Annotated in this window: 108 protein-coding genes and 1 pseudogene (2 of these 109 running past the window's edge); 69 read left to right on the top strand and 40 right to left on the bottom strand. The window is 67.6% G+C overall.

All coding sequences use genetic code 11. The features are described from left to right. On the bottom strand, positions 1-899 hold the 5' portion of the coding sequence (locus ACZYRS_RS23210; protein WP_233101944.1) for a M20/M25/M40 family metallo-hydrolase. Its footprint begins 553 nt before the window's first position; 899 of the gene's 1,452 nt are visible here — the first part of the coding sequence; it begins with the start codon at positions 897-899; its stop codon lies off the left edge, out of view. A gap of 86 nt (positions 900-985) precedes the next feature. Here ACZYRS_RS23210 and earP point away from each other — a divergent pair, with 86 nt between their 5' ends. The 3 genes from earP to ACZYRS_RS23225 all read left to right on the top strand — a co-directional run bounded on the left by earP (position 986) and on the right by ACZYRS_RS23225 (position 3,811). Continuing rightward, a complete protein-coding gene (gene earP, locus ACZYRS_RS23215) occupies positions 986-2,092 on the top strand; it encodes an elongation factor P maturation arginine rhamnosyltransferase EarP (RefSeq protein ID WP_463421133.1) in 1,107 nt (368 codons plus the stop codon). Positions 2,093-2,267: 175 nt separating this feature from the next. Beyond that, positions 2,268-2,822, top strand: a complete 555-nt coding sequence (efp, locus tag ACZYRS_RS23220; protein WP_198787662.1) for an elongation factor P — start codon at positions 2,268-2,270, stop codon at positions 2,820-2,822. Between the two features lie 125 nt (positions 2,823-2,947). Beyond that, entirely contained in the window at positions 2,948-3,811 is an 864-nt protein-coding gene (locus ACZYRS_RS23225) for an LOG family protein (protein WP_463421134.1), read from the top strand. 13 nt (positions 3,812-3,824) lie between these two features. Here the strand turns inward: ACZYRS_RS23225 and ACZYRS_RS23230 are convergent, their stop codons facing one another. The 8 genes from ACZYRS_RS23230 to pncB form a co-directional block, all read right to left on the bottom strand. Then, complete coding sequence (locus tag ACZYRS_RS23230) at positions 3,825-4,499, bottom strand: TetR/AcrR family transcriptional regulator (protein WP_198787660.1); 675 nt, start codon at positions 4,497-4,499, stop codon at positions 3,825-3,827. Beyond that, the gene (locus ACZYRS_RS23235; protein WP_463421135.1) at positions 4,486-4,674 is read right to left on the bottom strand and encodes a hypothetical protein; all 189 of its coding nucleotides are present in this window, start codon (positions 4,672-4,674) and stop codon (positions 4,486-4,488) included. The genes ACZYRS_RS23230 and ACZYRS_RS23235 overlap by 14 nt, the downstream gene beginning before the upstream one ends. A 13-nt stretch (positions 4,675-4,687) precedes the next feature. After that, positions 4,688-6,217 (bottom strand): MFS transporter, encoded by a 1,530-nt coding sequence (locus ACZYRS_RS23240; protein ID WP_463421136.1) that lies wholly within the window; start codon positions 6,215-6,217, stop codon positions 4,688-4,690. A gap of 110 nt (positions 6,218-6,327) precedes the next feature. Then, positions 6,328-7,491: an MFS transporter gene (locus ACZYRS_RS23245; RefSeq protein ID WP_463421137.1), complete on the bottom strand. Its 1,164-nt coding sequence runs from the start codon at positions 7,489-7,491 to the stop codon at positions 6,328-6,330. Continuing rightward, entirely contained in the window at positions 7,488-8,864 is a 1,377-nt protein-coding gene (locus tag ACZYRS_RS23250; RefSeq protein WP_463421138.1) for a DNA recombination protein RmuC, read from the bottom strand. The genes ACZYRS_RS23245 and ACZYRS_RS23250 overlap by 4 nt, the downstream gene beginning before the upstream one ends. 24 nt (positions 8,865-8,888) lie before the next feature. Continuing rightward, positions 8,889-9,875, bottom strand: coding sequence for a 2-hydroxyacid dehydrogenase (locus ACZYRS_RS23255; protein ID WP_463421139.1), 987 nt, complete (start codon positions 9,873-9,875; stop codon positions 8,889-8,891). Positions 9,876-9,886: 11 nt separating this feature from the next. Then, a complete protein-coding gene (locus ACZYRS_RS23260; protein WP_463421140.1) occupies positions 9,887-11,299 on the bottom strand; it encodes a sodium:proton antiporter in 1,413 nt (470 codons plus the stop codon). Between the two features lie 48 nt (positions 11,300-11,347). Next, entirely contained in the window at positions 11,348-12,568 is a 1,221-nt protein-coding gene (gene pncB / locus ACZYRS_RS23265; protein WP_463421141.1) for a nicotinate phosphoribosyltransferase, read from the bottom strand. A gap of 182 nt (positions 12,569-12,750) precedes the next feature. On the opposite strand from pncB, the gene ACZYRS_RS23270 reads away from it, so the two are divergent. Beyond that, positions 12,751-12,984 carry a CsbD family protein gene (locus tag ACZYRS_RS23270; protein ID WP_093434272.1) on the top strand — a complete coding sequence of 78 codons (234 nt, stop codon included), beginning with the start codon at positions 12,751-12,753 and terminating at the stop codon, positions 12,982-12,984. Between the two features lie 70 nt (positions 12,985-13,054). Next, entirely contained in the window at positions 13,055-13,462 is a 408-nt protein-coding gene (locus tag ACZYRS_RS23275) for a hypothetical protein (RefSeq protein WP_093434274.1), read from the top strand. An 84-nt stretch (positions 13,463-13,546) separates the two neighbouring features. On the opposite strand, the gene ACZYRS_RS23280 is transcribed toward ACZYRS_RS23275, so the two are convergent. Next, complete coding sequence (locus ACZYRS_RS23280; protein ID WP_463421142.1) at positions 13,547-13,993, bottom strand: acyl-CoA thioesterase; 447 nt, start codon at positions 13,991-13,993, stop codon at positions 13,547-13,549. Next, positions 13,990-14,925 carry a histone deacetylase family protein gene (locus ACZYRS_RS23285; protein ID WP_463421143.1) on the bottom strand — a complete coding sequence of 312 codons (936 nt, stop codon included), beginning with the start codon at positions 14,923-14,925 and terminating at the stop codon, positions 13,990-13,992. Before ACZYRS_RS23285 ends, ACZYRS_RS23280 begins: the two co-directional genes overlap by 4 nt. A gap of 170 nt (positions 14,926-15,095) precedes the next feature. On the opposite strand from ACZYRS_RS23285, the gene ACZYRS_RS23290 reads away from it, so the two are divergent. Both ACZYRS_RS23290 and ACZYRS_RS23295 read left to right on the top strand, forming a co-directional pair. After that, the gene (locus ACZYRS_RS23290) at positions 15,096-15,647 is read left to right on the top strand and encodes a phasin family protein (RefSeq protein WP_198787650.1); all 552 of its coding nucleotides are present in this window, start codon (positions 15,096-15,098) and stop codon (positions 15,645-15,647) included. Positions 15,648-15,776: 129 nt separating this feature from the next. Beyond that, positions 15,777-16,535 carry a 3-hydroxyacyl-CoA dehydrogenase gene (locus ACZYRS_RS23295; protein WP_463421144.1) on the top strand — a complete coding sequence of 253 codons (759 nt, stop codon included), beginning with the start codon at positions 15,777-15,779 and terminating at the stop codon, positions 16,533-16,535. Here ACZYRS_RS23295 and ACZYRS_RS23300 read toward each other — a convergent pair. Next, on the bottom strand, positions 16,483-17,427 hold the full coding sequence (locus tag ACZYRS_RS23300; RefSeq protein WP_463421145.1) for a YihY/virulence factor BrkB family protein: 945 nt from the start codon (positions 17,425-17,427) through the stop codon (positions 16,483-16,485). The two genes, ACZYRS_RS23295 and ACZYRS_RS23300, sit on opposite strands and share 53 nt — an antisense overlap. Before the next feature lie 85 nt (positions 17,428-17,512). Between ACZYRS_RS23300 and dnaG the strand changes: the two genes are divergently transcribed. Beyond that, positions 17,513-19,504, top strand: coding sequence for a DNA primase (dnaG, locus tag ACZYRS_RS23305; RefSeq protein WP_463421146.1), 1,992 nt, complete (start codon positions 17,513-17,515; stop codon positions 19,502-19,504). A gap of 203 nt (positions 19,505-19,707) precedes the next feature. Here dnaG and ACZYRS_RS23310 read toward each other — a convergent pair whose 3' ends face one another. Further along, the gene (locus ACZYRS_RS23310) at positions 19,708-19,959 is read right to left on the bottom strand and encodes a hypothetical protein (RefSeq protein WP_463421147.1); all 252 of its coding nucleotides are present in this window, start codon (positions 19,957-19,959) and stop codon (positions 19,708-19,710) included. Between ACZYRS_RS23310 and rpoD the strand changes: the two genes are divergently transcribed. Then, entirely contained in the window at positions 19,952-22,138 is a 2,187-nt protein-coding gene (gene rpoD, locus ACZYRS_RS23315; RefSeq protein ID WP_463421148.1) for an RNA polymerase sigma factor RpoD, read from the top strand. The two genes, ACZYRS_RS23310 and rpoD, sit on opposite strands and share 8 nt — an antisense overlap. 107 nt (positions 22,139-22,245) lie before the next feature. Here rpoD and ACZYRS_RS23320 read toward each other — a convergent pair whose 3' ends face one another. Then, on the bottom strand, positions 22,246-23,421 hold the full coding sequence (locus ACZYRS_RS23320; RefSeq protein ID WP_463421149.1) for a hypothetical protein: 1,176 nt from the start codon (positions 23,419-23,421) through the stop codon (positions 22,246-22,248). A 147-nt stretch (positions 23,422-23,568) separates the two neighbouring features. Here ACZYRS_RS23320 and ACZYRS_RS23325 point away from each other — a divergent pair, with 147 nt between their 5' ends. The 3 genes from ACZYRS_RS23325 to sugE are packed head-to-tail and all read left to right on the top strand — an operon-like array spanning position 23,569 to position 26,304. Next, positions 23,569-24,804 (top strand): multidrug effflux MFS transporter, encoded by a 1,236-nt coding sequence (locus tag ACZYRS_RS23325; protein WP_198787644.1) that lies wholly within the window; start codon positions 23,569-23,571, stop codon positions 24,802-24,804. Positions 24,805-24,818: 14 nt separating this feature from the next. Continuing rightward, on the top strand, positions 24,819-25,949 hold the full coding sequence (locus ACZYRS_RS23330) for an HPP family protein (protein WP_463421150.1): 1,131 nt from the start codon (positions 24,819-24,821) through the stop codon (positions 25,947-25,949). Positions 25,950-25,983: 34 nt separating this feature from the next. Then, complete coding sequence (gene sugE, locus ACZYRS_RS23335; RefSeq protein ID WP_042578538.1) at positions 25,984-26,304, top strand: quaternary ammonium compound efflux SMR transporter SugE; 321 nt, start codon at positions 25,984-25,986, stop codon at positions 26,302-26,304. 18 nt (positions 26,305-26,322) lie between these two features. On the opposite strand, the gene ACZYRS_RS23340 is transcribed toward sugE, so the two are convergent. The 3 genes from ACZYRS_RS23340 to ACZYRS_RS23350 are packed head-to-tail and all read right to left on the bottom strand — an operon-like array spanning position 26,323 to position 29,509. Beyond that, positions 26,323-27,309 (bottom strand): tripartite tricarboxylate transporter substrate binding protein, encoded by a 987-nt coding sequence (locus ACZYRS_RS23340; protein ID WP_463421151.1) that lies wholly within the window; start codon positions 27,307-27,309, stop codon positions 26,323-26,325. Positions 27,310-27,347: 38 nt separating this feature from the next. After that, a complete protein-coding gene (locus ACZYRS_RS23345; RefSeq protein WP_463421152.1) occupies positions 27,348-28,556 on the bottom strand; it encodes a CaiB/BaiF CoA transferase family protein in 1,209 nt (402 codons plus the stop codon). Further along, positions 28,553-29,509 carry a hydroxymethylglutaryl-CoA lyase gene (locus tag ACZYRS_RS23350; protein ID WP_463421153.1) on the bottom strand — a complete coding sequence of 319 codons (957 nt, stop codon included), beginning with the start codon at positions 29,507-29,509 and terminating at the stop codon, positions 28,553-28,555. Before ACZYRS_RS23350 ends, ACZYRS_RS23345 begins: the two co-directional genes overlap by 4 nt. 110 nt (positions 29,510-29,619) lie before the next feature. Between ACZYRS_RS23350 and ACZYRS_RS23355 the strand changes: the two genes are divergently transcribed. The 3 genes and pseudogenes from ACZYRS_RS23355 to ACZYRS_RS23365 all read left to right on the top strand — a co-directional run bounded on the left by ACZYRS_RS23355 (position 29,620) and on the right by ACZYRS_RS23365 (position 32,260). Next, the gene (locus ACZYRS_RS23355; protein ID WP_463421154.1) at positions 29,620-30,537 is read left to right on the top strand and encodes a LysR family transcriptional regulator; all 918 of its coding nucleotides are present in this window, start codon (positions 29,620-29,622) and stop codon (positions 30,535-30,537) included. 113 nt (positions 30,538-30,650) lie between these two features. Beyond that, positions 30,651-31,541 (top strand): annotated as a pseudogene (locus ACZYRS_RS23360) (MBL fold metallo-hydrolase); the annotation flags it as partial. Next, positions 31,535-32,260 (top strand): DsbA family protein, encoded by a 726-nt coding sequence (locus ACZYRS_RS23365; protein ID WP_463421155.1) that lies wholly within the window; start codon positions 31,535-31,537, stop codon positions 32,258-32,260. The pseudogene ACZYRS_RS23360 and the gene ACZYRS_RS23365, both read left to right, overlap by 7 nt. A 7-nt stretch (positions 32,261-32,267) precedes the next feature. Here the strand turns inward: ACZYRS_RS23365 and ACZYRS_RS23370 are convergent, their stop codons facing one another. The 9 genes from ACZYRS_RS23370 to ACZYRS_RS23410 form a co-directional block, all read right to left on the bottom strand. Beyond that, positions 32,268-33,968, bottom strand: coding sequence for a tannase/feruloyl esterase family alpha/beta hydrolase (locus ACZYRS_RS23370; RefSeq protein WP_463421156.1), 1,701 nt, complete (start codon positions 33,966-33,968; stop codon positions 32,268-32,270). A 37-nt stretch (positions 33,969-34,005) separates the two neighbouring features. Next, complete coding sequence (locus ACZYRS_RS23375; protein WP_198787634.1) at positions 34,006-34,710, bottom strand: ABC transporter ATP-binding protein; 705 nt, start codon at positions 34,708-34,710, stop codon at positions 34,006-34,008. Continuing rightward, a complete protein-coding gene (locus tag ACZYRS_RS23380) occupies positions 34,703-35,482 on the bottom strand; it encodes an ABC transporter ATP-binding protein (protein WP_463421157.1) in 780 nt (259 codons plus the stop codon). The genes ACZYRS_RS23375 and ACZYRS_RS23380 overlap by 8 nt, the downstream gene beginning before the upstream one ends. Continuing rightward, the gene (locus ACZYRS_RS23385; RefSeq protein WP_463421158.1) at positions 35,479-36,483 is read right to left on the bottom strand and encodes a branched-chain amino acid ABC transporter permease; all 1,005 of its coding nucleotides are present in this window, start codon (positions 36,481-36,483) and stop codon (positions 35,479-35,481) included. The genes ACZYRS_RS23380 and ACZYRS_RS23385 overlap by 4 nt, the downstream gene beginning before the upstream one ends. A gap of 1 nt (position 36,484) precedes the next feature. Continuing rightward, a complete protein-coding gene (locus ACZYRS_RS23390; RefSeq protein WP_206178198.1) occupies positions 36,485-37,357 on the bottom strand; it encodes a branched-chain amino acid ABC transporter permease in 873 nt (290 codons plus the stop codon). Positions 37,358-37,670: 313 nt separating this feature from the next. Next, entirely contained in the window at positions 37,671-38,855 is a 1,185-nt protein-coding gene (locus ACZYRS_RS23395; protein ID WP_463421159.1) for an ABC transporter substrate-binding protein, read from the bottom strand. Positions 38,856-39,007: 152 nt separating this feature from the next. Next, positions 39,008-39,994, bottom strand: a complete 987-nt coding sequence (locus ACZYRS_RS23400; protein ID WP_463421160.1) for a PDR/VanB family oxidoreductase — start codon at positions 39,992-39,994, stop codon at positions 39,008-39,010. Between the two features lie 31 nt (positions 39,995-40,025). Then, complete coding sequence (locus ACZYRS_RS23405; protein ID WP_463422527.1) at positions 40,026-40,715, bottom strand: GntR family transcriptional regulator; 690 nt, start codon at positions 40,713-40,715, stop codon at positions 40,026-40,028. 79 nt (positions 40,716-40,794) lie between these two features. Next, positions 40,795-41,904, bottom strand: a complete 1,110-nt coding sequence (locus ACZYRS_RS23410; protein WP_463421161.1) for an aromatic ring-hydroxylating dioxygenase subunit alpha — start codon at positions 41,902-41,904, stop codon at positions 40,795-40,797. 147 nt (positions 41,905-42,051) lie between these two features. On the opposite strand from ACZYRS_RS23410, the gene ACZYRS_RS23415 reads away from it, so the two are divergent. Genes ACZYRS_RS23415 through ACZYRS_RS23425 form a run of 3 tightly spaced genes read left to right on the top strand, consistent with a single transcriptional unit; the run spans position 42,052 to position 45,289 of the window. Next, complete coding sequence (locus tag ACZYRS_RS23415) at positions 42,052-43,173, top strand: 5-methyltetrahydropteroyltriglutamate--homocysteine S-methyltransferase (RefSeq protein ID WP_198787626.1); 1,122 nt, start codon at positions 42,052-42,054, stop codon at positions 43,171-43,173. Positions 43,174-43,200: 27 nt separating this feature from the next. After that, a complete protein-coding gene (locus ACZYRS_RS23420) occupies positions 43,201-43,875 on the top strand; it encodes a glutathione S-transferase family protein (RefSeq protein WP_463421162.1) in 675 nt (224 codons plus the stop codon). Positions 43,876-43,909: 34 nt separating this feature from the next. Next, positions 43,910-45,289 carry a phospholipase D-like domain-containing protein gene (locus ACZYRS_RS23425; RefSeq protein ID WP_463421163.1) on the top strand — a complete coding sequence of 460 codons (1,380 nt, stop codon included), beginning with the start codon at positions 43,910-43,912 and terminating at the stop codon, positions 45,287-45,289. Here ACZYRS_RS23425 and ACZYRS_RS23430 read toward each other — a convergent pair. Next, positions 45,267-45,992 carry a TetR/AcrR family transcriptional regulator gene (locus tag ACZYRS_RS23430; protein WP_463421164.1) on the bottom strand — a complete coding sequence of 242 codons (726 nt, stop codon included), beginning with the start codon at positions 45,990-45,992 and terminating at the stop codon, positions 45,267-45,269. The genes ACZYRS_RS23425 and ACZYRS_RS23430 overlap by 23 nt on opposite strands. Positions 45,993-46,094: 102 nt before the next feature. Between ACZYRS_RS23430 and ACZYRS_RS23435 the strand changes: the two genes are divergently transcribed. From ACZYRS_RS23435 to ACZYRS_RS23455, 5 genes are read left to right on the top strand one after another with little or no spacing between them, the layout of a single operon-like run. Further along, a complete protein-coding gene (locus ACZYRS_RS23435) occupies positions 46,095-47,108 on the top strand; it encodes an HlyD family efflux transporter periplasmic adaptor subunit (RefSeq protein ID WP_463421165.1) in 1,014 nt (337 codons plus the stop codon). Continuing rightward, positions 47,108-48,907 carry an ATP-binding cassette domain-containing protein gene (locus ACZYRS_RS23440; protein WP_463421166.1) on the top strand — a complete coding sequence of 600 codons (1,800 nt, stop codon included), beginning with the start codon at positions 47,108-47,110 and terminating at the stop codon, positions 48,905-48,907. The genes ACZYRS_RS23435 and ACZYRS_RS23440 overlap by 1 nt, the downstream gene beginning before the upstream one ends. Further along, positions 48,904-50,040 carry an ABC transporter permease gene (locus ACZYRS_RS23445; protein WP_463421167.1) on the top strand — a complete coding sequence of 379 codons (1,137 nt, stop codon included), beginning with the start codon at positions 48,904-48,906 and terminating at the stop codon, positions 50,038-50,040. Before ACZYRS_RS23440 ends, ACZYRS_RS23445 begins: the two co-directional genes overlap by 4 nt. 19 nt (positions 50,041-50,059) lie before the next feature. Next, positions 50,060-51,178 (top strand): ABC transporter permease, encoded by a 1,119-nt coding sequence (locus ACZYRS_RS23450; protein ID WP_463421168.1) that lies wholly within the window; start codon positions 50,060-50,062, stop codon positions 51,176-51,178. A 15-nt stretch (positions 51,179-51,193) separates the two neighbouring features. Continuing rightward, complete coding sequence (locus tag ACZYRS_RS23455) at positions 51,194-52,729, top strand: efflux transporter outer membrane subunit (protein WP_463421169.1); 1,536 nt, start codon at positions 51,194-51,196, stop codon at positions 52,727-52,729. On the opposite strand, the gene ACZYRS_RS23460 is transcribed toward ACZYRS_RS23455, so the two are convergent. Next, entirely contained in the window at positions 52,713-53,822 is a 1,110-nt protein-coding gene (locus tag ACZYRS_RS23460; RefSeq protein WP_233101942.1) for an ROK family protein, read from the bottom strand. The genes ACZYRS_RS23455 and ACZYRS_RS23460 overlap by 17 nt on opposite strands. 111 nt (positions 53,823-53,933) lie before the next feature. Between ACZYRS_RS23460 and ACZYRS_RS23465 the strand changes: the two genes are divergently transcribed. Continuing rightward, the gene (locus tag ACZYRS_RS23465; RefSeq protein WP_463421170.1) at positions 53,934-55,499 is read left to right on the top strand and encodes an ABC transporter permease/substrate-binding protein; all 1,566 of its coding nucleotides are present in this window, start codon (positions 53,934-53,936) and stop codon (positions 55,497-55,499) included. A gap of 89 nt (positions 55,500-55,588) precedes the next feature. Here the strand turns inward: ACZYRS_RS23465 and ACZYRS_RS23470 are convergent, their stop codons facing one another. The 8 genes from ACZYRS_RS23470 to ACZYRS_RS23505 all read right to left on the bottom strand — a co-directional run bounded on the left by ACZYRS_RS23470 (position 55,589) and on the right by ACZYRS_RS23505 (position 64,104). Then, positions 55,589-57,025, bottom strand: coding sequence for an aldehyde dehydrogenase family protein (locus tag ACZYRS_RS23470; RefSeq protein ID WP_463421171.1), 1,437 nt, complete (start codon positions 57,023-57,025; stop codon positions 55,589-55,591). Between the two features lie 54 nt (positions 57,026-57,079). Continuing rightward, complete coding sequence (locus ACZYRS_RS23475; protein ID WP_463421172.1) at positions 57,080-58,177, bottom strand: SMP-30/gluconolactonase/LRE family protein; 1,098 nt, start codon at positions 58,175-58,177, stop codon at positions 57,080-57,082. 48 nt (positions 58,178-58,225) lie between these two features. Continuing rightward, complete coding sequence (gudD, locus tag ACZYRS_RS23480) at positions 58,226-59,596, bottom strand: glucarate dehydratase (protein ID WP_463421173.1); 1,371 nt, start codon at positions 59,594-59,596, stop codon at positions 58,226-58,228. A gap of 16 nt (positions 59,597-59,612) precedes the next feature. After that, complete coding sequence (locus ACZYRS_RS23485) at positions 59,613-60,599, bottom strand: Bug family tripartite tricarboxylate transporter substrate binding protein (RefSeq protein ID WP_463421174.1); 987 nt, start codon at positions 60,597-60,599, stop codon at positions 59,613-59,615. A gap of 12 nt (positions 60,600-60,611) precedes the next feature. Then, a complete protein-coding gene (locus ACZYRS_RS23490) occupies positions 60,612-61,067 on the bottom strand; it encodes a nuclear transport factor 2 family protein (RefSeq protein WP_463421175.1) in 456 nt (151 codons plus the stop codon). A gap of 63 nt (positions 61,068-61,130) precedes the next feature. Further along, the gene (gene kdgD / locus ACZYRS_RS23495) at positions 61,131-62,042 is read right to left on the bottom strand and encodes a 5-dehydro-4-deoxyglucarate dehydratase (protein WP_198787609.1); all 912 of its coding nucleotides are present in this window, start codon (positions 62,040-62,042) and stop codon (positions 61,131-61,133) included. 56 nt (positions 62,043-62,098) lie between these two features. Continuing rightward, positions 62,099-63,094 carry a Bug family tripartite tricarboxylate transporter substrate binding protein gene (locus ACZYRS_RS23500; RefSeq protein WP_463421176.1) on the bottom strand — a complete coding sequence of 332 codons (996 nt, stop codon included), beginning with the start codon at positions 63,092-63,094 and terminating at the stop codon, positions 62,099-62,101. Between the two features lie 125 nt (positions 63,095-63,219). Then, a complete protein-coding gene (locus ACZYRS_RS23505; protein WP_463421177.1) occupies positions 63,220-64,104 on the bottom strand; it encodes a FadR/GntR family transcriptional regulator in 885 nt (294 codons plus the stop codon). 115 nt (positions 64,105-64,219) lie between these two features. Between ACZYRS_RS23505 and ACZYRS_RS23510 the strand changes: the two genes are divergently transcribed. The 23 genes from ACZYRS_RS23510 (at position 64,220) to ACZYRS_RS23620 (ending at position 90,248) form a co-directional block, all read left to right on the top strand. After that, positions 64,220-64,969 carry an amino acid ABC transporter permease gene (locus ACZYRS_RS23510; RefSeq protein ID WP_463421178.1) on the top strand — a complete coding sequence of 250 codons (750 nt, stop codon included), beginning with the start codon at positions 64,220-64,222 and terminating at the stop codon, positions 64,967-64,969. Further along, positions 64,966-65,622 carry an amino acid ABC transporter permease gene (locus ACZYRS_RS23515; RefSeq protein WP_198787605.1) on the top strand — a complete coding sequence of 219 codons (657 nt, stop codon included), beginning with the start codon at positions 64,966-64,968 and terminating at the stop codon, positions 65,620-65,622. The genes ACZYRS_RS23510 and ACZYRS_RS23515 overlap by 4 nt, the downstream gene beginning before the upstream one ends. Beyond that, positions 65,606-66,424 (top strand): amino acid ABC transporter ATP-binding protein, encoded by an 819-nt coding sequence (locus tag ACZYRS_RS23520; RefSeq protein WP_463421179.1) that lies wholly within the window; start codon positions 65,606-65,608, stop codon positions 66,422-66,424. Before ACZYRS_RS23515 ends, ACZYRS_RS23520 begins: the two co-directional genes overlap by 17 nt. A gap of 58 nt (positions 66,425-66,482) precedes the next feature. Further along, positions 66,483-67,277 carry a transporter substrate-binding domain-containing protein gene (locus tag ACZYRS_RS23525; protein ID WP_198787604.1) on the top strand — a complete coding sequence of 265 codons (795 nt, stop codon included), beginning with the start codon at positions 66,483-66,485 and terminating at the stop codon, positions 67,275-67,277. Between the two features lie 14 nt (positions 67,278-67,291). Further along, positions 67,292-68,113: an NAD-dependent epimerase/dehydratase family protein gene (locus ACZYRS_RS23530; RefSeq protein WP_463421180.1), complete on the top strand. Its 822-nt coding sequence runs from the start codon at positions 67,292-67,294 to the stop codon at positions 68,111-68,113. Next, positions 68,103-68,993, top strand: a complete 891-nt coding sequence (locus tag ACZYRS_RS23535) for an SMP-30/gluconolactonase/LRE family protein (RefSeq protein ID WP_463421181.1) — start codon at positions 68,103-68,105, stop codon at positions 68,991-68,993. The genes ACZYRS_RS23530 and ACZYRS_RS23535 overlap by 11 nt, the downstream gene beginning before the upstream one ends. 48 nt (positions 68,994-69,041) lie before the next feature. After that, positions 69,042-70,019: a TRAP transporter substrate-binding protein gene (locus ACZYRS_RS23540; protein WP_463421182.1), complete on the top strand. Its 978-nt coding sequence runs from the start codon at positions 69,042-69,044 to the stop codon at positions 70,017-70,019. Between the two features lie 141 nt (positions 70,020-70,160). Next, positions 70,161-70,649, top strand: a complete 489-nt coding sequence (locus ACZYRS_RS23545) for a TRAP transporter small permease (protein ID WP_176658555.1) — start codon at positions 70,161-70,163, stop codon at positions 70,647-70,649. A gap of 8 nt (positions 70,650-70,657) precedes the next feature. Then, a complete protein-coding gene (locus tag ACZYRS_RS23550) occupies positions 70,658-71,953 on the top strand; it encodes a TRAP transporter large permease (protein WP_198787600.1) in 1,296 nt (431 codons plus the stop codon). A 42-nt stretch (positions 71,954-71,995) separates the two neighbouring features. Beyond that, positions 71,996-73,585, top strand: coding sequence for a galactarate dehydratase (garD, locus tag ACZYRS_RS23555; RefSeq protein WP_463421183.1), 1,590 nt, complete (start codon positions 71,996-71,998; stop codon positions 73,583-73,585). 87 nt (positions 73,586-73,672) lie between these two features. Then, positions 73,673-75,721 carry a hypothetical protein gene (locus ACZYRS_RS23560; protein ID WP_463421184.1) on the top strand — a complete coding sequence of 683 codons (2,049 nt, stop codon included), beginning with the start codon at positions 73,673-73,675 and terminating at the stop codon, positions 75,719-75,721. A gap of 34 nt (positions 75,722-75,755) precedes the next feature. Beyond that, complete coding sequence (locus tag ACZYRS_RS23565) at positions 75,756-76,517, top strand: SDR family NAD(P)-dependent oxidoreductase (protein ID WP_463421185.1); 762 nt, start codon at positions 75,756-75,758, stop codon at positions 76,515-76,517. Positions 76,518-76,587: 70 nt separating this feature from the next. Continuing rightward, positions 76,588-77,571, top strand: a complete 984-nt coding sequence (locus ACZYRS_RS23570) for a tripartite tricarboxylate transporter substrate binding protein (protein WP_463421186.1) — start codon at positions 76,588-76,590, stop codon at positions 77,569-77,571. A gap of 23 nt (positions 77,572-77,594) precedes the next feature. Continuing rightward, positions 77,595-78,587: a Bug family tripartite tricarboxylate transporter substrate binding protein gene (locus tag ACZYRS_RS23575; protein WP_463421187.1), complete on the top strand. Its 993-nt coding sequence runs from the start codon at positions 77,595-77,597 to the stop codon at positions 78,585-78,587. 109 nt (positions 78,588-78,696) lie between these two features. Continuing rightward, on the top strand, positions 78,697-79,548 hold the full coding sequence (asd, locus tag ACZYRS_RS23580) for an archaetidylserine decarboxylase (protein ID WP_463422528.1): 852 nt from the start codon (positions 78,697-78,699) through the stop codon (positions 79,546-79,548). Between the two features lie 179 nt (positions 79,549-79,727). Beyond that, positions 79,728-80,144: a winged helix-turn-helix transcriptional regulator gene (locus tag ACZYRS_RS23585; protein WP_463421188.1), complete on the top strand. Its 417-nt coding sequence runs from the start codon at positions 79,728-79,730 to the stop codon at positions 80,142-80,144. 78 nt (positions 80,145-80,222) lie between these two features. Further along, a complete protein-coding gene (locus ACZYRS_RS23590) occupies positions 80,223-80,573 on the top strand; it encodes an FKBP-type peptidyl-prolyl cis-trans isomerase (RefSeq protein ID WP_013540334.1) in 351 nt (116 codons plus the stop codon). Positions 80,574-80,729: 156 nt separating this feature from the next. Beyond that, entirely contained in the window at positions 80,730-81,296 is a 567-nt protein-coding gene (gene grpE, locus ACZYRS_RS23595; RefSeq protein WP_198787593.1) for a nucleotide exchange factor GrpE, read from the top strand. 118 nt (positions 81,297-81,414) lie between these two features. Then, on the top strand, positions 81,415-83,352 hold the full coding sequence (gene dnaK, locus ACZYRS_RS23600; RefSeq protein ID WP_463421189.1) for a molecular chaperone DnaK: 1,938 nt from the start codon (positions 81,415-81,417) through the stop codon (positions 83,350-83,352). A gap of 108 nt (positions 83,353-83,460) precedes the next feature. Continuing rightward, the gene (dnaJ, locus tag ACZYRS_RS23605; protein WP_463421190.1) at positions 83,461-84,600 is read left to right on the top strand and encodes a molecular chaperone DnaJ; all 1,140 of its coding nucleotides are present in this window, start codon (positions 83,461-83,463) and stop codon (positions 84,598-84,600) included. A 732-nt stretch (positions 84,601-85,332) separates the two neighbouring features. Next, complete coding sequence (locus tag ACZYRS_RS23610; protein WP_198787590.1) at positions 85,333-87,255, top strand: PrkA family serine protein kinase; 1,923 nt, start codon at positions 85,333-85,335, stop codon at positions 87,253-87,255. A 147-nt stretch (positions 87,256-87,402) separates the two neighbouring features. Further along, complete coding sequence (locus ACZYRS_RS23615; protein WP_463421191.1) at positions 87,403-88,695, top strand: YeaH/YhbH family protein; 1,293 nt, start codon at positions 87,403-87,405, stop codon at positions 88,693-88,695. After that, positions 88,692-90,248: a SpoVR family protein gene (locus tag ACZYRS_RS23620; protein ID WP_463421192.1), complete on the top strand. Its 1,557-nt coding sequence runs from the start codon at positions 88,692-88,694 to the stop codon at positions 90,246-90,248. The genes ACZYRS_RS23615 and ACZYRS_RS23620 overlap by 4 nt, the downstream gene beginning before the upstream one ends. Before the next feature lie 274 nt (positions 90,249-90,522). On the opposite strand, the gene aroQ is transcribed toward ACZYRS_RS23620, so the two are convergent. Beyond that, entirely contained in the window at positions 90,523-90,963 is a 441-nt protein-coding gene (gene aroQ, locus ACZYRS_RS23625; RefSeq protein ID WP_463421193.1) for a type II 3-dehydroquinate dehydratase, read from the bottom strand. 72 nt (positions 90,964-91,035) lie between these two features. Here aroQ and ACZYRS_RS23630 point away from each other — a divergent pair, with 72 nt between their 5' ends. From ACZYRS_RS23630 to ACZYRS_RS23680, 11 genes are read left to right on the top strand one after another with little or no spacing between them, the layout of a single operon-like run. Then, positions 91,036-91,707 carry a Rieske 2Fe-2S domain-containing protein gene (locus ACZYRS_RS23630; protein WP_463421194.1) on the top strand — a complete coding sequence of 224 codons (672 nt, stop codon included), beginning with the start codon at positions 91,036-91,038 and terminating at the stop codon, positions 91,705-91,707. Between the two features lie 10 nt (positions 91,708-91,717). Then, complete coding sequence (locus ACZYRS_RS23635) at positions 91,718-92,581, top strand: aromatic ring-hydroxylating dioxygenase subunit alpha (protein ID WP_463421195.1); 864 nt, start codon at positions 91,718-91,720, stop codon at positions 92,579-92,581. Further along, positions 92,578-93,228, top strand: a complete 651-nt coding sequence (locus tag ACZYRS_RS23640) for a glutathione S-transferase family protein (protein ID WP_463421196.1) — start codon at positions 92,578-92,580, stop codon at positions 93,226-93,228. The genes ACZYRS_RS23635 and ACZYRS_RS23640 overlap by 4 nt, the downstream gene beginning before the upstream one ends. Before the next feature lie 60 nt (positions 93,229-93,288). Further along, positions 93,289-94,395, top strand: coding sequence for an S-(hydroxymethyl)glutathione dehydrogenase/class III alcohol dehydrogenase (locus ACZYRS_RS23645; RefSeq protein WP_198789803.1), 1,107 nt, complete (start codon positions 93,289-93,291; stop codon positions 94,393-94,395). Between the two features lie 19 nt (positions 94,396-94,414). After that, entirely contained in the window at positions 94,415-95,335 is a 921-nt protein-coding gene (locus ACZYRS_RS23650) for an alpha/beta fold hydrolase (RefSeq protein WP_463421197.1), read from the top strand. Further along, positions 95,332-96,210, top strand: a complete 879-nt coding sequence (gene fghA / locus ACZYRS_RS23655) for an S-formylglutathione hydrolase (protein WP_463421198.1) — start codon at positions 95,332-95,334, stop codon at positions 96,208-96,210. Before ACZYRS_RS23650 ends, fghA begins: the two co-directional genes overlap by 4 nt. A 47-nt stretch (positions 96,211-96,257) precedes the next feature. Next, positions 96,258-96,752 carry a GNAT family N-acetyltransferase gene (locus tag ACZYRS_RS23660; protein WP_233102173.1) on the top strand — a complete coding sequence of 165 codons (495 nt, stop codon included), beginning with the start codon at positions 96,258-96,260 and terminating at the stop codon, positions 96,750-96,752. A gap of 22 nt (positions 96,753-96,774) precedes the next feature. After that, positions 96,775-97,164 (top strand): VOC family protein, encoded by a 390-nt coding sequence (locus ACZYRS_RS23665; RefSeq protein ID WP_463421199.1) that lies wholly within the window; start codon positions 96,775-96,777, stop codon positions 97,162-97,164. A 19-nt stretch (positions 97,165-97,183) separates the two neighbouring features. Further along, positions 97,184-97,495, top strand: coding sequence for a YciI-like protein (locus ACZYRS_RS23670; RefSeq protein ID WP_463421200.1), 312 nt, complete (start codon positions 97,184-97,186; stop codon positions 97,493-97,495). Further along, the gene (locus ACZYRS_RS23675; RefSeq protein ID WP_463421201.1) at positions 97,492-97,917 is read left to right on the top strand and encodes a TfoX/Sxy family protein; all 426 of its coding nucleotides are present in this window, start codon (positions 97,492-97,494) and stop codon (positions 97,915-97,917) included. Before ACZYRS_RS23670 ends, ACZYRS_RS23675 begins: the two co-directional genes overlap by 4 nt. Beyond that, the gene (locus tag ACZYRS_RS23680; protein ID WP_463421202.1) at positions 97,914-98,525 is read left to right on the top strand and encodes a 3'-5' exonuclease; all 612 of its coding nucleotides are present in this window, start codon (positions 97,914-97,916) and stop codon (positions 98,523-98,525) included. The genes ACZYRS_RS23675 and ACZYRS_RS23680 overlap by 4 nt, the downstream gene beginning before the upstream one ends. Before the next feature lie 20 nt (positions 98,526-98,545). Here the strand turns inward: ACZYRS_RS23680 and ACZYRS_RS23685 are convergent, their stop codons facing one another. Beyond that, entirely contained in the window at positions 98,546-99,274 is a 729-nt protein-coding gene (locus ACZYRS_RS23685; RefSeq protein WP_463421203.1) for an alpha/beta fold hydrolase, read from the bottom strand. Positions 99,275-99,419: 145 nt separating this feature from the next. Between ACZYRS_RS23685 and ACZYRS_RS23690 the strand changes: the two genes are divergently transcribed. The 4 genes from ACZYRS_RS23690 to arsH are packed head-to-tail and all read left to right on the top strand — an operon-like array spanning position 99,420 to position 102,210. Then, positions 99,420-99,746, top strand: a complete 327-nt coding sequence (locus ACZYRS_RS23690) for an ArsR/SmtB family transcription factor (RefSeq protein WP_463422529.1) — start codon at positions 99,420-99,422, stop codon at positions 99,744-99,746. 19 nt (positions 99,747-99,765) lie between these two features. Beyond that, complete coding sequence (locus tag ACZYRS_RS23695) at positions 99,766-101,067, top strand: arsenic transporter (protein ID WP_463421204.1); 1,302 nt, start codon at positions 99,766-99,768, stop codon at positions 101,065-101,067. Then, positions 101,064-101,495: an arsenate reductase (glutaredoxin) gene (gene arsC, locus ACZYRS_RS23700; protein WP_463421205.1), complete on the top strand. Its 432-nt coding sequence runs from the start codon at positions 101,064-101,066 to the stop codon at positions 101,493-101,495. The genes ACZYRS_RS23695 and arsC overlap by 4 nt, the downstream gene beginning before the upstream one ends. After that, entirely contained in the window at positions 101,479-102,210 is a 732-nt protein-coding gene (gene arsH, locus ACZYRS_RS23705) for an arsenical resistance protein ArsH (RefSeq protein ID WP_463421206.1), read from the top strand. Before arsC ends, arsH begins: the two co-directional genes overlap by 17 nt. Before the next feature lie 29 nt (positions 102,211-102,239). On the opposite strand, the gene ACZYRS_RS23710 is transcribed toward arsH, so the two are convergent. Continuing rightward, positions 102,240-103,154, bottom strand: coding sequence for a LysR substrate-binding domain-containing protein (locus tag ACZYRS_RS23710; protein WP_463421207.1), 915 nt, complete (start codon positions 103,152-103,154; stop codon positions 102,240-102,242). A 74-nt stretch (positions 103,155-103,228) separates the two neighbouring features. Between ACZYRS_RS23710 and ACZYRS_RS23715 the strand changes: the two genes are divergently transcribed. The 7 genes from ACZYRS_RS23715 to ACZYRS_RS23745 all read left to right on the top strand — a co-directional run bounded on the left by ACZYRS_RS23715 (position 103,229) and on the right by ACZYRS_RS23745 (position 110,514). Continuing rightward, positions 103,229-104,092 (top strand): HpcH/HpaI aldolase family protein, encoded by an 864-nt coding sequence (locus ACZYRS_RS23715; protein WP_463421208.1) that lies wholly within the window; start codon positions 103,229-103,231, stop codon positions 104,090-104,092. Beyond that, on the top strand, positions 104,076-105,050 hold the full coding sequence (locus tag ACZYRS_RS23720; RefSeq protein WP_463421209.1) for a Bug family tripartite tricarboxylate transporter substrate binding protein: 975 nt from the start codon (positions 104,076-104,078) through the stop codon (positions 105,048-105,050). The genes ACZYRS_RS23715 and ACZYRS_RS23720 overlap by 17 nt, the downstream gene beginning before the upstream one ends. A gap of 41 nt (positions 105,051-105,091) precedes the next feature. After that, on the top strand, positions 105,092-105,970 hold the full coding sequence (locus tag ACZYRS_RS23725; protein WP_463421210.1) for an amidohydrolase family protein: 879 nt from the start codon (positions 105,092-105,094) through the stop codon (positions 105,968-105,970). Between the two features lie 21 nt (positions 105,971-105,991). Continuing rightward, positions 105,992-107,107, top strand: a complete 1,116-nt coding sequence (locus ACZYRS_RS23730) for a hypothetical protein (protein WP_463421211.1) — start codon at positions 105,992-105,994, stop codon at positions 107,105-107,107. Next, positions 107,104-108,315 carry a DUF5624 domain-containing protein gene (locus ACZYRS_RS23735; RefSeq protein WP_463421212.1) on the top strand — a complete coding sequence of 404 codons (1,212 nt, stop codon included), beginning with the start codon at positions 107,104-107,106 and terminating at the stop codon, positions 108,313-108,315. Before ACZYRS_RS23730 ends, ACZYRS_RS23735 begins: the two co-directional genes overlap by 4 nt. 39 nt (positions 108,316-108,354) lie before the next feature. Further along, positions 108,355-109,335 (top strand): Bug family tripartite tricarboxylate transporter substrate binding protein, encoded by a 981-nt coding sequence (locus ACZYRS_RS23740; RefSeq protein WP_198787861.1) that lies wholly within the window; start codon positions 108,355-108,357, stop codon positions 109,333-109,335. Positions 109,336-109,461: 126 nt separating this feature from the next. After that, positions 109,462-110,514: a porin gene (locus ACZYRS_RS23745; protein WP_463421213.1), complete on the top strand. Its 1,053-nt coding sequence runs from the start codon at positions 109,462-109,464 to the stop codon at positions 110,512-110,514. A 15-nt stretch (positions 110,515-110,529) separates the two neighbouring features. Here the strand turns inward: ACZYRS_RS23745 and ACZYRS_RS23750 are convergent, their stop codons facing one another. Then, positions 110,530-111,347, bottom strand: the 3' portion of a protein-coding gene (locus ACZYRS_RS23750; protein WP_463421214.1) for a helix-turn-helix domain-containing protein. The gene runs 163 nt beyond the window's last position; the window shows 818 of its 981 coding nt (coding positions 164-981); the start codon falls outside the window, past its right edge; the stop codon is at positions 110,530-110,532.

The raw sequence follows: 111,347 nt of genomic DNA on the forward strand, positions 1-111,347 counted from the left end.
AGCTGGCCGGTGGCAAAGGGCGCGCTGCGCGCGAAGTAGGTCTTGGTGACGTCCGCGAGCTTGATCGGGAAGGCGTAGTTGCCCAGCCGCTCCAGCCCCGCGGAGAGCGCGTAGATCGGGTTGTTCTTCGTCGGCACCGAGCTGTGGCCGCCCACGTCGCGCGCCTCCAGCATGTAGGTGGTGTACATCTTCTCGGCCACCTGCATGCGGTGCAGGTTCGGCTTGCCGCCGCGCAGCTCGCCGCCGCCGCCCTCGTTGATGCCGAACTCGGCCTGCAGCAGCTCGGGCTTGTTGCTGATGAGCCAGAAGGCGCCGTTGCTCAGCGCATCGCCGCGCTCTTCGTCGGCAGTCAGCGCCAGGATGATGTCGCGGCTGGGCTTGAAGCCCTCCTGCTTGAGCTGCCCCAGCACCGACACCAGCGCCGAGGCCATGGCCTTGTCGTCGATGGAGCCGCGCGCGGTGAAGTAGCCGCCGGTTTCCTGCAGCTTGAAGGGGTCGGTCTTCCAGTCTTCGCGCCGGGCCTCGACCACGTCGATGTGCGCCAGGAGCAGCAGCGGCTTCTTGCTGCCGTTGCCCTTGAAGCGCAGCACCAGGTTGCCCTTCTTCGGGAAGGGCTCGAAGATCTGGATGTCGCCGGGCGCGAAGCCCGATTCGACCAGGCGCTTTTCCATGGCGCGCGCGGCCAGCGTGTTGTCACCGGTCGAGTGGGTGGTGTTGATCTCGATGAGCTCCTTGTAGATGTCGTGGAAGCGCTGCTGCTGCGGCGTGAGCGACTGCGGCGCGGTGCTCGTCTGGGCCGACGCACCGGTTATGCCGGCGAGGCCGCACAGGGCCAGCGACAGGGCGAGCACGGTCTTCGCGCAACGATGGGGAAACTGCGAACGGTTCTGCATCCTCATGGTCTTTCTCTCTCCGGTGGTTGTTGTGCGGCCAGCATAGCAAGCCGGGCGCCGAACAGCCCCCGAAGACGGGCACACTCGCGGCCATGGGCACGCGCATGCAATGGGACATCTTCTGCAAGGTCATCGACAACCACGGCGACCTGGGCGTGTGCTGGCGGCTGGGCTCCCAACTGGCCGCGCTCGGCGAACGCGTGCGGCTGTGGATCGACGACGCGACGGCGCTGCACTGGATGGCGCCCACGGGCTGCGAAGGCGTGCAGGTGATCGACTGGCTCGACGCGGCCGCGGTGCAGCAGGCTGCGGCGGAGTCGGCGCCGGATGTGCTGGTCGAGGCCTTCGGCTGCGAGCCGGCGCCGGAACTGATCGCGCGATTTGCCGAGGCATCGAGCGCCGGCGGGCCGCGGTCCTGGATCAATCTCGAATACCTGTCGGCCGAGCCGTACGTCGAGCGCCTGCACGGCCTGCCCTCGCCGGTGTTCAAGGGGCCGGGCGCCGGGCTGACCAAGCGCTTTTTCTATCCGGGCTTCACGCCCGCGACCGGCGGGCTGCTGCGGGAGCCCGATCTGTTGGAACGGCAAGCGCGCTTCGACCGTGCGCAATGGCTGGCGGCGCAGCAGATTCCGTGGACGGAGGGCGAGCGTCTCGTTTCCCTCTTCTGCTATGAACCTTCGGCGCTGGCGGGTCTGTTGGCCCAGCTCGCCGACGGACCGGAACCCACGCGGCTGCTGGTGACAGCGGGCCGCGCCGCCAACGCCGTGAAGGCCCATTATTCGGGCATTTCGCCGGAGAGCCCGGCGCCCCATGGGCACGGCGCGCTATCGATTTCATACCTCCCCTACCTCACGCAGCCGGATTTCGACCACCTGCTCTGGGCCTGCGACCTGAATTTCGTGCGCGGCGAGGATTCGCTCGTGCGCGCCCTCTGGGCCGGCGCGCCGCTCATCTGGCAGATTTACCCGCAGGACGACGACGCCCACCACGCCAAGCTCAACGCCTGGCTCGACTGGCTCGGCACCCCGCCCTCGCTGAGGCGTTTTCACCACGTCTGGAACGGGTTCGGCGACGGCCCCCTGCCCCCCGTGGAAACGCAGGGCCCATGGCGGAAAACGGTGCTGGCTGGGCGCGCGGCGCTGCGCGCCCAGGACGATCTGGTCACCCAACTGCGGCATCTGATCGCCCAAAAAAGCTAAAATAGCGGGCTTTGCGGATTTCGGCCCGGGTCGTCAGGACCCGAGATGCTCTCCGCCAAACCTGCCGCGGGACATGTACCGCGGGGCCAGACACTCCGGCAAGCGCGTTTCGAACGCCGCCGGATGTCCAGAGAAAGCCCCGTGCACCGAGCGGCCAACATCCAGAGAACCTGCTATGAAAATCGCTCAAGAAATCCGCGCCGGCAACGTCATCATGCACGGCAAGGACCCGATGGTCGTCCTCAAGACCGAATACAGCCGCGGCGGCCGCAACTCGGCCACCGTGCGCATGAAGATGAAGAGCCTGGTGGCCAACTTCAACACCGAAGTGGTCTTCAAGGCCGACGACAAGATCGACCAGATCGTGCTCGAGAAGAAGGACTGCACCTACTCCTACTTCGCCGATCCGCTCTACGTCTGCATGGACGCCGACTACAACCAGTACGAAGTCGAAGCCGAGAACATGGGCGACGCCCTGAACTACCTGGAAGACGGCATGGCCGTCGAAGTGGTGTTCTACGATGGCAAGGCCATCTCGGTCGAACTGCCCACCAGCGTGGAGCGCGAAATCACCTGGACCGAGCCGGCCGTCAAGGGCGACACTTCGGGCAAGGTCCTGAAGCCCGCCAAGATCGCCACCGGCTTCGAAGTGCCCGTTCCGCTCTTCGTCTCGCAAGGCGACAAGATCGAAATCGACACCCGCACCGGCGAATACCGCAAGCGCGTCTGAGTGTTCCCGGCCTTCCGGCCGGCAACCCTCTCTGAAGAAAGGCTCCGCAAGGGGCCTTTTTCGTTTCGTGGGCACGGCGATTGCAACGCTGCACAATCCATCGGGTCTTCCTGTCCGAGTCCTTCATGAACAACACGCACGATCTTCACGACAAACGCCTGGCCGACGCCTGGGCCACGCTCCGCGCGCATTCCGACAAGGGCCTGCCGCTGGACCCCGATCCCTCGCGCATCGCCTTCGCCGATCCCGAATTCCTGCTGCGACGCGAGACGCGCGGCATCCGCATGCAGCTGGAGCTGATGAAGCCCGACGTCGAGCAGCGCGCGCATGGCATCGAGAACACGGTGGTGGTCTTCGGCAGCGCCCGCTTTCGCAGCGAGGAAGACTCCGCCGCCATGATCGCGCAGGCCGACGCCGCGGGCGACACGGTGGCCGCCGAGCGCTGGCGGCGCCTGGCGCGCAGCTCGCACTACTACGAGAAGGCCCGCGCCTTCGGCAAGCTGGTCGCGCAGTACAGCAACGGCAAGGAGCCGCAGGACAAGCTCTTCGTCTGCACCGGCGGCGGCCCCGGCATCATGCAGGCGGCCAACCGCGGCGCGCACGAAGGCGGCGGCATTTCGGTCGGCCTGGCGATCGCGCTGCCGATGGAAGAGGAAGCCAACCCCTACGTCACGCCCGCGCTGAGCTTCAAGTTCCACTACTTCGCGATCCGCAAGATGCATTTCATGATGCGTGCGAAGGCGCTGGTGGCGTTCCCGGGCGGCTTCGGCACGCTGGACGAGCTGTTCGAAGTCATCACGCTGGTGCAGACCAAGAAGTCCAAGCCCGTGCCGATCGTGCTGTTCGGCTCGGACTACTGGAAGCGGATGATCGACTTCGACTTCCTGGTCGAGGAAGGTGTGATCTCGCCGGGCGACGTGAAGCTCTTCGAATACGTCGACGCGCCCGACGACGCATGGGACGCCATCAAGCGTTTTTACAAGCTCTGATTCGCGCGGGCGCTCAGGCGTCGCTGTCGTCGACGACGTCCGGGTGCAGCGCCTGCTCGAAGAACCGCGTGAGCGCGCGGGCACGGCGGCGGCGGTCGGCAACGGGATCGCCAGCCGGGCCCATGGCCACGGCGTCGTCGGCCACGCCGTGCAGCGCATTGAAGAGGATCACGGCCGTGAGCGTCGCGTCCTCCACCTCCCACACCCCCGCCGCATCGCCCTGCCTGAGCAGGCCCACGAGTTGCGTGATGACAGCGTTGTCGTTGCGCATGCGCCGGTTTTCGGGACGGTATTCGTGGAACACCACGTCGTGCAGCGCGACGTTGTCCAGGTAGGTCTCCAGCCCCGTCTCCACCCAGGCCTTCAGGCGCGCGTGATGGTTGTCGGGGCGATGGCGGTCCATGGCGTTCTGCAGGCGCTCGCAGAAGGTATCGACGAAGCGCTGCTGCAGCGCGCCGAGCATCGCCTCCTTCGAGGGAAAGTACAGGTAGAACGTGCCCTTGGCCACCTGCGCGCCGGCCGCGATGTCGTCGATGCTGGTGGTGGCGATGCCCTTGGCGATGAAGAGGCGCTCGGCGGCGTCCATCAGCGCGACGGCGCGCGTTTCGGGCGCCTTGGTGCGGCGGCGCGGCGCGGGTTCGGCCTCGTCTGCCGGAGCGGAATCGGTGGCCGGATCACTTCGTGTCATGGCAAATCTCGGTGAACAGGGGGAACGGGGCGTCGATGACCGTATCGGGTTGCAGGCCGCGCGGCGCAATCTTCCGCGCGCCGGGATGCTTCTCGATTTTCGATGGGCGGATTTTCTCGCATTGCCCGGCCGGCACCGCGCTGCGCAAGCGAATGGGCACGAGGGCGGCAGGCATGCCGTGCGCGCCCTCAGGCCCGCGCGGGCAGCGCCGCGACGCGCGGCCTTACGCGCAGGAGCAGCCCGGCCGCCAGCAAGCCGGCCACGCCGGCACAGGCCACGGCGGCGTGGAACCCGCCCGCGAGCGCGCCGGCCAGCAAGGTGTGGGCCGTGTCCGCATCGAGCGCAGCCAGCGCGACGAGGTCATGCCGCGAGACGGCCGCGACGGCTGCCTGTTGCGCATCGCGCAGCCCGGCCTGCTCGAGCGCGGTGGCCAGCAGCGCGGTCGCCCGCGTGCTCATCAGCGTGCCCAGGAGCGCGATGCCGATCAGCATGCCGGCCTGGCGCAGCGCGTTCATCGTGGCCGAGGCCATGCCCGAGCGCTGCGCGGGCACGGACGCCATCACCGCCATGCTCGTGGACGGCACCGCCAGGCCCGTGCCCGCGCCGAGGAACACGAACAGCAGCGCCAGCAGCAGGTAAGGCGTCTCGGCCGAGAACAGCGTGAGCAGCAGCATCGAGGCGCCGATGAGCGCGTAGCCCGCGACCATCAGCGTGTGCACCTCGAAGCGCCGCGCCAGCCGGCCGAACTGCGAGGCGACAAGGCCGGTCGCCACGAACTGCGGCACCAAGCGCCAGCCGGTGTCGCTGGCCGACCAGCCCTGCACCTGCTGCAGGAAGAGCGAGAAGAAGAACAGGCTCGCGTACGACGAGAAACCGAGCACGAACGAGGCGAAGTTGGTGGCCGAGAAGCGCGCATCGCGGAACAGCGCGAGCGGCAGCAGCGGCCGCGCCACGCGCGCCTCCACCATCAGGAACAGCGCAAGGCCGATGGCCGCCGCCACCAGCGCAATCGCGGCGCGGCCGGAACCCCAGACATGCTCGCCGGCCGCGATCAACCCGTAGGTCAGCGCGCCGAGCCACAGCACGCTGAGCACCTGCCCGAGCGGATCGAGCGCCGCATGCTCCGGGTGCGAACTCTCGCGGATGCCCCAGAGCCCGAGCCCCACGGTCAGCACGCCGATCGGCAGGTTGATGAGAAAGATGCTCTGCCAGCCCGCGTGATCCACCAGCAGCCCGCCGAGCATCGGCCCGAGGATCAGCGACAGCGCCGTGAACGACGACCAGCCGCCGATCACCCGCGCGCGGCTGGCGGGCTCCGGAAACGCATGCGCCAGCAGCGAGAGCGCGCCGGGAATCATCAGCGCGCCAGCCACGCCCTGCACCGCGCGCCCCGCCAGCAGCGTGGAGAGGCTGCCGGCCGTCGCGCACATCGCCGAGCCCAGCGTGAACACGACCACCCCGGCCAGCCACGCGCGCTTGCGGCCGTAGCGGTCGCCCACCGGGCCCGCCGACAGGATGAAGGCCGAGAGGCACAGCGCGTAGATGTCGATCACCCACTGCAGGCCGGCAAGGTCGGTGGCGAGCGCGCGCTGCAGCGTGGGCAGCGCGACGTTGACGATGCTCACGTCGAGCGTGGCGATGAAGCTGCCCAGGTACACCGCCGCCACGAGCGCGATGCGGCGGCGCGGATCGGTCTGGGCCGAAGTCGGGGAGTCCATGGACGCCTTCGGGTTGAAGAAGAAGGCGCCGATACTGACTTCGAGTCAGTTAAAAGTCAATCAGATGAGAATTACTCTTATCTGGAACGTGGATTTCGCCTGAAAGCCGCTTACAGCTTCAGCCCCCACGTCGCCCGCGCGCCCAGCGCCAGCACGCCGCCCACGACCCAGAACACCCCCGCGATGCCGATCAGCGCACCGAGCGAGCCGAACAGCATCGGCATCGCCACGCTCGAGGCGTTGATGGTCATGAGCCGCAGCCCCAGCGCCTCGCCGTGCCGGGCGTGCGGCGTGATCTGGTGCAGCATGCTCATCACCATCGGCTGCACCGCGCCGAGCGCAAAGCCGAGGACGACCGAGCACAGGCCCATGGTCCAGGCCGAATCGAGCAGCGGATACACCGCGAACATCGCCGCCGTGACGATGGTGGAACTCAGGATCACGCTGCGCTCCGAGGCCCGCGAGGCGATGAGCGGCAGCACCACGCGGATCGCGGCTGCCGCGATGGCGAACGCGCCGAGGATCGAGCCGATCACCGAGGCGCTGATGCCGCGGTCGTGGCCCAGCACCGGCAGCACGAAGGCATGCACGTCCCAGCTGGACGACTGCAGCCAGTTCACGAACAAGAGGCGGCGGAACATGGGTTCTCGCAGCAGGTCCCAGGCGCGCGTCGGCACGGCGCCCACCGCGGGGGCTGCGCGTGGCGGCTCGTCGGCACCGCGCGCGAGCATCCAGCAGAGGATGGGCAGGAAAGCCATCGCCGCGAAGCAGACGCGAAACGCCAGCAGGTCCGCGGGCGCGCGGCCGGCGTGGTCGATCAGCATGCCGGCCAGGAAGGGCCCGACGAAATTGGCCACCGCGGGCGCGATGGCCAGCCAGCTGAACACCCGCTTGAGTTGCGTCGCATTGGTGGCCGAGCGGCCGACATGCCGCTGCAAGGCGATGACGGTCGCGCCGGTGGCGCCGCCGGTCAGCAGCGCCGCGATGCACATGACTGGAAAGATCGGAAAGACCAGCACCAGCCCCGCGCCCACCGACGCCGCGATCACCGACCACCAGAGCGGCCGCTTGAACCCATGCCGGTCGGCAAAGCGCCCCGCCGGCAGCGCGAGGAACACCTGGGTCAGCGCGAACAGCGCGATCAGCACGCCGACCGCCGCCGCGCTGTAGCCCTGCTGCAGCGCCAGCAGCGGCGTGGCCAGGCGCATGCCGGCCATCGTGGCGTGCAGGCAGACCTGGGCGCCGATCACACGCAGCAGTTCGGAGCCTTTCACGGAGTGTCGTCGCCCTCGGTATCGGTGTTGGCAGTCGTCGGCAGGAGCACCTGCGACTGGGCTTCGGGCAGCGCCTCGACCTTGCGCAGCGCCAGACGCATCTGCTTGGCGCGCGTGTCGGCCTTGTCGAGCGTGTCGGAGGCCTTGGCCACCTGCTCCTTGATGCGCGCGACCCATTCGCCGTAGCGCTCGAACTCGGTCTTGACCGCGCCCAGCACCTTCCAGACCTCCGAGGCCTGCTGCTCCAGCGCGAGCGTGCGAAAGCCCATGTGCAGGCTGTTGAGCATCGCGAGCAAGGTGGTCGGGCCGGCCAGCGTCACGCGGTGCTGGCGCTGGATGGCGTCCATCAGGCCGGGCCGGCGCAGCACCTCGGCGTAGAGGCTCTCGACCGGCAGGAAAAGAATCGCGAAATCGGTCGTGTGCGGCGCGGCGAGATAGTTCTCGGCGATCGAACGCGCCTCCAGGCGGATGCGCGCTTCGAGCGCCTTGGCCGCCAGTTCGGCGCCAGCTGCATCGGCGCGCTCGTGCGCGTCGATCAGGCGCTCGTAGTCGTCGCGCGGAAACTTGGCATCGATGGGCAGCCACACCGGCGCACCGTCGTCGCCGCGGCCCGGAAAGCGGATCGCGAAATCGACGCGCTGGCCGCTGCGCGGCTTGGTCTCGATCTGCTTGGCGTACTGTTCGGGCGTGAGCACCTGCTCGAGCAGCGCTTCGAGCTGTACCTCACCGAACACGCCGCGCGTCTTCACGTTGGTCAGCACGCGCTGCAGGCTCCCGACGCCGACGGCCAGCGTCTGCATTTCGCCCAGGCCCTTGTGCACCTGCTCGAGCCGGTCGGCCACCTGCTTGAAGCTCTCGCCCAGGCGCGCCTCGAGCGTGCTCTGCAGCTTCTCGTCGACGGTCTTGCGCATCTCGTCGAGCTTGGCGGCGTTGCTCTGCTGCAGCTGCGCGAGCTGCGTTTCCATCGTCGCGCGCACTTCGGCCAGGCGCCGCGCGTTCGATTCGCTCAGGCCCTGCAGCTGGGTGTTGAGCGTGTCGGCCAGCGACTTCTGCAGCGATGCGAGCTGCAGCGCGAAGGCGTCGAGCTGCGCGTTCTGCGTGCGCGTGGCCTCGGCGCCCTGCTGAACCAGCGACTGCTGGAAGGTGGCGAAGGCCTGCGCGGTTTCCTGCCGCGTGCCGCGCGCGCTTTCGCCGATGTCGTTGCGCAGCTCGCGTTCGGTGCGCTCGTTGGCCGATCTCAACGCGGCCAAGAGGCCCAGCATCTCGCCGTGGTCCGGCTTGGGCTGCCGGCGTGCGAGCAGCCAGATCACCAGCACGAGCTGGACCACGGCGAGCGCGGCCAGCGCGAGAAGAATCAACTCAGTCGGTTCCAAGGAGCGTCGCTGTGTGTCAGGTGTTTACTTCGTGGCCGCTGGAACGGGCGTGACGGGCGTGAGCGGCCCCTTGCCGCTGAAGTACGCGATGAGGTTGTCGGCCGCGAGGTCGGCCATGGCACGGCGCGTGGGCACGGTGGCGCTCGCGATGTGCGGCGTGAGCACGACGTTGGGCACGGTCAAGAGGTCCGGATGGACCTTGGGCTCGCCCTCGAACACGTCCAGCCCCGCCGCCGCGATGCGCTTCTCGCGCAGCGCCACGGCCAGCGCCGCGTCGTCGACGATGCCGCCGCGCGCGATGTTCACCAGCGTGGCGGTCGGCTTCATCAGCGCGATTTCGGCGGCGCCGATGGTGTGGTGCGAAGCCGGCGAGTAAGGCACGACCAGCACGACGTGGTCGGCGGTCTTGAGGAGCTCTTCCTTGCTCACGTAGCTGGCCTTGCAGTCGGCTTCGAGCGAAGCATCGAGGCGCGAGCGGTTGTGATAGATCACCTTCATGCCGAAGCCGTGCGCGCCGCGCCTGGCGATGCCCTGCCCGATGCGGCCCATGCCGATGATGCCGAGCGTGGCACCGTGGATGTCCGAGCCCGCGAACATGTCGTAGCTCCACTTCTCCCACTTGCCGGCGCGCAGGAAATGCTCGCTCTCGGTGATGCGGCGCGCGGTCGCCATGAGCAGCGCGAAACCGAAGTCGGCGGTGGTCTCGGTCAGCACGTCGGGCGCGTTGGTGCCCAGCACGCCGTGCGCGGCCATCGCATCGACGTCGAAGTTGTTGTAGCCCACGGCCATGTTGGCGCAGATCTCGAGGTCGGGGTTCGCGTCGAGCACCGCGGCATCGATGCGCTCGCTGCCGGTGGTGAAGGCGCCCTGCTTGCCCTTGAGCCTGGCGATGAGTTGCTCTTTGCTCCAGCTCTCGTCGGACTGGTTCGACTCGACCTCGAAATGCTGCGACAGGCGCTCGATGGTCTCGGGAAAGATCGCGCGCGCGACCAGGATCTTGGGCTTGCTCATGATGTGTGCACTCAACGGAAGAAGAGGAAGGTGGAGATGACGAACAGCGGAATCAGGATGGCCACGGACCACGCCATGTAGCCGAAGAAGCTGGGCATGCGCACGCCGCGGCTCTCGGCGATGGCCTTGACCATGAGGTTGGGCGCGTTGCCGATGTAGCTGTTGGCACCCATGAAGACGGCGCCGGCCGAGATGGCGGCCAGCGTGCTCGCGTAGGTGGTCATGAGCGCGGCCGGGTCGCCGCCCGCGGTGTTGAAGAACACGAGGTACGTCGGCGCGTTGTCCAGGAACGAGCTCAGCACGCCTGTCGCCCAGAAGTACATCGCCGGGTCGGGCTGGCCGTCGGCGCGCGTCACGGCCGAGACGATGGCGCCGAACGGGCCTTGCGTGCCCGCCTTGAGCATCGCGATCACCGGGATGATGGTGAGGAAGATGCCCGCGAAGAGCTTGGCCACCTCGGCCATCGGGCCCCACTCGAACTGGTTGTCGGCGTGCACCTTGGGCGCGGTGAGCTTGTACGAGATGAGGGCGATCAACAGCAATCCCACGTCGCGCACCAGCCCGGGCAGCCCGACCGGGGTGCCGAACACATCGAAGCTCACCGGCGATTTCCAGAAGCCGCTCAGCAGCACCAGCACGACCACGCCGCCCAGCAGCCAGAAATTGGCGGCGCCGTCGAAGCCGATGCGCGGGGTGTCGGGGGTCGGATCGACCGGCAGCACGCCCTCCTTGCGGTAGTAGTGGCGGTCGATGGCATAGAACAGCGCCAGCAGCACGCCCACGATGAAAAGCGTCTCGGGCAGGATGTTCTGCACCGTCCAGAAGAAGCTCACGCCCTTGAGGAAGCCGAGGAACAGCGGCGGATCGCCCAGCGGCGTGAGCGAGCCGCCCGCGTTCGAGACGATGAAAATGAAGAACACGATCACATGCACCTTGTGCATGCGGTTGTCGTTCGCGCGGATCAACGGCCGGATCAGCAGCATCGAGGCGCCCGTGGTGCCCATGAAACTCGCGAGCACCGCGCCGATCGCCAGGATCGCCGTGTTCAGGCCCGGCGCCCCGTGCAGGTTGCCGCGGATGTGGATGCCGCCTGCCACGGTGAAGAGCGCCGTCAGCAGGATGATGAACGGGATGTACTCGGCCACCAGCGCATGCACCAGTTGCCCGCCCGCGAGGCCCGCGCCGTAGATGGCGGCAAAGGGCAGCAGGAAGGCCAGCGCCCAGGCCGCGGAAATCTTGCCGTAGTGGTGGTGCCAGAAAGACGGAGCCAGCAGCGGCAGCAGCGCGATCGACAAAAGGATGCCGGCGAACGGAACGCCCCAGAGCGGCGAGAGCACGGCGCCGTCGAAATCCGCGGCGCGGGCCAGGGCGGGAAAGAGCATGGGCAGCACTGCGGCTGCCGCGAGGCGGAGGGTCTTTTTCATGGGTGCAGTACCGTAACAGACCGAGCTCGGGCCGAGGCCGGGCCGCGTTCAGGCCGCCGGCTGTTCGATCTCGAACACCTGGCGCAGGTACGCCAGGTATTTTTCGTCCTCGCACATGTTCTTGGACGGCGTGTCCGAGAGCTTTGCCACCGGCTGGCCGTTGCAGTGGATCATCTTGATGACGATCTGCAGCGGCTCGTAGCCCAGGTCGTTGGTGAGGTTGGTGCCGATGCCGAAGGCCAGCTGGCAGCGGCCGCGGAACTGCTGGTAGAGCTCGATGGTGCGCGGCACCGTGAGGCCGTCGCTGAAGATGAGCGTCTTGGTGAGCGGATCGACCCGGTTGGCCGCGTAGTGCGCCAGCATGCGCTCGCCCCACTGGAACGGATCGCCGCTGTCATGCCGGGCGCCGTCGAAGAGCTTGCAGAAGTACAGGTCGAAGTCGCGCAGGAACGCGCTCATGCCGTACACGTCGGACAGCGCGATACCGAGGTCGCCGCGGTATTCGCGCGCCCAGCTCTCGAAGCCGAAGATCTGGCTGTCGCGCAGCCGCGGGCCGAGCGCCTGGCAGGCCTGCAGGTATTCGTGCGCCATGGTGCCCAGCGGAATCAGGCCCAGCTTCATCGCGTACAGCACGTTGCTGGTGCCCGCCAGCTGCGGCAGGCGGGCGCCGGGCTTGGCCTGTATCGGCGGTGGCGTGACGGCGCCCAGGCGCGAGTTCAGGGTGCGAAGGACTTCTTCGTGCCAGTCTTTCGAGAAGCGGCGGCGCGTGCCGTAGTCGGCGATCTTCAGGTCCGCAAGACCCGCGTCCTGCAGCTGGGCGATCTTGGTTTCCAGGCGGCGGCGGCCCTCCTCGATGTCGGGCTTCTTCTGCGTGTTGCGGAAGTACACCTCGTTGACGATCGCCAACACCGGGATCTCGAACAGGATGGTGTGCAGCCACGGCCCCTGGATGCGGATCTCCAGTTCGCCCGAGGGCTGGGGAATGATGTTGATGTACTTCTCGTTGAGCCGGAAGAGCCCGAGGAAGTCGACGAAGTCGCTCTTGATGAAGCGCATGGACCTCAGGTAGGCCAGCTCGGCATCGCGGAACTGCAGCGAACAGAGGCTGCGCACCTCGTCGCGGATCTGGCCCGCGAACTGCGCCAAGTCGACGCCGGGGTTGCGGCACTTGAAGCGGTACTCGACCCGGGCGCCCGGGAAGTGATGCAGGACGACCTGCATCATCGTGAACTTGTAGAGGTCGGTGTCGAGCAGGCTGTGGATGATCATGGTCGTCGTCGGTGCGCGGTGTCTCAAACTTTTCGGCGTCCGCTCGATTATCACGGGCAGCGTCGGCCTCTGCCTACGGGGGCTGCACAGCACGTCCTACCGGCAGGGCGAATCCATCACGAGACATTCGTTTCACGGCGGCGACACAGCCCGCCGAATCAACCTCTCAAAGGAGATTCGCAATGAACAAGGACACCATCGAAGGCAACTGGAAACAGCTCAAGGGCAAGGCCAAGGAGCAATGGGGCAAGTTGACCGACGACGACTTCGACGTCATCGCCGGCAAGCGCGACCAACTGCTCGGCCGCATCCAGGAACGCCACGGCATCAGCCGCGATGAAGCCGAAAAGCAGGTCAAGGACTGGGAATCGCGCGACGGCCGCTCGCCCGATGCGCTCTGGTTCGAAAAGTACTGATCCCAATGCCGGCTGGCCGTCAGCCAGCCGGAACGCACCCGAATTTCAACAACCTCGAAGGAAAACTCCAATGAAAAAACACCTGCTCATGCTCGCTCTCGCCTCCACCTGTTTCGTCGCCACGCAAGCCAGCGCGATGACCGGTGACGAACACAAGGTCGCCAAGGAAAAGATCGAGGCCGACTACAAGGTCGCCAAGACCCAGTGCGACACGATGAAGGACAACGCCAAGGACGTCTGCCAGAAGGAAGCCAAGGGCAAGGAAGACGTCGCCAAGGCCGAACTGGAACAGCAATACAAGCCGAGCGACAGCAATGCGCGCAAGGTCGCTGAAGAGAAGGTGAAGGCCACCTACGAAGTCGCGAAGGAAAAGTGCGACGACCAGAACGGCGCCGCCAAGGATGCCTGCCAGAAGCAGGCCAAGGCTGACGAAGCCCAGGGCAAGGCCGAAGTCAAGGCCATGAAGAAGGCCATGTAAGGCACTGCGGCCCGATCGGTCGATCGGCCGCATGACAAAAGACAACGGCGCCCTCGGGCGCCGTTTTTCCTGGGGGACCGGGGATCAGGCTTTCAGCGTGTCGACCACGCGCTGCAGCGCCTCGGGCAACGGCACCGGCCGCTGCGTCTCGCGGTCCACGTAGACATGCACGAAGTGGCCCTGCGCGGCCGCGGTGTCGGCGCCTTCGGCGAAGAGCGCGATTTCATAGCGCACGCTCGAGCGCCCTGCCTGCGCCACGCGGATGCCGGCCTCCACCGTCTGCGGGAAAGCGATCGGGGCGAAGTAGTTGCACTGGGTCTCGACCACGAAGCCGATGGTCCGGCCTTGGTGGATGTCGAGCGCGCCGCGTTCGATGAGGAGGGCATTCACCGCCGTGTCGAACCAGCTGTAGTACACGACGTTGTTGACGTGGCCGTACATGTCGTTGTCGGCCCAGCGCGTCGGAATGCTGCGGAACGCGCGGTAGCTGCTGCGGGAATTCGGCGTGGGTTTGGCGGCGGAGGAGCTCATCGCGCGGCATTTTGCCAGCGGCGCCAGTAGTCGAACGCCACCCGGAAGGTGCCCAGTTGCACCTGCACGGTTTCCGCGATGTCGCTGGCGTAGCCGCCGGCCATGGCGAAGGCCACGGGAATGCGGCGCTGCCAAGTCCAGTCGAACACGCGGCGGTCGCGCGCCTCCAGGCCGTCGAAGCTGAGTTTCAGGCGACCGAGGCGGTCGCGCTCGAAGGGGTCGGCGCCTGCGAGATAAATCACGAGGCCGGGGGAGAAGCGGCGGTCGAGCTCGTCCAGGGCATGCTCCAGCGCGGTGAGGTAGTCGGCATCGCCGCAGCCGTCGGGCAGTTCGACGTCCAGGTCGCTGGCCTCCTTGCGGAAGGGAAAGTTCTTCTGGCCGTGCATCGAGAGCGTGAAGACGCTCGCATCGTTGCGAAAGATGCTGGCCGTGCCGTTGCCCTGGTGGACGTCCAGGTCGATCACCGCGACCTTCAGCTTTCGGCCGCTGCGGCCGTGCTCCGCCTGCATCAGCCGGGCCGCCACGGCCGCGTCGTTGAAGACGCAGAAACCGCCGCCCTTGTCGGCGTAGGCGTGGTGCGTGCCGCCGGCCATGTTCGCCGCGATGCCGCCGGCGAATGCGGCGCGGCAGGCGGCGATGGTGGCGCCGGTGGAGCGGCGCGAGCGCTCGACCATCGCCTCGCTCCAGGGGAAGCCGATCTCGCGCATCGCCTGCGGGCTCACGCTGCCGTCGCTGATGGCGGCGATCCACTGCGGTGTGTGGGCCAGCGCCAGTTCGCCGTCGCTGGCGCGCGGGGCCTGGTCCATTTCGACGGCGGGCAGGTGTTCCTCCAGGCGGTCGCGCAGCAAGGCGTAGCGCGACATGGGAAAGCGGTGGCCGGGCGGCAGGGGCAAGACGAACTGGCCGGAATAGAAGGCGCGCATGCCCGGCATTCTGCGTTGCGGACCGGTTTTAGAAAGCGTCCTCTAGATTGCTGCACAGCAGCAAAAACCCCTTGATCGCAAAACTCAGCTGCCTATACTTGAGGCCATGCTGCACCGCAACAAAGACGACGAGGCGCAGCGCAACGTGAATCGACCACCATCCCTTCTGGAGATCCCAAATGGCCCTGACCGCTGACCAAATCCTCGCCGCCCAAAAAGCAAACCTCGAAACCCTGTTCGGCCTGACCACCAAGGCTTTCGAAGGCGTCGAGAAGCTCGTCGAACTGAACGTGACCGCCTCGAAGGCTGCCCTGGCCGAAGCCGCGGGCACCGCCCAAGCTGCCCTGAACGTCAAGGACGCGCAAGAACTGCTGACGCTGCAAGCCAGCCTGTTCCAGCCCCTGGCCGAAAAGACCGCCGCCTACAGCCGTCACCTGTACGACATCGCCCAAGGCACCGGCGCGGAATTCTCCAAGGCTTTCGAAGCCAAGGCCTCTGAAGCCCAGCAAACTTTCGTCGGCCTGGTCGACAGCGCTTCCAAGAACGCCCCCGCCGGTTCGGAAACCGCCGTCGCCGTCCTGAAGAGCGCCGTGGCTGCCGCCAACAACGCATTCGAATCGGTCCAGAAGGCTGTCAAGCAAGCCTCCGACGTCGCCGAAGCCAACTTCAACGCCGTGTCGACGCAAGCCGTCGCCGCCGCCAAGACGGCCACCGCTTCGCGCAAGCGCTAAGCACCGACCACCACCAGTTGTCTCCTTGGGTCCTCACGGATCCAATTCAGGGCCTCATCTTCGGATGAGGCCTTTTTTTGGTCCAACGCGCGTCTTCGATAATGCCGGTCTCATTTCAGGAGACTCTCCATGCAGATCGACGGCAAGGTTTTTATCGTGACCGGGGGCGCTTCGGGCCTCGGCGAAGGCGCGGCGCGCATGCTGGCCGCCAACGGCGGCAAGGTGGTGATCGCCGACATGCAGGCTGAAAAAGGCGAAGCCGTCGCCAAGGACATCGGCGGCGTGTTCGTCAGGTGCGACGTGAGCCAGGAAGCCGATGGCCAGGCCGCGGTCGCGGCCGCCGCGAAGCTGGGCAAGCTGGTCGGCCTCATCAACTGCGCCGGCATCGCGCCGGCCGAAAAGACCGTGGGCAAGAACGGCCCGCACGCGCTGGCCGTGTTCAGCAAGACCGTCACGGTCAACCTGATCGGCAGCTTCAACATGATCCGCCTGGCGGCCGACGCGATGAGCAAGAACGAGCCCGAGGCCACCGGCGAGCGCGGCGTGCTGATCTCGACCGCCTCGGTCGCCGCCTACGACGGCCAGATCGGCCAGGCCGCCTACAGCGCCTCCAAGGGCGGCGTGGTCGGCATGACCCTGCCCATCGCCCGCGACCTCGCGCGCAACGGCATCCGCAACATGACCATCGCCCCCGGCATCTTCGGCACGCCCATGCTCTTCGGGATGCCGCAGGAGGTGCAGGACGCGCTGGCCGCCAGCGTGCCGTTCCCCTCGCGCCTCGGGACGCCCGAGGACTACGCCAAGCTCGCGAAGCACATCATCGAGAACGACATGCTCAACGGCGAGGTGATTCGTCTGGACGGAGCGATTCGACTCCCTCCGCGCTGACCGACGGTGGCTGGGCCGTACTGCCCGTGCGGTCCAGCCGCTCGTACTGCGCGATCACCTGCGCGCCCAGCAGCACGAGCGTGGCGGCGATCTCCAGGCTCAGCAGCACCACGATCGCCGTGGTGAGCGAGCCGTAGACCACGTTGACCTGCGAGAGCGTCGAGAAATACCAGATCAGCACCCGCCGCGTCGCTTCCCACAGCAGCGCGGCGGTCACGCCGCCCAGCAGCGCGTGGCGCAGCGACATCCGGCCGGCCGGCATCACCAGATACAGCGAGGTCAGCATGAAGATCTCGCCGCCCAGTCCCAGCAGGTACAGCAGCAGCCCCGAGACGCCCGAGAGCGACCAGTTGCGCCCGAACAGGTCCACGCTTTCCTGCCCCACCAGCTGCAGCGCGCCCGACACCAGCGTGACCAGCAGCAGCCCCACGCACAGGCACAGGATGTAGATGTAGGGCATCGCCACCGAGACGAGGAAGTGGCGCTTGTGGTCGGCCTTGCGGTGGTGAAAGATCACCGCCATGGCGCTCTCCAGGATGCTGAAGGCCAGCGAGCTGAAGAAGATCATCGTCACCAGCAGCACCGGGCCCATCACGTCGCGATGGTCCAGAAAGCTCGACAGCTCCGTCACGATCGCCTTCGATTGCCCCGGCAGCAGCCATTCGAGATACCGCCCGATGGTGCGCAGCAACTCGGCCTGATCGATGACATGCGAGATCGCGATCACGCTCACGATCAGGAGCGGCACGATGGACAGCAGCGCGTAATACGCCACCGCGCCCGCGAGCAGCAGCCCCTGGTTGGCGCGAAAGGCCTTCAGCGCATCCCAGATGAATCGGAGCGGGTGCCGCAGCAGCGGCGCGGCGTGTTGCAATGGGTTGGGCGTCGTCATGCGTTGGGAATCAGGATCGCATTCAGTATGCCGCCGCGCCGCCGGAGGCCGGCCGCTTGCGTATGATTTGCCGCTCTTCGCCTACATGACCATCCCCGCCTCATTCATCCAGGAACTCATCGCGCGCGCCGATGTGGTCGAGATCGTCGGCCGCTATGTGCCGCTCAAGAAGGCCGGCGCCAATTTCATGGGGCTGTGCCCCTTCCACGGCGAGAAATCCCCCTCTTTTTCCGTCAGCCCGACCAAGCAGTTCTATCACTGCTTCGGCTGCGGGGTGCATGGCAACGCCATCGGCTTTCTCATGGAGCACGCGGGCATGGGCTTCGTCGAGGCGGTGCACGACCTGGCCGGCCAGTACGGCCTGCAGGTGCCCGAAGACGACGCCTCCCCCGCAGAGCGCGCCCGTGCCGCCAGCCAGCGCCAGAAGCAGGCCACGCTGACCGACGTGCTCGAGAAGGCCGGCGACGCGTACCGCAAGTCGCTGCGGCAGGCGCCCGGCGCCATCGACTACCTCAAGGGCCGGGGTGTCTCCGGCGAAGTGGCCAAGCAGTTCGGCATCGGCTATGCGCCCGCGGGCTGGCGGGCTCTCGCCAGCGTGTTCCCCGACTACGACGATCCGCTGCTCGCCGAGAGCGGCCTGGTGATCGTCAACACCGAAGACGGCCAGCTCGAAGCGAGCGAGGCCAAGCGCTACGACCGTTTCCGCGACCGCGTGATGTTCCCCATCCGCAACGTCAAGGGCGAATGCATCGGCTTCGGCGGGCGCGTGCTCGGCGACGAAAAGCCCAAGTACCTGAATTCGCCCGAGACGCCCGTCTTCAGCAAGGGCCGCGAGCTCTACGGCCTCTACGAAGCGCGCGCTGCCTTCCGCGACCGCGGCTATGCACTGGTCACCGAGGGCTACATGGACGTGGTCGCCCTCGCGCAACTGGGCTTTCCGAACGCGGTGGCCACGCTCGGCACCGCCTGCACGACCGAGCACGTGCAGAAGCTCTTCCGCTTCACCGAATCGGTGGTCTTCAGCTTCGACGGCGATGCCGCCGGCCGCCGCGCCGCGCGCAAGGCGCTCGACGGCGCCCTGCCCTATGCCACCGACGTGCGCAGCATCAAGTTCCTGTTCCTGCCGGCCGAGCACGACCCGGACAGTTTCATCCGCGAACACGGCGCCGAGGCCTTCGCCCGCTTCGTGACTGAAGCCACGCCGCTGTCGCGCTTCATGCTCGAGGCGGCGCGCGAAGGCTGCGACCTGACCACCGCCGAAGGCCGCGCCCACATGACCAGCAACGTGCGTCCGCTCTGGAGCGCGATGCCGGACGGCGCGCTCAAGCGCCAGCTGCTGAGCGAGATCGCCACGCTGGTGCAGCTCGACGCGGCGGCGCTGTCGGACCTGTGGGCCTCCACGCCCGGTCCGCGCAAGGCCGCGGCGCCGCCCGCGCCGCGCCACAGCGAATCCAGCGGCGATGACGGGGACTATCCGGACATGCCGCCGCCGATGGAATTTGAAGCGCCGCGCTATGAAACCGATAGCAAGCCGCGCAAATTCGTCAAGGGCAAGCGCTGGGGCAGCAAGTACGAAGAGCCCATCGAGCCGCTGCGCGGGCGGGGCAAGCCCCCGAGCCGGCCCGACGTGGCGGTGCGCCTGCTGCTGTCGAACATGGCGCAGTGGGACGCGCTCTCGCACGAGCTGCACCTCATGCTGTGCGACCTGCCCGGCACGCACGGGGCGCTCTTCACATGGCTCGACAGCCAGTTGCACGAGCACGGCGTGCAACCTTGGGCGGCGCTGCGCGAAGGCATGCGCGGGCTGGATTTCGAGGCGCTGGCCGAGCGGCTCATGAACGTCGCCGACGCTGCGCCGGTACCCGAGGGCGAAGAGGAACAGCACCTGGCCGATGCGGTCAAGGAGCTTTCCAGCGTGCTCGACTTCATGCTGGACGACCGCTTGAAAGCCCAGCAAAGCGAAGCCATCGCCGCGGTCGGAAAAGATCCGAAAGCGCTGGAGCGCTACAAGGCGCTCGAGGCGCGGCGGTTGGAATTGCGCAACCGCCTGAGTCCGCGCGGTTCAGAAACTGCTTGAAATTTGTGCAATACGCTATAATGTAGGGCTTCGCAACTGGCGAAATCAGACAAGAGCGACAGCAGCACCTCCGGGCCGACCCCTAGCGCAACGCACTCCAACGGTAAATTCCGGCGGAAAGGGTCAATAACCGCAAGGACTGCACACCAAATGTTCGCCCGACATCTTGTCTGCTGAGGAATTAATTCCTCTTTCCCAATTGTTTATGTCCGTGCCTGTGCGCGGGCTGTGGTGGCGCTGCCGAATGGCAGTGCGCCTGTGATTTCCGCTTGTCCATTCTTGTCGTAACGAGGTCGTATGCCCAGTTCAAAGAAGCCTGCTATTTCACTCGCCAAAAGCGTCGCCAAAAAGCCTGTAGCAGAGAAACCGTTGAAAGCCGGCAAGACGCCGGCATCTAAGACGAGTGCCGCCGCGTCCAAATCGGCACCCGCAACGAAAGTGAAAACCGTGCCCACGAAAACGACCACCCTCGACGATCCCAAGAAAGTCGCCGCTCCCGCTGCCAAGAAAGTCGGCCGTCCGCCCAAGGCTGCCGGTGCCGCCGCACCTGCCACCGGCGCCAAGCGCGGCCGCAAGCCCAAGGCCGGCAATGACGCCCCCGAGAGCGACGTCGACCTGTCGGACATCGAGGAAGACCTGGCCGGCGACGAGCCGGCGGTCGCCACGACCACCGAAGAAAAGGTCAAGCCGCTTCGCATGAAGATCAGCAAGGCGAAGGAACGCGCCTTGATGAAGGAGTTCGGCCTCGACGAGACTGTGCTCTCCGAAGAAGACCTGGCCAAGCGCCGCTCGCGCCTGAAGACCCTGATCACGCTGGGCAAGACCCGCGGCTACCTCACGCACGGCGAAATCTCCGACCACTTGCCCGACAAGCTGGTCGACGCCGAGACCATGGAAGTCGTGGTCACCATGTTGAACGACATGGGCGTGGCGGTGTACGAGCAGACGCCCGACGCCGAAACGCTCCTCCTGAACAACACCGCGCCCACCGCCACCACGGTGGAAGAAGCCGAGGAAGAAGCCGAAGCCGCGCTCTCCACGGTGGACAGCGAATTCGGCCGCACCACCGACCCCGTGCGCATGTACATGCGCGAAATGGGCACGGTCGAGCTGCTGACGCGCGAAGGCGAAATCGAAATCGCCAAGCGCATCGAAGGCGGCCTCATGGCCATGATGGAAGCGATTTCGGCCTCCCCCGCCACCATCGCCGCGATCCTGGAGATGGCCGCGACGATCCGTGAAGGCAAGGTCGTCATCTCGACCATCGTGGACGGTTTCTCGAACCCCAACGAGGCCGACGACTACGTGGCCGAAGAAGACTTCGACGAATTCGACGAAGAAGACGACGACGACGGCAAGGGCGGCTCCAAGGCGCTCACCAAGAAGCTCGAGGAACTCAAGCGCGAAGCGCTCGATCGCTTCGACCGCATCGCCGGCATGTTCGAGAAGATCCACAAGATCTACGAGAAGGAAGGCTACGGCACACCGGCGTACACCAAGGCCCAGCAGGCCGTGTCCGACGAGCTGATGACCATCCGCTTCACGGCCAAGACCATCGAGAAGCTGTGCGACCTGGTGCGCACGCAGGTGGACGACGTTCGCAAGAAGGAACGCGAGCTGCGCCGCATCATCGTGGACAAGTGCGGCTTCCCGCAGGACGAGTTCATCCGCGACTTCAGCGGCTACGACAAGAACGGCAACCGCGTCCCCTCGAACCTCTTGAACCTGAAGTGGGTCGAGAAGCAGGCCGCCGCCGGCAAGCCCTGGAGCGCCGTGCTCGCGCGCAACATTCCGCCGGTGCAGGAACTGCAACAACGCCTGACCGACATCCAGTCGCGCGTGGTGGTGCCGCTCACGCAGCTGAAGGACATCAACAAGCGCATGAACGAAGGCGAATCGTCTTCGCGCGATGCCAAGAAGGAAATGATCGAGGCCAACCTGCGCCTCGTGATCTCCATCGCCAAGAAGTACACCAACCGCGGCCTGCAGTTCCTCGATTTGATCCAGGAAGGCAACATCGGCCTCATGAAGGCGGTGGACAAGTTCGAATACCGTCGCGGCTACAAATTCTCGACGTACGCCACGTGGTGGATTCGCCAGGCCATCACCCGCTCGATCGCCGACCAGGCGCGCACCATCCGCATCCCGGTGCACATGATCGAGACGATCAACAAGATGAACCGCATCTCGCGCCAGCACTTGCAGGAGTTCGGCTTCGAGCCCGACGCCGGCATCCTGGCCGCCAAGATGGAGATCCCGGAAGACAAGATCCGCAAGATCATGAAGATCGCCAAGGAGCCGATCTCGATGGAAACCCCCATCGGCGACGACGACGATTCGCACCTGGGCGACTTCATCGAGGACAGCAGCAACACGGCGCCCATCGAGGCCGCGATGCAGGCGGGTCTTCGCGACGTGGTCAAGGACATCCTGGACTCGCTCACGCCGCGCGAAGCCAAGGTGCTGCGCATGCGCTTCGGCATCGAGATGTCGACCGACCACACGCTGGAAGAAGTCGGCAAGCAGTTCGACGTGACCCGCGAGCGCATCCGCCAGATCGAAGCCAAGGCGCTGCGCAAGCTCAAGCACCCGTCGCGTTCGGACAAGCTGCGCAGCTTCATCGACACGCTCTGAGGCATGGGTTCTCCGGCACCGGCGACGGTGTCGGAAGGCTCGAAAAAGGCCCGGAACCGCTTCACGCGGTCCCGGGCCTTTTTCTTAGGGCCGGTGCACCGATTTCTTCAGAGCGCCGCGAGCCCCTCCACCAGCGCCTCGCGGTCCAGCTTGCGCTGCTCGCCGCGCGACCACGAGAAGATGTCGTAGCCGTTGCTGTAGAGCACCGCGCCGTCGGGTGCGAGGTCGAAGTGCGCCACATGCGAGGCGATCACGCGCGGGCTCGCGCGGCGGCCTTCCTGCGCGATCAGCTGCCACGAGCCGGGCACGAGGTTGCCCGCGTACTGCGGGTCGCTGCGCACCTTCGACAGCTCGATCATCCGGCCGTGCAGCCAGAGCTTGCCCAGGTCCTGGTCGAGCTCGGGCGTGCGCGGGCCGCCGGCCGAACGCAGCGGCTCCTTGCCGTAGATCATCGAGAAGAAGTTGAGGTAGCCGAAGACCGCCTTGCCCAGGCGCAGCGGCATCATCAGCGTGTCCTTGATCGCGCCGCCGGCGCGCTCGTGCGCGGGCTTTTCCACCGGCCGGCGAATCGCGTAGAGCGTGCCGTCGGACGCGATGCGCGGAACGATGTAGTCCCACTCGGGGTCGTCGAGCAGGCTGTCCATCTGGGCGCTCTTGTAGTCGAGCCAGTTCACCGTCGAGTGCCCCATCGCGACGACGACGCCGCTCTCGGCATGCCGCGCCACGCCGCACGACTGGTAGATCAGCGTCGAGGGCGCGCCCGGCATCGCGGCCGGCGCGGCGTCCAGGCTGTCGCCGCCGGTGATCGCGCCCTTGGCGTTGCCCTCCTCGTCGAACACCTCCAGCTGCGCGGTGCCGTCGGGCTGCCCCACGGCCAGCACCAGGTGGCGCGTTTCGGGCACATAGGCCATGCCCAGGATCGGCGTGTGCTGCCGGTGGAAGAGCCGCACCTCGCGCTGCTCGTCCAGCTCGTAGCGGAACAGGCCGATGCTGCGCCCCACGCTCAGCACGTAGTAGATGGTGCGCGGCCCGCCGCGGCAGACGTGCTGGAAGCGCGCCGGCGCCATCGCGCCGCCCGGCCCGCCCCGGCCCCACAGCGCGGCGCCCGAGAGCATGCCCTGGGACTCCTCGCGCTCGGCGTGCTTCCAGGAGGTGGTGCGGCGGCTGTTGGCCTCGCGCTGGATCAGCTCGCGCGCGAACGGCGATTCGATCTGCACCGGCGCGGCCTGGCCGCCGCGCAGCCACAGCTCGCCACGGGTGATCGACAGAAACTCCTGACTCATTCCTCGTCCCTTCTTCTTCATGCACGCAGGCGCGCAGTTTAGTGGTCGGCCCGCCGCGGCGAACGTCCGGCGCGTCTGCTACGCTCGCACTCTTTCGGTGCGCACCCTTGGCGCGCCGTTCTCGCAGCTCTTCTTCCCATCCAAGCCATGAATCCCGACGCCGACAAACTCTGGCAGGCCCCGCGTTGGGCGCTGGCCGTCCTGCTCGCGGTGCTCGGCATGCTCGGGCCGTTCTCCATCGACACCTACATCCCGGCCTTCTCGGGCATCGCGCGTTCCATCGGCGCGACGCCCGCCGAGATGCAGCAAACGCTCTCGGCATACCTCTTCGGCTTCGCGTTCATGAACCTGTTCCACGGCGCGCTGTCGGACAGCTTCGGCCGCCGGCCCGTGGTGCTGTGGGGCCTCGCAGTATTCACCATCGCCTCGCTGGGCTGCGCGCTGTCGCAGAACATCACGCAGCTGGTGCTGTTCCGCGGGCTGCAGGGCCTCTCGACCGGCGCGGGCATCGTGGTCTCGCGCGCGGTGATCCGCGACATGTTCCCGCCCGCCGAGGCGCAGCGGGTGATGAGCCAGGTGACGATCTATTTCGGCGTGGCGCCGGCCATCGCGCCGATCATCGGCGGTTTCCTGTTCGTGCATGCGGGCTGGCACGCGGTGTTCTGGTTCCTGGTGGCCGTGGGCGTGGTGCTGTTCGTGGCCAACTACAAGCTGCTGCCCGAGACGCTGCATGCCTCGCACCGCCAGTCGTTCCACGTGCGCCACTTGCTGCGCGGCTACTGGGACCTGTGCTCCGACCCGCGCTTTCTGCTGCTCGCGCTCGCGAGCGGCGTGCCGTTCAACGGCATGTTCCTCTACGTGCTGGCCGCGCCCGCGTTCCTGGGCGACCACCTCGCGCTGCAGCCGCAGCAGTTCTTCTGGTTCTTCCTTCTGACCATCGGCGGCATCATGCTCGGCGCGCGCGCGAGCGGCCGCATGGCCGGCAAGGTGACGCCCAAGCGGCAGATCCGCGACGGCTTCCTCATCATGCTGGTCACCTCGGTGGTCAACGTGGTGGCCAACACCTTCTTCACGCCGCACGTGGCGTGGGCGCTGTGGCCGCTGGCGGTGTTCGCCTTCGGCTGGGCGCTGATGGTGCCGGTGGTCACGCTGCTGGTGCTCGACCTGCACCCCGAGCGCCGCGGCATGGCCTCGTCGCTGCAGGCGGTGATCGGCTCGACCGCCAACGGCGTCGTCGCCGGCGCGATCGCGCCGCTGGTGATGCACTCCACGCTGGCGCTCGCAGTCACCTCCACGCTGATGCTGGGCATCGGCCTCGTCGCCTGGGTCTGGCTGCACGGCCGCTGGCCCGAGATCGGCCGCAGCCTCGCCCACGAAACCTGAAAGGAACTGGCTCGATGCGGCTCTCCGCAGTCCTCGCCTATGCGCGCGCCTGGCTGCCGGGCCGCACCACCGTCGACATGCGCGAGCGCCTGCGCGCCGTGTGCGGCGCGGCCATCGGCCTCTTCGTCACCGCGGTGCTGTGCCGCTGGCTGGCCGGCCCGCTGGGCAGCGCCGTCTGGCTGATCGCGCCGCTGGGCGCGAGCGCGGTGCTGGTGTTCGCGGTGCCCGCGAGCCCGCTCGCGCAGCCCTGGTCGGTGATCGGCGGCAACACGCTGTCGGCCGTGGTCGGCATCGCGAGCGTGAGCTTCATTCCCGACCCGGCCGTGGCCGCCTCGATCGCGGTGGCTGGCGCCATCGGCGTGATGTTCTTCGCGCGCTGCCTGCACCCGCCGGGCGGCGCGGCGGCGCTGCTGGCGGTGCTCACGCACACCACGCATTTCTCGTCGGCGCTCTTTCCGTTCTTCACCAACTCGCTGCTGCTGGTGCTGGCCGGCGTCGCCTACAACTCGCTCACCGGCCGGCGCTATCCGCACGTGCAGGTGGCGCAGCCGCCGCGCGCCGATGCGCGCTTCAGCCAGGCCGACATCGACGCGGTACTCGCCCGCTACAACCAGGTGCTGGACATCAGCCGCGACGACCTCGAATCGCTGATCCAGCAGACCGAGCTGGAGTCGTACAAGCGGCGCCTGGGCACGCTCGACTGCGGCGACATCATGTCGCCCAACCCCGTGTCGGTGGAGTTCGGAACGCCGCTGCAGGAGGCCTGGGCGCTGATGCACGACAAGCGCATCAAGGCGCTGCCGGTGACCGACCGCACGCGCCGCGTGGTGGGCATCGTCACGCAGGCCGACTTCTTCCGCCAGCTCGACCTGCAGCACCACGAAGGCATCGCGGGCCGGCTGCGCGACCTGATCCGCGCCACGCGCACGGTGGTCTCGAACAAGCCCGAGGTGGTCGGCCAGATCATGACGCGCCAGGTGCGCGTGGCCAGCGCCGAGCGGCCGGTGGTCGATCTCGTGCCGCTTTTTTCCGAAGGCGGCCACCACCATATCCCCATCATCGATGGTGAAAAGCGCCTCACCGGCATGATCACGCAGTCCGATTTCGTGCGCGCGCTTTACCGCGCCGTGCGGCCGGAGAACTGAAACCCCTTTTTGTTGTTTTCGCCAAGGAGCGCGCATGGCCTGGGTCGTATTGCTGGTGGCTGGTCTGCTTGAAATGGGATGGGCCATCGGCCTGAAGTACACCGAAGGATTCACGAAGTTCTGGCCCTCGGTGGGCACGGCCATTTCGATGATCCTCAGCGTCGTGCTGCTGGGCTGGGCGATGCGGTCGCTGCCCGTGGGCACTGCCTACGCGGTGTGGACCGGCATCGGCGCGGTGGGCACGGTGATCCTGGGCATCGTGCTGTTCCACGAGCCGGCCAACGCGGCGCGGCTCGCGTGCGTGGGGCTGATCGTGGCGGGCATCCTCGGGCTCAAGCTCACGAGCCCGGCCTGACCTGTTGCTCTGCGGGCCTTACTCCAGCACCACGTTCGCCTTCTTCACGAGCGCCGCATAGCGCGCGGCCTCGGTGCGGAAGTAGCTCGCAGCCTCCTCGGACGAGGTCGGCTTGATGACGTTGCCCTGCTTGTCCATCGCCTCGCGAACCTCGGCGCTGGTGTAGGCCGCCACCACCGCATCGTGCACGCGCTTGATGTCGGCCGCCTGCATCTTCGGCGGGCCGATCACCGCGAACCAGCCTTCGACCGCGTAGTTCGGCAGGCCCTGCTCCGCGATCGTCGGAATGTCCGGCGCGGCCGGCGAGCGCGACGGCCCGCACACGCCGATGGCGCGCAGCGCGCCGCTCTTGATGTGCTGCTGCACCGCAGGCAGCGCGACCACGCCGATCTCGACCTGCCCCGCCATCATGTCGGTCACCATCGGGCCGGTGCCTTTGTACGGAATGTGCCGCGCCTTCACGCCGGCCTCGTCCATGAACATCTCGCCCGCCAGGTGAATGATGGTGCCGTTGCCCGACGAGGCGTAGTTGTAGCCCTCGGGCTTCGCGCGCAAGAGCGCCACGAGCTCCTTCACGTTCTTCGCGGGCAGCTTCGGGTTCACCATCAGCACCAGCGGCGTCGCGCCGACCACGCTGATCGGCGTGATGTCGTTGATCGCATCGAACGGCATCTTCTTGAACACGCTCGGGTTGATCACGTGGTTGTTCGACACCATGCCCAGCGTGAGCCCGTCGGGCGCCGCCTTGACGATGGCCGCGGTGCCGGTGATGCCGCCCGCGCCCGGCATGTTCTCGATCACCACCGGCTGGCCGAAGGCCTTGCCCAGCGCCACCGAGGCGGCGCGCACGATGTTGTCCACGCCCGAGCCGGCGCTGATCGGCAGGATGAAGCGGATCGGTTTGTCGGAGCCCTGTCCAAATGCGGGGAATGCAGCAAGCGCCGCGGCGCCCGCGCCCAAGCCCAGCATCGTGCGGCGCGTCATCGGAAGGAAGTTCGTGGTCATGGTCTTGTCTCTCTTTATGTTTTGAAGAATCGCCGGCCTCAGCTCACGGCCGCGTCGGCATGCATCGCATCGACCTGCGCGTCGGCATAGCCCAGTTCGGCCAGCAATTCGCGCGTGTGTTCCCCGAGCGTCGGCGGATGCAGGCGCACGCCCAGGCGCTCGCCGCCGAGCGTGATCGGGAAGAGCGTCGTCTGCGCCATCTGCCCTGCGCGCTCGCCGTCCGGAAGGCGGATGTTCGCGAGGCCGCCGGTGGCCTTCAGGTGCGGATCGGCGTACAGGTCCTCGGGCCGCGTGATCGGCGCGAAAGGCAGTCCCCGCGCCTCGAAGATCGCCGAGAGCTCGGCCGCCGAACGGTCGGCCAGGCGCGCGCGCAGGTCGGCCAGCAGCGTGGGGCGAAGGCGCACGCGTTCGTTGTTCGTGCGCAGGGCCGGGTCGGCCTTGAGGTCGGCGAAGCCCAGCGCGTCGCAGAACACCGTCCATTGCGCATCGCTCACCGCGGCCAGGAAGATCTGCTCGCCGTCCTTCACGGTGAACACGTCGTACAGCGCCCAGGCCGAAATGCGCTCGGGCATCGGCGCGGCCGCCTGCCCGGTGATCGCGTACTGCAGCATGTGCTGGCCGACCAGGAACACGTTGTTCTCGAACAGCGCCGACTGCACCTCCTGCCCCTTGCCGGTCTCGGCGCGCTGCATCAGCGCGGCGATGGCGCCGATCGCGCCGAACATGCCGCCCATGATGTCGTTCACGCTCGTGCCCGCGCGCAGCGGATCGCCGGGGCGCCCCGTCATGTAGGCGAGGCCGCCCATCATCTGCACCACCTCGTCGAGCGCGGTGCGGTGCTCGTAGGGGCCGGGCAGGAAGCCCGTGTGGTTCACGTACACCAGGCGCGGATTGAGCTTGCCGAGCGCGGCGTAGCCCAGGCCGTACTTGTCCATCGTGCCGGGACGGAAGTTCTGCGCCACCACGTCGGCCGTGGCGCACAGGCGCAGCGCCGCCTCCAGCCCCTGCGGGTTGCGCAGGTCCAGCGCGATGCTTTTCTTGTTGCGGTTGAACATCGGGAAGAAGCCCGCGCCCGCGCCCAGCAGGTGCCGCGTGCGGTCGCCGTCGATCGGCTCGACCTTGATGACTTCCGCGCCCAGGTCCGCGAGCACCATGCCGCAGGTCGGGCCCATGACCATGTGCGTGAACTCGACCACGCGGATGCCTGCGAGCGGCAGGCGCTTCGGCTCGGTGGCTGCAGCGCTCATGCGGCCACCTCTTCGGCCGCAGCGGCCGGTGCGAAGGTCTTCGGAAAGCCCGCGCGCCACACCGTGCCCTGCAGCGTCTCGCCATCGAGCCAGCCGGCCACGCGCTTGCGCAGGTCCAGCAGCTTCGGCAGGTCGACGCCGGTCGCGACACCCATGCTCTCCAGCATGAAGACGAGGTCTTCGGTGTCGACGTTGCCGCTCGCGCCGGGCGCATGCGGACAGCCGCCGATGCCGGCCAGGCACGCATCGAAACGCGTGATGCCGACCTCCAGCGCCGCATACGCATTCGCGAGCCCGAGGCCCCGCGTGTCGTGGAAATGGCCGCACCAGAGCCGGTCGCCGGCGATGCGCAGCGCGCGCTCGAAGAGGCTGCGCACCATCGCCGGATCGGCGTAGCCCACCGTGTCGGCGAGGCTCACGCGGTCGGCGCCCGCATCGAGCAGCGCCTGCATGAGGCGCAGCACTTCGTCGGGTGCGACATGGCCCTGGATCGTGCAGCCGAACGCCGTGCCCACGCCCCCGTCGATCAGCGTCTTCGAGCCCGCCGCGTCGCGCGCGGCGCGCATGCGCCCGACCTCGGCCACCACCTCGTCGGGCGTCTTGCGCAGGTTGGCGAGGCTGTGCGCGTGGCTCGCCGAGAGCGGCACCATCATCAGGTCGGCCTCGCCCGCGATGGCGCGCTCCGCGCCCTTGAGGTTGGGCACGAGCACCGAGGCGAAAAGGCCGGGCAGCGTCCTGGCATAGGCCAGCAGCTCGGCCGTGTCGGCCAGTTGCGGCAGCAGGTGCGCCGGCACGAAGGAGCCGACCTCGATCTCGCGCTGGCCGGCCGCGTGCGCGTCGCGAATCCATTCGAGCTTGCGGGCGGTGGGCAGCACGCGGGAGATGCTTTGCAGCCCGTCGCGCAGGCCCACTTCGCGAACGACCGCGCGGGGCGGCAGGAAGGCGTGAATCAAGTCTTGTCTCCGTCGTGTGAGGGTACGGCGTCGATGTTAGAAGTTCCGATTCGGTCCAGAAGGTATATTTTGGAAGCCAACTGCTTCCAAAACGGAACACCAAAAACAACATGAGAGACCTCGACCTCACCACCCTGCGCCTGTTCGTCGCCGTCTGCGAAACCCGCAGCATCGCGCGCGCCGGCGAAGAGGCCAGCATCGTCGGCTCGGCGATCAGCAAGCGCCTCGCGCAGCTCGAAGACACCGTCGGCACGCCGCTCCTGCTGCGCAAGCGCCGCGGCGTGGTGCCGACGCCGGCGGGCGAAACACTGCTCGAACACGCGCGCGCCATGCTCGGCAGCGCGACGCGCATCGAGCGCGACATGGCCGCCTACGCCGGCGGCGCGCGCGGGCATGTGCGCATCCTGGCCTCGGCCTCGGTCATGGCCGAATCGCTGGCAGAGGACGTGGCCGGCTTCCTCAAGGACCCGGCGCACCGCAACATCCGCGTCGACATGGAAGAGCGCGTGAGCCCCGAGATCGTGCGCGGCATCCGCGAAGGCGTCGCGTCCATCGGCCTGTGCTGGGACGCGGCCGATCTCGAAGGGCTGGAGCGGCGCGACTACCGCTCGGACCACCTCGCGATCGTCGCGCACCCGACGCACCCCGTCGCGCGCCACGAGGCGGTGCGCTTCGAGCAGGTGCTCGACCACGAATTCGTCGGCATGCCCGCGTTGAGCGCCGTGCAGCTGATGCTCGCGCGCGAAGCGGCCGTTGCCGGCAAGCCGCTCGTGTACCGGGTGCTGGTGTCCAACTTCGATGCGGCGCTGCGCGTGGTGCGCGCAGGTCTCGCGATCAGCGTGGTGCCGGCCGAGGTCGCGCGGCCTTTCGCCGAGGCTTTCGGCCTCAGGCTGATGCCGCTCACCGACGACTGGGCGCGGCGCCGCTTCGCGATCTGTTTCCGGGGCGAGGCGGCGCTGTCGCCTTCGGCGCAGTTGCTGGTGGCGCACCTCGAACGCTGCGCGACGGACCGGCCGGGCAGCGCCTGATTCGTCCGATAACGGAAACGATCCATTGCGGCGGCGGTGGTTTTTGTTTCGTTTCCGGCAACCTAGCATTCGGTCTGTTCACGCTGTCACGCCATCCCAACCGAAAGTCCGCCATGTTCCGCAGAGCCTTGATTTCCGCCGCCGTCCTTTCCGCCACGTTCGCCCTCGCGCCGCTGGCCCATGCCGCCGAGCCGCTCAAGCTCGACGTGTACAACCCCGGCGCCAAGTCGATGTTCCCGGTGTCCTCCGGGCTCATCACCGGCCAGAACGACGCGGTGCTGATCGACGCCCAGTTCCAGCGCAACGATGCCCAGGCGCTGGTGCAGAAGATCAAGGCCAGCGGCAAGAAGCTCACTACCGTCTACGTGAGCCACAGCGACCCCGATTACTACTTCGGCCTCGACGTGATCCAGGACGCGTTCCCCGACGCGAAGATCGTCGCCACGCCGCAGACCGTGGCCGCGATCCAGGCCTCCAAGGACGGCAAGCTCGCGCACTGGGGCCCGATCCTGAAGGACAACGCGCCCAAGGCGCTGGTCGTACCGCAGCCGCTCGCGGGCGACAGCCTGGAGCTCGAAGGCCACAAGATCCAGGTCGTCGGGCTCGACGGCCCCACGCCCGAGCGCAGCTTCGCGTGGATTCCCTCGCTGAAGGCGGTGGTCGGCGGCATCCCGGTTTCGGCCAACATCCATGTGTGGATCGCCGACACGCAGACGCCTGCATCGCGCAGCGACTGGCTCAAGACGCTAGCCCGCATCGAAGCGCTGCATCCGAAGACGGTGGTGCCCGGCCACTACCTGCCGAACGCGGACGGCAGCGCGCCTTACACGCTCGCTTCGGTGAAGTTCACGCGCGGCTACCTGCAGGCCTTCGAGACCGAAGCGAAGAAGGCCAAGGACTCGGCCACGCTCATCGCCGCGATGAAGAAGCGCTACCCGAAATTGCAAGACACCTCGTCGCTCGAACTGAGCGCCAAGGTCATCAAGGGAGACATGAAATGGCCGCAGTGAACGACGACAACGGCGACACCGCCACGCTGCACTACATCTTCGACCCGATGTGCGGCTGGTGCTACGCGGCCGCGCCGCTGGTCGATGCGGCGGGCGGCGTGCCGGGGCTGAAAGTCGAGTTCCACGGCGGCGGCATGATGACCGGCGCCAACCGCCGCGCGATCTCCCCGCAGTGGCGCGAGTACGTGATGCCGCACGACCGGCGCATCGCCGAGCTCACGGGCCAGCCGTTCGGCGAGGCGTACTTCGAGGGATTGCTGCGCGACACCGGCGCGGTGATGGACTCCGAACCGCCGACCACCGCCGTGCTCGCGGCCGAGGCGCTGCGCGAAGGCGGCGGGCTCGACATGATTCATCGCCTGCAGCGCGCCCACTACGTCGAAGGCCGCCGCATCGCCGATGCGGATGTGCTCGCCGCGGTGGCCGTCGAACTCGGATTCGATGCGCAAGCCTTCGCAACGGCTTTCGCGCGCATGTCCGGCGATGCGACCTCGCAGCACTTCGCCGCGAGCCGGCAACTGCTGCAACGCGCGGGCGGCCAGGGCTTTCCGACCTTCGTGCTCGCACAGGCCGGCGGCCCCGCAAGCCTCATAGACATCGGCCCATGGCTCGGCCGCCCGGACGAATGGAAGGCGCAGCTCGCGACCTTCGCCACGCCGCCGCAGCCCGCGAGCGCGGCGCCGGCGTGCGGCCCCGACGGCTGCGCGATCTAGGCTTTCTCTATCTCGCGCACTGGAAGCTCGCCGCCTGCGACGCATCGCCGCTCACATAGCGCGGCCACAGCGGCCACTCGCACAGCGGACGTGCGCGGATGGTCTTGAACGGCGGCTGCACCTCCTGCTCGGCGAGTTGCAGCCCGGCCGGCGCGCGGCCGCGTTCGACCCAATCGGCCAGCGCGCCGAGCATGTCGACATTCGCGGGCGCGCCGCTGCCCACATGGTCCACGCCCGGCGCGGTGTACAGCCGCATGAAGCGGTCCACGTTGTCGCGCCCCAGCCGCGCGACCACAGACTCGTAGTAGCGGATGCCCGCGAACGGGCTCTGCGCGTAGTCGGCCATGTGCTCCAGCATCAAGAGCTTGCCGCCCCGCGCGTTGAAGGCGCTGAGGTCCGGATTGGTCGAGTCCATCAATTGCGATACGGTGGCGATGCGCGCCGCGAAATCTTCGGCGCGGTAGTTGCGCACGTCGAGCGATGGATTGCGCGCGTAGAAATACTGCAGCGCGCCGCTGCCATAGAACCACGCGATGCCGTTGCTCGGCTGCGGCGGCACGGTCGGCGCGGCGGTGCCCGTCCACCATGCGTTCCAGCCGCCCATCGAGGCGAAGGCCGGCGTGCCTTCGCCGCCGATGCCCCAGCCCGGATATTCGGTGACACCGTTGGCCAGCGGCACGGGCGCGCGCCACGGCGAGCGCAGCGTGCGCACCGCCTGCACCTGCGCATCGTTGAGACAGTTGTCGCCGCTCGTGCCCGCCGCACAGCGCAAGGTGGCCGGATCGAAGCGCTGCAGGCATGCCACCGGGTTCGACACGATGCGGTCCGCCACACCGTCCGTGGCATCGCACGACGCGAGCACCGCGTTGTGCACCAGTTGCACCTGCGCGGGCCGCAGCCACCCTTCACCGAAGGTCGCGATGCCGTTGCGCGTGCCCGCGTGCTGCAGCCCCGTCCAGTTGATGACCGGCACGCGGCTGAAGATGCCGTCGAAGTCCTGCGGATAGCGCTGCGCCATCGTGAGCGCCTCGCGCCCGCCTTCGGAGCTGCCCATGAAATAGAGCTTCTGCGGCGCCTGCCCGTAGGCGCGCTGCATCAGCGCCACGGCCACGTCGCGCACCTTCTTGTACGAGGCATGCGCGAAGTTCACGAGCGCCTCGTCGTTGAGCGCGAAGGCTTGCGGCGGCTGGCCCTGCACGTTCTGGTGGCCCGAGTCGGTGCCGTAGGTCACGTAGCCCTGCGCGAGCGGGGTGGGCTGGTCGAAGCGGCCTGCGGGGACCAGCGAGAGGCCGGTGATCAGCACGCCGTTGAAGCCGCCGCCGCCGTACTGCACGCTGCGCCCGTTCCACGCGAGCGGCAGGTTGACCTGGAACAGGATCGGCGGCGCGCTCGCGTCGAGCGGCGCGATGCGGCCGAGCACTTTGCAGTGCGCGGGCGTCACCGGCGTGATGCGCGCCGAGGGGCTGGGCCCGCGCTCGGCAACCGCCAGTGGCGATGCGGCAACGAGCGTCGCCGAGTCGATGGTCGCGGCGCCGCTCGGCAGGCCGATCGCCGCAGGCGCGATCGGTGCGGCGAGGGCCGCGCAGGCCGTTGCCGGCTCGCCGCCGAGCGTGAGCGCCCTCGGCCCCATGGGGGTGCCGCACGCGGCGAGCAACGCGGCGGCCGCCAGCATGGCGCCCCCGCAAAACACTGTCTTCGGGATCGCCATCTGTCTGTCTCCTTGTTGTTCGCTGTGGCCGTTACTGCTACCGCGCCACGCCCAGCAACCGCTCGAGCACCTGCGGCTGGCTGCGCAATGCCGCCGCGCTGTCGGTGTGGACGATGGTGCCGTGGTCGAGCACCACCGCGTGGTCGGAAATCGCGAGGATCGCCTGCGGGTGCTGCTCCACGATGATCGCGGCCAGGCCCTCGTCCTGCGTGATGCGGCGGATGGCGCGCAGCAGCTCTTCCACGATGATCGGCGCGAGGCCTTCGAGCGGTTCGTCCAGCAGCAGCAGCTTGGGGTTCAACACCAGCGCGCGGCCGACGGCCAGCATCTGCTGTTCGCCGCCCGAGAGCTGCGTGCCCAGGTTGGTCTTGCGTTCCGCAAGACGCGGGAACATCTCGTAGACGCGCTGCGGGTTCCACTTGCCGGGCCGCTCCACCGCGGTGAGGTTCTCGTGCACCGTGAGCGACTTGAAGATGTTGCGCTCCTGCGGCACCCAGCCGATGCCCGCTGCGGCACGTTGATGCGGCGCGAGCTTGTGCAACGCCTGCCCGCCGAGCGCGATGGTGCCGCCGTGCTGGCGCGTGGCGCCGGCCAGCGTGTTGATCAGCGTCGTCTTGCCCGTGCCGTTGCGGCCCAGCAGCGCGAGCGTCTGCCCTTCGCCGAGCGCGAACGCCACGTCGTGCAGCACCACGGCCTCGCCGTAGCCCGCGCTCAGGTTGTCGATGCGCAGCAACTCAGACATGAGCGCTCTCCCCGTGACCCAGATAAACCTCTTTGACCTTCGGATCGTTGGCGATGGTCTCGGGGTCCCCCTCGGTCAAGAGCGTGCCGTTGACCAGCACCGTCATGCGGTCGGCAAAGCTGAACACCAGGTCCATGTCGTGCTCGATCAGCAGCACCGACACATCGGCCGGCAGCGCGGCCACGGTCTGCAGCAGCTCTTCGCGCTCGCCCGCCGGCACGCCCGCCACGGGCTCGTCGAGCAGCAGCACGCGCGGCTCGCAGGCGAGCGCGATGGCGATTTCCAGCAGGCGGCGCTTGCCATAGGCCATGAATTTGGTCTGCTGTCTTGCGACATCGGAGAGATGGAACTGTTCGAGCAGTTGCCCCGCGCGCTCCGCGATCCCCTTGGTGCCGCCGAGCGGCCGCCACCATTGCGCGGCGATGCCCTTCTGTTGCGACACGACCAGCGCCAGCGTCTCCAGCGGCGTCATCGAATCGAACAGCTGGTTGATCTGGAAGGTGCGCACCAGCCCGCGCGCCACGCGCTTGTGCGGCGCGAGCGTGGTGATGTCTTCGCCCAGCAGCGTGATGCGGCCTTCGGTCGGCACGAGCACGCCGGTCAAGAGGTTGATGAGCGTGGTCTTGCCCGCGCCGTTCGGGCCGATGAGCGCGTGGCGCGCGCCGCGCTTCAATTCCATCGTGACGTTGTTGGTGGCGGTGATGCCGCCGAAGCGCATCACGAGGCCTTGCGTCGAGAGCACGGTCTCGGTGGTCGTGGTGGTGGTGGTCATGCCGCACCGCCCTTCTTCTTGCCGACGCCGAACCACGTCCACGGCTTGAGCAACCGGTCGCGCCCCACGAGCACCAGCAGCACGAGGATCAGGCCGATCCAGAACATCCAGTACTGCGGCGTCACGGCCGAGAGCCAGTTCTGCAGCAGCTTGAAGACGATGGCGCCCGCCACGCCGCCATAGAGCCAGCCCACGCCGCCGATCACCAGCATCAGCAGCACGTCGGCCGAGCGGTCGAAGGCCAGCACGTCGAGCGAGGCGAAGCCGGTGGTCTGCGCGAGCAGCGCGCCCGCCGCACCCGCGATGCCGGCCGCCACCGTGTAGATGACCGCGAGCCGCGACACCACCGGAATGCCGATGGCCATCGCGCGCAGCCGGTTGTCGCGGATCGCCTTCAACGTCGCGCCGAACGGCGAATGCACCAGCCGGCGCATCACGAGGAACAGCACCAGCATCACCGCGAGCGAATACCAGGCGGCGGTGCGGCCGTAGAGGTCGAACTCGAAGAGACCGAGCACGGGCCCCATCACCACGCCCTGCAGGCCGTCGGCGCCGCCGGTGAGCCAGTCGAGCTTGTTGGCCAGCTCGAGCAGCAGCAGCGCGGTGCCCAGCGTGACCATGAGCCGCGTGAGGTCGCTGCCGCGCAGGATCGTCACGCTGGCCACGAGGCCGAGCAGCGCCGAGAGCACGGTCGCGAACACCAGCCCCACGGTCGGGTCCGGCATCACCAGCTTGGCGAAGAGCGCCGTCGCATACGCGCCGAAACCGAAGAACGCGGCGTGGCCGAGCGAGACGATGCCGGTGTAGCCGAGGATCAGGTCCAGCGACATCGCGAACAGCGCGACGATGGCGATCTCGTTGACCAGCAGCGAGTGCGAGGGCACCACCAGCGGCAGCGCGAACGCCACCGCCCAGACCACGAACTCCCATGGCCGCCAGCGCGCGGTGCGCAGCAGGGCCGACTCGTAGGTTGCGGTGGTGGATGAAGAAGGCGCGCTCATCTCAACGCCCTCCCTTGCGCGTGAACAGCCCTTGCGGCCGCCACATCAGGATCAGGATCATCAGCAGGTAGACGGTGAACGCGCCCATCTTCGGAATGAAGTACTTGCCCGCCACGTCGGCAATGCCCAGCAGCAGCGCGGCCGCGAGCGGCCCGGTGATCGACGAGGTGCCGCCGACCGATACCACGATCAGGAAATAGATCATGTACTTGAGCGGAAAGGTCGGATCGAGCCCGAGGATCTCCGCGCCCAGCGCGCCGCCCAGGCCCGCGAGGCCCGAGCCGACGGCGAAGGTCAGCAGGAACACGATGTTCACGTTGATGCCCAGGCCCGCGGCCACGCGCGGATCGTCCACCGCGGCGCGCAGACGGCTGCCGAAGCGCGTCTTCGAGAGGATGAGCTGCAGCACGACGGTGAGCACCGCGCACACGCCGATGATGAAGAGCCGGTAGTGCCCCATGCCCAGCAGCAGCGCGCCGTCGCCGATCTCGGTGCGGCCGCGCAGCCACTCGGGCAGTTGCACGTTCTGCTGCGAGGAGCCGACGAAGTAGTCGATGGCGGCCACCGCCATGAACGCGAGGCCGATGGAAAAGAGCACCTGGTCCAGGTGCGGCTTGCCGTACATCGGCCGGTAGAGCGTGCGCTCGAGCAGCGCGCCGGCCAGCGCGACGACGATGAACGCGAACGGCAGGCAGGCCAGGAACGGCATGCCGAGCTTCTGCATCGCGAACACGGTGAGATAGCCGCCTGCCATGGCGAAGGCGCCGTGCGCGAGGTTGATGAAGTTCATCAACCCGAGCGTCACGGCCAAGCCGACGGCGAGAACGAAGAGCAGCATGCCGTAGGCGATGCCGTCAAAAAGAATGGTCAACATATTTGTTTGTTCGGGTGCTGGCGTTCAGGGCACATGCACAGGCCACCGGGTACTCCCCTCCGCGAATGTCCCCCGGGGCTTCGCCCCTCCTCCTTGATTTCGCTGCGGGGAGCACCCGATGCCCTGCGCATGCAGAGCGCTGTCGTGGTGCTGGCCAATCAACGACTGCACTGAATGTCGAGCACGCCGATGGGGTGCCTTGCGCAGCGAAATCAAGGAGGAGCCGAAGGCGGGGGACATTCGCGGAGCAAGGTACCCCGTCGGCGGGATCGCGCCCTGAAGAACAACGCACCTCATGCCCCTGGGGGAAGTCTCACTTCGCCTTGCCCGGATCCTTCACACCTTTGATCACATCGAACTCGACGTTGTAGAGTCGTCCGTCTTTCTTCTCGACCTTGCGCAGGTACACGTCCTGCACGATGTCGCGCGTCTGCGCATCGATCAGCACCTGGCCGCGCGGGCTCTCGAAGACCTGGCCCTTCATGGCTGCCAGCAGCGCTTCGCCGCCGCCCTGGCCCTTGGTGGTCTTGAGCGCTTCGTAGATCACGCGCATGCCGTCGTAGCCGCCGACGGCCATGAAGTTGGGGCGCATCTTGGGGTTGGCCTTCTGGAACGCGTCAACGAACTTCTTGTTCGCGGCCGAGGGGTGCGCGGCCGAGTAGTGGTGCGAGGTGACCACGCCGAGCGCGCCGTCGCCCATGTCGTTGAGCTGGTCGTCATCGGTCACGTCGCCGGTGGCGATCATGCGGATGCCGGCCTTGTCCATGCCGCGTTCGAGAAACTGCTTCATCACCGCCGCGCCCGCGCCCGAGGGCACGAAGACGAACAGCGCATCGGGCTTGGCGTCGCGCACCTTCTGCAGGAACGGCGCGAAGTCGGGGTTGCGCAGCGGCACGCGGAGTTTCTCGATCACCTTGCCGCCGTTGAGCTGGAAGCGCTCGCTGAAGAACTTCTCGGCGTCGTTGCCGGGGCCGTAGTCGGCCACCAGCGTGACGACCGTCTTCACGCCGTTCTTGGGTGCCCAGTCGCCCATGGCGACCGACACCTGCGGCAGCGTGAAGCTCGAACGCACGATGTAGGGCGAGGCCTCGGTGATGCTGGAGGTGGCCGCGGCCATCACCACTTCGGGGGTCTTGGACTGCGTGGCGATCGGCGCCACGGCCAGGGCCAGGGGCGTGAGGCCGAAGCCGGCCAGCACGTTGACCTTGTCGTTCACCACCAGTTCCTGCGCGAGGCGCTTGGTCACGTCGGGCAGGCCCGTGTCGTCCTTGACGATGAGCTCGACCTTCTTGCCGGCCACGGTGTCGCCGTTCTGCGCCATGTACAGGCGCGCAGCGGCTTCGATCTGGCGGCCGGTGGAGGCCGACTGGCCCGTCATCGGGAGGATCAGGCCGATCTTGAACTTGTTGTCTTGCGCGCTGGCCAGCGGCAGCGTGAGCGCGGTTGCGAGCGCAATGGCCGAGAGGCCCGCGGTCTGGATGAGATGGCGTCTTTGCATGAGGTTTTCCTTGGAGGGACGGAATGCGAAACCGGGGCTATTTTCAACACTTTGCAACATTCGGCGGAGCAGGCAATCACCTAGCCCGCCCCTGTCGCGGGCCTTTGTTGCGCGATCAATAAATGAACTGCGCGATCATCGCGCAAGGCGCCTCAGCTGTCGGCGCGGTAGGCGGAATCGAGCGTGAGCGTACCCACGGCGCGTGACACGCAGGCGCAGATGCGGGTCGTGGCCGCTTTCTCGTGGGCGCTCAGGAACACGTCGCGGTGGTCGACTTCGCCATCGACCGCGAGAACGTCCATCGCGCAGAGGCCGCATTCGCCGCGTTTGCAGTCCGAGAGGGTCTGCACGCCGGCGGCGTCGAGCGCCTCGAGCAGCGTGCAGTCGGCGGGCACGGTGATCGCCAGGTCGTGCCGGGGAATGCGCACCGTGAAGGCCTGCGTCGCGAGGCGGCCGCTGCTGCCGAAGGTCTCGAAGCGCAGGTCGGCCGGGGCCCGGCCGGCGGCCTCCCAGGCGCGCTTGACGGCTTCGAGCATCGGCACCGGGCCGCAGGTGTAGAGCTGGCCGCCGGGCGGCAGCGCGGCGATGGCGCCAGCGAAGTCGATGGGGGCCGAGCCTTCGTGCGCGACGACGCCGTCGCCCAATGCCGCCTGCAAGTGCGGGAGGTAGCCGAGCTCGCCGGCATGGCGCGCGCCGTAGAGCATCTTCACGGGCACGCCGCTTCGCTTCGCATGCGCGCCCAGGCGCTGCGCCATCAGCACCAGCGGCGTGATGCCGATGCCGCCCGCCACCAGCAGGTAGCCGGGCGCCGAAAGGTCGAGCGCAAAGTGGTTCTGCGGCGCGCTCACCTGCAGGCGGTCGCCCGGCGCGAGCTGCCACATCGCGAGCGAGCCGCCGCGGCCGTCGTCCAGGCGCTTGACCGCGATGCGCCAGCATTGGCCATCGCCCTCGCCGACCAGCGAGTACGAGCGCGTCTGCAGCCTGCCCTGCGCGGTCATCACCTGCACCTGCAGGTGGGCGCCGGGTTCATACGCGGCGGCAAAGCCCGATTCAGGCCGCAGTTCGAACTCGCGCACGGTGGGCGTGACGTCGCGCAGCGCAACCACCTGCGCCTGCATCCATTGAAGATCGCTTTTCATCGGGAACACCAAACGGGAAAAAGAGGGAAGGTCAGCCGCGGCGGCGGATCAGCTGCACGCCGGGCAGCGCGCGCTGCTCGGCGCTCGGCGTGCCGTGCAGCGCCTCGCGCAGGTTTCGCCGCGCGATGCGGCTGTGCTCGCGCATCAGCGCCTCGGCGCGCGAGCCCTCGCCGGATTCGATGGCGTCGAGCACCTGCAGGTGCTGGTCCTGCGCGATCACGAGCATGTCGCGCGCGGCCGGCGAATTGGCCTGCACGATGACGAAGCCCGAGGGCGATGCAAACGGCAGGTTGACCACGCGCTCCAGCTGCTGCGCGATGACCGGGCTGCCGGCCATCTCGCACAGCAGCGCATGGAATTTCTCGTTGTGCGTGACGTAGCGCGAGAACGCCGCGTCGTCGAGCGCGGGCTCGCGCAGCAGCTCGTCGATGCGCGCGAGGCAGGCGCGCGCTTCGCGCAGCACCACGGGCGCCGCACCGCGCTCGGCCGCCAGGCGGGCCACCAGCCCTTCGAGCGTGCCGCGCAGCTCGATCGCATCGGCCACGTCGCGCTCGGAAAACGTGCGCACCGCGTAGCCGCCGTTGGGCAGCGCTTCGAGCAGGCCTTCTTGCTCGAGCCGCATCAGCGCGCTGCGCACGGGCGTGCGCGACACGCCGAGCTGTTCGGAGATGGCGACTTCGGCGATGCGCGCGCCGCCGGGCAGCTCGCCCGCGAGGATCATTTCGCGCAGCCGCAGCTGCGCCTTCACCGCCTGCGAGCTGCCGGTGTCGCCGGGCTCGAGGGGGAGACCACAGCGGCCTTCATGCGGCCCGCTTTTCTTCGACGGGCCGGATCGGGATCGCGGCGCGCGCGGGCTTTTCCTTCTCGACCATGCGGTCGATCAGCCGGCGCGCCCACATCGAGCCGGCGTCGATGTTGAGGTTGTAGAACTGGTGGTCGGGGTGGTCGTCCATGGCCTTCTGCTGGGCTTCGAGCACGAGCTCGTCTTCGCGGAAGATGCCGGCCACGCCCTCGCGCAGTTCGTGCGTGAGGCGCTGCTCGCCGAGGCAGTAGTTGCGCGCGAACGCCCAGAAGTACAGGCACGTCTTGTCGGTCTCGGGCGTGATGGTGTTGAGCACGTAGCCGTTGACACCCTTGCTGCGGTCGCCGGGGTTGCCGTCCTTCGGCACCGCGCCGCTGCCCGCCTCGGCCACGCCCACGTCGATGTTCACCGTGCACGGGCCCTCGAAGCGAATGATCTGCCAGCGATCGACCTTGCCCGTGTAGCCGCGTGCATGGCGGATCTGGCCGCCCCAGAACGGCGGCGCGTCGATGCCTTCCATCCAGCGCGTGACGGTGGCCGAGCGGTCGCCGTGCGTGGCGACGAAGGGTGCCTCGGCCACTTCGCGGTTGCCGATCGAGGAGCCGTGCACGAAGGTCTCGTGCGTCAGGTCCATGAGGTTGTCGACCACGAGCCGGTAGTCGCAGTTGACGCGGATCATCTTGCCGTCGCCGGCCCAGGCGGGGTCGTCGTTCCAGTGCATGTCGGGCACGAGCGCCGGGTCGGCCTTGGCCGGATCGCCGGGCCAGATCCAGATGAAGCGGTGCTTCTCGACCACGGGAAAGTTGCGAACGCACGCCGATGGGTTGAGCGTTTCCTGGCTCGGCATGTGGGTGCAGCGGCCCTGGCTGTTGTAGACGAGGCCGTGGTAGCCGCAGACCAGCTCGTCGCCCTCGAGGCGGCCGAGCGAGAGCGGCATGAGGCGGTGCCAGCAGGCGTCTTCGAGCACTGCCACCTGGCCATCGGTGCGGCGGAACAGCACCACCTTCTGGTTGCAGATCGTGCGGGGCAAGAGGGCGTGGCGCACTTCGACGTCGTAGGCGGCGGCGTACCAGGCGTTCAGGGGAAAAGCGGTCGTGGGCGTTTTCATGAATACCCAATGTATACAGAAACGAGGAAATATCCAGCCATATCGCGCCGATTCGAGGGTAAACACTGATCTAAGGGTATACAGCCACGCGACTTTCGAAGGCGCTAGGATGCTCCGTTCGTTATCAGCCACGACGGAGTTCACCCCATGTCCCAGCACGCCGCCCTGCCCGCCCGCTACGACCACGTCGGCAGTTTCCTGCGCCCCAAGTACCTGCTCGAAGCGCGCGAGCAGAAGGCCAAGGGCGAGATCACGCCCGAGCAACTGCGCACGGTCGAAGACAAGGCCATCACCGAGATCGTCCGCTTCCAGGAAGACATTGGCCTGAAAAGCATCACCGACGGCGAGTTCCGCCGCACGTATTTCCACATCGACTTTCTCGACCAGCTCGGCGGCGTGAAGACCGACATTCCCGTCACCATCCGCAAGCCCGACGGCACCGAGGAACTGGCACCGCCCGCGATGCGCGTGATCGACAAGGTGCGCCACGTCAAGGACATCCAGCTGGCCGATTTCCAGTACCTGAAGAGCCAGGTCTCCGCAGGCCGCACGCCCAAGGTGACGATCCCTTCGCCGACGATGCTGCACTTTCGCGGCGGCCGCGCCGGCATCAGCAAGGACGCGTACCCCGAGCTCGACCCGGTGTTCTACGACGACGTGGCCAAGGCCTACGGCGACGAGTTGCGCTCGCTCGCTGCCGCCGGCTGCACCTATGTGCAGATGGACGACACCAACCTCGCGTACCTCTGCGACGAGCACATGCGCGAAGCCGCCCGCAAGCGCGGCGACGACCCGAACGAGCTGCCCCACCGCTATGCCGCCTTCATCAACAAGGTGGTCGCGCAGAAGCCGCCGGGCATGCTGCTGGCGATGCACCTGTGCCGCGGCAACTTCAAGAGCACGCACGCTGCGGCCGGCAACTACGAGCCGGTGGCCGAGGCGCTCCTGAAGGAGATGGACCTGGACGCCTACTTCATGGAATACGACGACGCCCGCTCGGGCGACTTCAAGCCGCTGCGCTACCTGCCCAAGGGCAAGACGGTGGTGCTCGGCCTCGTGACCACCAAGTTCGGCGAGATGGAAGACAAGGACGAGCTCAAGCGCCGCATCGAGGAGGCCGCCAAGTACGCGCCGCTCGAGCAGCTCGCGCTCTCGCCGCAGTGCGGCTTCTCCAGCACCGTGCACGGCAACAACATCGCGGTGGAAGCGCAGCGCAACAAGCTGCGCCTGGTGGTCGAGACGGCGCAGGAGGTCTGGGGCTCGACCTGACGCGCCGTTTCTGGTGAAGTCGGGGGCATGACGACTCACATCTATTCCGGCCCCCTCAGCATGTTCGGCGCCAAGGTCGAGATCGCGGCACGCGAAAAAGGCATCGCCTTCGACCTCGTCATGGTGCCGTTCACCAAGGACGACGCCTACGACCCGAAGCACCCCGAGGTGCTTCGGGTCAACGCCGTCAAGCAGCAGGTGCCCGTGCTGGTCGACGACGCGGTGGCGCTGTTCGACTCGACGCAGATCTTCGAGTACCTCGAAGACCGTTATCCCCCACCCACATCGCTGGCCCTGTGGCCCCAGGACATCGCCGAGCGGGCGCGGGCGCGGCAGCTGGAGCAGAAATCCGACGAGGTGTTCTTTCCGAACGTCATCAAGCTCTTCGGCCTGCAGAACGCCATGCAGAGCGCTCCGGCGGTCGCGGCATGCGCCGCCTGCGCGCGCTTCTACGAAGAGATGGACGGCCTGCTGGCCACGCGCGATTACCTCGCGGGCCCCTACTCCTTCGCGGACATCGCCTTCTACATGGCCCACGTGTTCGCCGACCGCAAGGGCGCCGGCATGACCGACGCCACGCCGCGTCTGGTGGCCTGGCGCAACCGCGTGCGCGACCGGCCCGCGGTGCATGCGGTGGTCGATCCGATGATGAAATTCCTCGCCTCCGAGGGCCGCGGCGTGCCCGCCTTCCTGCAGCGCTGACCGCACGCAGACGCGCTGAGGCATCATCAGCCCCATGCCGACTCCTGCGTTCGACTGGCTGCCCTCTCCCTCGCAGCATTTCCTCGTCGTCACTTTTGCGCTGCTTGTCTACGTCCTCACCACGCGCGCGCGCCGCGAGCAGCGCGCCCCCACCACCGCCATCGCGTGGGTGATGGGGCTGGTGCTGATGCCCTACCTGATCCTTCCGATGTACCTGCTGTTCGGGCAGCGCAAGCTCCGCCCGGCCGGCTCGCCGCGACCGCCGCGCTCGGTGCCGCCGGGGCACTGGGCGGCCGACCTGATCGAGAGCTTCGGCCTCGCGCCGCCCGGGCGCTGCGCGGTGCGCCTGCATGCCGACGGCGAGGCCGCGCGCGAGGCGCTGTGGCAGGTGATCGACGGCGCGCGCGAACGCATCGACGTGTGCACCTTCATCATCGGCGACGACGCGCTCGGCCATGCGGTGATCGCGCGGCTCGCGCAGCGCGCGCGCGAAGGCATCAAGGTGCGCGTGCTGCTCGACGGCTTCGGCGCGCTGTCGCTGCCGCGCCATCACTTCGACCTGCTGCGCGCGGCGGGCGGCGAGGTGGCGGTGTTCCGCCCCTTCTTCAGCCTGCGCCGTACCGGGCCGCGCAACCTGCGCAACCACCGCAAGTTCACCATCGCCGACGACAGCTGGCTCTGGTCGGGCGGGCGCAACCTCGCGGGCGAGTACTTCACGGGCAACGACAAGCACCCCGAGGCGTGGCGCGATCTCTCCTTCGACCTGCGCGGCAACGTGGCGGCCGCCGCAGCCCGCCAGTTCGATCACGACTGGAGCTCGGTACGCTCGCGCAAGGCGCGCGCCATCAGTTGCGACGACGTGCTCGAAGGCCCCGGCACCGCGATGGCCCAGTTCCTGCCGAGCGGCCCCGACCAGACCGAGGACACCGCGCACGCGCTCCTCATCGACGCGTGCTTTCGCGCCGAGCACCGCATCCTGGCGATCACGCCCTACTTCGTGCCCGGCGACGGCCTGCGCGACGCGCTGCGCCTGGCCGCGCGGCGCGGCGTGCAGGTGACGATCGCGATGCCCGCGCAGTCGAACCACCGGCTGGCCGACTTCGTGCGCGCCCGCGCCATGCGCGACCTGGCGCGCGCGGGCGTGAGCTTTCGCATGCTGCCCTTCATGGCGCACGCCAAGGCAGTGGTGGTCGACCACGAACTGGCGATGTGCGGCTCGATCAACCTGGACCTGCGCAGCCTGCTGCTGAACCACGAGGCGGCCGTGGTGTTCTACGGCCCGCACGAAATCGACTGGCTCGCCGAGTGGATCGACACCACCGCCTCGGCCGGCGAGCCCTACCGCGCGCGACGCCCGGGGTTGATGCGCGACGTGGCCGAGGGGCTCTTGCTCACCGTCGCTTTCCAGCTTTAGAAGCCGCGGGCGCCGCGTCCTTGGCGTCTTTCGCATCCTTCGCGATGGCATCCAGCCCCGCGAGCACATAGCGCATCAGGTCGTCCGCCAGCGCCTTCGTGTCCTTCAGCGCCGGCAGCACCTTGTTGCCCAGGTCCTTGGGCGCGACCATCATCACGATGCACGGCAGCACGGTGAACAGCAGCGCGCGCTGCACCGAAGGGTGGTCGTCGGGCAGCCCCACGATCGCGCCGATCAGCCCGCGCAGCAGCTTGGTCTTGGGCAGCACCGCGCGCTTGATCATCATCGGCATCGCCGGCGACGGCGACAGCGCCTCGCGCAGCACCACGCGAAATCCCCAGGGCGCCTTGGGCTGGCCGCCGACCTCGATCAGGTGCGTGAGCAGCGCGCGCAGCTTCTGCCGCGGATCGTTCGACACGCTGGCCAGGCCGACCAGCTCGTCGATGCTGACCAGCTGGCTGTGCGCCTCGATCAGCACCGCCTCGTAAAGCCCGTCGCGGCCGTTGAAGTGGTAGTTGATCGCGGCCATGTTGGTGCCCGCGCGGGTACAGATTTCCTTGCTCGTGGCTTCGGCGAAACCGCGCTCGGCGAACAGCCGGCCCGCGGTCTCCAGGATGTGCAGGCGCGTGGCGTTGCCGTCGGTGCGCTGGGTGCGCACCGAAGCGCTGGAGGGAGCGGAGGTACTGGAAGAGCGGGTGGCCATGGGCCAAGGTTAATCGAATTGAAAAATTACTTCAAATTCAAATTTCAATTTGATAACATCCGGCCGCATACCCCGTTCTGGAAACTGGCAGGAACCCGACCCATGAACAAGAAACCCCTCATCGCCGTGGCCGTCGTCGCACTGGCCGCCGTGGCGGGCGGCTGGTGGTACTTCAACCGCTCGGCCACGCCCACCGACCAGATCGTGCTCTACGGCAACGTCGATGTGCGCCAGGTCTCGCTCGCCTTCAATGCCAACGACCGCGTGGCCGAACTCGCGGTGCGCGAAGGCGACCACGTGCGGGCCGGGCAACTCCTAGGCAAGCTGGACACCCGCACGCTCGCGCTGCGCGTGGCGCAGTCGCAGGCGCGCATCGGCGTGCAGGAGCAGGCCCTGCTGCGCCTGAAGACCGGCAGCCGCCCCGAGGAAGTGGCCCAGGCCGGCGCGCAGGTGACCGCCGCGCGGGCCGATGCCGACCTCGCGCAGCAGCAGCTCGCGCGCCTGCAGGGCATCAGCCAGACCACCGCAGGCCGCGCGGTGAGCCAGCAGGACCTGGACAGCGCGCAGGCCCGGCGCAAGGTCGCGCTCGCGCAGCTGGACAACGCGCGCAAGGCGCAGCAGCTCGTCGTCAGCGGCCCGCGCAAGGAAGACATCGCGCAGGCGCAGGCCCAGCTCGAATCGGCGCGCGCCGACCTCGCGCTCATGAACCACCAGCTCACCGAGGCCGAGCTGAGGGCGCCCATCGATGCCGTGGTGCGCGCGCGCCTGCTCGAACCCGGGGACATGGCCTCGCCGCAGCGCCCGGCCTTCACGCTCGCGATCACCGATCCCAAGTGGGTGCGCGCCTATGTGGCCGAGGCCGACCTCGGCCGCGTGAAGCCGGGCCAAGCCGCGCGCGTGACCACCGACAGCCGGCCCGGCGAAGCCATCGCCGGCAAGGTCGGCTACATCGCGTCGGTGGCCGAGTTCACGCCCAAGACCGTGCAGACCGAAGAGCTGCGCAGCAGCCTCGTCTACGAGATCCGCGTGATGGTCGAAGACAAGGAAGATCGCCTGCGCCTGGGCATGCCGGCCACCGTGCGGCTGCAGCTCTCCGACACCAACGGCAAGCCCTGATGTCCGCCACCGTGCCGGCCGTGGCCGGGCGCTCCCTGCACAAGCGCTTCACGCTCAAGTCGTCGAAGCAGCCGGTGCATGCGCTGGATGGCGTGTCGCTCGAAATCCCCAGCGGCACGCTCACCGCGCTGGTCGGGCCGGACGGCGCGGGCAAGACCACGCTGCTGCGCCTCATGGCGGGCCTCATGCGCGCCGACGAAGGCGAGCTGCGCGTGCTCGGCATCGACGTCTCGGCCGACCCGCAGGCGGTGCAGGACCGCATCAGCTACATGCCCCAGCGCTTCGGCCTCTACGACGACCTGAGCGTGCAGGAGAACCTCGACCTCTACGCCGACCTGCACGGCGTGTCGAAAGACAAGCGCCGCGAGCGCTACGCGCGGCTCATGGAGATGACCGACCTCGGCCGCTTCACCGACCGCCCCGCGGGCAAGCTCTCGGGCGGCATGAAGCAGAAGCTCGGCCTCGCGTGCACGCTGGTGCGCTCGCCCGACCTGCTGCTGCTGGACGAGCCGACCGTGGGCGTCGATCCGCTCTCGCGGCGCGAGCTCTGGCAGATCGTGCAGCAGCTGGTGGACGACGAGAAGCTCTCGGTCATCGTGAGCACCGCCTACCTGGACGAGGCCGAGCGCTGCAGCCAGGTGTTCGTGCTGCGCGAGGGCAAGCTGCTCGCGGAGGGCGCGCCGGCCGAGATTCGCGACCATGCACAGGGCCTGTGCTTCGTCGCCGCGCCACCGGAGGGCGAGCCGCCGCGCCTGATGCAGGCGCGGCTCCTCGATGCGCAACAGGACATCGTCGATGCCGTGCCGCAAGGCGGCGAGGTGCACTTCATCCGCCGCAAGGACACCGACGATGCGACGCTCGCCACGCTGCTGGCCGGCGCGCACGCGGAGCCGGTGCCGCCGCGGCTCGAAGACGGCTTCATGACGCTGCTGCGCACGCAGCAAGCAACCGCAACGAACACCACCGCAGCCACGACCTCCAGCCCCGCCAAGGGCGACTCCGGCGAAGTCGTCATCGAAGTGAAGGACCTCGTGCGCCGCTTCGGCGATTTCGTCGCCGTCGCGAGCACCAGCTTCTCGGTGCGGCGCGGCGAGATCTTCGGGCTGCTCGGCCCCAACGGCGCGGGCAAGACCACCACCTTCCGCATGCTCTGCGGCCTCCTGCCCGCGAGCGGCGGCCAGTTGCGCGTGGCCGGCGTGGACCTGCGCCATGCGCGCGCGCAGGCCCGCCAGCGCATCGGCTACGTCTCGCAGAAGTTCGCGCTCTACGGCAACCTCACGGTGCGCGAGAACCTCTCGTTCTTCGGCGGCGCCTACGGCCTGCGCGGAGAGCGGCTGCAAGCGCGCATGCAGACGGTGCTGCGCCAGTTCGACCTCGAACGCGAGCTCGACACGCCCAGCGGCCAGTTGCCCGGCGGCTACCGCCAGCGCCTGGCGATGGCCACGGGTCTCCTGCACGAGCCCGAGATCCTGTTCCTGGACGAGCCCACGAGCGGCGCCGACCCGCTTGCGCGCCGCGAGTTCTGGCGCCGCATCACCGCGCTGGCCGAAGGCGGCACCACCATCGTCATCACCACGCACTTCATGGAAGAGGCCGAGTACTGCGACCGCATCGTGATCCAGGACGCGGGCAAGGTGCTCGCCATCGGCACGCCGCAGGAAGTGCGCGCGCAGGCGCTCGACGGCGAAGACAGTGGCAAGCGCATCGACATGGAGCAGGCCTTCATCGGAATCGTGGAGAAGGCGCGGCGCAAAGGGAAAGAAACGGCAGCGAAGCAACCGGAAGGAGCCACAGCATGAGCGGCTTCTGGTCCCGGTTGATCTCCCTCACGCGCAAGGAATTCCGCCAGCTGCTGCGCGACCGCAGCAACCTGGCGATCGGCATCCTGCTGCCGATGGTGCTGATCCTGATCTTCGGCTACGGCATGTCGCTCGACGTGAAGAACGCGCCGGTGGCCGTGGTGATGGAAGACGCCTCGCCCACGGCGCACGAAGCCATCGCGGGCCTGCAGCTCTCGCCCACCATCGCGCCGGTGCTGCTGGGCTCCATGCACGACGCCGAAGAACTGATGCGCGAGCGCAAGGTCGACGGCATCGTGCGCATTCCGAGCGATTTCTCGCGCGCGCTGGCCGCGGGAAACGCGCGCGTGCAGCTCGTCGTGCACGGCGCCGATGCGGGCCGCGCGACCATCATCCAGGCCTACGTGAGCGGCGCCCTCGCCCAGACGGCCGTGCGGCAGGCCGATCGCCTGGGCAGCACCTCGGGCGCCGACGCGCCGCCCGTGGGCCGCGTCACCGTCGAGCAGCGCATGTGGTTCAACGCCGCGAACACCAGCACCTGGTACCTCGTGCCGGGGCTCATCGTGCTGATCATGACGCTGGTCGGCGCCTTCCTCACCGCGCTGGTGATGGCGCGCGAATGGGAGCGCGGCACGCTCGAGGCGCTGTTCGTCACCCCGGTGCGGCCCGTCGAGATCCTGCTGGCCAAGATCATTCCGTACTTCGGTGTCGGCATGCTGGGCCTGGCGCTGTGCCTGCTGGCCGCGCGCTTCCTGTTCGCGGTGCCGATGTACGGCTCGCTCGCCGTGGTGGTGTTCAGCTCGATGCTCTACCTGATCGTGGCGGTGAGCCTGGGCCTGGTGATCTCGTCGGTCACGCGCAACCAGTTCCTCGCGAGCCAGATCGCGCTGATCGCGACCTTCATGCCCTCGATGATGCTGTCGGGCTTCCTCTTCGACCTGCGCAACGTGCCCACGGCCGTGCGCGTCATCGGGCATGTGCTGCCGGCCACCTACTTCATGGACCTGATCAAGACGCTGTTCCTCGCGGGCGACGTCTGGCCGCTCGTCTGGCGCAACTGCGCCATCCTGCTGTGCTATGCGGTCGGCCTGCTGCTGGTCGCGCGCGCGGTCACGCGCAAGAGCCTCGATTGAGACGCGAAGGAACCGGAACATGATCGACTTCCTGCTGCGCATCGCCAACCTCTGCAAGAAGGAGCTGCTCGCGATCCTGAAGGACCCGGCCACGCGCACCATCCTCTTCGCACCCGCGCTGCTGCAGAGCCTGATCTTCGGCTACGGCGCAACCTACGACCTGGCGAACGTGCCTTATGCGCTGCTCGACCAGAGCCGCACGGGCGCCGCGACCGAGCTCATCGCGCACCTGGACAGCACGGGCGTCTTCCACCGCGTGGCCACGCTGCGCACGCAGGCCGACATCCGCGAGGTGATCGACACCGAGAAGGCGCTGCTCGTGATCCAGATCGCGCCCGACTTCGAGCGGCAGCTGAGCGCCGGGCAGCCCGCGGCGATCCAGCTGATTCTGGATGCGCGCAACTCCAACACCGCGGGCTCGGCCGCAGGCTACGTGGGTGCGGTGGTCGAGCGCTACAACGCCGAGTTGCGCACCCGCGCGGGCGCACCGCCGGCGCCGCTGGTCATCGAATCGCGCGCCTGGTTCAACCCGAACCTGGAGACGCGCTGGAACCTCCTGCCCGGCATGATCGCCGCGCTCAGCATGCTGCAGACGCTGCTGCTCACCGCGCTCTCGGTGGCGCGCGAGCGCGAGCAAGGCACCTTCGACCAGCTGTTGGTGACGCCGATGTCGCCGCTCGAAATCATGATCGGCAAGGCGCTGCCGCCGGTGCTGGTGGGCCTTGCGCAGTCGTCGTTGATCCTCGTGGTGGCGATGTTCTGGTTCGGCATTCCGATGGCGGGCTCGCTCGTCACGCTCTACACGGGGCTCATCTTCTTCACCATCGCGAGCGTGGGCATCGGCCTGTCGATCTCGGCCGTGTCGGCCAACATGCAGCAGGCCATGCTCTACACCTTCGTGCTGCTGATGCCGATGATGCTGCTGTCGGGCCTGACCACGCCGGTGCGCAACATGCCGCACGTGCTGCAGGTGATCACCATGGCCAATCCGCTGCGCTTCGCGATCGACCTGGTGCAGCGCGTGTACCTGGAGGGCGTGGGGCTGGGCACCGTCTGGCACAACCTGATTCCGCTCTCCATCATCGCGGTCGTCACGCTGCCGCTGGCGGCGTGGCTCTTTCGCAATCGTCTTGTCTGACCACGGGAGCACTTCATGCCTCTCACCTTCCATTCCACATGCAACGCGGTGACTGCTGCCGCGCTGGCACTTCTCGTCGGCGGCTGCGCCGTGGGCCCCGACCACACGCCCTCGGAGCCGCGCGCCCCCGCCGACTGGTCCGCATGGCACGGCGGTTCGCCCGCATTGCTCGGCGCCGAACGCAATGCCGCGCCGGCAGCGGCCTCCCTCGCGCCCGGCGACTGGAAGGCCTTCAACGACCCGATGCTCGACCGGCTGCAGGCGATGGTGCGCGCCGCCAACCCCGACCTGCAGACCGCCGCGCTGCGCTTCGCGCAGAGCCGCGTGCAGCGCGCCACCACGGCCGCCCAGCGCGGCCCGCAGGTCAACGCCAGCGCGGGCGTCACGCGGCAGCGGCAAAGCGAGAGCGGCGCGGCCACGCGGATGATCGATGCGCTGGGCTCCTCCGTCGCCAACAAGGACCAGCTGATCCGCACGCTCAGCGAGCCCTACAACCTCTACCAGGCCGGCTTCGACGCCTCGTGGGAAATCGATCTGTGGGGCCGCGTGCGACGCGCCGTGGAAGCGGCCGATGCCGATGCGGCCGCCTCGGCCGCGATGCTGCAGCAGGCCGAGCTCAGCGTGCAGGCCGAGCTCGCGCGCAACTACTTCGAGCTGCGCGGCACGCAGCGCGAACTGCGCATCGCGCGCGCCGACATCGCGGCCGCCGCCGAGTCGCTCGAACTCGTGCAGGCGCGCGCCGATGGGGGGCTCGTCACCGACCTCGACCCCGTGCGCCAGCGCACCCTGCTGGCCGAGCTGCGCGCGCGCGTCCCGTCGCTGCTGCAGCAGGAGGCCGATGCGATGAACCGCATCACGCTGCTCGTCGGTGCGGCGCCCGGCGCGCTCAACGCCGAACTGGCCGATGCGACCACCGACAGCGCAACCGATGCGCCGCCGCTGCCCGACCTCGCGCTCGGTCTCCCCGCGGACCTCGCGCGGCGCCGCCCCGACATCGCCGCGGCCGAGGCGCAGCTGCATGCCGCCACCGCGCGCGTCGGCGTGGCCGTGGCCGATCTCTATCCGCGCGTCACGCTGGGCGCGGGCTTCGGCTACGAGTCGGTGGGGAGTGATCGCTTCGGCGATTGGGGCAGCCGGCAATGGCATGTCGGCCCGTCCCTGAGCCTGCCGATCTTCGACAACGGCCGCCGCCGCAGCACCGTGGACCTGCGCGAGCTGCAGCAGCAGGAGGCGGCCGTCGCCTTCCAGCAGACGGTGCTCAAGGCCTGGCATGAAATCGACGGTGCGCTCAACGCGTACAGCGCCGAACGCCAGCGCCATGCCGAACTCATCGAGCGCGAGCGCCAGAGCAGCGATGCGCTCACGCTCGCGCATGCGCGCTATGCCAACGGGCTCACCGATTTCGGTGTCGAGCTCGACGCGCGCCGTGCGCTTTTGCAGGCCCGCCGCGACCACGCGCAGAGCACGAGCCGGCTGTCGGTGAGCCTGGTCGGTGTCTACAAGGCGCTTGCGGGCGGCGTGCCGCCCCGTGAACTCAGGGCAGGTTCGTGAAACTCGCGTTGCCCAACCCGGTGCCGATGGTCAGCACGCCCCAGTGCTTCACGTCGCGCATGAAGGGCAGTTCGCTCAGGCCCTGCACCACCGCGTCGTTGTGCATCAGCACCAGCGTCGGCCCCGAGCCGATCATCGGCATGCGGCGCCACACTTCGCTCGGCAGATGGAAGGCATGGCTCTCCCAGTCGCCCGGCAGGTTCTGCGCGCCGCGCGCGATGGAGCCGTCCTGGCGGATGAGGCCCGGACAGCCGATGCCGATGAAGGGCGCGAGGCGGATCTTCTTGCGCTCGCTGTAGAGCACCATCTCCTCCAGCATCTGGGCGATGTGCTCGACGATGCTGCCGCGGTTCGGGCCGTCGTCGGCGTGGCGCCACTTCATGCGCCGCACCACCTTCGCGAGCGAGAAGTCGCGTGCCTTGCGGTGGCGCGTCTTGACGATGCCGCAGCGGATGTTGGTGCCGCCGATGTCCACCGCAAGGATGGCATCGTGCCCCTTGAGCATCTCCGGCGGCGTGAGGTGCACCCAGCCGATGAGGCCGCCATCGTCCACGTTGTGCGAGAGGCGGCCCAGCTGCGCGTGCACGCCCATCTCCTCGAGGATGGCGCTGGCCTGCAGGATGGCGCGCTCGCCCACGTCGCTTTCGGGAAAGCCGCCGCCGATCACGATGCGCTGCACCTTCTCCCAGGAGGGCTGGCGGGTGAAGCGCTGGATCACATAGGCCAGCTCCTCGGCGAATTCCTCGATGGCGCCATGCATCACGTCGGCGGCTTCGGACGCCTTCTTGGCCTGCAGCGCGTGGTCGAGCTCCTTCTTGCTGAGGTTGCGCGAATGCGAGAGGCCCAGCGGGTCGCGGCCTTCCTTGCGGCGGCGCTTGCGCCAGCGTTCGAGCAGTTCCCTGAAGGCGGTCTGGCTGGCCTGGTCGCCGACGAAGCCGTCCTTGTCGCGCAGCTGGAGGCTGTAGCCGTCGACCTGCAGGCCCGGGAGTTCGCGCAGGCCGTGGACTTCGGAGCCCGGCAGGCCGCCCCTGGCGTCCTTGGTGTCCTTGGCGGTGACGGAGGAGGATTTCTTCTTCGAGGGCTTGGTCTTCATGGCGCTCGACTATGAGGCTCACCGCACCCTGACTGCATCGGCTCCGCGCACCATGCCGTGTAGGAGATTGGCGGGTACGCCGAACGAAGCGTTGTCTATACACTGGCCCGGATGCACCTGCTCCGCAGCCTCTGGCGTGCCGCCCTGTTGGTCTCGATGGCCTGGCTTGCCGCCGCCCCCGCGCAGGCCGCGGACGAGACATTGCGCGTCGGCTCCAAGCGTTTCACCGAGTCGTACATCCTGGCCGAGCTGCTCGCGCAGACGGCCGCGCCGCACACCGCGTCGCCGCCCGTCGTGCGGCAGGGCCTGGGCAACACGGCCATCGTCTACGAGGCGCTGCGCTCGGGGGCCATCGATCTCTATGCCGAGTACACCGGCACCATCGCATTGGAAATCCTCAAGGGCTCGCCCGCGGACACGCGCGAGGCGATGAACGCAGCGCTCGCGCCGATGGGCCTGGGCGTGGCCATTCCGCTCGGCTTCAACGACGGCTATGCGCTGGCGGTGCGCGCGGCCGACGCGGAGCGGCTCGGGCTGCGCACGTTGAGCGATCTGGCCAAGCACCCCGAACTCAAGCTGGGCCTATCGAACGAATTCCTCGGCCGCGCCGATGGCTGGAAGGGCCTGGCCGCGCGCTACGGCTTCACGCAGACGCCCACCGGCCTGGACCACGGCCTGGCCTACGAAGCGGTGGCCGCCAAGCAGATCGATGCGATCGACATCTACACCACCGACGCGAAGATCGACCACCTGGGCCTGCGCGTGCTCGAGGACGACAGGAAGTTCTTCCCGCGCTACGACGCGGTGGTGCTCTACAAGCTGGACCTGCCCACGCGCCTGCCCAAGGCGTGGGCCGCGCTGCAGGCGCTCGAAGGCAAGGTCGACGAGCACGCGATGATCGCGATGAACGCGCGTGCCGAGTTGCAGAGCGTGCCCTTCGATGTCATTGCGCGCGACTTCATCGCCAGCACCGGTGCATCCGGCATATCCGGCACGGCGGGCGCCGCGCAGCCGCAGGAGGCCCGGCGCGGCTTCACCGCCAAGCTCTTCGGCCCCGACCTCTGGAAGCTCGCGCGCCAGCACCTGCTGCTGGTGGCGGTGTCGGTGGGCATCGCGATATTGATCGGCGTGCCGATCGCGATCCTGGTGTTCTCGCATGTGCGCCTGCGCGCCGTGGTGCTGGGCATCGCGAGCCTGATGCAGACGGTGCCCTCGCTCGCGTTGCTGGCGGTGCTGATCTCGATGCTCGGCGCGATCGGGGCGCTGCCCGCGCTCATCGCGCTCACGCTCTACTCGCTGCTGCCGATCATGCGCAACACGGTGACGGGCCTGGCCGAAGTGCCGAACGGACTGCGCCTGGCGGGCACCGCGCTCGGCATGACGCCGCCGCAGAGCCTGCGGCTCGTGCTGCTGCCGTTGGCGCTGCCCACGCTGCTGGCGGGGGTGCGCACGGCCACGGCGATCGCCATCGGCACGGCGACCATCGCGGCGTTCATCGGTGCGGGTGGATTCGGCGAACGCATCGTCACGGGCCTGGCGCTGAACGACCGCGAACTGCTGCTGGCCGGCGCGCTGCCGGCCGCGGCGATGGCGCTCGTCAGCGAAGGGATTTTCGAGCTGATCGAGTGGACGATGCGGCGCCGGCGACGCGCACCGCCATCTTCGCTTCCGCCATGAAGCAGTCGCGCCGCCCGTAGCCGTTCACGCTGAGCCTGTCGAAGCGCCGCGCGAGGCTTCGACAGGCTCAGCCCGAACGGTTTTGCGGATCAGGCCAGCGTGTAGGCCGTCTTCACGGTCGTGAAGAACTCCTGCGCGTACTTGCCCTGCTCGCGCGGGCCGTAGCTCGAGCCCTTCCGGCCGCCGAACGGCACGTGGTAATCGACACCCGCCGTCGGCAGGTTCACCATCACCATGCCGGCCTGGCTGTGGCGCTTGAAGTGCGTCGCGTACTTGAGCGACGTCGTAGCGATGCCGGCCGAGAGGCCGAACTCGGTGTCGTTGGCCGTGGCCAGCGCTTCCTCGTAGTTCTTCACGCGGATCACGCTCGCGACCGGGCCGAAGATTTCTTCCTTGTTGATGCGCATCGCGGCGGCCGATTCGCTGAAGAGCGCGGGCGACATGTAGTAGCCGTCGGTCTCCAGCTTCAGCAGTTCGCCGCCGGCCGCCAGCGTGGCGCCTTCGCCCTTGCCGATGGCGATGTACTCCATGTCCTGGTTCAGCTGCGACTTCGAGGAGACCGGGCCCACGTCGGTGCCCTGCGCGAGCGCATCGCCGACCTTGATCTTGCTCATGCGCACCTTCATCGCCTCGATGAACTTCGGGTAGATGCCTTCGGTGACGATGAGGCGGCTCGATGCGGTGCAGCGCTGGCCGGTCGAATAGAACGCGCTCTGCACGCTGAGCTCCACGGCCTGCGCGAGGTCGGCGTCGTCGAGGACGACTTGCGGGTTCTTGCCGCCCATCTCCAGCTGCACCTTCTTGTGGTTGGTGACGCACTGGATCGCGATGTTGCGGCCCACGCCCACCGAGCCGGTGAAGCTGATCGCATGGATGCCGGGGTGGTTGACCAGCGCCTCGCCGATCACGCTGCCGCGGCCCATCACGAGGTTGAACACGCCCGCCGGAATGCCCGAGCGGCTGATGATTTCACTCAATGCCCAGGCACTGCCCGGCACGAGGTCCGCGGGCTTCAAGACCACGCAGTTGCCGAAGGCGAGCGCGGGCGCGATCTTCCACGCGGGAATGGCGATCGGGAAGTTCCACGGCGTGATGAGGCCGACCACGCCGACCGGCTCACGCGTGATTTCAACGCCGATGTTCGGCCGCACCGAGGGCACGAGCTCGCCCGACAGGCGCAGGCACTCGCCCGCGAAGAACTTGAAGATCTGGCCCGCGCGCGTGGCCTCGCCGATGCCTTCGGCTTTCGTCTTGCCTTCTTCGCGCGCGAGCAGCGTGCCGAGCTCTTCCTTGCGCGCGAGGATCTCGGTGCCGATCTTGTCGAGCGCATCCGAGCGCGCCTGGATGCTGCCCGTCGCCCAGGCCGGGAAGGCGGCGGTGGCGGCGGCCACGGCGGCATCGACATGCGCCGCGTCGCCCTGCGTGTACTGGCCCAGCACGTCGGCCAGGTTGCTGGGGTTGACGTTGGGGCTGTAGCTCTTGCCGGCCAGCCATTCGCCATTGATGAGGTTGTTGAATTCAGTCATCGTCGATGTCCTTCGTTTGCCTGTTGCGGGTGATGAGTTGGAAGAGACCGTCGGCTAGGTTGCGCCTTCGGACTCCACGTAGAGGGCGTACAGCGAGTGGCTGGCCGCCATGTAGAGGCGATTGTTCTTGGGGCCGCCGAACGTGAGGTTGGCACAGCGTTCGGGCAGGCGGATGAAACCGATGGGCAAGCCTTGCGAATTGAAGATCTTGACGCCATCCATGTCTTCGGACTTCGCCTGCGGCTGATAGACCTTCATGCCGTTGCCGGCATCGGTGGGCTCGGCGGCCAGCGCGCCGTTCCAGCCCCAGCCCATCCAGAGGTTGCCGTCGCGGTCGACGCGAAAGCCGTCCAGCGCCGCGGCACCCACGCCGTCGATCAGCTTGGCCTTGTTCGACACGCTGCCGTCGGCCGCCACGTCGTAGCTCCAGAGGCTGCGGTTGGGCGTGCCCTTCCACTCGATGACGTAGAGCTTCTTCTCGTCCGGCGAGAAGGCCAGGCCGTTCGGATTCACCAGGTCGGTGATCACCGCCGAGAGCTGGCCGTCGGGCGTGAGGCGGTACACGTTGGTCGTCGCCTGCTCGGGCGTGGCCCGCTCGCCCTCCCAGGTGCCCGAGATGCCGAAGAGCGGATCGGTGAACCACACGGTGTCGTCCGACTTCACCACCACGTCGTTCGGTGAATTCAGGCGCTTGCCCTGGAAGCGGTCGGCCAGCACGGTCACGCGGCCGTCGTGCTCGGTGCGCACCACGCGCCGCGTCAGCGAGTGCTCGCAGCTCACCAGGCGCCCCTGGCGGTCGCGCGTGTTGCCGTTGCAGTGGTTCACGTTCGACTTGTGGACCTTGAACTCGCCGGTCTTTTCCTCGTAGCGCATCAGCCGGTTGTTGGGGATGTCGCTGCACACGAGGTAGCCCTCGCGCGGCAGGTACACCGGCCCTTCGGCCCAGCGCATGCCTGTGCCGACCTGCTCCAGCGTGCTGCTGTAGAGGCGGTACTTGGCGAAGCTGGGGTCGAGGATCAGCACCGCCGGGTCGGGGTAGCGCTGCTGCGGCTTGTAGGGGAACGATTGCGCGCCGGCAGCTGCGGCCATTGCGCCGAGTGCCGAGCCGGCCGCTGCCTGGAGCAGGCGACGACGGTCCATGTTGTTGTTCATGCAGTCTCCTTGGGTGTCTCAACCATGGGCGCGCAAAGGCGCCGGCACTCAGCGGACCATGCAGGGCCGCTTGTTGTCGAAGGTCCAGTCGGGAATCAGGTATTGCATCGCCTGCGCATCGTTGCGCGCGCCCAGGCCGTGCTTGAGGTACAGCTGGTGCGCCTTCTCGACCTCGGCCATGTCCAGCTCGATGCCCAGGCCCCCGCGCGTGGGCACCTTCACGAAGCCCTCTTCGATCTGCAGCGGCGACTTCGTCAGGCGCTGGCCGTCCTGCCAGATCCAGTGCGTGTCGATGGCCGTCACCTTGCCGGGCGCGGCGGCCGCCACGTGCGTGAACATCGCGAGCGACACGTCGAAGTGGTTGTTCGAATGCGAGCCCCAGGTGAGGCCCCAGGCCTGGCACAGCTGCGCCACGCGCACCGAGCCCTGCATCGTCCAGAAGTGCGGATCGGCCAGCGGAATGTCGACCGACTGCAGCGAGAGGCTGTGCACCATCTCGCGCCAGTCGGTGGCGACCATGTTGGTGGCGGTGGGCAGGCCCGTCGCGCGGCGGAACTCGGCCATCACCTCGCGGCCCGAGAACACGCCTTCGGCGCCGCACGGGTCTTCGGCATAGGCCATCACGCCGTGCAGGTCGCGGCACAGGCGTATCGCGTCGGCCAGCAGCCAGCCGCCGTTCGGATCGAGCGTGACGCGCGCCGTCGGAAAGCGCTCGTGCAGCGCGCGGATCGCCTCGACTTCTTCTTCGCCGCGCAGCACGCCGCCCTTGAGTTTGAAGTCGGTGAAGCCGTAGCGCGCATGCGTGGCTTCGGCCAGGCGCACGATGGACTCGGGCGTCATCGCCTCCTCATGACGCAGGCGAAACCAGTCGTTGTCCGCGCCACGGTCGGTCTCGTACGCCAGGTCGGTCTTCGTGCGGTCGCCCACGTAGAAGAGGTAGCCGAGCATCTGCACCGCATCGCGCTGCTGGCCTTCGCCGAGCAGGGCCGCAACGGGCACTTCGAGGAACTGGCCCAGCAGGTCCAGGAGCGCCGCCTCCACGGCGGTGACCGCATGGATGGTCACGCGCAGGTCGAAGGTCTGCTGGCCGCGGCCGCCGCTGTCGCGGCCGGCGAAGGCGTTGCGCAGGCTGTTGAGCACCGCGTTGTGCCGGCCGATGGGCTGGCCCACGATGAGGTCGCGCGCGTCTTCGAGCGTCTGGCGGATCTTCTCGCCGCCCGGCACTTCGCCCACGCCGGTGTGGCCGGCGCTGTCGGTCAGGATCAGGAGGTTGCGCGTGAAGAACGGGCCATGCGCGCCGCTCAGGTTCATCAGCATGCTGTCGTGGCCCGCGACGGGGACCACGCGCATGCCGGTGACGACGGGCGCGCCCGACACGACATTGGACACGGCGCTGGAAACGGATTCAGGACTTGTCATCTTCGGGCTCGGTGGCTCAGTCTGCAGTGATGTGGCGGGTGTCGATCAATGTCTTCCATCGCGTCCACTCGCGCAACTGGAAGGCGGTGAAATCCTCGGGCGTGCTGGCGACGATCTCCAGGCCCTGGTCGAGCATGCGCTTCTTCGTCTCGGGGTCCTGCATCGCGGCGATGACGGCATCGCCGAGCTTCTTCTTGAGCGCGGGCGGCAGGCCCTTCGGCGCAGCCACGCCTTGCCACGAGTAGACCTCCGCACCCTTCACGCCGGCCTCGGCCAGCGTGGGCACGTCGGGCAGCACGGGCGAGCGCTTGTCGCCGCTCACGGCGATCGCGCGCAGCTTGCCTGCTCGGATGTGCGGCAGCACGGCATTGACGTTCTGGAACGAGAAGTCGACCTGGTTGCCCAGGAGATCGTTCACCGCGGGCGCGCCGCCCTTGTAGGGCACGTGCACGCCTTCGGTCTTGGTCTGCTGCCAGAAGAGCTCGGCCGACAGGTGGTCGGACGAGCCGTTGCCCGAACTCGCGAACGAGACCTTGCCCGGCGTCTTGCGCAAGAGCGCGAGCACGTCGGCCACCGTGTGCTCGGGCCGTGCGACATTCGCGACCAGCACGTTGGGCGCCTGCACGGGCACGCTGATGTAGTCGAAGTCTTTCGTCGCGTCGTAGGGCACGCTCTTCTGCAGGTGCGGCGTGACGACGAATGCGCCCAGCGACGACACCAGCAGCGTGTAGCCGTCGGGCGCTGCGCGCTTGACGAAGCCGGTGCCGATGGTGCCCGTGGCGCCGGGGCGGTTGTCCACGACGAAGCTGCCGCCCAGCTTGGTCTGCAGCTGCAGCGCCAGCGCGCGCGCCACCATGTCGGTGGAGCCGCCGGCGGGGAACGGCACGATGATCGTCACGGGTTTCTGCTGCGGCCATGCGTCGGCTTGCGCCGAGGCATGCAGGGGCAGCATCGCGGTGGCGGCGAGCACGAGGCCCGTCGCAAGAAGCGCTCGTCTCTGCATCGTTGCTTCCGATCAGGAGGGAAGGCGAACAGCCTGGCGCGCGAGCAGCTTCCAGTTGCCGCCCTGCTTCTGCCAGACGCCAAGGATCTTCAGCGCGACCTTGCCGGGCTTGCCCGAATCGTTGGTGTCGGCCGCGAGCGTGTGGCGCACGATGGCGGTGTTGGCATCGACCACCTTGATGGTCTGCTCGGTGATCGTGATGGTCACGAAGTCCGACTTGCCGTCCATCAGGTCGCTGATGAAGCTGGCCTTGGTGTCCACCTTGCCGCCCGAGTGGCCGTAGCTCAGGTCGTCGGCCACCAGCGCGCCGAGCGCGGCGGCGGTCGGATCGACCATCGCGATGCGCAGGCGTTCGGCGGCCGCGGCCACCGCGGGCTGGTCCGATGCGCCGCCGCCTGCGGGCACCATCGCGCAGCCCGAGAACACGGCGGCCGAAGCGGCGATGAGGAAGAGTTTCTTGATGAGCATGTCGTTGCCTGCGTTGTTGTTGATTGATGTTGTCGACTGCGAGACCGCGGAACGCGGCGCCGCTTACTGCGGGCCGAGCGTGGCGATCAGCGCCTTGAGCTCTTCCATCTCGGCGGGCTTCAGATCGGTCAGCGGCGCGCGCACCGGGCCCGCGTCGTGGCCGACGATCTTGGCGCCGGCCTTGACGATGCTCACGGCGTAGCCCGGCGTGCGGTTGCGCAGCTCCAGGTACGGCATGAAGAAGTTCTTCAGCAGGCGGTGCTGCGTGGCGAGGTCGTCGTTGGCCACCGCGTGATAGAAGTCCATCGCCGTCTTGGGGATGAAGTTGAAGACGGCCGACGAGTACACCGGCGTGCCCATGGCCTTGTAGGCCGCGGCATAGACCTCGGCGGTCGGAAGCCCCCCCAGGTACGCGAAGCGGTCGCCCATCTTCTGGTAGATCGCGACCATCGCCTCGATGTCGCCCACGCCGTCCTTGAAGCCGACGAGGTTCGGGTTGCGTTCGGCCAGGCCGGCGAGCGTGTCGGGCTTCAGGCGGCTCGAGGCGCGGTTGTAGACGATCACGCCGAACTTCACGCTCTTGCACACCGCTTCGACGTGCGCGGCCAAGCCTTCCTGCCCCGCTTCGGTGAGGTAGTGCGGCAGCAGCAGGATGCCGTGCGCGCCGGCCTTCTCGGCCGCTTGCGCGCACTGGATAGCAAAGCGCGTCGGGCCGCCGGCGCCGGCAATGATCGGCACCACGCCGCGGCAGGTGTCCACGGCGGTTTTGATGATGCCGGGGTACTCGTCGCCCGTCAGCGAGAAGAACTCGCCCGTGCCGCCCGCGGCGAACAGCGCGCTTGCGCCGTAGGGCTGCAGCCATTCGAGGCGCTTGATGTAGCCCTGCGCGTTGAAGTCGCCGTTGCTGTCGAAGTCGGTCAACGGGAACGAGAGCAGGCCGGAGCCCATGATGGTCTTGAGTTCTTGCGGGTTCATCGGGAAACGTCCAGTGAAAATTTGAGAAAGAAAAATGAGGGTGGATGAGCCGCCGGTCAGTCGAGCTTGACGCTGGCTTCCTTGATCACTTGCGCCCAGCGCGCGCGCTCCTTGGCGAAGAATTGGTCCTGCTCGGGCGCGGTCATGGTCACGACCTCGGCGCCCTGGCCTGCGAGGCGGGCGCGGATGTCGGGGGTGCGGATGATGCGGGTGAGCTCGCGGTTCAGGCGGGCGATCACCGCATCGGGCACGCCGCGTCCGGCGACCACGCCCTGCCAGGTGCCCGACTCGTAGCCGGGCGCGCCCTGCTCGGCGATGGTCGGCACGCTGCCGATCAGCGGCATGCGCGTGGCCTTGGACACGGCGATCAGCTTGAGCTTGCCGGCCTGCACTTGCGGGTAGGTGGCCAGCATGCCGTTCATCAGCACCTGCGTCTGGCCCGAGACGGTGTCCAGCACCGCCTGCACGCCGCCCTTGTAGGGCACGTATTCCCACTTCGCGCCGACCTTGCGCTGCAGCTCGATGCCGGCCAGGTGCGCGGTGCTGCCGCTGGCGGTGACGGCGAAGTTGAGATCGCTTTTCTTCGAGAGCTCGACCAGTTCCTTGAGCGTGCTCGCCTGCACCGAGGGATGCACCACCAGGAGGTGCGGCGAATAGGCCAGCATGCCCACGCTGCGCAGGTCCTTGGACGGATCGAACGGCAGCTTGGGATAGAGCGAGGGGCTGATGGCCAGCGCGCCCAGGTCGCACAGCATCAGCGTGTAGCCGTCGGCCGGCGCCTTGGCCAGCAGGTCGGCGCCCAGGTTGCCGTTGGCGCCCGCGCGGTTGTCGATGATGACCGACTGCCCCAGCGCCTCGGACAGCGGCTGGCTGATGGCGCGCGCAATGATGTCGGACGAGCCGCCCGGCGGATACGGAACGATGATCTTGATCGGCTTGGACGGCCAGTTGCCGCTGCCGCTGGCGCCCTGTGCGAACGCGCGCACCGGCAGGCTGGCGGCCAGGGTCGTGGCCAGGGCGGCGCCGAGTGCGCCGCGTCGGTTGATGGTCATGCGGATGCCTCCAGTTGTTCGATGTGCCCCATGGCTTCGCCCGGATGCCCGAGCGAGTGATCAGTCATCGTACAACTAGAAAAACAACTTGTCCAGACGTGGACCCAAAAAATTCGGCGAAGGGGTTAGTTGTCGGACGAAGCGGCGCCCGCGCCGCCGCCCTTGCCTGCCACGCCCGCACCCGAACCCGCGTCGCCATCGGCTTTCGCCTTCTGCTGCTGCGCGGCTTCCTGCGCGATGCGCAGGCGCTCGCGGCTGTTGGTCAGGTGGATGCGCATGGCGGCGCGCGCCGACTCGGGGTCGCGGCGCGCGATGGCTGCATAGATCTCTTCATGCTCGCGGTTCACGCGGCTCAGGTACGCCCCGCCGTCCTGGATGCGGATGGCGCTGATGCGCGTGCGCGGAATGATCGTGGTGCCCAGGTGCCGCATGATGTCGGCGAAATACGGGTTGCCGGTCGACTGCGCGATCTGCAGGTGAAAGCGGAAATCGGGCGCGACGGTGTCGCCGGCGATCGTCACGTTGTGCTCGAAATCGTCCAGCGCCTGGCGCATGGCCACCAGCTGCTCCTCGGTGCGCCGGCTCGCGGCGAGCCCGGCGGATTCGGTTTCCAGGCTGATGCGCAGTTCCAGCACGGCCAGCACGTCGACCGACGCGGCGATCTCGCCCGGATCGAGGCGAAACACCCCGCCCGGCCGCGGCTGCAGCACGAAGGTGCCGACGCCGTGCAGCGTTTCGACCAGCCCGCCGGCCTGCAGCTTGGACAGGGCCTCCCGCACCACGGTGCGGCTCACGCCGTAGGCCTGCATGATGGCCGACTCGGTGGGCAGCTTGTCGCCCGGGCGCAGCGACTGGCTGCGGATCTTGTCGCCCAGGTCTTCCACCAGCCCGTGCGCCAGGCCCCGGGCACGCTGGCGCGGCCGCCCCACGAAGGCCGCGGGGCCGGTCGCCGGACCGGCTTTCGCCGGCGCATCTGGAACCAAGGGATTACCCGCAGTCGTCTGAACCATGGCCACGATGATAATCTCCAATTAGTTGTACGACAACCGATAACTTATCACTCTGACATCTTCTGAAGCCGCTTCGCAAGCCTCTTGAGGGCATTGCGGTCTCTTCGGCACTCACATGAAGTATTCCCTCGACTTCGCTCCGCTGGCATCGTACTGGCCCGTTTTCATCAACGGCGCATGGCTCACGCTCAAGATGACCGCTTTGGCGGTCGTTGTCGGCGTTTGCGTCGGAACACTGGTCGCGTTCGCCAAGCGCAGCCAGATCAAGCCCCTCGCCCGTGCCTGCACGGTCTACATCGAGATCGTGCGCAACACGCCTTTCCTGGTGCAGATCTTCCTCCTGTACTTTGGCCTGGCGAGCTTCGGCGTGCGCATGCCGACCTTCGCGGCCGCGGTGCTGGCGATGGTGATCAACATCGCGGCCTATGCCGCGGAGATCATCCGCGCGGGCCTCGAATCGGTGCCGCGCGGGCAGATCGAGGCGGCCGAATGCCTGGGTCTTTCGAAGTGGCGCATCGGCTGGCATGTGATGCTGCAGCCGTCCATCGAGAAGGTGTACCCCGCCCTCACGAGCCAGTTCCTCTTGATGATGCAGGCCTCGGCGATGGCCTCGCAGATCTCGGCCGAAGAGCTCACCGCCATCGCCAACACCGTGCAGTCGGACACCTTCCGGTCGCTGGAGACCTACATCGTGGTCGCGGCGCTGTACCTGGTGCTCTCGCTCTTCATCAAGCTGGTGACGTGGGCGCTCGGCGAATACATGTTCCGCCGCCGCCGCGTGGTGCGCCGCGCGGCCGCGCAGGCCGGCAAGGCGCAGCCTGCCGCATCGACGGCCGCCGTTGCCATTCATGGAGGCGCGGCATGAGCCTCGGCCATTTCACCTTCACGCACCTGATGTACCTGGTGCAGTCGATCGGCTGGACGCTGCTGCTCTCGGCGCTGGCGTTCGTGCTGGGCGCCATCGGCGGCTTCGGGCTGATGCTCGCGCGCATCTCGCCGCGCGCGTGGCTGCGCTGGTTCGCGGTGGTCTACATCGAATGCATCCAGGGCATTCCGCTGCTGATCCTGCTGTTCATCGTGTACTTCGGGCTCTCGGTGTACGGCCTCTCGCTGCCCTCGCTGGTGGCCGCGGGCATCGCGATGATGATCTACGTGAGCGCGTACCTGGGCGACATCTGGCGCGGCTGCATCGAGGCGATGCCCAAGCCGCAGTGGGAAGCCTCCGAGTGCCTGGCGTTCTCGCGCTGGCAGACGCTGCGCCTGGTGATCATTCCGCAGGCCGTGCGCCTGTCGCTGCCGCCCACGGTCGGCTTCCTGGTGCAGATCATCAAGATGACATCGCTCGCCTCGGTGATCGGCTTCGTGGAGCTCACGCGCGCCGGCCAGATCATCAACAACACCATCTTCCAGCCCTTCCTGGTCTTCTTCCTGGTCGGTGCTTTCTATTTCGCCTTGTGCTATCCGCTGTCGCGTTGGAGCGAAGCGATGGAGAAGAAACTCAATGTCGCCAATCGATAAGCCGTCGCCGAGCCGTTCTCAAGTCGGCTTTGCCGCCCCCTCGGGGGGTGGCGAAGCACACGAAGTGGCAAGCCGGGGGGCCATAGTGAAGCTGGACCACGTCTACAAGAGCTTCGGGTCGAACCAGGTCCTGAAGGGCGTGTCCTTCGAAGTCGCCAAGGGCGAGATGATCGCCATCATCGGCGCCAGCGGCTCGGGCAAGAGCACCGCGCTGCGCTGCATCGACCGGCTCGAGGTGATCGACAAGGGCACCATCGAGGTCTGCGGCATCCGCGTGGACAGCCCCAACGTCGACCTGAAGCAACTGCGGCTCGAAGTGGGCATCGTGTTCCAGAGCTACAACCTGTTCCCCCACCTCACGGTGCAGGAGAACATCATGCTGGCGCTGCGCCACGTGAAGAAGCAGTCGCGCGGCGAAGCGGCCGACGTGGCGATCCGCGTGCTCGACCAGGTGGGCCTCAAGGCCAAGGCCGACGCCTATCCCGAACAACTCTCCGGCGGCCAGCAGCAGCGCGTGGCCATCGCGCGGTCGCTCGCGATGTCGCCCAAGGTCATGCTGTTCGACGAGGTGACCTCCGCGCTCGATCCGCAACTGACCGGCGAAGTGCTGCGCGTGATGGAAGACCTCGCGGCCGGCGGCATGACCATGCTGCTGGTCACGCACGAGATGGCCTTCGCCAAGCGCGTGGCCGACCGGATCATCTACATGCACCAGGGCACCGTGTGGGAAACCGGCCCCGGCGAAATGCTCGACGCGCCCAAGACGCCGGAGCTGCATGCCTTCCTGAACAACGGGCTGTAAGCAGGCAGCCCGGGTCTTTTCTCGCTACTCCCATACCAACTTACACCAGGAGACATTCATGAAACTCGGCACCACCTTCACCCGCACCTGCATCGCGCTGGCCCTCGTGGCCGGCGTTGCGCAGGCCGCCATGGCCGACCAGCTGGACGACATCAAGAAGGCCGGCAAGATCCGCGTGGCCATCGCGATGGGCACCCCGCTCTTCAGCTTCGCCGACGCCAACCTGCAGCCCACCGGCTCCGACGTGGACACCGCCACGCAGCTGGCCAAGGATTTGGGCGTGAAGCTGGAGATCGTCTCGATCACCAACGCCGCCCGCGTGCCCACGCTGCAGGCCCAGCGCGCGGACCTGGTGATTGCCGATCTCTCGATCACGCCCGAGCGCGAGAAGGTCGTCGACTTCTCTACGCCCTACGCGGTCATCAGCATCATCGTGGGCGGCCCCAAGAGCATCAAGGTGGCCGACTACGCCGACCTGAACGGCAAGCGCATCGGCTTGACGCGCGCGACCGTGAACGACTCGCTCACCACGCAGCAGGCCAAGGGCGCCGAGATCGTGCGCTACGAGGACGACGCCACGCTCATCACCTCGATGGTCACGGGCCAGATCGACCTCTTTTCCAGCACGCCGTCGAACCTGAGCGAAATGATCAAGCAGGCCCCGGCCAAGAACCTGGAGCTGAAGTTCTCGCAGAAGGACTTCGACCTGGGCATCGCGCTGAACAAGGAGCAGCCCAAGCTCAAGGAATGGGTCAACAACTGGGTCGTGGCCAACCAGAAGAGCGGCAAGCTCAACGCCATCTACAAGAAATACCACGGCCGCGACCTGCCGGAACGCATCACCAAACTGTGAATGGACGAGTGACGATGGAAGCTTCGAACAAGAAACTCAACCGGCTGCTGCTGACCGGCGCGGCCGGGGGCCTGGGCAAAGTGCTGCGCGAACGGCTCAAGCCCTACGCGAACGTGCTGCGCCTCTCGGACATCGCATCGCTGGCGCCAGCCACCGATGCGAGCGAAGAGGTGGTGCCCTGCGACCTCTCGGACAAGGCCGCGGTGCATGCGCTGCTGCAAGATTGCGATGCGATCGTGCACCTGGGCGGCGTGTCGGTCGAGCGGCCGTTCGAGGAGATTCTCGAAGCTAACATTTTGGGCATCTTCAACGTCTACGAAGCGGCTCGCCGCCATGGCGTCAAGCGCGTGGTGTTCGCCAGTTCCAACCACGTGATCGGCTTCTACAAGCAGACCGAGCACATCGATGCGCACGCGGCGCGCCGGCCCGACGGGTACTACGGCCTCTCGAAATCGTTCGGCGAGGACATGGCGCAGTTCTACTTCGACCGCTGGGGCATCGAGACGGTGAGCATCCGCATCGGCTCCTCGTTCCCCGAGCCGCTGAACCGCCGGATGATGAGCACGTGGCTGAGCTACCGCGACCTCACGACGCTGATCGAGAAGTCGCTCTTCACGCCCGACGTGAAGCACACCGTCGTCTACGGCATGTCGGCCAACCGCGACGTGTGGTGGGACAACAGCGCCGCCGCGCACCTGGGCTTCGTGCCGCAGGACAGCTCGGAGGTGTTCCGCGACAAGGTCGAGGCGCAGCCGCCCGTTGCGCCCACCGACCCGAACGCCATCTACCAGGGCGGCGCCTTCACCGCGCAGGGCCCCTTCGGCGATGAAGGCTGAGCTCGTTCTCGACGCGCGCAACGGCACCGGCGAAAGCCCCGTGTGGCACGCCGGGGAGCAGGCGCTCTACTGGGTGGACATTCCCGCGCGCACGCTCAACAGCTGGCACGCAAGCGAAGGCCACACGCATTGGCAGGCCGATGAAATGATCGCCTGCATCGCGCCGCGCGCCGACATTCCCGGCGCATGGATCGCGGGCATGGAAAGCGGCCTCTTCTCGCTGCTGCCGCAGGCCGACGGCACGCTGTCGAGCACGCTAATCGCGCCCGTCGCGCACGCGGCGCCAGCCATGCGCTTCAACGACGGCCGCTGCGACCGCCGCGGCCGCTTCTGGGCCGGCACGATGCTGCTGGACATGGCCGCGGGCGCACGCGTGGGCCGCCTGTACAGCTACGGCAAGGACAGCGACACCGCCACCCTGCAGCTGGACGATCTCATCGTGCCCAACGGCCTGGCCTTCAGCCCCGACGGCCGCACCATGTACCTCTCGGATTCGCACCCGAGCGTGCAGGCGATCTGGGCCTTCGACTACGACACCGACAGCGGCACGCCGAGCAACCGCCGCCTCTTCGCCGACATGAAGCCCCTGCCCGGCCGCCCCGACGGCGCGGCGATCGACGTCGATGGCTGCTACTGGATCTGCGGCAACGACGCGGGCCTGGTGCACCGCTTCACGCCCGACGGGCGCCTCGACCGCTCGCTCGAAGTGCCGGTGAAGAAGCCCGCGATGTGCGCCTTCGGCGGCCCGGCGCTCGACACGCTCTTCGTCACCTCGATCCGCCCCGGCGGCATCGATCTCTCGGACCAGCCGCTGGCCGGCGGCGTGTTTGCCCTCCGGCCCGGCGTGGCGGGCATGCCCGAGCCGGCGTTCGGCGGCTGAGCTTTTCTTTTCACGTTTTCGATAACCACCAAGCAGAGGAAGAGACAAATGAAACTCCACAAGACCCTGATCGCACTTGCCGTCGGCGCCGCAGCCGCGCTGTCCTCACTGGCTGCCAGTGCCACCGAGTTCCGCTCGGCCGACATCCACCCCGACGACTACCCGACCGTGACCGCGGTCAAGTTCATGAGCGAGCGCCTGAAGGCATTGTCGGGCGGCAAGCACACCATCAAGGTGTTCAACAACAGCTCGCTCGGCAGCGAGAAGGACACCATCGAGCAGACCAAGATCGGCGCGCTGCAGATGGTGCGCGTGAACATCGCCCCCATGAACAACATCTGCGCCGAGACGCAGGTGCCGACCATGCCCTTCCTGTTCCGCTCGGTCGATCACCTGCACAAGGTGCTGGACGGCCCGATCGGCGAGGAGATCCTCAAGTCGTGCGAGAAGCAGGGCTTCATCGGCCTGGCCTACTACGACAGCGGCGCGCGCTCGATGTTCACGGCCAAGAAGCCGGTGCGCACCTTCGCCGACATGAAGGGCCTGAAGGTCCGCGTGCAGCAGTCGGACCTGTGGGTGTCGATGCTCGAAGCCATGGGCGCCAACGCCACGCCGATGCCCATGGGCGAGGTGTACACGGGCCTGAAGACCGGCCTGATCGACGCGGCCGAGAACAACTACCCCACCTATGAAAGCGCCCGCGCCTTCGAAGTGGCCAAGTACTACAGCAAGACCGAGCACTCGATGGCGCCCGAGATGCTGCTGTTCTCCAAGCGCGCGTGGGACAAGCTCTCGGCCGAAGAGCAAGGCTGGATCCGCCAGGCCGCCAAGGAATCGGTGCCCTACATGCGCAAGCAATGGGAAGAGCGCGAAGTGAAGTCGCTCGCCACGGTGAAGGCCGGCGGCGCCGAGATCATCGAAGTGGACAAGGCCCCGTTCCAGGCCGCGATGAAGCCGGTGTACGACAAGTTCATCACCGACGCGAAGCTCAAGGACCTGGTCAAGCGCGTGCAAGACACGAAGTAAGCAAGTCAGTCGTTGAATTGGCTCCTTCCCCTCCCGGGGAAGGTTGGGATGGGGGCAAGCGGCGCTGGAATAGCCAGCGCCGCTTGCCCCTACCCCGCCCTCCCCCGGAAGGGGGGGAGAAAGACAAAGAGAAGAACTCACATGTACACCAAACTTTGCCGCACCCTCGCCCGTGCCTGCATGTGGTTGGGCATCCTCGGTCTCGTCGCGGTGATCTGCGCGGTGAGCTGGCAGGTGTTCGGCCGCTACGTGCTCAACAACACCCCGACCTGGGCCGAGAGCCTGGCGCTGCTGCTGGTGCTCTACGTCACGATGTTCGGCGTGGCCGTGGGCGTGCGCGACGCGGGCCACATCGGCCTGGAATCGTTCCTCGTGCTCGCGCCCGACTGGCTGCGCCTGAAGATGGAATACCTCATCCACGCGCTGATCCTCGTCTTCGGCCTGGCCATGGCGTGGAATTGCGCCTCGCTCGCCGAATCGGTGTGGGACTACCGACTGCCCACGCTCTGGATTTCGGAAGGCTGGAAATACGTGCCCGCGTCGATCGCCGGCGTGCTCATCGTGATGTTCTCCATCGAACACATCATTGCCCTGGCCCAAGGCCGCGAAGTCGAACCCGCCTGGGGCTGAACCGCATCATGACGATCCCTCTCCTCATCCTCTGCATCTCGTTCACGGTCTTCCTGCTCCTGGGCGTGCCGGTCGCTTTCTCGATCGGGCTGTCGGCCCTGGCCACGCTCCTGTATGAAGGCCTGCCGCTCGCGGTGGGCTTCCAGCAGATGACCTCGGGCATGGGCATCTTCTCGTTCCTTGCGATTCCGTTCTTCATCTTCGCCGGCGAGCTAATGCTCTACGGCGGCATCGCGGACCGCATCGTCAACTTCGCGCGCAACCTGGTGGGCCATGTGCGCGGGGGCCTGGGCATGTCGAACGTGGTGGCCTGCACGCTCTTTGGCGGTGTCTCGGGCTCGCCCGTGGCGGACGTCTCGGCCATGGGCGCCGTGATGATCCCGATGATGAAGAAGGAGGGCTACCACGCCGACTACGCAGTCAACGTGACGACCCACGCGGCCCTGGTCGGCGCGCTGATGCCGACCAGCCACAACCTCATCATCTATTCGCTGGCGGCGGGCGGCAAGGTGTCGATCGCGGCGCTGATCCTGGCGGCGCTGCTGCCGGCGGCCGTGCTCACCATCAGCAACCTCGCGGCCGCCTACCTGGTGGCGGTGAAGCGCGGCTATCCGGCCGGCAAGTTCCCGGGCTGGGACATCGTGGCGCGCTCGTTCGCGGCGGCGCTGCCGGGCCTCTTCATCGTGGTGCTGATCCTCGGCGGCATCCTGTCGGGCATCTTCACGGCGACCGAATCGGCCGCGGTGGCGGTGCTCTATGCGCTGGCGCTCACCATCTTCGTGTACCGCACGCTGAAGTGGGAGCACTTCATCAAGGCCGCGTCGAAGGCGGTGCGCACCACGGGCGTGATCCTGCTTTTGATCGGCATCTCGAGCACCTTCGGCTACCTCATCAGCCTCTACGGCGTGGCCGAGCTCACGGGCCAGATGTTGTCGCAGGTGACCACCACGCCGTGGATGATCTTCCTGCTCATCAACATCATCCTGTTCGTGCTGGGCACCTTCCTGGACATGGCCGCGACGATCCTCCTGTGCACGCCGATCTTCCTGCCGATCGCCCAGCACTACGGCATGACCTCGGTGCAGTTCGGCGTCGTGATGCTGATCAACTGCGCGCTGGGCCTGAACACCCCGCCGGTGGGCACCACGCAATTCGTGGGCTGCGCGATCGGCGGCGTCTCGGTGGGCACGGTGATGAAGACCATCTGGCCGTTCTACGGCGCACTGATCTTCGCGCTCGGCGTGGTCACCTTCGTGCCCGCGTTCTCGACCTGGCTGCCGGGCCTGTTCATGGTCGTGAAGTAAGCACAGAAGCAAGCAACGAAGCCAGCAAGAAAGGGCCCCGCGATGGCCGAGACGAACACCCGCCCCCCGCTCTACATCCGCATCCACGCGGCCGACAACGTCGCCATCGTCGCGAACGACGGTGGCCTGAAGACGGGCGCGGCGTTCGCCGACGGCCTGGTGCTGGTGGACAACGTGCCGCAAGGCCACAAGGTCGCGCTCGCCGACCTGGCCGAAGGCGACGCCATCGTCCGCTACAACGTGGTGATCGGCTATGCGCAGAAGGCGCTCGCGCGCGGCAGCTGGGTGCACGAGCGCGTGATGCGCATGCCCACGGCGCCCGAGCTCGAAGGCCTGCCCATCGCGACCGTGAAGCCGCCCGCCATGCCGCCGCTGGAGGGCTACACCTTCGAGGGCTATCGCAACGCGGACGGCTCGGTGGGTTCGCGCAACATCCTGGCCATCACGCAGACCGTGCAGTGCGTGGCCGGCGTGACCGAGTTTGCGGTGCAGCGCATCAAGGCCGAGCTGCTGCCGAAGTTTCCCAACGTCGACGACGTGGTGGCGCTGGAACACAGCTACGGCTGCGGCGTCGCCATCGACGCGCCCGACGCGATCGTGCCGATCCGCACGCTGCGCAACATCAGCCTCAACCCCAATTTCGGCGGCGAGGTCATGGTGGTGAGCCTGGGCTGCGAGAAGCTGCAGCCCGAGCGCCTGCTGCCGCCCGGCACCATTCCCATCGCCGACCAGCGCGGCGAGAGCGTCGCGTCCAATGCGGCCGATGCGGCGCTTGACGTGGTCTGCCTGCAGGACGACGCGCACGTCGGCTTCATGTCGATGATCGATTCGGTGATGCGGCAGGCCGAGGTGCACCTCGCGCGGCTGAACGCGCGCCGCCGCGAGACCGTGCCCGCGAGCGAGCTGGTGGTGGGCGTGCAGTGCGGCGGCAGCGATGCCTTTTCCGGCGTGACCGCGAACCCGGCCGTCGGCTTTGCCACCGACCTCCTGGTGCGCGCGGGCGCCACCGTGATGTTCTCGGAGACCACCGAGGTGCGCGACGGCATCGACCAGCTCACCTCGCGCGCGTCGTCGCCCGAAGTGGCCGAGGCCATGATCCGCGAGATGGCCTGGTACGACGCCTACCTGCAGAAGGGGCGCGTGGACCGCAGCGCCAACACCACGCCGGGCAACAAGAAGGGCGGCCTCTCCAACATCGTGGAGAAGGCGATGGGCTCGATCGTGAAGTCGGGCTCCGCGCCGATCTCGGGCGTGCTCTCGCCGGGCGAGAAGGTCAGGCAGAAGGGCCTGATCTACGCGGCGACGCCCGCCAGCGATTTCATCTGCGGCACGCTGCAGCTGGCCGCGGGCATCAACCTGCACATCTTCACCACCGGCCGCGGCACGCCCTACGGCCTGGCCGAAGTGCCGGTCATCAAGGTCGCCACGCGCAGCGACCTCGCGCGCCGCTGGCACGACCTGATGGACGTGAACGCGGGCCGCATCGCCGACGGCGACGCCACCATCGAGGACGTGGGCTGGGAGCTCTTCCGGCTGATGCTCGACGTGGCCAGCGGCAAGAAAAAGACCTGGGCGGAGCACTGGAAGCTGCACAACGCGCTCGTGCTTTTCAACCCCGCACCCGTGACCTGATGAGGAGGTAGCGGCGGCAACCTGATCCGGATGGCGCGGCGGAGGAGCCGGGCCTGGTTTTTTTCTTACAACAGAAGGAGATAGAGGATGCAGAAACCCAAGCTGGTAGTGAGCCTGATCGCGGGTGCCGCCCTGCTCGCCGCGTGCGGCGGCGGAGGTGGTGGGGGCGGCGTGTCTTTCCCGCCCATCGCGGTGAATCCGCCGGCCCCTCCGCCGGCGCCGCCCGCCGAGACGCCCGTGGACCCCGAAGTGCTCGCGGCCCAGCCGAAGTTGTCGAACAAGCCGATGGACGACATCGTGCGCGAGAACCTGCTGCCCACCATCGACCGCCTCTTCGAGCAGGTGCGCGCGCAGGGCATCAAGACCGTGATCCAGGGACAGGAGGTGTTCGCGCCCACGAGCGGCGACAAGTTCCTTCCGGGCAAGGTCGCCATCGGTTTCTCGTACCTGCTGCTGAACACCCCGCCCTCGGACCCGAAGTACCAGACCTACCTGGACGGCTACCGCGAGATCGCGGACATCACCATCGATTCGACCAACGACAGCTGGGGCATCTACTACTACATGTCGGCGCTGTGGAAGCTCAAGAAGGCGGGCCTCCTGGACGGCGCGAGCCCCGCGATCAACGCGGGCACGCTCGACAAGCTCAAGGTCAAGCTGGACTGGCGCGCCTTCGTCAACCCGGCCGACTATTCGCTGATCAACCTGCCCACCAACTACTACGGCGTGGCCTTCAGCATCGCGCGCCTGCGCTTCCTCATGGGCTGGGAAGGCCCCGAGGCCAGCGAGGCGCTGCTGCAGAAGATGATCAACCACTACAAGACCTTCTCGGCCTTCGGCTTCTCCGACGAGACGGACGGCAGCGGGCGCTTCGACCGCTACAGCATCTTGCTGATCGGCGAAATCATGCAGCGCCTGATCGAGACCGGCATGACGGTCTCGGCCGAGGACGAGGCGTCGCTCAAGGGATGGCTGCGCCAGTCGGTGGACGTGATCAAGGCCCGGCTCAACCCGGCCGGCAACGGCGTGGACTTCGGCCGCAGCCTCGCGGGCTACGCCGACACGGCCTTCGCCGAAGTGCTCTCGGCCGCCGAGCACGAGAACGTGCTCAGCGCCGAGGAAAAAGACATCGCCTACGCCTTCGCCACGCGCATCACGGCCAAGTACGTGGAGTTCTGGTACGACGCCGAGGCGGGCTCGCTCAACATGTGGAACAAGGGCCGGCGCGTGGACAGCTACCGCGGCATCGCGCGCATCCTGGGCGAGAACCTGAGCCTGTCGCACCAGCTCATCTACACCAACAACCTGTGGAAGAGCGCGGGCTATGCGCAGAAGCCGCCGGTCTCGACACAGACATTCCTCGCCTACCTGGACAAGCTGCCGCGCTCGACGCTCACCAAATTCGCCGGCTTCGACGGCCAGCCCGCCACCTATGACCGCGGCCTGGTCACCTACCGCGACGGCCTGCGCGTGATCAGCCTGCCGGTGGTGAACGGCGCGGCCACCTACCACCGCACCAACCCGTACTTCGCGGTGCCCTTCTCGTACAACATGCTCTCGGGCGTGGCCGACACGCGCTGGCCGCAGTTGCAGCCGCAATTCACCTTCGTGAATGCCGGCACGCCGCAGGTGCTGATTCCGGCGTCCTACCAGAAGAACCTGAAGGTGCTCGATGCCGGCAAGGTGCTGGTGGTGAACTACGAACAGGACGCGATGGACCGCGTGGCGGGCACCAGCAGCGGCGGCAATCCGTTCAAGGACGCGCGCATCACCTCCTCGACCGCCTACACCTTCGAGCCGGGCCGGATCACCCGCGTCGATACCTACACGCCCGTGGGCACGCTGGACATCGGCAAGGTCGAGATGGAGTTCGGCTCGTATTCGGACGGCGTGACCGCACTGGGCAACAACAGGTTCAGCTACGCCAACGGCGACGTGCAGGGCTTCGAGGTCGAGGGCCTGCAGGACTGCGCGCCGGTCGACGTGAGCGCCAACGCGGACTACAACACGCCCACGGGCGCGCTCAAGACCAGCATCCGCTGCAGCGCGCCGGCCTTCAGCTTCAGCACGCCGCTCACCATCAAGTGGGTGCTGAAGTACCGCTCGCCCAGCGTGGCGTCCATATCGCCGCGTTGACCTTCTTCTTTCGCTCTCATCAACGGAACCCCTCATGGAAGACCTCAAGGACAAGACCGCGCTCGTCACCGGTGCCAGCACCGGCATCGGCGCGGCGGTCGCCATCGCCTTCGCCGCGCGCGGCATGCGCGTGGCGGTGCACTACAACAGCTCGGCCGATGCGGCGAACCAGGTCGTCGCGACGATCCGCGCCGCCGGCGGCACCGCGTTCGCGGTGAAGGCCGACGTGCGCGACACCGGCGCGATCCGCGATTGCGTGAAGCAGACCCAGGCGGAGTTCGGCCGCATCGACGTGCTGGTGAACAACGCGGGGAGCCTGGTCAAGCGCGTGCCCATTGCCGAGTTCGACGACGCGCTCTTCGACGAGGTGATGCACATCAACGCGCGCTCGGTGCTCGCGTTCTGCCGGGAGGTGGTTCCCCTGATGCGCACGCAAGGCGGGGGCAACATCATCAACGTGACCTCGGTCGCGGCGCGCACCGGCGGCGGTCCGGCCGCGTACCTGTACGCGGGCTCCAAGGGCTTCGTGAGCACGGCGACGCACGGCCTCGCGAAGGAGCTGGTGGGCGACCGCATCCGCGTGAACGCGGTCGCGCCGGGCGTGATCCAGACGCCGTTCCAGGACCGCTTCTCGACGCCCGCGATGCTGGAGAACTTCAGGGCGAGCATTCCGATGGGGCGCATCGGCGAGCCCGAGGAATGCGTCGGTGCGTTTCTTTACCTGGCCTCGGAGCAGCTCTCGGGCTATGTGACGGGCCAGGTCATCGAGGTGAATGGCGGGCAGTACATGCCCTGACATTTTGGAGAGACGGCCCCGTGACGGGGCCGTTCGTGGATCAGATCAACAAACGGAGACAAGAGACATCATGAAAAGAAGCGCATTCATCCGCGGCCTCGCGGCCCTCTCGGCCACGGCCACGCTCTCGCTCGGCCTGGCCTCGACGGCCGCGGCACAGGCGGCCAACGACTTTCCGAACCGCTCGATCGAACTGCTGGTGCCCTACCAGCCGGGCGGCGGCACCGACGGCCTCGCGCGCGCTTTCTCGGAAGCCAGCCGCAAGCACATCTCCCAGAGCATCGTGATCGTCAACCGCCCCGGCGCGGGCGGCGCCATCGGCTGGACCGAGGTGATCAACGCCAAGCCCGACGGCTACAAGCTCGCGGTGCTCACGGTCGAGCTGCTCACGCTGCCGCACCTGGGTCTCGCGAAATTCAACTACGACGACTTCCAGCCGATCGCGCAGCTCAACGCCGACCCGGCCGCGATCACGGTGAAGGCCGATGCGCCGTGGAACACCATCGAGGAGTTTCTCGCCGCCGCGAAGAAGTCGCCCGAGGGCATCCGCGTGGGCAACTCGGGCAACGGCTCGATCTGGCATCTGGCGGCCGCCGCGCTGGAAGACAAGACCGGCACGAAGTTCGGCCACATTCCGTTCCAGGGCGCGGCGCCCGCGGTGCTCGCGCTCCTGGGCGGCCACATCGAGGCCGTGGCGGTGAGCCCGGCCGAAGTGACGACGCACGTGCAGGGCGGCAAGCTCAAGGTGCTGATGGTGATGGCCGACAAGCGCGTGAAGGGCTTCGAGAAGGTGCCCACCGCCAAGGAGCGCGGCATCGACCTGTCGATCGGCACCTGGCGCGGCATCGGCGCGCCGAAGAACACGCCGCCCGAAGTGATGGCCAAGCTGCGCGAGATGACCGCCAAGACGGCCGCCGAGCCGCTGATGCACGAGGTGATGGACAAGCAGAACCTGGGCTACGTCTACACCGACGGCGCCGTGTTCAAGGAGACGCTGGCCAAGGACAACGTGTACTTCAAGCAGCTGATCACCAAGCTGAACATCAAGCCATGACCCGGCCCTCGGAGACCAGAGACATGCAACGCCGAACACTCATTCGAACCGCCCTCGCCGCTTCGCTGGCGACCGCCCTGCCCGCGTTCGCGCAGAGCAGCAACACCTGGCCCACGGGCAAGGCCATCACTTACCTCGTGCCCTTTCCCGCGGGCGGCACCACCGACGTGCTGGGCCGGCTGATCGGCCAGAAGCTGGGCACCGTGCTGGGCACGAGCGTGATCATCGACAACAAGGGCGGTGCCGGCGGCAGCGTGGGCTCGGAGATCGGCGCGCGCGCCGCGCCCGACGGCTTCACGCTGGTGGGCGGCACGATCAGCTCGCACGCGATCAACGTGAGCCTGTATCCCAAGATCGGCTACGACCCGCAGAAGTCGTTCGCGCCGGTGACGCTCATCGGCACCAACCCGGTGGTGCTGGTGGTGAACCAGGCGAGCCCCTACAAGACGCTCAAGGACGTGCTGGATGCGAGCAAGGCCAAGTCGGGCGGGCTCTCGTCGGCCTCGGCCGGCACGGGCACCTCGCAGCACCTGGCGCTGGAGCTGCTGGCGTTCAAGTCGGGCGTGAAGTTCACGCACATCCCGTACAAGGGCAGCGGCCCGGCGATCCAGGACGTGATCGGCGGCCAGGTCGACATGATGTTCGACACGACGGTGGTCGCGGGCCCGCACATCCAGAGCGGCAAGCTGCGCGCCATCGCCGTCACCTCGGCCAAGCGCCTGGCCTCGATGCCCGACGTGCCGACGGTGGCCGAGTCGGGCGTGCAGGGGCTGAAGGATTTCGAGGTGGTGTCGTGGCAGGCGATCTTCGTGCCCGCGGGCACGCCGGCGCCGGTAGTCGAACGCCTCCACACCGAGATCCGCAAGATCCTCGCGGCGCCCGACATGCAGGACAAGCTCAAGGGCTTCGGCATGGAGCCGGCCGATCTGTCGACCGCGCAGATCGCGGCGTTCCAGAAGGCCGAGGTGGAGAAGTGGGCACAGGTGATCAAGGCGGCGGGAATCAAGGCGGAGTAATTCGCCGGCTGACTCTCCCCCACGCAAAACCGAGGGAAGCCTCCTACGCCCCTCGTGGGAGGCGCTTTATAGAATGCCCCTCCGATCCGCATTCGAGGCTTCCCCCAACGTGTCCGACCGCTCCGCAGTTCTGCCCCAATACCTGTTCCCCAAGCAGGCCCTGACCAATTTCGCCGGCTGGGTCGCGGGGAAGGAACGCGGTGCCGTCACGACATGGATCATTCGCCGCTTCGTCGCCAAGTACGGCGTGGACATGGGCGAGGCGCTCGAGTCGGACATCGCGCACTACAAAAGCTTTAACCAGTTCTTCACGCGCGCGCTCAAGCCGGGCATGCGCCCGCTCGCGCAGGCCGACCTCGTGTGCCCGGTGGACGGCGCCATCAGCCAGTTCGGCGCGATCGAGGGCGACCAGATCTTCCAGGCCAAGGGCCACAACTACACGACCACCGCGCTGGTTGGCGGCGACGCCGCGCTCGCCGCGAAGTTCGCGCACGGCAGCTTCGCGACGCTCTACCTGAGCCCCAAGGATTACCACCGCATCCACATGCCGTGCGACGGGCGGCTCGTGCGCATGATCCACGTGCCCGGCGACCTGTTCTCGGTGAACCCGACCACCGCGCGCGGCGTGCCCGGTCTCTTCGCGCGCAACGAGCGTGTGGTGTGCGTTTTCGAATCGGCGCGCGGGCCCTTCGTGCTGGTGCTGGTGGGCGCCACCATCGTCGGCAGCATGGCCACCGTGTGGCACGGCGTGGTCAATCCGCCGCGCGTGGGCGAGCTGCGCGAGTGGCACTACAACGACCAGCAGATCGACATCAAGAAGGGCGACGAGATGGGCCGTTTCTTGCTCGGCTCCACCGTCGTCATGCTGTTCCCGGCGCCTGCGCTGGCGTTCAACCCCGACTGGTCGCCCACCCGCGCGATCCGTCTGGGCGAAGCCATGGCCGACTACACGAATTTGTGAGGCTTTGTCTCACAGCCCGCATGCAGCATGCCCTTACAGCTATAAAACTAGTAGCATCCACATCGTTTGCGCTATAGTCGCCGGCCGGCAGGACGGTCCATAACCGATCACAAACAAGAGCGCGCGGCATCGGCCACCCACAGGCCCGCAGCCCGCCCAGCTTCGAGGAGATGATGTCGATGAGTACCAAGGAAAACGCAGCCGTCAGCCAGTTGCTCGCACTGCTGGAAGCCCGCTATGCGCTGCGTGTGCTCTGGGCCCTGCGCGACGGCCATGCCCAGACCTTCCGCCTGCTGCAGGACAGCGTGGGCGGCATCACTCCCAACACCCTGAACACCCGCATCAAGGAACTGCGCGAAGCCGGCATCGTGAGCCATGGCAGCGACGGTTATTGCCTCACCTTGAGCGGGCAGGACCTGCTCAAGCGGCTGTCCGACCTGCAGGCCTTTGCCGGCAAGTGGCAGTTGGGCCAGCTCAAGAAGGCGGCCGCGCCGGCTGCAGTGGCGGCCGGTGCGCCGGCCGTTCCCGCCGCGCCCCCTGCGCCCTCCTCGCCGCCTTCGCCGCCCCCCGCGCCGCCCACCGATACGACAAGCTGAACAGGTCGACATCGGGCATCGGTAAACTTCGCGCCTTCGATCCGATTCACCATTCATCGACGCAAGGAGCGTTTTCCCATGCCTACCACCCCCTCCGGCCTCCAGTACGAAGACACCGAAGTCGGCACCGGCGCCGAAGCCAAGGCTGGCCAGCACGTGCACGTGCACTACACCGGCTGGCTCTACAACGACGGCGTGCAAGGCGCCAAGTTCGATTCGAGCCGCGACCGCAACGACCCCTTCGCGTTCTCGCTGGGCGCCGGCCAGGTCATCAAGGGCTGGGACGAAGGCGTCGCCGGCATGAAGATCGGCGGCAAGCGCACGCTGATCATTCCCGCATCGCTGGGCTATGGCGCCCGCGGCGCTGGCGGCGTGATCCCCCCGAACGCCACCCTCAAGTTCGACGTCGAGCTGCTCGACGCGCACTGATCGCTCCCCAGCCAAGTCTTGGCACACAGGCCCGGTTTCGGGCCTTTTTCATGCCTCGACGGGCCCTTTTTCCGCATTTTTTCGCTTGAAATGCCCCTGGCCAGCCCCAAGTGGCTGGCTATCGTTTGTTTTCCGGCGCACGCCGTTCTTTGAAAAATGTCTGACCCGCAACAATCCGCACAGAATTCGCAAATGCTGCAAGGCGAGCCCAGTCCCGAAGAACTGGAGGCCGCGCAGGCCGCCAATGAAGCCGACGCATTGGCCGCGGCGCAGGGCGAGCTGGCCGCGCTGCAGGCCAAGAACGCCGAATTGGCCGATCAATACCTGCGCGCCCAGGCCGATGTTCAAAACGCCCGCCGCCGCGCCGACGACGAAATCACCAAGGCCCGCAAATTCGCGGTCGAGGCCTTCGCCGAAAGCCTGCTGCCGGTGACCGACAGCCTGGAAGCCGGCCTGGCCATCAAGGACGCCACGCCCGAGCAGATCCGCGAAGGCGCCGAAGCCACGCTGCGGCAGTTGAAGAGCGCGCTGGAGCGCAACAAGGTGATCGAAGTGGCCCCGGCCGCCGGCACCAAGTTCGATCCGCACCAGCACCAGGCCATCTCGGTGGTGCCCGCGCCCGATCAGGAACCCAACACCGTGGTGAGCGTGCTCCAGAAGGGCTACACCATCAACGAGCGCGTGCTGCGCCCGGCGCTGGTCACGGTCAGCGCGCCGAAGTGACCACGGCCCATCGGCACACAAGATTCCCACAGGAAATCCCCGCTTCTTCCCTTGAATCGAGCTGGGTTATCCACAAGTTCATAACAACATATTTTTCAGGCTTTCAGGAGTAAAGAACATGGCAAAGATCATCGGCATCGACCTCGGCACCACCAACTCGTGCGTGTCGATCATGGAAGGCAACACCACGCGTGTGATCGAGAACTCGGAAGGTGCCCGCACCACGCCGTCGATCGTCGCGTACCAGGAAGACGGTGAAGTCCTGGTCGGTGCCTCGGCCAAGCGCCAGGCCGTGACCAACCCCAAGAACACGCTGTACGCGATCAAGCGTTTGATCGGCCGCAAGTTCGAGGAAAAGGAAGTGCAGAAGGACATCGACCTGATGCCCTACACCATCGCCAAGGCAGACAACGGCGACGCATGGGTCGAAGTGCGCGGCAAGAAGATGGCGCCCCAGCAAGTCAGCGCCGACATCCTGCGCAAGATGAAGAAGACCGCCGAAGACTATCTGGGCGAACCGGTGACCGAAGCCGTGATCACGGTGCCGGCCTACTTCAACGACGCCCAGCGCCAGGCCACCAAGGACGCCGGCCGCATCGCGGGCCTGGACGTCAAGCGCATCATCAACGAGCCCACCGCTGCGGCCCTGGCCTTCGGCCTGGACAAGCAGGACAAGGCCGACCGCAAGATCGCCGTGTATGACCTGGGCGGCGGCACCTTCGACGTGTCGATCATCGAAATCGCGGACGTGGACGGCGAGAAGCAGTTCGAAGTGCTGTCGACCAACGGCGACACGTTCCTGGGCGGCGAAGACTTCGACCAGCGCATCATCGACTACATCATTGCCGAGTTCAAAAAGGAACAGGGCGTCGACCTGAGCAAGGACGTGCTCGCGCTGCAGCGCCTGAAGGAAGCGGCTGAAAAGGCCAAGATCGAACTGTCGAACAGCGCGCAGACCGACATCAACCTGCCCTACATCACGGCCGATGCCTCGGGTCCGAAACACCTGAACATCAAGCTCACCCGCGCCAAGCTGGAGAGCCTGGTGGACGAGCTGGTCGAGCGCACCATCGCGCCCTGCCGCCTGGCCATCAAGGATGCCGGCATCAGCGTGAGCGACATCAACGACGTGATCCTGGTCGGCGGCATGACCCGCATGCCCAAGGTGCAGGAAAAGGTGAAGGCCTTCTTCGGCAAGGAACCGCGCAAGGACGTGAACCCCGATGAGGCCGTGGCCGTCGGCGCCGCCATCCAGGGCCAGGTGCTCTCGGGCGACCGCAAGGACGTGCTGCTCTTGGACGTGACCCCGCTGTCTCTCGGTATCGAGACCATGGGCGGCGTGATGACCAAGATGATCACCAAGAACACCACGATCCCGACGAAGTTCGCGCAGACCTTCTCGACCGCCGAGGACAACCAGCCGGCCGTGACGATCAAGGTGTTCCAGGGCGAGCGCGACATCGCCTCGGGCAACAAGGCGCTGGGCGAATTCAACCTGGAAGGCATTCCGCCGGCATCGCGCGGCACGCCGCAGATCGAGGTGAGCTTCGACATCGACGCCAACGGCATCCTGCACGTGGGCGCCAAGGACAAGGGCACCGGCAAGGAAAACAAGATCACCATCAAGGCGAACTCGGGCCTCTCCGAAGACGAGATCCAGAAGATGGTGAAGGACGCCGAACTCAACGCCGAAGACGACAAGAAGAAGCTCGAGATCGTGCAGGCCCGCAACCAGGGCGAGGCCATGGTGCACAGCGTGAAGAAGTCGCTGGGCGAACATGGTGCGAGCCTGGAAGCCGCCGAGAAGGAAGCGATCGAGGCCGCGATCAAGGACGTCGAGGAAGCCCTCAAGGGTGAAGACAAGACCGTGATCGAGGAAAAGACGAACACGCTGATGACGGCAAGCCAGAAGCTGGGCGAGAAGATGTACGCCGAATCGCAGGCCGCGGCAGGCGCCTCGGCGGCGAGCGGCCCGGCTGGCGCGGAAGCTGCTGCGCATGCGCAGGCCGACGACAACGTGGTCGACGCCGAAGTCAAGGAAGTCAAGAAGGGCTGATCCACAGTCGCTTGACCAAGGCTGGATCACCCTGCGGGGTGCTCCAGCCTTTCTCGCTTCAAGTCACCCGAATTCCCGCCGTCTCCCGAGCCCCCTGATCGACCTGCCATGGCCACCAAACGCGACTATTACGAAACCCTCGGCGTCCCCAAGAACGCGAGCGAGGAAGAAATCAAGAAGTCTTATCGCAAGCTTGCGATGAAGCACCACCCCGACCGCAACCACGGCGACACCAGCAAGGACGCCGAGGCCAAGTTCAAGGAGGTGAAGGAAGCCTACGAGATGCTCTCGGACAGCCAGAAGCGCGCGGCCTACGACCAGTACGGCCACGCCGGCGTCGACCCCAACATGCGCGGCGGCCCGGGCGCGGAAGGCTTCGGCGGTTTCGCGGAAGCCTTCGGCGACATCTTCGGCGACGTCTTCGGCGGTGCGCGCGGCGGCCGCCAGAGCGGCGGGCGCCAGGTGTTCCGCGGCAGCGACCTGAGCTACGCGATGGAAGTCACGCTCGAGGAAGCGGCCGAGGGCAAGGAAGCCCAGATCCGCATTCCCAGCTGGGACAACTGCGACACCTGCAAGGGCTCGGGCGCCAAGCCCGGCACCAAGCCGATCACCTGCACCACCTGCCACGGCGCGGGCGCGGTGCAGATGCGCCAGGGCTTCTTCAGCGTGCAGCAGACCTGCCCCACCTGCCATGGCAGCGGCAAGATCATTCCCGAGCCCTGCACCGTGTGCCATGGCCAGGGCAGGATCAAGAACAACAAGACGCTCGAGGTGAAGATCCCCGCCGGCATCGACGACGGCATGCGCATCCGCAGCACCGGCAACGGCGAGCCGGGCACCAACGGCGGGCCTCCGGGCGACCTGTACATCGAGATCCGGCTGAAGAAGCACGAGCTCTTCGAGCGCGATGGCGACGACCTGCACTGCGTGGTGCCGGTCAGCGTGACGACGGCGGCGCTCGGCGGCGAGATCAGCGTGCCCACGCTCAAGGGCGCCGCGGCCATCGACATTCCCGACGGCACGCAGAGCGGCAAGCAGTTTCGCCTGCGCGGCAAGGGCATCAAGGGCGTGCGCTCGAGCTATCCGGGCGACCTGTACTGCCACGTGCGCGTGGAGACGCCGGTCAAGCTCACCGAGCACCAGCGCAAGCTGCTCAAGGAGCTGGACGAATCGCTCAAGAAGGGCGGCGACAAGCACAGCCCGACCGACAAGGGCTGGTTCGACAAGGCCAAGGAATTTTTCAGCTGAGCTGAGTTGAGCTGAAAGACGATCATCCCGCCGGGCACCAAAGACGTGCGGGAACGTGCAAGGCCCTGAGCCTCTGCGTGCACCGGTTGCCGCAGGGCCTCGGGGCTTTTCTTCGTCCGGGGCCGAAGCAGGAGCGCCAGTGCCTTCCATTCGACGCTCGGCCCCCGCTCCTCAGACCGGTGCATCCAAGCCTCTGCGAGCGCCGTAAAGCACTGAGCCGGTGCCCGCCGCACCGTGCCGGTACGCACCGACTGGCGCCTGCGCTGCTTTCCCACGCGCACACGCGCCAGCCGCCCATGAAAAAGTGGCGCGAGGATTGCTTTTAGATATTTTTCGGATGTGCAATAAACCAAACGACAGATCGCGCGTTATTGCAGAGGAGCGTATGTTTTTATTGAGCCGAGGTGCTCAATAGGCGTGGTGTTCTCGGGAAAACACCAATGCCGTTCGATATAGGCATTTCACCCGGAGAGAATTGCGCGAGCGAGCCTTTTAATTTATCTGAAATTCTGAAAACCAGTTTGTATTTTTTGGAACTTTACTCAGGAGTGGGGTCCCCAATAAATAAAACATTTGCCGCATTGAATGTTTGCTTTATCCTGATTGTTAGCAGGACGTTGTAGGGAGTTTTTTCACCGCATGCAGCGGGGGCGGGCACCTTTTAAATGCGCGCATTGCCTTTGCTGCAGGCTCCGGGGCCAAAAGCCCCACTGACCTGATGGAGGCGTGACCATGGATGTGATCAGCAACTTTGCCGCCCGCTACGAGCGCACCCGCGAGGAGGTGATCTCGCTGCAGGAATACCTGGATATCTGCAAGCGAGACGCCACCGCCTACGCCACCGCCTCCGAGCGCATGCTCAAGGCCATTGGCGAGCCCGAGCTGGTCGATACGCGCAACGACCCCCGGCTTTCCCGCATCTTCGCCAACAAGGTCATCAAGATCTATCCGGCGTTCAAGGAGTTCTATGGCATGGAGGACGCCATCGAACAGGTGGTGTCCTATTTCCGCCATGCCGCCCAGGGGCTGGAAGAAAAGAAGCAAATCCTTTACCTGCTGGGCCCGGTCGGCGGCGGCAAGAGCTCCATCGCGGAGCGCCTGAAGCAGCTCATGGAGCACGTGCCCTTCTATGCGATCCACGGCTCGCCGGTGAACGAATCGCCCCTGGGGCTCTTCGACACCCTGGAAGACGGCGAGATCCTTGAAAAGGAATACGGCATTCCGCGCCGTTACCTGAACCGAATTCTCTCCCCCTGGGCCGTCAAGCGCCTGGAGGAATACGGCGGCGACATCCGCCAGTTCAAGGTGGTCAAGCGCTTCCCCTCGGTGCTGCGGCAGATCGCGGTCGCCAAGACCGAGCCGGGCGACGAGAACAACCAGGACATCTCCTCGCTGGTCGGCAAGGTCGACATCCGCAAGCTGGAGACCTATGCCCAGGACGACCCGGACGCCTACGCCTACTCCGGGGGCCTGTGCCTGGCGAACCAGGGCCTGCTGGAATTCGTGGAAATGTTCAAGGCGCCCATCAAGGTGCTGCACCCGTTGCTCACGGCCACGCAGGAGAGCAACTTCAAGGGCACCGAAGGCTTCGGCGCCATTCCTTTCGACGGCATCGTGCTCGCGCACAGCAACGAGAGCGAGTGGAAGGCCTTTCGCAACAACAAGAACAACGAGGCTTTCCTCGACCGGATCTACATCGTCAAGGTGCCCTATTGCCTGCGCGCCTCGGAAGAAATCAAGATCTACGAGAAGCTGGTGCGCAACTCGTCGCTCGCGCAAGCGCCCTGCGCCCCCGGCACCTTGCGCATGATGGCGCAGCTGTCGGTGCTCACGCGCCTGAAGGAGCCCGAGAACTCCAGCACCTTCAGCAAGATGCAGGTGTACGACGGCGAGAGCCTGAAGGACACCGACCCGAAGGCCAAGTCGATCCAGGAGTACCGCGACTACGCGGGCGTGGACGAAGGCATGAGCGGCGTTTCCACGCGCTTCGCCTTCAAGATCATCTCCAAGGTCTTCAACTTCGACAGCTCCGAGGTCGCCGCCAACCCGGTGCACCTGATGTACGTGCTCGAGCAGCAGATCGAGCGCGAGCAGTTCCCGCCGGAGGTCGAGCAGAAGTACATCAGCTACATCAAGGAGCTGTTGGCGCCGCGCTATGCCGAGTTCATCGGCAAGGAAATCCAGACCGCCTACCTGGAGAGCTACAGCGAGTACGGCCAGAACATCTTCGACCGCTACGTGACCTACGCCGACTACTGGATCCAGGACCAGGAATTCCGCGACGTGGACACCGGCGAAGTGTTCGACCGCGCCTCGCTCAACGCCGAGCTCGAGAAGATCGAGCGGCCCGCCGGCATTGGCAACCCGAAGGACTTCCGCAACGAGATCGTCAACTTCGTGCTGCGCGCGCGGGCCGGCAACGCGGGGCGCAACCCGGCGTGGACCAGCTACGAGAAGCTGCGCGCGGTGATCGAGAAGAAGATGTTCTCCAACACCGAGGAGCTCCTGCCGGTGATCAGCTTCAACACCAAGAGCAGCGCCGACGAACAGAAGAAGCACGAGGACTTCGTCACGCGCATGGTCGAGAAGGGCTATACCGCCAAGCAGGTGCGCCTCCTTTGCGAGTGGTACCTGCGCGTGCGCAAGAGTTCTTGATATGGCACACCCCCAGGCTCCGCGCACTTCGTGTCGCTTCGCCAACCCCCTTGCAGGGGGCAACGCCAGCGGCCCGGCGGAGCCGGTTCCGCGGCGTTTCACGACGGCACGCATCTTGATTTGATATTGAACGGAGGCTTTCCCATCGTGGCCATCCTGCAGCAGATCATCGACCGCCGGCTCTCGGGCAAGAACAAGTCCATCGGCAACCGCGAGCGCTTTCTCCGGCGCTACAAGGGGCAGATCCAGGAGGCGGTGCGGCGCGCCGTGAGCGGCCGCAACATCCGCGAACTGGAGCAAGGCGAAGACGTGACCCTGCCGCGCCACGACGTGTCCGAACCGGTGTTCGGGCATTCCCGTGGCGGCGACCGCGAGTACGTGCATCCGGGCAACCAGGAGTACCTGAAAGGCGACCGCATCGCGCGCCCCGAGGGTCAGGGCGGCGGCGGCTCCGGGAGCGGCGAAGCGGGAGACGGCGGCGAAGGCGAGGACGACTTCGTCTTTCGCCTCACCCGCGAGGAATTCATGCGCGTCTTCTTCGACGACCTCGCGCTCCCGCACCTCATCCGCACGCAGATCGCCGACGTGCCCGAGTGGAAGAGCCACCGCGCCGGCTTCACGAGCGACGGCTCGCCCAACAACCTGCACGTGGTGCGCTCGATGCGCGGGGCGCTCGCGCGCCGCATCGCGCTCGGCGGCGAACCGCGCAAGGAACTCAAGCGCCTGGAGGCGCACCTCGTGCACCTGAAGGCGCATCCGCAGGCCACGACGGCGCTGATCCAGAAAGAGATCCGCGAGACCGAGGAGCTCATCGCCGAGTTGCGCCGCACCATGCGGCACGTGCCCTACATCGACCCCATCGACCTGCGCTACCGCAACCGCGTGAAGACGCCGGTGCCCAGCGCCAAGGCCGTGATGTTTTGCCTCATGGACGTGTCGGGCTCCATGGACGAGGCGCGCAAGGACATGGCCAAGCGCTTCTTCATGCTGCTCTACATGTTCCTCACGCGGCACTACGAGACCATCGACCTCGTGTTCCTGCGCCATCACACGCAGGCGCAGGAAGTGACCGAGGAAGAGTTCTTCCACGCCACCGAAACCGGCGGCACCGTGGTCTCCAGCGCGCTGGTGCTGATGGACGAGATCATCAAGGCGCGCTACCCGAGCGGCGAATGGAACGTCTACGGCGCGCAGGCCAGCGACGGCGACAACTGGCACCAGGACAGCGGCCGCTGCCGCGAGCTGCTGGTCAACGACATCCTGCCGGTGGTGCGCTACTACGCCTACGTGCAGGTGGCCGAGACCGAGCAGAACCTGTGGCAGGAGTACGCACAGCTCGAAGGCGTGCAGCCCAACTTCGCGATGCGCAAGGTCTCCGACGCGCAAGACATCTACCCTGTGTTCCGCGACCTGTTCAAGAAGGAAGGGGTCACCTCATGAACACCACCGCCACCGATCGCCCGCCCGCCGACGGTACGTCGGAACGCCTGGAGCGCCTTCCGAGCCCCTCGGACTGGACCTTCGAGCTGATCGAGACCTACCACACCGAGATCGCCAAGACCGCCAAGGGCTTCGGCCTGGACACCTACCCCAACCAGCTGGAGGTGATCACCGCCGAGCAGATGATGGATGCCTACGCCAGCGTGGGCATGCCGATGATCTACCGCCACTGGTCGTACGGCAAACAGTTCATCGCCACCGAGAAGAACTACAAGCGCGGCCACATGGGCCTGGCGTACGAGATCGTCATCAACTCCGATCCGTGCATCGCCTACCTCATGGAAGAAAACACCATGGCCATGCAGGCCCTGGTGATCGCGCATGCGGCCTACGGCCACAACAGCTTCTTCAAGGGCAACTACCTGTTCCGGATGTGGACCGATGCGTCGTCCATCATCGATTACCTGGTCTACGCGCGCCACTACATCGCCGAGTGCGAGGAGCGCCACGGCCTCGATGCGGTCGAGGAACTGCTGGACTCCTGCCACGCGCTGATGAACTACGGCGTCGACCGCTATCGCCGCCCGCAGAAGCGCTCGCTCGCGCAGGAAAGCGTGCAGCGCGCGGACCGCGAGCGCCACATGCAGCAGCAGGTGAACGACCTCTGGCGCACGCTGCCCAAGCGCGCCGAGCAGGCGGCCGAATCCGACGCCACGCGGCGCTTTCCCTCGGAGCCGCAGGAGAACCTGCTCTACTTCATCGAGAAGAACGCGGCGCTGCTCGAACCCTGGCAGCGCGAAGTGGTGCGCATCGTGCGCAAGATTGCGCAGTACTTCTATCCGCAGCGCCAGACGCAGGTCATGAACGAAGGCTGGGCCACCTTCTGGCACTACACGCTGCTCAACACGATGTACGAGCGCGGCCAGCTGGCCGACGGCTTCATGATGGAATGGCTCAGCTCGCACACGGGCGTGATCTTCCAGCCGCCGGTGGGCCACCGCGCCTACAGCGGCATCAACCCCTATGCGCTGGGCTTTGCGATGTTCACCGAGCTGCGCCGCATCTGCGAGAAGCCCACCGAGGAAGACCGCCGCTGGTTCCCCGACTTCGCCGGCAGCGACTGGGTCAAGACGCTCGACTACGCGATGCGCAACTTCAAGGACGAGAGCTTCATCGGCCAGTTCCTGAGCCCCAAGACGATGCGCGATTTCCGGCTGTTCTCGATCCGCGATTTCCAGAGCGAGTCCGAGCTCGAGGTGTCCGCCATCCACGACGACAGCGGTTACCAGTCGCTGCGCGAATCGCTGTCACGCCAGTACGACATCAGCAGCCGCGAGCCCGACATCCAGGTGTGGAACGTGGCCACGCGCGGTGACCGTTCTCTGACGCTGCGCCACACGCAGCGCAACAACCTGCCGCTGCACGACGGGGCCGAAGAAGTGCTCAAGCATGTCGCGCGGCTCTGGGGCTTCGACGTGCATCTCGAAAGCATCGACAGCGCGGGGCGCATCAGCCGCAGCTGGAAGGCCAGTGCGCCGAAGCAGATGTACTGACTGAGACTGCTGGTTCGGGGCGGCACTCACGCCGACGGTGGGCTCTGTTTCGCGAATGTCCCCCGGCTTCGCCTCCTCCTTGATTTCGCGAAACAGAGCCCACCGCCGGCGCGAGCGCTTCAGAGCGGCCGTTGATCGCGGTTCACCCAGAGCGTGCCCCAGTGCGCAGGGCGTCGGGTGCTCCCCGCAGCGAAATCAAGGAGGAGGCCGAAGGCCGGGGGACATTCGCGGAGGGGAGTACCCGGCGGCCTGCGCACCCGCCCCGAAATGCCCTCTAGGGCACCAGCGCGGCAATCGCCAGCGTATAGCCCTTGACGCCCAGCCCCACGATGATCCCGCGCGCCGCGGGCGAGATGTACGACTTGTGGCGGAACTCCTCGCGCGCATGCACGTTGGAGATGTGCAGCTCGATCAGCGGCACGCTCGCGCCCTTGATGGCATCGTGCAGCGCGATCGAGGTGTGGGTGTAGGCGCCGGGGTTCATCACCACGCCGAGCATGTGGCCGGCGGCCACTTCGCGGCCCGCTTCCTGGATCCAGTCGATCAGCACGCCCTCGTGGTTCGACTGGCGGCATTCGATCTCCACGCCGAGCTTGGCGCCCGTGTCCTGGCACAGGCGCTCGACATCGGCCAGCGTGTCGCGTCCATATTGCTCGGGCTCGCGCGTGCCGAGCAGGTTGAGGTTGGGGCCGTTGAGGACGAGGATTTTCTTCATGATGAATGAGGGTCTGGTCGAGGCGGAGACGACAATTATGGTCGCCCAACGGCCTCGTGAAATCCACACCCCATGAACACTGACGACTCGTCTCGCTGGCACCCCGTGGCCCGTTCGACCGACCTGCGCCCCGGCGCCAACATCGTCGCCGGCTTCGCACAGGGCCAGGAGCTCGCGCTCTGGCGCTCCGCCGGCGGCGCGGCGCAGGCCTGGGAGAACCGATGCCCGCACCGCAGCGTGCGCTTCACGCTGGGCCAGGTCATCGAAGAGCGCCTGGCCTGCGCGTACCACGGCTGGCAGTACGCCGCGGGCAACGGGCAGTGCGTCAGCATTCCCGCGCACCCGGCGATGCAGGCGCCGCGCAACGTCTGCGCCAAGGTGTTCGGCGCGGTCGATGCGGCCGGCATGCTGTGGGTCAGCCTCGCGCAGGACGCATCCGCCGCGCCGCCATCGCTGGCCAGTGCCGTGCCGGCTGGCTGGCACTTCTGCCGCACGCTGACGCTGCGTGCCTGTGCCCAGGACGTGCGCGATGCGCTCGCACAGCAGGGCTTCGCGGCCGATGCGGCGCCGGGCGCATTCCGGGGCGCGCTCGACGCGGTGAAGACCGCCGCCCTCGTGCTCGACGCCCAATCGCAACTCACCTTCATCCACCTGTGGACCGACGCGCCGCCCGGCTCTGACGCGATGAAGACCCTCCACGCGGCCGCGCGCAACCTGCGCAGCACCATCGAAACCCAAGGCTGAAGGAACTGCGATGCCCTTCGTCACCGACGATCCCAACATGCTCGACGACTGGCTCGTCATTGGACCTGCAAGCGCGCTCGGCGGCGCCTCCGAACAACAGCCTTACACGACCCGCCTGCTCGGCGAAGCGCTGGCGCTCTGGGCTGATGCCGACGGCGCGCCGCAGTGCCGCCTCGCCGCACAGCCGCTGGCCGTGCAATCGCGCTACGGCTATCTCTGGGTCTGCCCCGGCGGCCACCCCGTGCGCCCGCTCTTCGCCTTCCCCGAATACACCGAGCCTGGCCGCCGCACCGTCGATTGCGGCGGCATCGGCGTCGCGGTGTCGGGCCTGCGCGTGGTCGAGAACTTCCTGGACATGGCGCACTTTCCCTTCGTGCATGCCGACTACCTCGGCAAGGTGCCGCACACCGAAGTCGCGCAGTACCAGGTGAATGTCGACCCCGCTACCGGCGAGATCTGGGCGACCGACTGCCGTTTCTGGCAGCCCCGTGCCTCGGCCGCGCACGACAGCGGCGCCGACGTGCGCTACACCTACCGCGTGATGCAGCCCTTCTCGGCCATGCTCTACAAATCGAGCATGCGCCCGGACGCGCAGGACGCCATCGCCCTCTTCCTGCAGCCGATCGACGACGAGCACGTGATCGCCCACACGATGCTCGCCTGCTTCGACGATGTGTCCACCGACGCCGAACTCATCGCCTTCCAGCAGACCATCGTCGGGCAGGACAAGCCGATCCTGGAGAACCACGCCTTCAAGCGCATGCCGCTCGAAGGCCGCGCCGAGACGCCGACGCGCGGCGACACCTCGTCGGTCACCTACCGCCGCTGGCTGCGCGAGCGCGGCATGCGCTTCGGCACGAGGGCGGCCGCATGACGACGGTGCTGAAGCTCTACGACCACCCGCTCTCGGGCAACTGCTTCAAGGTGCGGCAGATGCTGGCGTGGCTCGGCGTTGCGCACGAAGCGGTGCCGGTCGATTTCCATCCGGGCCGCGCGCACAAATCGGCCGCGTTCATTGCGAACGTCAATCCGCTCGGCCAGCTTCCGGTGATCGACGACGACGGCTTCGTGCTGCGCGATGCGCAGGCCATCCTGGTCTATCTCGCGAGCCGCCACGACGCGCAGCACCGCTGGTACCCCCATGACCCGAAGCTGCGCGGCCAGGTCGCGATGTGGCTCGCCACGGCCGACGAGATCACCCGCACCGCCTCGGCCGCGCGGCTGCACGATGCGCTCGGCTACCACCACCTGGACATCGACGCTTGCCGCAGCAGTGCGCGCGCCGTGTTCCGCGTGCTCGACGACCACCTTGCCGAACAGGCCTGCACGGGCCTGCGCTGGCTCGCGTCGGCGCCCGGGCCGACGATCGCCGACCTCGCCTGCTTCCCGTACGTCGCGCTGGCCGGCGAAGGCGGCATCGCGCTCGACGAGTTTCCGGCCCTCCGAAACTGGGTCTGGGATTTCCGACACCTGCCCGGGTTCATCGGGATGTCGGGTATCTTCCCTGCTGGCCCTGCCTGAGTATTCTTGGGCTCCTCGCCCCTTACACCCCCCTCTTCCCCTCTTTCCCCCGAAACCGCCATGAAAACCAAAGCCGCCGTCGCCTGGAAATCCGGAGCCCCCCTCACCATCGAAACCGTCGATCTCGACGGTCCCCGTTTCGGCGAAGTGCTGGTCGAGATCAAGGCCACCGGCATCTGCCACACCGACTACTACACGCTCTCGGGTGCCGACCCCGAAGGCATCTTCCCCGCGATCCTGGGCCACGAAGGCGCGGGCATCGTGGTCGACGTGGGGCCCGGCGTCACGACGCTGAAAAAGGGCGACCACGTCATTCCGCTCTACACGCCCGAATGCCGCCACTGCAAGTTCTGCCTCTCGCGCAAGACCAACCTGTGCCAGCTGATCCGCGGCACGCAGGGCAAGGGCCTGATGCCCGACGGCACCTCGCGCTTCAGCATGGACGGCAAGCCCATCGCGCACTACATGGGCACCTCGACCTTCAGCAACTACACGGTCGCCCCCGAAATCTCGCTCGCCAAGATCCGCGAGGACGCGCCCTTCGACAAGGTCTGCTACATCGGCTGCGGCGTCACCACCGGCATCGGCGCGGTGATCTTCACGGCCAAGGTGGAAGCCGGCGCCAACGTGGTGGTGTTCGGGCTCGGCGGCATCGGCCTCAATGTGATCCAGGGCGCGAAGATGGTGGGCGCCGACAAGATCATCGGCGTGGACCTGAACCCCGAGCGCGAAGCCATGGCCCGCAAGTTCGGCATGACGCATTTCATCAACCCCAAGGACACGGAGAACGTCGTCGATGCCATCGTGCAGCTGACCGACGGCGGCGCGGACTACAGCTTCGAGTGCATCGGCAACACCAAGGTGATGCGCCAGGCACTCGAATGCACGCACAAGGGCTGGGGCCGCAGCATCATCATCGGCGTGGCCGAAGCGGGCGCGGAGATCAGCACGCGGCCGTTCCAGCTGGTCACCGGCCGCAAGTGGGAAGGCTCGGCCTTCGGGGGCGCGCGCGGCCGCACCGACGTGCCCAAGATCGTGGACTGGTACATGGAAGGCAAGATCAACATCGACGACCTGATCACGCACACCATGCCGCTGGAGGACATCAACAAGGGCTTCGACCTGATGAAGCGCGGCGAATCGATTCGCGGCGTGGTCCTGTACTAAGCACCGCGAGGCCCCCGCCATGAACCGCATGGAGCCATTGCGCAAGATCGAGGCGGGCGTCCTCGAAATCGCCTACCACGAAGCCGGCCCCGCGGACGGCCCGCCCGTGTTGCTGATGCACGGTTTTCCGTACGACATCCACACCTACGCCGAAGTCGCGCCGATGCTCGCCGATCAAGGCTGCCGCGTCATCGTGCCGTACATGCGCGGCTACGGCGGCACGCGCTTTCTGAGCGATGCCACGCCGCGCTCGGGCGAACAGGCGGCGTTCGGCGCCGACCTGCTCGCGCTGCTCGACGCGCTGAAGATCGATCGCGCGGTGCTCGCCGGCTACGACTGGGGCGGCCGCGCCGCCTGCGTGGTCGCGGCGCTGTGGCCCGAGCGCTGCGCGGGGCTGGTTTCGCTCAACAGCTACAACATCCAGAACATCGCCAAGGCGATGGAGCCCGACACGGCCGAGAACGAGCACAGCCTCTGGTACCAGTACTACTTCCACAGCGAGCGCGGCCGCGCGGGCCTCGCGAAAGACCGCAACGCCATCGCGAAGCTGCTGTGGAAATTGTGGTCGCCGACCTGGCAGTTCGACGACGCCACCTTCGATCGCAGCGCCGCCGCGTTCGACCACCCCGACTTCGTCGACGTGGTGATCCACTCGTACCGCCACCGCTTCGGCCTTGTCCCCGGCGACCCGGCGTATGCGGACATCGAGCGCCGCATTGCCGCGCAACCGGCGATCACCGTGCCCGCGATCACCTTCGACGGCATCGACGACGGCGTGCGGCCACCGGCCGATGCCGCGGCCCACGCACACCGTTTCAGCGGACCGCGCTCGCACCGCCTCGTGCCCGGCGCGGGCCACAACCTGCCGCAGGAAGCACCGCGCACCTTCGCCGATGCGGTGCTCGAACTGGTCCCCGCGCTGCGCCACAAAAAACCATGACCGACCACACACCCAAGACCCTGTCCGAACACCCGTGCTTCGGCGGCGCGCAGAGCTTTCACGAGCACGCCTCGCAAGAGATCGGCCTGCCGATGCGCTTCTCGGTCTACCTGCCGCCGCAGGCCGCGAACGGGCCGGTGCCGGCCCTCCTCTACCTCGCGGGCCTCACCTGCAACGAGGAGACCTTCGCCATCAAGGCCGGCGCGCAGCGCATGGCCGCGAGCCTGGGCCTGGCGCTGATCGCGCCCGACACCAGCCCGCGCGGCCCCGCCGCCGAGGGCGTGCCCGGCGCGAAGGACGACTGGGACTTCGGCATCGGCGCGGGCTTCTACCTGGACGCCATGCGCGAGCCCTGGGCCACGCACTGGCGCATGGAAAGCTGGATCGTCCACGAGCTGCTGGCGCTGATACCGCAGCACTTCGCGATCGACGGGCAGCGCATCGGCATCTTCGGCCACTCGATGGGCGGGCACGGCGCGCTCACGCTGGCGCTGCGGCATCCGGGGCGCTTCAAGTCGCTCTCGGCGTTCGCGCCGATCTGCGCGCCCACGCAGTGCCCATGGGGCGAGAAGGCATTCGACGGCTACCTGGGCGCGCCCGGCGTGGACCGCGCGCAGTGGCTCGCGCACGATGCGAGCGCGCTCATGCGCTCGCAAACGGTCGCGCCGTACCCGCAAGGCATCCTCATCGACCAGGGGCTGGCCGACAAATTCCTCGCCGAGCAGTTGCACCCCGAGGCCTTCGAGGCCGCGTGCTTTGCCGCGGGCCAGCCGCTCACGCTGCGCCGCCACGCGGGCTACGACCACGGCTACTACTTCATCCAGAGCTTCATGGCCGACCACATCGCGCACCACGCGCAAACGCTGCACACCTGATCGACTTCGGCGTGACTGCGGGATGCACGCGCCGTATCATGAAACGCATGTCCGCCGCCCAAATCCCCGCCTTCCACCTGCGGTCGCGCGATGGCACCGCCCAGGAGAGCATCGTGCTGGCCGGCATCTGGCGCCGCGCATGGATCTCGGCCAACCGCAACGCGGCCTTCACCGAACCGATCGCGCACTGGCTCAAGCGCGTGCAGACCGAGTTCGTGCCGCCGGCCGAAGTGGTGCTCGCGGAGCGCGACGGCCAGGTGCTCGCGTTCATGGTGCTGCTGGAGCGGCGCGAGTACGTGGCGCAGCTCTTCGTCGAGCCGCACCTGCGCAACCAGGGCCTCGGGCAGGCGCTGCTCGACGAGGCGTGCGTGCGCATCCCGACCGGCTGGCGCCTGCACGTGGCCACCACCAACACCGCCGCGCAGCGTTTCTACGAACGTTACGGCCTCGTGCGCGGCACGGTCGACCACCACCCGACCAGCGGTCGCGAACGCATCGCCTACCATTGGTCGCCCTCGCGCCCGCCCTGGCGGGTGGACTGAGCGGTCCCACCTTTTTCCTGTCATGCGCATCGACCACATCGCCCTCTGGACCACCGATCTCGAACGCTGCAAGCGCTTCTATGTCGACTACTTCGGCGCGACGGCCGGCGCGGGCTACGTCAATCCGGCCAAGGGCTTCGCCTCGTGCTTCCTCAGCCTGGGCGACGGCGCGCGCATCGAGGCGATGACCACCACCACGCTCGCGCCCGTTGCGGCCGAAGCCGGCGCGCAGCGCATGGGCTGGACGCACCTGGCGATCAGCGTGGGCTCCGACGCCGCCGTCGACGCGCTCACGCAGCGCCTGAAGGCCGACGGCTATCCGCTGCTCGACGGCCCGCGCCGCACCGGCGACGGCTACTACGAGAGCGTGGTGCTCGATGCGGACGGCAACCGCATCGAGATCACCGCATGAACCCCGCGGAGACACCTTCATGCACTACCTCCTGATCTACGACACCGCGCCCGACTACCTCGCGCGCCGCGGCGAATTCCGCGACGTGCACCTGGCCTTCGCGTGGCAAGCCGTGGAGCGCGGAGAGCTGCTGCTCGGCGGCGCCACCGGCAACCCGCCCGACGGCGCCGTGCTGCTCTTCGAGGCCGATTCGCCCGAAGTGCCCGAAGCCTTCGCCAAGGCCGACCCGTATGTTCTCAACGGCATCGTCACGGGCTGGCGCGTGAAGGCATGGAACACCGTGGTCGGCACAGAAGCATCGACGCCGGTCAGGCCGAACGCCGCGCGATGAGCGATTTCGTCGACAGCCTGCACGAGGTCTTCGAGCGCCTGGGCCGCATCCAGACGCGCCGCATGTTCGGCGGCCACGGCGTGTGGCACGAGGGCCGCATGATCGCGCTCGTCGCGAAGGACACGCTGTACCTGAAGTCCGATGCCGGCAGCGCCGAACATTTCGACAGGCTCAACCTGCCGCCCTTCACCTACGTGCGCCAAGGCAAGGAGATGCCGATGTCGTACCGCCTCGCGCCCGCCGATCTTTTCGAAGATCGCGAAGAGGCGGCGCGCTGGGGCCGTCTGGCCTATGAAGCCGCGCTGCGCTCGGGCCAGCCGCCCAAGCCGCCGAAGAAGAAGGCCGCGGCCAAAAAGGCTCCCGCCAAGAAATCACCCGCAAAGAAAGCTCCAGTGAAGACCAAGAAAGCATCCCCTCGGTGAGCGACAACACATCCACGTTGCAGCCCCTGCCCGAACGCGAGCAGATCGCCCTGCTCGAACCCTTCGAGGGCCTGGACCTGAAGGACATCGTCGTCGTCACCACGCTGCAGGAGGCCGAGCACGCCGCCGCCACGCTGCTGGCCGCGGGTGTCGCGGGCTTCGACACCGAATCCAAGCCCACCTTCGCGAAGAACGAGGTCTCGGGCGGCCCGCACGTGGTGCAGTTCTCCACGCGCGAGCGGGCCTGGCTCTTCCAGCTGCACCGCACCGAATGCAACCCGGTGGTCGCCGCGCTGATCGCCTCGACCGAGTTGAAGAAGGTCGGCTTCGGCCTCTCGACCGATCTCACGCTGATCCGCAACCGCCTGAACATCGAGCCGGGCGCCGTGTACGACATCGACAACGAATTCCGCCGCCGCGGCTACCGCAAGTCGGTGGGCGTGAAGACGGCGGTGGCGCTGGTGTTCGACCGCCGCTTCATGAAGTCGCGCAAGGCGACCACCTCGAACTGGGCCAACAAGCAGCTGACGGAATCGCAGATCCGCTACGCGGCCAACGATGCCTATGCGTCGATCCGCGTGTACGACGCGCTCTTTGCCGGCGCCTGAATCCGCAAGCCTCGGAGGCTTCAGTCCCGCCCCGCCTCCAGGATGGCCTGCGCGAGCCGCGCGGGGTTCGAGAAGAACATCTCGTGGCTGCCGGGGCACTCCACCAGCCTGAAAAGCCCCAGCCGCTCCGACAGGCGCGGGTGCCACGGCAGGCTGTGCGGCAGCGCGATGTCCTGCTGGCAATTGACGTACGACTTGCCCAGCGCGAGCGCCGCGAGCGGTTGCTTCAACCGGATCTTGTCGGTGAAGGTTCGGTACGGATGCGGGTTGAGCTTTTCGTAGGCCGCCTGCGCGAGCGCGAGGTCGGCATCGTTGATGAAGGCATCGCGCCACACCTCGAACGGCAAGGTCACGGCGTTGCCGTTCGCCCCGGCGATGGCGTCGAACATCGCGATGTAGTGCGGTGGCACCATGTCGTTGAGCGATTCGCCATCGAGCGGCACGAAGGCGTTGATGTAGACGAGGCGCTTCAACCGCTGCGCGATGCGGTCCGCCACGCCCGAGATCACCATGCCGCCGTAGCTGTGGCCTGCCAGGCGCACGTCGGTCAGGTCCTTCTCTTCGATGTAGCGCACGGCCGAGGCGATCGCGTCTTCGAGGGTGGTCGTCGCGCGGTCGTCGCCGGCGCGGTTGCCCGCGAGCGTCGGGCAATGCACGGTGTGGCCGGCTTTGCGCAGGTGCTCGGCCACGGCTTCGATTTCCGCGCCGGTGTGCCAGGCGCCGTGGACGAGAACATAGGTGTCGGACATGGGTGTCTCCTTTTTCGCGGATGGCAGGGAGCACGACTGTAGGAACGGGTGCGCGTTGCGGATGGCCGCGGACTGCCAAGGCCATGGCCGGTTCGCGCCACGCGCCGGGATTGCCGTCATTCAATAATTCAAGGATACTTGAATGATGGAAGAAAACGACGTCGTCCGATCCCTGGCCGCGCTGGCGCAGCCGATACGCCTGCGGGTCTTTCGCGCCCTCGTGGTGGCCGGCCCCTCGGGCCTCACGCCCGGCGCGCTGACCGAGACGCTGGGGGTCCCGGCGACGGGCCTGTCCTTCCACCTCAAGGAGCTTGTGCGTGCGGGCCTGATCTCGCAGGAGCGGCAGGGCCGCAACCTCATCTGCCGCGCGTCGTTCGATCGGATGAATGGCCTCCTCGGCTACCTCACCGAGCACTGCTGCGAAGGCGAAGCGTGCGCGGTCGATGGCAAGGCCGCGGCCTGCAAGTGCTGAGACACGAGCCCTCCCCCGAATGCTCCCGGCCGTCCTGATCTTCGTCTTCACCCTCGTGCTGGTGATCTGGCAGCCGCGCGGGCTGGGCATCGGCTGGAGCGCTTCGCTCGGCGCGGTACTCGCCCTGCTTTCCGGCGTGGTCCACCTGTCCGACATCGCAGTCGTCTGGGGCATCGTGTGGAACGCGACCGCGACCTTCATCGCCGTCATCCTCATCAGCCTGCTGCTCGACGAGGCCGGCTTCTTCGAATGGGCCGCGCTGCACGTGGCGCGATGGGGCGGCGGGCGCGGCCGGCGGCTCTTCGCATTCATCGTGCTGCTGGGCGCCGCGGTGTCGGCGCTCTTTGCCAACGACGGCGCGGCGCTGATCCTCACGCCCATCGTGATGGCCATGCTCGCGGCACTCGGCTTCACGCCCGCGGCCACGCTCGCGTTCGTGATGGCCGCCGGCTTCATCGCCGACACGGCCAGCCTGCCGCTCGTCGTGTCGAACCTGGTGAACATCGTCTCGGCCGACTTCTTCGGGATCGGCTTCAACGCCTATGCGTCGGTCATGGTCCCCGTGGACATCGCCGCCGTGGCCGCCAGCCTCGCGGTGCTGATGCTGTATTTCCGCCGCGGCATTCCCGCGCGCTACGACGTGGCGCAGCTCAGGGCGCCGGCCGATGCGGTCCGCGACCCCGCGACGTTCCGCGCGGGCTGGGTCGTGCTGGTGCTGCTGCTCGTGGGCTTCTTCGGGCTGGAGCCGCTGGGCGTGCCGGTGAGCGCGGTGGCGGCCACGGGCGCCGCCCTTCTTCTCGCGGTGGCCGCGCGCGGCCATGTCATCAGCACGCGCAAGGTGCTGCATGGCGCGCCGTGGCAGATCGTCGTGTTCTCGCTGGGCATGTACCTCGTGGTCTATGGCCTGCGCAACGCGGGGCTCACGGCCCGGATCGCATCGCTGCTGGACGTCTTCGCGCAGGGCGGCGTCTGGGGCGCGGCCCTGGGCACCGGCTTTCTCGCGGCCGCGCTGTCGTCGGTCATGAACAACATGCCGACGGTGCTGGTCGGCGCGCTCTCGATCGATGCATCGGGCGCGAGCGGCCTCGTGAAAGACGCGATGGTCTATGCCAACGTGATCGGTTGCGACCTCGGCCCGAAGATCACGCCCATCGGCAGCCTCGCCACCCTGCTCTGGCTGCACGTGCTCGAGAAGAAAGGCACGCGCATCGCCTGGGGCTACTACTTCAGGGTCGGCATCGTGCTGACCGTGCCCGTGCTGCTCGCGGCGCTGGCCGCGCTCGCGCTCCGATTGACGCTCCCTACCCTTGCTGGGCCATGACCGACATCACCATCTATCACAACCCCGCCTGCGGCACGTCGCGCAACGTGCTCGCATTGATCCGCAACACGGGCGAGGAGCCCGCCGTCATCGAGTACCTCAAGACCCCGCCCGACCGCGCCACCCTGCAGCGGCTGATCGCGGCGATGGGCGTGCCGGTGCGCGAGGTGCTGCGCCAAAAGGGAACGCCCTACGACGAGCTCGGCCTCGGCGATGCGAAGTGGCGCGACGACGAACTCATCGGCTTCATGCTGCAGCACCCGATCCTCATCAACCGGCCGATCGTGGTGACGCCGATCGCCACGCGCCTGTGCCGGCCGTCCGAGGCGGTGCTCGACATGCTTCCGCGCCCGCAGCGCGGCGCATTCACCAAGGAAGACGGCGAAGTCGTCATCGACGCGAAAGGCCAGCGTGTTCCCAAGCCCTGACGATCTCCCCCACCTCGACGCGGCAGCCTTTCGCAAGCCCGACCTGCAGGCGCTGCTGCCCGCCACGCGCGCGATGCACGCGACGCATGCGCCGCGCATCCTGCTGCTCTACGGCTCGGTGCGCGAGCGCTCCTACAGCCGCCTGCTGACCGAGGAGGCCGCGCGCCTCTTGCGCGCGATGGGCGCCGAGCCGCGCATCTACGATCCGCGCGGCCTGCCGCTGCCCGACGCCGAACCCGAAGACCATCCGAAGGTGCAGGAGCTGCGCGCGCTCGCGCAATGGTCCGAAGGCATGGTGTGGACATCGCCCGAACGCCACGGCGCGATGACCGGCATCATGAAGGCGCAGATCGACTGGATCCCGCTGGCCGTCGGCTCGGTGCGCCCCACGCAGGGCAAGACGCTCGCGGTGATGGAGGTGTCGGGCGGCTCGCAGTCGTTCAACGCGGTGAACCAGCTGCGCGTGCTCGGTCGCTGGATGCGCATGCTCACGATCCCCAACCAGTCGTCGGTGGCCAAGGCCTTCATGGAGTTCGACGACGACGGCCGCATGAAGCCGTCGCCGTACTACGAGCGCGTGGTCGACGTGATGGAAGAACTGGTGAAGTTCACGCTGCTCACGCGCGACTGCGCGGACCACCTGGTCGATCGCTACAGCGAGCGCAAGGAGAGCGCGGAGGCGCTGTCCCGGCGGGTCAACCTGCGCAGCATCTGAAACGCTGCGAACGCTGCGGTGGCAGCGCGCTACGACGTGACCCGGCGCTTCGCCCTGCGCTTGAGCGCCGCGCGAAGCTCCTTGAGCATCAGGCCGACATACGGATTGGGGTCCGCCTGCCGGTGCGCCAGGTAGAGGCTGGAGACGGCCTCCTTGTCGAGCACCGTCTGGTAGACCACGCCGTCCAGCTGGATGCAGCGCGTGTCGCCCGGCACCAGCGCGATGCCGACGCCGGCGGCCACCAGCCCCGCGATGGTCGATGCCTCGCGCGCCTCCTGCACCATGCGCGGCCGGAAGCCCGCCTTGGCGCACAGGTCCTGCACCTTCCAGTAGAGCCCGATGCCGGCATTGCGCGGGTACATCACCAGCGGCTCGTCGCGCAGGTCGGCAATGCGCAGCGGCTTGCCGCTGAGCCGGTGCTCGCGCGGCACGACGGCCGTGAGCGGCGACTGGTACCACTCCTCCACGGTGATGCCGGTCGGGATCTCGACGTTCGGGCGGCGCAGCACGGCGATGTCGAGGCTGCGACCGTGCACCGCATCGAGCTGCTCCAGCGAGGTCATTTCCTTCAAGGTCAGCACCACCCGCGCATGCTGTTTTCGGAAGCGAAGAATGGCGCCGGGCATCGCCGGCGACAGCATCGACGACGCCGTGTAGCCCAGCGCGATGCTCCCCACCTCGCCCGAGGCCGCGCTCTGCGCCTCGCCCTTGGCCGTTTCCACATCCTGCAGGATGCCGCGCGCGCGCTCCAGGAAATGGCGCCCCGCCTGCGTGAGGAACACGCGCCGCTTGTCGCGCTCGAGCAGCCGCACCTTCAGTTCCTCCTCGAGCGCCTGGATCTGCACGCTCAGCGGCGGCTGCGCGATGTGCAGGCGCTGCGCGGCGCGCGTGAAGTTGAGCTCCTCGGCAACCGCGACGAAATAGCGCAGGTGACGCAGTTCCATGATATTTCCCAGGTATTGAAAACCGACAAAAAACAGTATTTCCAAATATAAGACAGCTTGCCTACGATGCCTGCATGACAAGCAGAGACAAGCCGCAGGCGCACCCTGCACCCCGCCCGTTCCAGGGCCATCCGCTGATCCAGGGGCTGGCCCGCGGCGAACCCCTCGCGGCCTTCGGCATCCGCATGGCGCGCACCACCGATGTCGCCCGGCTGGCCAAGGCCAGCGGCCACCACGCGATCTGGATCGACCTGGAGCACAGCACCATCCCGCTCGATGCGGCCGGCGCGATCTGCGCCGCGGCGCACGACCTGGGCCTGATGGCGCTGGTGCGCGTGCCCGAGCGCGAGTACGGCGCCATCGGCAGGCTCCTCGACGCGGGCGCATCGGGCCTGATCTTTCCGCGCGTGGAGACCGCCGCGCAGGCCGCCGACCTGGCCGCCGCCTGCCGCTTTCCGCCGCACGGCCACCGCTCGGCCATCGCCGCGCTGCCGCAGTTCGGCTATCGCCGGCTGCCGGCGGCCGAGACCTACCGCCTGGCCAACGATGCGGTGGTCGTCAACGTGCTGATCGAGAGCCCGCTGGGCATCGAGAACGCCGAGGCGATCGCGCGCGTTCCCGGCGTCGATCTGGTGAGCATCGGCTGCAACGACCTGAGCGCCGAACTCGGCGTGCCGGGCGACTACCGCCACCCGCTGGTGCAGCACGCGCTGGACACCGCGCTCGCGGCCTGCGCACGCGCCGGCACGCCGCTGTCGATCGGCGGCATCGCCGACGCGGCGCTGAACGCCGAGCTGCTCGCGCGCGGCGCGGCGCCCTTCCTCATGACGGGCATCGACACCGACGTGCTGCTCACCGCGATGCACGAGCGCGTGCGCGGCGCGCTGGCCGCCCATGCATCCATTGCCGCGGAGAAGCCGCATGCGCGCGCGGCCTGACTGGCGGGCGCTGCTTGTCGCGGCGGGCCTGCTGCTGGGCACCGCCTCTGCCGCCGCACCGCAGGCCTACACGATCATCGTGCCCGCGCCGCCCGGCGGCCCCATCGACCGCGTCGCGCGACTCCTCGCGCCCGACCTGTCGGCCGCGCTGGGCCACCCGGTGGTGGTCGACAACCGCCTGGGCGCGGCGGGCAAGATCGGCGTGCAGGCCGCCCTGCGCGCACCGCGCGACGGCCACACGCTGATCGCGGTGTCGCCGTCCATCGCCTCGGTCAATCCGGTGGTCGACAAGGCGCCCGGCTACGACCCGCTGACTGATTTCGACGCCCTGGGCATCGCTGCAACCAACGCCGGCGTGGTGGCCGTGCGCGCCGGCCTGCCGGTGGCCGACATGGCCGAACTCGTGCAGTACGCGAAGGCCCATCCGGGCGAGCTCACCTACGGTTCCTTCGGCATCGGCACCAGCCTGCACCTGCAAAGCGAGGAGCTGTTGCACACGCTGGGCATCGATGCGCGCCACATCCCGTACAAAGGCGAGGCGCAGGTGATGGCCGCATTGGCCGGCGGCGAGGTGGACCTGATGCTCTACGCCACCGCGCCCATCGTCCCGCTCGTGCAGAGCGGCCGGGTGCGGGCCCTGGCGGCCACGTCGTCCCGGCGCTGGGCGATGCTGCCGCAGGTGCCCAGCTACGCCGAAACCAGTGTGCCCGCCTTGCGCGCCTACGAATACCGCTCCTGGGTCGGCCTCGTGCTGCCCACCGGCACGCCGGCCGCCGAAAAGCAGGCGGTGCTGCGGGCCTGGCAGCGCACGCTGGCCAGCCCGAAGCTGCGCGAATCGCTGACGGCGCAGGGCTTCGAGCCCGCGTCGGGCGACCCCGCGGAAATGCAGCGCACCGTCGCCGGCGAGATCGGGCGCCTGCGCGCACTGCTCGCGAGCGGCCGCATCAAGCTCGACTGAACGCCTCCCTTTTTTTCCTTTTCTTCCGCCACCGCTCGACCATGACCCACGAGATCCTCACTTCCAAGCCCATGCGCGACGCGCAGACCCTCACCCGCGCGGCCTTCGAGGTGCCCGCCGGCGCCTGCGATGCGCACGTGCATGTCTTCGGCCCCGCCGGGCCGTACCCGCACGTCGATCACCCGCACTACACGCTGCCGGACGGCAACCTCGCGCAATTGCGGCGCGCGCTCGGCGTGCTGGACATCGAACGCTTCGTGATCGTGCAGCCCAGCTTCTACGGCACCGACAACCGCTGCATGCTCGATGCGCTGGACGCCGTGGGCGACCGCGCGCGCGGCGTCGCGATGGTGACGGACGAGGTGCCTGAAGAGGAACTTCGCGCGATGCACGCGCGCCGCGTGCGTGCGCTGCGGCTGGACCTGTTCCTGCGCGCGCAGCTGCCCGTGGCCGAGCTGCACGCGTACATCGAGCGCAGCATCCGGCGCATCGCGCCGCTCGGTTGGCACGTGCAGTTCTACACGCCGGGCTGGGTCGTGCGCGACCTGATTCCGGTGCTGCCCGATCTCGAATCGGACTTCGTGATCGACCACATGGGCTACATGCTGGAGAGCGACGGCCTCACCCGCGCCGACTTCGACCGCCTGCTGCGCGCCGTGGCCGATGGGCGCGGCTGGTTCAAGCTCTCGGGGCCGTACCGTCTTGCGAAAGACGGCAACTACGCGAAGCTGCGGCCGCTTGCGCAGGCCATCGTGGAGGCCGTGCCCGATCGCGTCATCTGGGGCAGCGACTGGCCGCACATTCCCGAGGGCGGTCGCGACACCGGCGAACTGCTGAACCTCTTGGCCGACTGGATTCCCGATGCGGCCGCGCGCCGCAAGGTGCTGGCCGACAACCCCGCGCGCCTGTTCGGCTTCTGATCCATGACCGATCCCACCCTCATGCCTCTCATGCCCCTCATGCATTGCCTCCAGGAACTCGACACCTCCGGCGCGCGCGCCGCCGAGGTCTTCACGCACGCCGGCACGCGCTACCTCGTGGTGCCGCAACTGGCGCAAGACATCGCCGGCCAGCCCGCGCAGATGACGCTGGGCAACAGCGACGTCGAGGCGCTGGTCTACCGCTGGGAAAGCGGGCAGTTCGTCGAACACGCGCGCCTGCCGGTGCCGGGCGGCGAAGACGCCGAGTTCTTCTGCATCGGCACGCGCGCATTTCTCGCCACCGCGAGCCTGCGCACCGGCTCGGGTCCGTATGCCCTGGACACGCACTCGACGATCTTCGAACTGGTGGACGGCCGCTTCGACGTATTCCAGCGCATCCCGACTTCGGCGGCCAAGCAGTGGACCCACTTCGAGATCGAGGGCCGTCATTTCCTCGCGCTCGCGCAGGGCGTGACCCACGGCGATGCGCCGCTCGCGCCGGGCGCCGAATCGTGCCTCTTCGAATGGGACGGCGAGCGCTTCGCCAAGGGCCAGACGGTGCGTTCGGGCTGGGGCTACAACTGGGCCTTCTTCGAGGTCGAGGGACAGAAGCTGCTGGCCTATGCCGACCATGCCGTGCCCTCGCAGCTGCTGCGCTGGAACGGCGACGCCTTCGAGCCCTTCCAGGAATTCGACGGCAAGAGCGGGCGCGCCTTCTGCTGCTTCGAGACGGCCGGCGCCACCTGGCTCGCGTTCGCCTGCCTGCATGAAGAGACCGTGCTCTTCCGCTGGACCGACGGCCGCTTCGAACCGCACCAGGTGCTCAGCGGCCCGGGCGGCCGCGAGTTCGAATGGATACCGACGGCGGATGGCGGACGGCTGGTGCAGATCAACTTCCTGCACGGCACGCGCGAGGCGCCGATCCCGCGGCTGCAGTCGACGGTCTCGCGCATGCAGGACGGGCTCATGGTCCCCGTCGGCGAGTTCCCGACGTCCGGCGGCACCGACGCGACCTGTTTCGAATCGGAAGGCCGGCGCTACCTCGTGGTCACGAACAGCCTCAGCGGCGAGGTGCGGTTCCGCACGCCGAGCCGCGTGTACCGCCTCGACCTCGCGGCAGGCAAGGAGCCCGAATGAATCAGCTTCCTGTATCGCCGCAGAGCCACCAGAGCCCCGAGCTGCTGCGGCTCTTCGAAACCTACACAGGCGGCCCGAAGGGCATCGGCGCGAACCTCGCCGCGCTGACCGGCGCCGCGACCGCGGGCGACCCGCTCATCGTGGCCACCAGCGCGGACATGGTGCTGTTCCCCGGCAACGGCCGCGACCCCGAGGTGCAGGGCTTTCGCCTGTCCACGCGCGGCTTCAAGGAGCTGGCCGGCATCTCGCACCACGGACCGGCGGTGGCGTCGATCCTCAAGATGCGCCTGGTCGACCCCGAAGGACCGTTGTGGCGCACCGAGGCCGGGCGGCTGCTGGCGGCCACGCGCATCGCGCGCGAAGCCAACTCGGTGGCGCTCTGGCGCGACACGATCGCGGTGCCGGCCTACCGGGGGCGCGAAGAGAAGATCGCGAAGCTGGTGCACTACTCGTGCGCGCTGACCGAGCGATATCTCGAGCGCGTGCTCGCGCGCCCCGAGCTCTTCACGCCCGAGGACATGCGCACGCACTACCTCGAGGGCACAGGCACCGCCGTCGGCGCCACCGTGCCGATGAATGCCGTGATGATCGCGACCTTCTTCCTGGTCGGCATGGACATCAGCCACCGGGTGATCGGCTGGCTGGAGCGCCATGCCATCGACTGGTCGCGCGCCATGGCGCTGGTCGTGGGGCGCCAGGGCCGGCCGACCGCCGGCGTGACCTGGACCACCAACTCGGTGGCCGCGATGATCCTCGGGGCCTCGCGCCACACGCTCTCGCTCGACCGGCTCTTCATCGCGCCGCACGCGGGCGAGTTCGCGCCCGGCGCCGCCAACGACATCGCGGCTCTCCGCGCCTTCGAGACGCCGATGCGCCAGCTCTGGGCGCACACGCATGCCGTGAGCGAACTCGGCGCGCTGATGTACGAGAGCTATCCGCGCTACGAGCCCAGCTCGACCGTGCGCCCCGTGCTCGATGCCGACACGCGCGCGGTCGCCGAAATGCCGGCCATCGCCGGGCCCGACGACTGGCGCGCGCTGAACACGCGGCTGCGCGTGGTGCTCGAAGACCCGCGCCAGTTGCTCTCGGGCTGCGTGACCGACTACGCCGTCGAGCAACTGCAGGCGCACGGCAACGATCCGTCGCGGGTGACGGTGCCGGGCCTCGATGCCACGGCCTATCCACCGCTGCCCGACGACGCCGCCTAAGCGTCGCGCCCCGAATACAAGAAATACCGGAGACAAACCATGCAGAAAAAACTCACCCACTCGCTGCTCGCTGCATTCATCGCTTTGGCCGCGTCAAGCACCTTCGAGTCCGCCTGGGCCCAGGGCGCGCCCTGGCCATCGCGCCCGATCAAGATCATCACGCCCACACCAGTGGGTGTCGGCTCCGACATCTTCGCGCGCGCCTATGCCGACCGGCTCGGCCGCGCGCTGCAGACGCCGGTGGTGGTGGAGAACCGGCCCGGCGCGCTGGCCTCCATCGGCACCGATGCGGTGGCCAAGGCGGCGCCCGACGGCTACACGATCCTGTTCTCGACCAGCAACCCGTTCACGATGACGCCGTTCCTGCTCTCCAAGATGCCCTACGACGCGAAGCACGACCTCGTGCCCGTGACCCAGGCGCTCAAGGGCGGCTCGTTCATCGTGGCCAACAGCGCGGTGCCGGCGAAGAACATCCCCGAACTGGTCGCACTCGCCAAGCGCGAGCCGGGCAAGATTTCCTTCGCCTCGTACGGCTCCGGCACCACCTCGCACCTGGGCTTCGAGCTGTTCCAGGAGGCGGCCGGCATCGAGCTGCTGCACGTGCCCTACAAGCAGAGCGCCGCGCCCGACCTGCTCGGCGGCCAGGTGCAGCTGGGCTTCGAGCCGCCCGTCTCGGCGCTGGCCAACATCAAGTCGGGGCGGCTCAAGGCCCTGGCCTACACGGGCAGCAAGCGCAGCCCGGCGGCGCCCGACGTGCCCACGCTCTCGGAAACCTACCCGGGCGTGGAGGTGTTCACCTGGCTGGGCTTCTGGGTGCCCGCCAAGACGCCGCCGGCGGTGGTAGAGCGCCTGCACAAGGAGATCGTCGCCATCACGCATTCGCCCGAGATGGTGAGGCTCATCAACGAGGCGGGGCTCGACCCCATCGGCAGCACGCCCGCCGAAGCGGCGGCCGCCGTCGAGCGCGAGGCGCAGGCCATGGGCCGGCTGATCAAGGCCAAGAACATCCGCATCGACTGACGGTGCCCCGGCGCGGCTGAACGCGGCGCCGCTTTTTCTTTCCCCAAGTTCCCACGCCGCGGTGCCTGCAATGCAGGCGCCGTGCGCCGACGCACGCCAATTCATTTCTACAACGAGGAGACACCCATGAGGATCAGCACCCTTCCCTATCGCATTCGCCGCCGGCTGCCGCACGCCGTCACCGGCGCGATCTGCATCGCCGCCACCGCGAGCGCCTCGGCGCAATCGAGCGTCCAGGTCTTCGGCACGCTGGACATGAACGTCACGTACTCCAGGAGCGACGGCCGCTCGGTCAAATCGATGGACCAGGGCGGCAACATCTTCCCCAGCCGCCTGGGCTTTCGCGGCACCGAGGACCTGGGCGGCGGCCTCGCCGCGAGCTTCTGGCTGGAGATGGCGCTGCTGCCCGACACCGGCGAGATCCAGGGCACGGGCTTTCACCGGCGCTCCACGGTGAGCCTGTCGCACAACAGCTTCGGCGAGCTGCGGCTCGGGCGCGACTACACGCCCACGTTCTGGAACATCTCGCAGTTCTCGCCCTTCGGCACCGTGGGCGTCGGCGGCTCGGCCAACATCGTGGAGGGCTGGCCCTTTGGCCTCGGCGGTGCGCGCACGCTGGCACGCGCCAACAACTCGGTGGGCTATTTCTTGCCCAAAGGCCTGGGCGGCTTCTACGGCCAGGCGATGTACGCCCTGCCCGAGGGCGAGGACGGCGCGCGCTACCGCGGCGGGCGCGTGGGCTGGACCAACGGCACGGTCGACGTCGCCGCGGCCTACGGCGTGACGCCGGTCGGCCCCAACGACTACACCGTGGCGACCCTGGGTGGCACCTACGACTTCGGCCTCGCCAAGCTCTACGCGAACTACTACCGCCAGAAGACCGAGGGCGACAAGCAGGTCAACGCGATGCTGGGCGTGAGCGTGCCGGTCGGTGCGGGCGTGATCAAGGTGTCGGTCGCGCGCTCCAACCGCTCCGGGCCCGGCCTGGACAACGACGACGCGACGCAATACGCCGTCGGCTACGTGCACTACCTGAGCAAGCGCACCGCGCTGTACGGTACCTACTCGCTCCTGCGCAACCGCGGGAACGCGGCCTACGTGGTGGCCGACTCGTCGCCGGCCAGCACGCCGGGCCGCGCGGCCAGGGGCCTGCAGTTCGGCATCTCGCACAACTTCTGAGCGCGCGTCAGCACATCAGCGCATTCGCCGCAGCTCGCCCGGCGTGCGCCCCAGGTGCCGGCGGCACTGCCGCACGAAGTGCGAGGCGTCGGAGAGCCCGACGCGACAACCGATCTCGGCGACGCTCAACCGGTCGAAGCGCGCATCGGCCAGCATGCGTTGCGCCACCTGCATGCGAAAGCCGGTGAGCGCGGTCGCGAAGGTGGTGGCGCCATCGGCCAGGCATCGGTGCAGGCTGCGCTCCGAAATGCCCAGCTCGCGCGCCACGGCCGCGGCGGTGAGGCCGGGCTCGGCATGGCGCTCGCGGGTGGCGTCGAGCACGCGCCGGCGCAGTTCGGCGCGGCCGCCCTGGTCGGGCATCGCAACCGGCTTTCCGAACGCCAGCGAGAGCAGCCCGCCCAGCTGGTCGGTCAGCAGCGCCGGCGGCAGCGGCGGCTTCGCGGCCACCTCGGGCGAGAGCTGCTGCGCGAAGCTGCCGAGCACGCCGCCCCAGCCGGTGCGTCCGTCGATGCGTTGGGCCACGAGGTCGCCGGCATCGGGCAGCCACGACTCGACCCACGCGGTGGGCAGTTCGATCGAGATCGTGTCGGCCGACTGCAGGAAGTGAAAGGCGTAGCAGCGCCGCGAATCGACCAGCACCACGTCGCCCGGCAGCATGCGGGCGGACCGGTCTTCCTGCACGACCACCCAGGGCGAATCGGTCTTGCAAAGCAGGTAGTAGTAGTTGCTGCGGCTGTGGGCGATGGCGCGGCGGGTGCGGTAGACGTCCTGCGCCGTGCCGCGCACCCGGTTCACGCCCAGGGGCCCGAGCGGCACGGATTCGAGCGTGGCGC

This window comes from Variovorax sp. AC194, from assembly GCF_979257995.1.

Bases quoted from the DNA above. Each gene is read 5' to 3' on its own strand.
- earP (WP_463421133.1), top strand. From the start codon at position 986: ATGGGCACGCGCATGCAATGGGACATCTTCTGCAAGGTCATCGACAAC.
- efp (WP_198787662.1), top strand. From the start codon at position 2,268: ATGAAAATCGCTCAAGAAATCCGCGCCGGCAACGTCATCATGCACGGC.
- ACZYRS_RS23225 (WP_463421134.1), top strand. From the start codon at position 2,948: ATGAACAACACGCACGATCTTCACGACAAACGCCTGGCCGACGCCTGG.
- ACZYRS_RS23230 (WP_198787660.1), bottom strand. From the start codon at position 4,499: ATGACACGAAGTGATCCGGCCACCGATTCCGCTCCGGCAGACGAGGCC.
- ACZYRS_RS23235 (WP_463421135.1), bottom strand. From the start codon at position 4,674: ATGCCTGCCGCCCTCGTGCCCATTCGCTTGCGCAGCGCGGTGCCGGCC.
- ACZYRS_RS23240 (WP_463421136.1), bottom strand. From the start codon at position 6,217: ATGGACTCCCCGACTTCGGCCCAGACCGATCCGCGCCGCCGCATCGCG.
- ACZYRS_RS23255 (WP_463421139.1), bottom strand. From the start codon at position 9,875: ATGAGCAAGCCCAAGATCCTGGTCGCGCGCGCGATCTTTCCCGAGACC.
- ACZYRS_RS23260 (WP_463421140.1), bottom strand. From the start codon at position 11,299: ATGAAAAAGACCCTCCGCCTCGCGGCAGCCGCAGTGCTGCCCATGCTC.
- pncB (WP_463421141.1), bottom strand. From the start codon at position 12,568: ATGATCATCCACAGCCTGCTCGACACCGACCTCTACAAGTTCACGATG.
- ACZYRS_RS23270 (WP_093434272.1), top strand. From the start codon at position 12,751: ATGAACAAGGACACCATCGAAGGCAACTGGAAACAGCTCAAGGGCAAG.
- ACZYRS_RS23275 (WP_093434274.1), top strand. From the start codon at position 13,055: ATGAAAAAACACCTGCTCATGCTCGCTCTCGCCTCCACCTGTTTCGTC.
- ACZYRS_RS23280 (WP_463421142.1), bottom strand. From the start codon at position 13,993: ATGAGCTCCTCCGCCGCCAAACCCACGCCGAATTCCCGCAGCAGCTAC.
- ACZYRS_RS23285 (WP_463421143.1), bottom strand. From the start codon at position 14,925: ATGCCGGGCATGCGCGCCTTCTATTCCGGCCAGTTCGTCTTGCCCCTG.
- ACZYRS_RS23290 (WP_198787650.1), top strand. From the start codon at position 15,096: ATGGCCCTGACCGCTGACCAAATCCTCGCCGCCCAAAAAGCAAACCTC.
- ACZYRS_RS23295 (WP_463421144.1), top strand. From the start codon at position 15,777: ATGCAGATCGACGGCAAGGTTTTTATCGTGACCGGGGGCGCTTCGGGC.
- ACZYRS_RS23300 (WP_463421145.1), bottom strand. From the start codon at position 17,427: ATGACGACGCCCAACCCATTGCAACACGCCGCGCCGCTGCTGCGGCAC.
- dnaG (WP_463421146.1), top strand. From the start codon at position 17,513: ATGACCATCCCCGCCTCATTCATCCAGGAACTCATCGCGCGCGCCGAT.
- ACZYRS_RS23320 (WP_463421149.1), bottom strand. From the start codon at position 23,421: ATGAGTCAGGAGTTTCTGTCGATCACCCGTGGCGAGCTGTGGCTGCGC.
- ACZYRS_RS23325 (WP_198787644.1), top strand. From the start codon at position 23,569: ATGAATCCCGACGCCGACAAACTCTGGCAGGCCCCGCGTTGGGCGCTG.
- ACZYRS_RS23330 (WP_463421150.1), top strand. From the start codon at position 24,819: ATGCGGCTCTCCGCAGTCCTCGCCTATGCGCGCGCCTGGCTGCCGGGC.
- sugE (WP_042578538.1), top strand. From the start codon at position 25,984: ATGGCCTGGGTCGTATTGCTGGTGGCTGGTCTGCTTGAAATGGGATGG.
- ACZYRS_RS23340 (WP_463421151.1), bottom strand. From the start codon at position 27,309: ATGACCACGAACTTCCTTCCGATGACGCGCCGCACGATGCTGGGCTTG.
- ACZYRS_RS23345 (WP_463421152.1), bottom strand. From the start codon at position 28,556: ATGAGCGCTGCAGCCACCGAGCCGAAGCGCCTGCCGCTCGCAGGCATC.
- ACZYRS_RS23355 (WP_463421154.1), top strand. From the start codon at position 29,620: ATGAGAGACCTCGACCTCACCACCCTGCGCCTGTTCGTCGCCGTCTGC.
- ACZYRS_RS23365 (WP_463421155.1), top strand. From the start codon at position 31,535: ATGGCCGCAGTGAACGACGACAACGGCGACACCGCCACGCTGCACTAC.
- ACZYRS_RS23370 (WP_463421156.1), bottom strand. From the start codon at position 33,968: ATGGCGATCCCGAAGACAGTGTTTTGCGGGGGCGCCATGCTGGCGGCC.
- ACZYRS_RS23375 (WP_198787634.1), bottom strand. From the start codon at position 34,710: ATGTCTGAGTTGCTGCGCATCGACAACCTGAGCGCGGGCTACGGCGAG.
- ACZYRS_RS23380 (WP_463421157.1), bottom strand. From the start codon at position 35,482: ATGACCACCACCACCACGACCACCGAGACCGTGCTCTCGACGCAAGGC.
- ACZYRS_RS23385 (WP_463421158.1), bottom strand. From the start codon at position 36,483: ATGAGCGCGCCTTCTTCATCCACCACCGCAACCTACGAGTCGGCCCTG.
- ACZYRS_RS23390 (WP_206178198.1), bottom strand. From the start codon at position 37,357: ATGTTGACCATTCTTTTTGACGGCATCGCCTACGGCATGCTGCTCTTC.
- ACZYRS_RS23395 (WP_463421159.1), bottom strand. From the start codon at position 38,855: ATGCAAAGACGCCATCTCATCCAGACCGCGGGCCTCTCGGCCATTGCG.
- ACZYRS_RS23400 (WP_463421160.1), bottom strand. From the start codon at position 39,994: ATGAAAAGCGATCTTCAATGGATGCAGGCGCAGGTGGTTGCGCTGCGC.
- ACZYRS_RS23405 (WP_463422527.1), bottom strand. From the start codon at position 40,715: ATGATCCTCGCGGGCGAGCTGCCCGGCGGCGCGCGCATCGCCGAAGTC.
- ACZYRS_RS23410 (WP_463421161.1), bottom strand. From the start codon at position 41,904: ATGAAAACGCCCACGACCGCTTTTCCCCTGAACGCCTGGTACGCCGCC.
- ACZYRS_RS23415 (WP_198787626.1), top strand. From the start codon at position 42,052: ATGTCCCAGCACGCCGCCCTGCCCGCCCGCTACGACCACGTCGGCAGT.
- ACZYRS_RS23420 (WP_463421162.1), top strand. From the start codon at position 43,201: ATGACGACTCACATCTATTCCGGCCCCCTCAGCATGTTCGGCGCCAAG.
- ACZYRS_RS23425 (WP_463421163.1), top strand. From the start codon at position 43,910: ATGCCGACTCCTGCGTTCGACTGGCTGCCCTCTCCCTCGCAGCATTTC.
- ACZYRS_RS23430 (WP_463421164.1), bottom strand. From the start codon at position 45,992: ATGGCCACCCGCTCTTCCAGTACCTCCGCTCCCTCCAGCGCTTCGGTG.
- ACZYRS_RS23435 (WP_463421165.1), top strand. From the start codon at position 46,095: ATGAACAAGAAACCCCTCATCGCCGTGGCCGTCGTCGCACTGGCCGCC.
- ACZYRS_RS23440 (WP_463421166.1), top strand. From the start codon at position 47,108: ATGTCCGCCACCGTGCCGGCCGTGGCCGGGCGCTCCCTGCACAAGCGC.
- ACZYRS_RS23445 (WP_463421167.1), top strand. From the start codon at position 48,904: ATGAGCGGCTTCTGGTCCCGGTTGATCTCCCTCACGCGCAAGGAATTC.
- ACZYRS_RS23450 (WP_463421168.1), top strand. From the start codon at position 50,060: ATGATCGACTTCCTGCTGCGCATCGCCAACCTCTGCAAGAAGGAGCTG.
- ACZYRS_RS23455 (WP_463421169.1), top strand. From the start codon at position 51,194: ATGCCTCTCACCTTCCATTCCACATGCAACGCGGTGACTGCTGCCGCG.
- ACZYRS_RS23460 (WP_233101942.1), bottom strand. From the start codon at position 53,822: ATGAAGACCAAGCCCTCGAAGAAGAAATCCTCCTCCGTCACCGCCAAG.
- ACZYRS_RS23465 (WP_463421170.1), top strand. From the start codon at position 53,934: ATGCACCTGCTCCGCAGCCTCTGGCGTGCCGCCCTGTTGGTCTCGATG.
- ACZYRS_RS23470 (WP_463421171.1), bottom strand. From the start codon at position 57,025: ATGACTGAATTCAACAACCTCATCAATGGCGAATGGCTGGCCGGCAAG.
- ACZYRS_RS23475 (WP_463421172.1), bottom strand. From the start codon at position 58,177: ATGAACAACAACATGGACCGTCGTCGCCTGCTCCAGGCAGCGGCCGGC.
- gudD (WP_463421173.1), bottom strand. From the start codon at position 59,596: ATGACAAGTCCTGAATCCGTTTCCAGCGCCGTGTCCAATGTCGTGTCG.
- ACZYRS_RS23485 (WP_463421174.1), bottom strand. From the start codon at position 60,599: ATGCAGAGACGAGCGCTTCTTGCGACGGGCCTCGTGCTCGCCGCCACC.
- ACZYRS_RS23490 (WP_463421175.1), bottom strand. From the start codon at position 61,067: ATGCTCATCAAGAAACTCTTCCTCATCGCCGCTTCGGCCGCCGTGTTC.
- kdgD (WP_198787609.1), bottom strand. From the start codon at position 62,042: ATGAACCCGCAAGAACTCAAGACCATCATGGGCTCCGGCCTGCTCTCG.
- ACZYRS_RS23500 (WP_463421176.1), bottom strand. From the start codon at position 63,094: ATGACCATCAACCGACGCGGCGCACTCGGCGCCGCCCTGGCCACGACC.
- ACZYRS_RS23505 (WP_463421177.1), bottom strand. From the start codon at position 64,104: ATGGTTCAGACGACTGCGGGTAATCCCTTGGTTCCAGATGCGCCGGCG.
- ACZYRS_RS23510 (WP_463421178.1), top strand. From the start codon at position 64,220: ATGAAGTATTCCCTCGACTTCGCTCCGCTGGCATCGTACTGGCCCGTT.
- ACZYRS_RS23515 (WP_198787605.1), top strand. From the start codon at position 64,966: ATGAGCCTCGGCCATTTCACCTTCACGCACCTGATGTACCTGGTGCAG.
- ACZYRS_RS23520 (WP_463421179.1), top strand. From the start codon at position 65,606: ATGTCGCCAATCGATAAGCCGTCGCCGAGCCGTTCTCAAGTCGGCTTT.
- ACZYRS_RS23525 (WP_198787604.1), top strand. From the start codon at position 66,483: ATGAAACTCGGCACCACCTTCACCCGCACCTGCATCGCGCTGGCCCTC.
- ACZYRS_RS23530 (WP_463421180.1), top strand. From the start codon at position 67,292: ATGGAAGCTTCGAACAAGAAACTCAACCGGCTGCTGCTGACCGGCGCG.
- ACZYRS_RS23535 (WP_463421181.1), top strand. From the start codon at position 68,103: ATGAAGGCTGAGCTCGTTCTCGACGCGCGCAACGGCACCGGCGAAAGC.
- ACZYRS_RS23540 (WP_463421182.1), top strand. From the start codon at position 69,042: ATGAAACTCCACAAGACCCTGATCGCACTTGCCGTCGGCGCCGCAGCC.
- ACZYRS_RS23545 (WP_176658555.1), top strand. From the start codon at position 70,161: ATGTACACCAAACTTTGCCGCACCCTCGCCCGTGCCTGCATGTGGTTG.
- ACZYRS_RS23550 (WP_198787600.1), top strand. From the start codon at position 70,658: ATGACGATCCCTCTCCTCATCCTCTGCATCTCGTTCACGGTCTTCCTG.
- garD (WP_463421183.1), top strand. From the start codon at position 71,996: ATGGCCGAGACGAACACCCGCCCCCCGCTCTACATCCGCATCCACGCG.
- ACZYRS_RS23560 (WP_463421184.1), top strand. From the start codon at position 73,673: ATGCAGAAACCCAAGCTGGTAGTGAGCCTGATCGCGGGTGCCGCCCTG.
- ACZYRS_RS23565 (WP_463421185.1), top strand. From the start codon at position 75,756: ATGGAAGACCTCAAGGACAAGACCGCGCTCGTCACCGGTGCCAGCACC.
- ACZYRS_RS23570 (WP_463421186.1), top strand. From the start codon at position 76,588: ATGAAAAGAAGCGCATTCATCCGCGGCCTCGCGGCCCTCTCGGCCACG.
- ACZYRS_RS23575 (WP_463421187.1), top strand. From the start codon at position 77,595: ATGCAACGCCGAACACTCATTCGAACCGCCCTCGCCGCTTCGCTGGCG.
- ACZYRS_RS23585 (WP_463421188.1), top strand. From the start codon at position 79,728: ATGAGTACCAAGGAAAACGCAGCCGTCAGCCAGTTGCTCGCACTGCTG.
- ACZYRS_RS23590 (WP_013540334.1), top strand. From the start codon at position 80,223: ATGCCTACCACCCCCTCCGGCCTCCAGTACGAAGACACCGAAGTCGGC.
- grpE (WP_198787593.1), top strand. From the start codon at position 80,730: ATGTCTGACCCGCAACAATCCGCACAGAATTCGCAAATGCTGCAAGGC.
- dnaK (WP_463421189.1), top strand. From the start codon at position 81,415: ATGGCAAAGATCATCGGCATCGACCTCGGCACCACCAACTCGTGCGTG.
- dnaJ (WP_463421190.1), top strand. From the start codon at position 83,461: ATGGCCACCAAACGCGACTATTACGAAACCCTCGGCGTCCCCAAGAAC.
- ACZYRS_RS23610 (WP_198787590.1), top strand. From the start codon at position 85,333: ATGGATGTGATCAGCAACTTTGCCGCCCGCTACGAGCGCACCCGCGAG.
- ACZYRS_RS23620 (WP_463421192.1), top strand. From the start codon at position 88,692: ATGAACACCACCGCCACCGATCGCCCGCCCGCCGACGGTACGTCGGAA.
- aroQ (WP_463421193.1), bottom strand. From the start codon at position 90,963: ATGAAGAAAATCCTCGTCCTCAACGGCCCCAACCTCAACCTGCTCGGC.
- ACZYRS_RS23630 (WP_463421194.1), top strand. From the start codon at position 91,036: ATGAACACTGACGACTCGTCTCGCTGGCACCCCGTGGCCCGTTCGACC.
- ACZYRS_RS23635 (WP_463421195.1), top strand. From the start codon at position 91,718: ATGCCCTTCGTCACCGACGATCCCAACATGCTCGACGACTGGCTCGTC.
- ACZYRS_RS23640 (WP_463421196.1), top strand. From the start codon at position 92,578: ATGACGACGGTGCTGAAGCTCTACGACCACCCGCTCTCGGGCAACTGC.
- ACZYRS_RS23645 (WP_198789803.1), top strand. From the start codon at position 93,289: ATGAAAACCAAAGCCGCCGTCGCCTGGAAATCCGGAGCCCCCCTCACC.
- ACZYRS_RS23650 (WP_463421197.1), top strand. From the start codon at position 94,415: ATGAACCGCATGGAGCCATTGCGCAAGATCGAGGCGGGCGTCCTCGAA.
- fghA (WP_463421198.1), top strand. From the start codon at position 95,332: ATGACCGACCACACACCCAAGACCCTGTCCGAACACCCGTGCTTCGGC.
- ACZYRS_RS23660 (WP_233102173.1), top strand. From the start codon at position 96,258: ATGTCCGCCGCCCAAATCCCCGCCTTCCACCTGCGGTCGCGCGATGGC.
- ACZYRS_RS23665 (WP_463421199.1), top strand. From the start codon at position 96,775: ATGCGCATCGACCACATCGCCCTCTGGACCACCGATCTCGAACGCTGC.
- ACZYRS_RS23670 (WP_463421200.1), top strand. From the start codon at position 97,184: ATGCACTACCTCCTGATCTACGACACCGCGCCCGACTACCTCGCGCGC.
- ACZYRS_RS23675 (WP_463421201.1), top strand. From the start codon at position 97,492: ATGAGCGATTTCGTCGACAGCCTGCACGAGGTCTTCGAGCGCCTGGGC.
- ACZYRS_RS23685 (WP_463421203.1), bottom strand. From the start codon at position 99,274: ATGTCCGACACCTATGTTCTCGTCCACGGCGCCTGGCACACCGGCGCG.
- ACZYRS_RS23690 (WP_463422529.1), top strand. From the start codon at position 99,420: ATGGAAGAAAACGACGTCGTCCGATCCCTGGCCGCGCTGGCGCAGCCG.
- ACZYRS_RS23695 (WP_463421204.1), top strand. From the start codon at position 99,766: ATGCTCCCGGCCGTCCTGATCTTCGTCTTCACCCTCGTGCTGGTGATC.
- arsC (WP_463421205.1), top strand. From the start codon at position 101,064: ATGACCGACATCACCATCTATCACAACCCCGCCTGCGGCACGTCGCGC.
- ACZYRS_RS23710 (WP_463421207.1), bottom strand. From the start codon at position 103,154: ATGGAACTGCGTCACCTGCGCTATTTCGTCGCGGTTGCCGAGGAGCTC.
- ACZYRS_RS23715 (WP_463421208.1), top strand. From the start codon at position 103,229: ATGACAAGCAGAGACAAGCCGCAGGCGCACCCTGCACCCCGCCCGTTC.
- ACZYRS_RS23720 (WP_463421209.1), top strand. From the start codon at position 104,076: ATGCGCGCGCGGCCTGACTGGCGGGCGCTGCTTGTCGCGGCGGGCCTG.
- ACZYRS_RS23725 (WP_463421210.1), top strand. From the start codon at position 105,092: ATGACCCACGAGATCCTCACTTCCAAGCCCATGCGCGACGCGCAGACC.
- ACZYRS_RS23730 (WP_463421211.1), top strand. From the start codon at position 105,992: ATGCCTCTCATGCCCCTCATGCATTGCCTCCAGGAACTCGACACCTCC.
- ACZYRS_RS23735 (WP_463421212.1), top strand. From the start codon at position 107,104: ATGAATCAGCTTCCTGTATCGCCGCAGAGCCACCAGAGCCCCGAGCTG.
- ACZYRS_RS23740 (WP_198787861.1), top strand. From the start codon at position 108,355: ATGCAGAAAAAACTCACCCACTCGCTGCTCGCTGCATTCATCGCTTTG.
- ACZYRS_RS23745 (WP_463421213.1), top strand. From the start codon at position 109,462: ATGAGGATCAGCACCCTTCCCTATCGCATTCGCCGCCGGCTGCCGCAC.